Annotated in this window: 109 protein-coding genes, 1 tRNA gene, 1 pseudogene, 1 riboswitch and 2 other annotated features (2 of these 114 running past the window's edge); of the genes and pseudogenes, 91 read left to right on the top strand and 20 right to left on the bottom strand. The window is 45.1% G+C overall.

The genetic code is table 11. The annotated features are described in order from the left end of the window. Positions 1-822 carry the 3' portion of a CBS domain-containing protein gene (locus MOB98_RS01460; protein WP_268358973.1) on the top strand. Its footprint begins 498 nt before the window's first position, so only the last 822 of its 1,320 coding nucleotides appear in the window; the start codon falls outside the window, past its left edge; the stop codon is at positions 820-822. A gap of 18 nt (positions 823-840) precedes the next feature. On the opposite strand, the gene MOB98_RS01455 is transcribed toward MOB98_RS01460, so the two are convergent. After that, positions 841-1,143: a YtpI family protein gene (locus MOB98_RS01455; RefSeq protein WP_268358976.1), complete on the bottom strand. Its 303-nt coding sequence runs from the start codon at positions 1,141-1,143 to the stop codon at positions 841-843. A 130-nt stretch (positions 1,144-1,273) separates the two neighbouring features. Between MOB98_RS01455 and nrnA the strand changes: the two genes are divergently transcribed. Then, positions 1,274-2,215 (top strand): bifunctional oligoribonuclease/PAP phosphatase NrnA, encoded by a 942-nt coding sequence (nrnA, locus tag MOB98_RS01450; protein ID WP_268358977.1) that lies wholly within the window; start codon positions 1,274-1,276, stop codon positions 2,213-2,215. Positions 2,216-2,232: 17 nt separating this feature from the next. Here nrnA and MOB98_RS01445 read toward each other — a convergent pair whose 3' ends face one another. From MOB98_RS01445 to ytrH, 3 genes are all read right to left on the bottom strand, one after another. After that, on the bottom strand, positions 2,233-2,424 hold the full coding sequence (locus MOB98_RS01445; RefSeq protein WP_003229407.1) for a hypothetical protein: 192 nt from the start codon (positions 2,422-2,424) through the stop codon (positions 2,233-2,235). Positions 2,425-2,525: 101 nt separating this feature from the next. Continuing rightward, positions 2,526-3,029, bottom strand: coding sequence for a sporulation membrane protein YtrI (gene ytrI, locus MOB98_RS01440; RefSeq protein WP_268358978.1), 504 nt, complete (start codon positions 3,027-3,029; stop codon positions 2,526-2,528). Beyond that, positions 3,026-3,367, bottom strand: coding sequence for a sporulation membrane protein YtrH (ytrH, locus tag MOB98_RS01435; RefSeq protein WP_268358980.1), 342 nt, complete (start codon positions 3,365-3,367; stop codon positions 3,026-3,028). The genes ytrI and ytrH overlap by 4 nt, the downstream gene beginning before the upstream one ends. 139 nt (positions 3,368-3,506) lie before the next feature. Between ytrH and dnaE the strand changes: the two genes are divergently transcribed. From dnaE to MOB98_RS01400, 7 genes are all read left to right on the top strand, one after another. Then, positions 3,507-6,854: a DNA polymerase III subunit alpha gene (gene dnaE, locus MOB98_RS01430; protein WP_268358982.1), complete on the top strand. Its 3,348-nt coding sequence runs from the start codon at positions 3,507-3,509 to the stop codon at positions 6,852-6,854. Between the two features lie 137 nt (positions 6,855-6,991). Further along, positions 6,992-8,230 (top strand): NADP-dependent malic enzyme, encoded by a 1,239-nt coding sequence (gene maeB, locus MOB98_RS01425; protein ID WP_268358984.1) that lies wholly within the window; start codon positions 6,992-6,994, stop codon positions 8,228-8,230. A 327-nt stretch (positions 8,231-8,557) separates the two neighbouring features. Then, the gene (accD, locus tag MOB98_RS01420) at positions 8,558-9,430 is read left to right on the top strand and encodes an acetyl-CoA carboxylase, carboxyltransferase subunit beta (RefSeq protein WP_268358985.1); all 873 of its coding nucleotides are present in this window, start codon (positions 8,558-8,560) and stop codon (positions 9,428-9,430) included. Continuing rightward, entirely contained in the window at positions 9,415-10,392 is a 978-nt protein-coding gene (accA, locus tag MOB98_RS01415) for an acetyl-CoA carboxylase carboxyl transferase subunit alpha (protein ID WP_268358988.1), read from the top strand. The genes accD and accA overlap by 16 nt, the downstream gene beginning before the upstream one ends. A 183-nt stretch (positions 10,393-10,575) precedes the next feature. After that, positions 10,576-11,535 carry a 6-phosphofructokinase gene (gene pfkA, locus MOB98_RS01410; RefSeq protein ID WP_003237788.1) on the top strand — a complete coding sequence of 320 codons (960 nt, stop codon included), beginning with the start codon at positions 10,576-10,578 and terminating at the stop codon, positions 11,533-11,535. A gap of 42 nt (positions 11,536-11,577) precedes the next feature. Continuing rightward, positions 11,578-13,335 carry a pyruvate kinase gene (gene pyk / locus MOB98_RS01405; protein ID WP_268358989.1) on the top strand — a complete coding sequence of 586 codons (1,758 nt, stop codon included), beginning with the start codon at positions 11,578-11,580 and terminating at the stop codon, positions 13,333-13,335. A gap of 93 nt (positions 13,336-13,428) precedes the next feature. Continuing rightward, positions 13,429-13,812 (top strand): FxsA family protein, encoded by a 384-nt coding sequence (locus MOB98_RS01400; protein ID WP_268358990.1) that lies wholly within the window; start codon positions 13,429-13,431, stop codon positions 13,810-13,812. A gap of 32 nt (positions 13,813-13,844) precedes the next feature. Here MOB98_RS01400 and ytvI read toward each other — a convergent pair whose 3' ends face one another. Beyond that, positions 13,845-14,960, bottom strand: coding sequence for a sporulation integral membrane protein YtvI (gene ytvI, locus MOB98_RS01395; protein ID WP_268358993.1), 1,116 nt, complete (start codon positions 14,958-14,960; stop codon positions 13,845-13,847). A gap of 96 nt (positions 14,961-15,056) precedes the next feature. Here ytvI and MOB98_RS01390 point away from each other — a divergent pair, with 96 nt between their 5' ends. The 10 genes and pseudogenes from MOB98_RS01390 to coaE all read left to right on the top strand — a co-directional run bounded on the left by MOB98_RS01390 (position 15,057) and on the right by coaE (position 27,201). Next, positions 15,057-15,521 (top strand): DUF441 domain-containing protein, encoded by a 465-nt coding sequence (locus tag MOB98_RS01390; protein ID WP_003223553.1) that lies wholly within the window; start codon positions 15,057-15,059, stop codon positions 15,519-15,521. 334 nt (positions 15,522-15,855) lie between these two features. Continuing rightward, entirely contained in the window at positions 15,856-16,974 is a 1,119-nt protein-coding gene (citZ, locus tag MOB98_RS01385) for a citrate synthase (protein WP_268358994.1), read from the top strand. A 163-nt stretch (positions 16,975-17,137) separates the two neighbouring features. After that, on the top strand, positions 17,138-18,409 hold the full coding sequence (gene icd / locus MOB98_RS01380; RefSeq protein WP_019259153.1) for an NADP-dependent isocitrate dehydrogenase: 1,272 nt from the start codon (positions 17,138-17,140) through the stop codon (positions 18,407-18,409). Positions 18,410-18,452: 43 nt separating this feature from the next. After that, on the top strand, positions 18,453-19,391 hold the full coding sequence (mdh, locus tag MOB98_RS01375) for a malate dehydrogenase (protein ID WP_268358996.1): 939 nt from the start codon (positions 18,453-18,455) through the stop codon (positions 19,389-19,391). 211 nt (positions 19,392-19,602) lie between these two features. Then, positions 19,603-20,325, top strand: coding sequence for a two-component system response regulator PhoP (gene phoP, locus MOB98_RS01370; protein ID WP_268358998.1), 723 nt, complete (start codon positions 19,603-19,605; stop codon positions 20,323-20,325). Continuing rightward, positions 20,318-22,057: a sensory box histidine kinase PhoR gene (phoR, locus tag MOB98_RS01365; RefSeq protein ID WP_268359000.1), complete on the top strand. Its 1,740-nt coding sequence runs from the start codon at positions 20,318-20,320 to the stop codon at positions 22,055-22,057. Before phoP ends, phoR begins: the two co-directional genes overlap by 8 nt. 240 nt (positions 22,058-22,297) lie before the next feature. Continuing rightward, entirely contained in the window at positions 22,298-24,940 is a 2,643-nt protein-coding gene (gene polA, locus MOB98_RS01360; protein WP_268359002.1) for a DNA polymerase I, read from the top strand. A 22-nt stretch (positions 24,941-24,962) separates the two neighbouring features. Beyond that, positions 24,963-25,790, top strand: coding sequence for a DNA-formamidopyrimidine glycosylase (gene mutM, locus MOB98_RS01355; RefSeq protein WP_268359003.1), 828 nt, complete (start codon positions 24,963-24,965; stop codon positions 25,788-25,790). A gap of 151 nt (positions 25,791-25,941) precedes the next feature. Next, positions 25,942-26,592, top strand: a pseudogene (gene ytaF / locus MOB98_RS01350) (sporulation membrane protein YtaF); the annotation flags it as partial. Between the two features lie 15 nt (positions 26,593-26,607). Next, on the top strand, positions 26,608-27,201 hold the full coding sequence (gene coaE / locus MOB98_RS01345) for a dephospho-CoA kinase (RefSeq protein ID WP_268359008.1): 594 nt from the start codon (positions 26,608-26,610) through the stop codon (positions 27,199-27,201). 39 nt (positions 27,202-27,240) lie between these two features. Here coaE and ytbE read toward each other — a convergent pair whose 3' ends face one another. Then, positions 27,241-28,083 carry an aldo/keto reductase YtbE gene (gene ytbE, locus MOB98_RS01340; RefSeq protein ID WP_268359010.1) on the bottom strand — a complete coding sequence of 281 codons (843 nt, stop codon included), beginning with the start codon at positions 28,081-28,083 and terminating at the stop codon, positions 27,241-27,243. A 23-nt stretch (positions 28,084-28,106) separates the two neighbouring features. Beyond that, positions 28,107-29,297 carry an MFS transporter gene (locus MOB98_RS01335; RefSeq protein ID WP_268367070.1) on the bottom strand — a complete coding sequence of 397 codons (1,191 nt, stop codon included), beginning with the start codon at positions 29,295-29,297 and terminating at the stop codon, positions 28,107-28,109. A gap of 183 nt (positions 29,298-29,480) precedes the next feature. Between MOB98_RS01335 and MOB98_RS01330 the strand changes: the two genes are divergently transcribed. The 9 genes from MOB98_RS01330 (at position 29,481) to thrS (ending at position 38,869) form a co-directional block, all read left to right on the top strand. Then, positions 29,481-29,861 (top strand): winged helix-turn-helix transcriptional regulator, encoded by a 381-nt coding sequence (locus MOB98_RS01330; RefSeq protein WP_268359014.1) that lies wholly within the window; start codon positions 29,481-29,483, stop codon positions 29,859-29,861. Positions 29,862-30,063: 202 nt separating this feature from the next. Continuing rightward, positions 30,064-31,086, top strand: coding sequence for a glyceraldehyde-3-phosphate dehydrogenase (locus tag MOB98_RS01325; RefSeq protein ID WP_268359015.1), 1,023 nt, complete (start codon positions 30,064-30,066; stop codon positions 31,084-31,086). A gap of 238 nt (positions 31,087-31,324) precedes the next feature. Then, entirely contained in the window at positions 31,325-31,705 is a 381-nt protein-coding gene (gene speD / locus MOB98_RS01320) for an adenosylmethionine decarboxylase (protein ID WP_003223584.1), read from the top strand. Positions 31,706-31,979: 274 nt separating this feature from the next. Further along, positions 31,980-32,438 carry a transcriptional regulator NrdR gene (nrdR, locus tag MOB98_RS01315; RefSeq protein ID WP_003223586.1) on the top strand — a complete coding sequence of 153 codons (459 nt, stop codon included), beginning with the start codon at positions 31,980-31,982 and terminating at the stop codon, positions 32,436-32,438. A 114-nt stretch (positions 32,439-32,552) separates the two neighbouring features. Beyond that, the gene (gene dnaB, locus MOB98_RS01310) at positions 32,553-33,977 is read left to right on the top strand and encodes a replication initiation membrane attachment protein DnaB (RefSeq protein WP_268359017.1); all 1,425 of its coding nucleotides are present in this window, start codon (positions 32,553-32,555) and stop codon (positions 33,975-33,977) included. Between the two features lie 27 nt (positions 33,978-34,004). Continuing rightward, complete coding sequence (gene dnaI / locus MOB98_RS01305; protein WP_268359019.1) at positions 34,005-34,940, top strand: primosomal protein DnaI; 936 nt, start codon at positions 34,005-34,007, stop codon at positions 34,938-34,940. Positions 34,941-34,973: 33 nt separating this feature from the next. Further along, positions 34,974-35,615 carry a TVP38/TMEM64 family protein gene (locus MOB98_RS01300; RefSeq protein WP_268359021.1) on the top strand — a complete coding sequence of 214 codons (642 nt, stop codon included), beginning with the start codon at positions 34,974-34,976 and terminating at the stop codon, positions 35,613-35,615. A 78-nt stretch (positions 35,616-35,693) separates the two neighbouring features. Beyond that, positions 35,694-36,539, top strand: a complete 846-nt coding sequence (ytxC, locus tag MOB98_RS01295) for a putative sporulation protein YtxC (protein ID WP_268359023.1) — start codon at positions 35,694-35,696, stop codon at positions 36,537-36,539. Between the two features lie 398 nt (positions 36,540-36,937). Beyond that, the gene (gene thrS, locus MOB98_RS01290; protein WP_268367071.1) at positions 36,938-38,869 is read left to right on the top strand and encodes a threonine--tRNA ligase; all 1,932 of its coding nucleotides are present in this window, start codon (positions 36,938-36,940) and stop codon (positions 38,867-38,869) included. Positions 38,870-38,907: 38 nt separating this feature from the next. Here thrS and MOB98_RS01285 read toward each other — a convergent pair whose 3' ends face one another. Beyond that, on the bottom strand, positions 38,908-39,690 hold the full coding sequence (locus MOB98_RS01285; protein ID WP_268359026.1) for an HAD family hydrolase: 783 nt from the start codon (positions 39,688-39,690) through the stop codon (positions 38,908-38,910). Between the two features lie 171 nt (positions 39,691-39,861). Between MOB98_RS01285 and lytS the strand changes: the two genes are divergently transcribed. From lytS to lrgB, 4 genes are all read left to right on the top strand, one after another. Then, complete coding sequence (gene lytS, locus MOB98_RS01280; protein WP_268359028.1) at positions 39,862-41,643, top strand: two-component system sensor histidine kinase LytS; 1,782 nt, start codon at positions 39,862-39,864, stop codon at positions 41,641-41,643. Continuing rightward, positions 41,621-42,346: a two-component system response regulator LytT gene (lytT, locus tag MOB98_RS01275; RefSeq protein WP_268359030.1), complete on the top strand. Its 726-nt coding sequence runs from the start codon at positions 41,621-41,623 to the stop codon at positions 42,344-42,346. Before lytS ends, lytT begins: the two co-directional genes overlap by 23 nt. Before the next feature lie 133 nt (positions 42,347-42,479). Beyond that, the gene (gene lrgA / locus MOB98_RS01270; RefSeq protein ID WP_268359031.1) at positions 42,480-42,923 is read left to right on the top strand and encodes an antiholin-like murein hydrolase modulator LrgA; all 444 of its coding nucleotides are present in this window, start codon (positions 42,480-42,482) and stop codon (positions 42,921-42,923) included. A 20-nt stretch (positions 42,924-42,943) separates the two neighbouring features. Continuing rightward, entirely contained in the window at positions 42,944-43,639 is a 696-nt protein-coding gene (lrgB, locus tag MOB98_RS01265; protein WP_100275556.1) for an antiholin-like protein LrgB, read from the top strand. Positions 43,640-43,670: 31 nt separating this feature from the next. On the opposite strand, the gene MOB98_RS01260 is transcribed toward lrgB, so the two are convergent. Next, positions 43,671-44,333: a hypothetical protein gene (locus tag MOB98_RS01260; RefSeq protein WP_268359033.1), complete on the bottom strand. Its 663-nt coding sequence runs from the start codon at positions 44,331-44,333 to the stop codon at positions 43,671-43,673. Positions 44,334-44,777: 444 nt separating this feature from the next. After that, positions 44,778-44,908: a sequence feature (ribosomal protein L20 leader region), on the top strand. Between the two features lie 58 nt (positions 44,909-44,966). On the opposite strand from MOB98_RS01260, the gene infC reads away from it, so the two are divergent. The 4 genes from infC to MOB98_RS01240 are packed head-to-tail and all read left to right on the top strand — an operon-like array spanning position 44,967 to position 46,417. After that, positions 44,967-45,488, top strand: a complete 522-nt coding sequence (gene infC / locus MOB98_RS01255) for a translation initiation factor IF-3 (protein ID WP_010886591.1) — start codon at positions 44,967-44,969, stop codon at positions 45,486-45,488. Between the two features lie 12 nt (positions 45,489-45,500). Continuing rightward, positions 45,501-45,701, top strand: coding sequence for a 50S ribosomal protein L35 (rpmI, locus tag MOB98_RS01250; protein WP_003222418.1), 201 nt, complete (start codon positions 45,501-45,503; stop codon positions 45,699-45,701). A 31-nt stretch (positions 45,702-45,732) separates the two neighbouring features. Continuing rightward, on the top strand, positions 45,733-46,092 hold the full coding sequence (gene rplT, locus MOB98_RS01245; protein WP_003222420.1) for a 50S ribosomal protein L20: 360 nt from the start codon (positions 45,733-45,735) through the stop codon (positions 46,090-46,092). A gap of 55 nt (positions 46,093-46,147) precedes the next feature. Continuing rightward, positions 46,148-46,417 carry a DUF1294 domain-containing protein gene (locus MOB98_RS01240; RefSeq protein WP_268359035.1) on the top strand — a complete coding sequence of 90 codons (270 nt, stop codon included), beginning with the start codon at positions 46,148-46,150 and terminating at the stop codon, positions 46,415-46,417. A gap of 16 nt (positions 46,418-46,433) precedes the next feature. Here MOB98_RS01240 and ysdB read toward each other — a convergent pair whose 3' ends face one another. After that, on the bottom strand, positions 46,434-46,826 hold the full coding sequence (gene ysdB / locus MOB98_RS01235) for a sigma W pathway protein YsdB (protein ID WP_268359037.1): 393 nt from the start codon (positions 46,824-46,826) through the stop codon (positions 46,434-46,436). A 184-nt stretch (positions 46,827-47,010) separates the two neighbouring features. Between ysdB and MOB98_RS01230 the strand changes: the two genes are divergently transcribed. From MOB98_RS01230 to MOB98_RS01155, 16 genes are all read left to right on the top strand, one after another. Continuing rightward, complete coding sequence (locus MOB98_RS01230) at positions 47,011-48,096, top strand: M42 family metallopeptidase (RefSeq protein WP_268359039.1); 1,086 nt, start codon at positions 47,011-47,013, stop codon at positions 48,094-48,096. A 195-nt stretch (positions 48,097-48,291) separates the two neighbouring features. Further along, positions 48,292-49,263 (top strand): arabinan endo-1,5-alpha-L-arabinosidase AbnA, encoded by a 972-nt coding sequence (gene abnA, locus MOB98_RS01225; protein ID WP_268359040.1) that lies wholly within the window; start codon positions 48,292-48,294, stop codon positions 49,261-49,263. Between the two features lie 178 nt (positions 49,264-49,441). Continuing rightward, entirely contained in the window at positions 49,442-50,932 is a 1,491-nt protein-coding gene (gene araA, locus MOB98_RS01220; protein WP_268359042.1) for an L-arabinose isomerase, read from the top strand. Positions 50,933-50,947: 15 nt separating this feature from the next. Further along, on the top strand, positions 50,948-52,630 hold the full coding sequence (gene araB / locus MOB98_RS01215) for a ribulokinase (RefSeq protein ID WP_268359045.1): 1,683 nt from the start codon (positions 50,948-50,950) through the stop codon (positions 52,628-52,630). Positions 52,631-52,646: 16 nt separating this feature from the next. Further along, the gene (gene araD, locus MOB98_RS01210; protein WP_268359047.1) at positions 52,647-53,336 is read left to right on the top strand and encodes an L-ribulose-5-phosphate 4-epimerase; all 690 of its coding nucleotides are present in this window, start codon (positions 52,647-52,649) and stop codon (positions 53,334-53,336) included. Further along, complete coding sequence (locus MOB98_RS01205) at positions 53,314-54,132, top strand: HAD-IIA family hydrolase (protein ID WP_268359120.1); 819 nt, start codon at positions 53,314-53,316, stop codon at positions 54,130-54,132. The genes araD and MOB98_RS01205 overlap by 23 nt, the downstream gene beginning before the upstream one ends. After that, positions 54,129-55,313: a sn-glycerol-1-phosphate dehydrogenase gene (gene egsA, locus MOB98_RS01200; protein ID WP_268359050.1), complete on the top strand. Its 1,185-nt coding sequence runs from the start codon at positions 54,129-54,131 to the stop codon at positions 55,311-55,313. Before MOB98_RS01205 ends, egsA begins: the two co-directional genes overlap by 4 nt. 30 nt (positions 55,314-55,343) lie before the next feature. Beyond that, complete coding sequence (locus tag MOB98_RS01195) at positions 55,344-56,645, top strand: ABC transporter substrate-binding protein (RefSeq protein ID WP_268359052.1); 1,302 nt, start codon at positions 55,344-55,346, stop codon at positions 56,643-56,645. A gap of 35 nt (positions 56,646-56,680) precedes the next feature. After that, positions 56,681-57,622 carry a carbohydrate ABC transporter permease gene (locus MOB98_RS01190; RefSeq protein WP_268359054.1) on the top strand — a complete coding sequence of 314 codons (942 nt, stop codon included), beginning with the start codon at positions 56,681-56,683 and terminating at the stop codon, positions 57,620-57,622. Further along, on the top strand, positions 57,623-58,468 hold the full coding sequence (gene araQ, locus MOB98_RS01185) for an arabinose ABC transporter permease AraQ (protein ID WP_268359056.1): 846 nt from the start codon (positions 57,623-57,625) through the stop codon (positions 58,466-58,468). A gap of 18 nt (positions 58,469-58,486) precedes the next feature. Further along, entirely contained in the window at positions 58,487-59,989 is a 1,503-nt protein-coding gene (gene abfA, locus MOB98_RS01180) for an alpha-L-arabinofuranosidase AbfA (RefSeq protein ID WP_268359058.1), read from the top strand. Positions 59,990-60,134: 145 nt separating this feature from the next. Beyond that, positions 60,135-60,461 carry a PadR family transcriptional regulator gene (locus MOB98_RS01175; RefSeq protein ID WP_268359060.1) on the top strand — a complete coding sequence of 109 codons (327 nt, stop codon included), beginning with the start codon at positions 60,135-60,137 and terminating at the stop codon, positions 60,459-60,461. Then, positions 60,458-61,012, top strand: a complete 555-nt coding sequence (locus tag MOB98_RS01170) for an HAAS signaling domain-containing protein (protein WP_268359063.1) — start codon at positions 60,458-60,460, stop codon at positions 61,010-61,012. The genes MOB98_RS01175 and MOB98_RS01170 overlap by 4 nt, the downstream gene beginning before the upstream one ends. Beyond that, a complete protein-coding gene (locus MOB98_RS01165; RefSeq protein WP_268359064.1) occupies positions 61,009-61,902 on the top strand; it encodes a DUF4097 family beta strand repeat-containing protein in 894 nt (297 codons plus the stop codon). Before MOB98_RS01170 ends, MOB98_RS01165 begins: the two co-directional genes overlap by 4 nt. A 111-nt stretch (positions 61,903-62,013) precedes the next feature. Next, positions 62,014-63,810 carry a carbon starvation protein CstA gene (gene cstA, locus MOB98_RS01160; RefSeq protein ID WP_268359067.1) on the top strand — a complete coding sequence of 599 codons (1,797 nt, stop codon included), beginning with the start codon at positions 62,014-62,016 and terminating at the stop codon, positions 63,808-63,810. A gap of 32 nt (positions 63,811-63,842) precedes the next feature. Then, complete coding sequence (locus MOB98_RS01155; RefSeq protein ID WP_268359068.1) at positions 63,843-64,223, top strand: VOC family protein; 381 nt, start codon at positions 63,843-63,845, stop codon at positions 64,221-64,223. A gap of 38 nt (positions 64,224-64,261) precedes the next feature. Here MOB98_RS01155 and MOB98_RS01150 read toward each other — a convergent pair whose 3' ends face one another. The 4 genes from MOB98_RS01150 to sspI form a co-directional block, all read right to left on the bottom strand. Further along, complete coding sequence (locus MOB98_RS01150) at positions 64,262-65,596, bottom strand: (Fe-S)-binding protein (protein ID WP_268359069.1); 1,335 nt, start codon at positions 65,594-65,596, stop codon at positions 64,262-64,264. Then, positions 65,593-67,005 (bottom strand): glycolate oxidase subunit GlcD, encoded by a 1,413-nt coding sequence (glcD, locus tag MOB98_RS01145; RefSeq protein WP_268359071.1) that lies wholly within the window; start codon positions 67,003-67,005, stop codon positions 65,593-65,595. The genes MOB98_RS01150 and glcD overlap by 4 nt, the downstream gene beginning before the upstream one ends. 102 nt (positions 67,006-67,107) lie before the next feature. After that, positions 67,108-68,214, bottom strand: a complete 1,107-nt coding sequence (locus tag MOB98_RS01140; RefSeq protein ID WP_268359073.1) for a sugar diacid recognition domain-containing protein — start codon at positions 68,212-68,214, stop codon at positions 67,108-67,110. A gap of 68 nt (positions 68,215-68,282) precedes the next feature. Beyond that, positions 68,283-68,498 (bottom strand): small acid-soluble spore protein SspI, encoded by a 216-nt coding sequence (gene sspI / locus MOB98_RS01135; protein WP_268359074.1) that lies wholly within the window; start codon positions 68,496-68,498, stop codon positions 68,283-68,285. A 118-nt stretch (positions 68,499-68,616) separates the two neighbouring features. Between sspI and MOB98_RS01130 the strand changes: the two genes are divergently transcribed. Continuing rightward, complete coding sequence (locus MOB98_RS01130) at positions 68,617-69,363, top strand: TrmH family RNA methyltransferase (protein WP_268359076.1); 747 nt, start codon at positions 68,617-68,619, stop codon at positions 69,361-69,363. Positions 69,364-69,430: 67 nt separating this feature from the next. Here the strand turns inward: MOB98_RS01130 and MOB98_RS01125 are convergent, their stop codons facing one another. Then, positions 69,431-69,637 carry a hypothetical protein gene (locus MOB98_RS01125; RefSeq protein WP_268359078.1) on the bottom strand — a complete coding sequence of 69 codons (207 nt, stop codon included), beginning with the start codon at positions 69,635-69,637 and terminating at the stop codon, positions 69,431-69,433. 81 nt (positions 69,638-69,718) lie between these two features. On the opposite strand from MOB98_RS01125, the gene pheS reads away from it, so the two are divergent. After that, a complete protein-coding gene (pheS, locus tag MOB98_RS01120; protein ID WP_268359079.1) occupies positions 69,719-70,753 on the top strand; it encodes a phenylalanine--tRNA ligase subunit alpha in 1,035 nt (344 codons plus the stop codon). Between the two features lie 15 nt (positions 70,754-70,768). Then, positions 70,769-73,183, top strand: coding sequence for a phenylalanine--tRNA ligase subunit beta (pheT, locus tag MOB98_RS01115; protein WP_268359080.1), 2,415 nt, complete (start codon positions 70,769-70,771; stop codon positions 73,181-73,183). Positions 73,184-73,219: 36 nt separating this feature from the next. On the opposite strand, the gene rnhC is transcribed toward pheT, so the two are convergent. Then, on the bottom strand, positions 73,220-74,161 hold the full coding sequence (rnhC, locus tag MOB98_RS01110) for a ribonuclease HIII (protein ID WP_268359081.1): 942 nt from the start codon (positions 74,159-74,161) through the stop codon (positions 73,220-73,222). A gap of 133 nt (positions 74,162-74,294) precedes the next feature. On the opposite strand from rnhC, the gene zapA reads away from it, so the two are divergent. The 14 genes from zapA to MOB98_RS01040 all read left to right on the top strand — a co-directional run bounded on the left by zapA (position 74,295) and on the right by MOB98_RS01040 (position 90,682). After that, positions 74,295-74,552: a cell division protein ZapA gene (zapA, locus tag MOB98_RS01105; protein WP_003222476.1), complete on the top strand. Its 258-nt coding sequence runs from the start codon at positions 74,295-74,297 to the stop codon at positions 74,550-74,552. 6 nt (positions 74,553-74,558) lie between these two features. Next, positions 74,559-75,092, top strand: a complete 534-nt coding sequence (locus tag MOB98_RS01100) for a CvpA family protein (protein ID WP_268359083.1) — start codon at positions 74,559-74,561, stop codon at positions 75,090-75,092. A 72-nt stretch (positions 75,093-75,164) separates the two neighbouring features. Then, complete coding sequence (polX, locus tag MOB98_RS01095) at positions 75,165-76,877, top strand: DNA polymerase/3'-5' exonuclease PolX (protein ID WP_268367072.1); 1,713 nt, start codon at positions 75,165-75,167, stop codon at positions 76,875-76,877. 20 nt (positions 76,878-76,897) lie between these two features. Then, positions 76,898-79,255 (top strand): endonuclease MutS2, encoded by a 2,358-nt coding sequence (locus MOB98_RS01090; RefSeq protein WP_268359085.1) that lies wholly within the window; start codon positions 76,898-76,900, stop codon positions 79,253-79,255. Positions 79,256-79,269: 14 nt separating this feature from the next. After that, on the top strand, positions 79,270-79,674 hold the full coding sequence (locus MOB98_RS01085) for a DUF350 domain-containing protein (RefSeq protein ID WP_268359086.1): 405 nt from the start codon (positions 79,270-79,272) through the stop codon (positions 79,672-79,674). Between the two features lie 187 nt (positions 79,675-79,861). After that, positions 79,862-81,544 (top strand): long-chain-fatty-acid--CoA ligase LcfA, encoded by a 1,683-nt coding sequence (gene lcfA / locus MOB98_RS01080; RefSeq protein ID WP_268359087.1) that lies wholly within the window; start codon positions 79,862-79,864, stop codon positions 81,542-81,544. 110 nt (positions 81,545-81,654) lie between these two features. Continuing rightward, positions 81,655-82,239, top strand: coding sequence for a fatty acid metabolism transcriptional regulator FadR (fadR, locus tag MOB98_RS01075; RefSeq protein ID WP_268359090.1), 585 nt, complete (start codon positions 81,655-81,657; stop codon positions 82,237-82,239). 14 nt (positions 82,240-82,253) lie between these two features. After that, positions 82,254-83,030, top strand: a complete 777-nt coding sequence (locus tag MOB98_RS01070) for an enoyl-CoA hydratase (protein ID WP_268359093.1) — start codon at positions 82,254-82,256, stop codon at positions 83,028-83,030. Positions 83,031-83,044: 14 nt separating this feature from the next. After that, positions 83,045-83,818, top strand: coding sequence for an electron transfer flavoprotein subunit beta (etfB, locus tag MOB98_RS01065; protein ID WP_268359095.1), 774 nt, complete (start codon positions 83,045-83,047; stop codon positions 83,816-83,818). A gap of 35 nt (positions 83,819-83,853) precedes the next feature. Beyond that, a complete protein-coding gene (gene etfA / locus MOB98_RS01060; protein ID WP_268359098.1) occupies positions 83,854-84,831 on the top strand; it encodes an electron transfer flavoprotein subunit alpha in 978 nt (325 codons plus the stop codon). 216 nt (positions 84,832-85,047) lie between these two features. Then, complete coding sequence (gene abfB, locus MOB98_RS01055; RefSeq protein ID WP_268359099.1) at positions 85,048-86,535, top strand: alpha-L-arabinofuranosidase AbfB; 1,488 nt, start codon at positions 85,048-85,050, stop codon at positions 86,533-86,535. A gap of 324 nt (positions 86,536-86,859) precedes the next feature. Next, complete coding sequence (gene trxA, locus MOB98_RS01050; RefSeq protein WP_003222500.1) at positions 86,860-87,174, top strand: thioredoxin; 315 nt, start codon at positions 86,860-86,862, stop codon at positions 87,172-87,174. 135 nt (positions 87,175-87,309) lie between these two features. Then, positions 87,310-89,082 (top strand): excinuclease ABC subunit UvrC, encoded by a 1,773-nt coding sequence (gene uvrC / locus MOB98_RS01045; protein ID WP_268359100.1) that lies wholly within the window; start codon positions 87,310-87,312, stop codon positions 89,080-89,082. 64 nt (positions 89,083-89,146) lie between these two features. Continuing rightward, a riboswitch (Lysine riboswitch) is annotated at positions 89,147-89,326 on the top strand. Positions 89,327-89,452: 126 nt separating this feature from the next. Beyond that, the gene (locus MOB98_RS01040) at positions 89,453-90,682 is read left to right on the top strand and encodes an aspartate kinase (RefSeq protein ID WP_268359101.1); all 1,230 of its coding nucleotides are present in this window, start codon (positions 89,453-89,455) and stop codon (positions 90,680-90,682) included. A gap of 43 nt (positions 90,683-90,725) precedes the next feature. On the opposite strand, the gene MOB98_RS01035 is transcribed toward MOB98_RS01040, so the two are convergent. Beyond that, entirely contained in the window at positions 90,726-91,172 is a 447-nt protein-coding gene (locus MOB98_RS01035) for a YslB family protein (RefSeq protein ID WP_268359102.1), read from the bottom strand. Between the two features lie 291 nt (positions 91,173-91,463). Here MOB98_RS01035 and sdhC point away from each other — a divergent pair, with 291 nt between their 5' ends. The 12 genes from sdhC to MOB98_RS00975 all read left to right on the top strand — a co-directional run bounded on the left by sdhC (position 91,464) and on the right by MOB98_RS00975 (position 100,387). Continuing rightward, on the top strand, positions 91,464-92,072 hold the full coding sequence (gene sdhC, locus MOB98_RS01030; protein ID WP_003237652.1) for a succinate dehydrogenase cytochrome B558: 609 nt from the start codon (positions 91,464-91,466) through the stop codon (positions 92,070-92,072). Positions 92,073-92,105: 33 nt separating this feature from the next. After that, a complete protein-coding gene (gene sdhA / locus MOB98_RS01025) occupies positions 92,106-93,866 on the top strand; it encodes a succinate dehydrogenase flavoprotein subunit (protein ID WP_268359103.1) in 1,761 nt (586 codons plus the stop codon). A gap of 2 nt (positions 93,867-93,868) precedes the next feature. Then, positions 93,869-94,630, top strand: a complete 762-nt coding sequence (sdhB, locus tag MOB98_RS01020) for a succinate dehydrogenase iron-sulfur subunit (RefSeq protein ID WP_268359105.1) — start codon at positions 93,869-93,871, stop codon at positions 94,628-94,630. 59 nt (positions 94,631-94,689) lie between these two features. Then, on the top strand, positions 94,690-95,133 hold the full coding sequence (locus tag MOB98_RS01015; protein WP_268359107.1) for an acyl-CoA thioesterase: 444 nt from the start codon (positions 94,690-94,692) through the stop codon (positions 95,131-95,133). A 115-nt stretch (positions 95,134-95,248) separates the two neighbouring features. Beyond that, positions 95,249-95,473, top strand: coding sequence for a spore germination transcription factor GerE (gerE, locus tag MOB98_RS01010; protein WP_003184172.1), 225 nt, complete (start codon positions 95,249-95,251; stop codon positions 95,471-95,473). A 234-nt stretch (positions 95,474-95,707) separates the two neighbouring features. After that, entirely contained in the window at positions 95,708-96,148 is a 441-nt protein-coding gene (locus tag MOB98_RS01005; protein WP_003222521.1) for a MarR family winged helix-turn-helix transcriptional regulator, read from the top strand. Positions 96,149-96,155: 7 nt separating this feature from the next. After that, positions 96,156-96,974: a glutamate racemase gene (gene racE / locus MOB98_RS01000; RefSeq protein WP_268359110.1), complete on the top strand. Its 819-nt coding sequence runs from the start codon at positions 96,156-96,158 to the stop codon at positions 96,972-96,974. A gap of 113 nt (positions 96,975-97,087) precedes the next feature. Beyond that, positions 97,088-98,188: a spore germination protein GerM gene (gerM, locus tag MOB98_RS00995; protein ID WP_268359112.1), complete on the top strand. Its 1,101-nt coding sequence runs from the start codon at positions 97,088-97,090 to the stop codon at positions 98,186-98,188. 110 nt (positions 98,189-98,298) lie between these two features. Then, positions 98,299-99,036, top strand: a complete 738-nt coding sequence (gene rph / locus MOB98_RS00990) for a ribonuclease PH (RefSeq protein ID WP_268359113.1) — start codon at positions 98,299-98,301, stop codon at positions 99,034-99,036. A 12-nt stretch (positions 99,037-99,048) separates the two neighbouring features. Continuing rightward, positions 99,049-99,645: an XTP/dITP diphosphatase gene (locus MOB98_RS00985; RefSeq protein ID WP_268359115.1), complete on the top strand. Its 597-nt coding sequence runs from the start codon at positions 99,049-99,051 to the stop codon at positions 99,643-99,645. 14 nt (positions 99,646-99,659) lie between these two features. After that, the gene (locus MOB98_RS00980) at positions 99,660-100,169 is read left to right on the top strand and encodes a metallophosphoesterase (protein WP_268359118.1); all 510 of its coding nucleotides are present in this window, start codon (positions 99,660-99,662) and stop codon (positions 100,167-100,169) included. 144 nt (positions 100,170-100,313) lie between these two features. Next, positions 100,314-100,387 (top strand) — tRNA-Arg (locus tag MOB98_RS00975). Between the two features lie 62 nt (positions 100,388-100,449). Here the strand turns inward: MOB98_RS00975 and MOB98_RS00970 are convergent. Next, positions 100,450-101,280 carry a YsnF/AvaK domain-containing protein gene (locus MOB98_RS00970; protein WP_268367073.1) on the bottom strand — a complete coding sequence of 277 codons (831 nt, stop codon included), beginning with the start codon at positions 101,278-101,280 and terminating at the stop codon, positions 100,450-100,452. Positions 101,281-101,504: 224 nt separating this feature from the next. On the opposite strand from MOB98_RS00970, the gene MOB98_RS00965 reads away from it, so the two are divergent. Then, on the top strand, positions 101,505-102,767 hold the full coding sequence (locus MOB98_RS00965) for a Kelch repeat-containing protein (protein ID WP_268362616.1): 1,263 nt from the start codon (positions 101,505-101,507) through the stop codon (positions 102,765-102,767). Between the two features lie 165 nt (positions 102,768-102,932). Here MOB98_RS00965 and MOB98_RS00960 read toward each other — a convergent pair whose 3' ends face one another. Then, positions 102,933-103,388, bottom strand: a complete 456-nt coding sequence (locus MOB98_RS00960) for a GNAT family N-acetyltransferase (RefSeq protein WP_268362614.1) — start codon at positions 103,386-103,388, stop codon at positions 102,933-102,935. 183 nt (positions 103,389-103,571) lie between these two features. After that, positions 103,572-103,898 (bottom strand): hypothetical protein, encoded by a 327-nt coding sequence (locus MOB98_RS00955; protein ID WP_268362613.1) that lies wholly within the window; start codon positions 103,896-103,898, stop codon positions 103,572-103,574. A gap of 445 nt (positions 103,899-104,343) precedes the next feature. Further along, positions 104,344-104,590: a binding site (T-box leader), on the top strand. 122 nt (positions 104,591-104,712) lie between these two features. On the opposite strand from MOB98_RS00955, the gene ilvB reads away from it, so the two are divergent. The 9 genes from ilvB to tig form a co-directional block, all read left to right on the top strand. Then, on the top strand, positions 104,713-106,437 hold the full coding sequence (gene ilvB / locus MOB98_RS00950) for an acetolactate synthase large subunit (RefSeq protein WP_268362610.1): 1,725 nt from the start codon (positions 104,713-104,715) through the stop codon (positions 106,435-106,437). Then, positions 106,434-106,952 (top strand): acetolactate synthase small subunit, encoded by a 519-nt coding sequence (gene ilvN, locus MOB98_RS00945; RefSeq protein WP_003222543.1) that lies wholly within the window; start codon positions 106,434-106,436, stop codon positions 106,950-106,952. The genes ilvB and ilvN overlap by 4 nt, the downstream gene beginning before the upstream one ends. 23 nt (positions 106,953-106,975) lie before the next feature. Beyond that, on the top strand, positions 106,976-108,004 hold the full coding sequence (gene ilvC, locus MOB98_RS00940) for a ketol-acid reductoisomerase (RefSeq protein WP_003222549.1): 1,029 nt from the start codon (positions 106,976-106,978) through the stop codon (positions 108,002-108,004). Next, positions 107,991-109,547 carry a 2-isopropylmalate synthase gene (locus MOB98_RS00935; protein WP_268362607.1) on the top strand — a complete coding sequence of 519 codons (1,557 nt, stop codon included), beginning with the start codon at positions 107,991-107,993 and terminating at the stop codon, positions 109,545-109,547. The genes ilvC and MOB98_RS00935 overlap by 14 nt, the downstream gene beginning before the upstream one ends. Before the next feature lie 20 nt (positions 109,548-109,567). Beyond that, on the top strand, positions 109,568-110,665 hold the full coding sequence (gene leuB, locus MOB98_RS00930) for a 3-isopropylmalate dehydrogenase (protein ID WP_268362606.1): 1,098 nt from the start codon (positions 109,568-109,570) through the stop codon (positions 110,663-110,665). Positions 110,666-110,715: 50 nt separating this feature from the next. Further along, entirely contained in the window at positions 110,716-112,134 is a 1,419-nt protein-coding gene (gene leuC, locus MOB98_RS00925) for a 3-isopropylmalate dehydratase large subunit (protein WP_268362603.1), read from the top strand. A 12-nt stretch (positions 112,135-112,146) separates the two neighbouring features. Next, positions 112,147-112,746, top strand: a complete 600-nt coding sequence (gene leuD / locus MOB98_RS00920) for a 3-isopropylmalate dehydratase small subunit (protein WP_268362601.1) — start codon at positions 112,147-112,149, stop codon at positions 112,744-112,746. Between the two features lie 118 nt (positions 112,747-112,864). Further along, positions 112,865-113,869, top strand: coding sequence for a DNA damage checkpoint antagonist DdcA (ddcA, locus tag MOB98_RS00915; protein WP_268363053.1), 1,005 nt, complete (start codon positions 112,865-112,867; stop codon positions 113,867-113,869). Between the two features lie 227 nt (positions 113,870-114,096). Then, positions 114,097-115,343, top strand: the 5' portion of a protein-coding gene (tig, locus tag MOB98_RS00910; RefSeq protein WP_268367074.1) for a trigger factor. It continues 28 nt past the right edge of the window; the window shows 1,247 of its 1,275 coding nt (coding positions 1-1,247); its start codon is at positions 114,097-114,099; its stop codon lies beyond the right edge, outside the window.

The following is a 115,343-nucleotide window of genomic DNA, read 5'->3' as shown; positions in this document are numbered from 1 at the left end:
GACACCTTTACAGTTGCTGCAATGATTAACCGGGCGATTTATGACCAGCTGATCAAAAAAGAAATTGTCCTGGTGGAGGACATCCTAACGCCTGCTGACCGCACGGTATATCTTTCGCCTAAGGATAAGCTTGAAAAATGGTATGAGAAAAATTTTGAAACGGGACACGGCCGCTTCCCGGTGGTCGATGATCAAATGAAAATCCACGGCATTCTGACATCAAAAGATATTGCCGGCCATGACCGAAACGCACCCATCGAAAAGGTCATGACCAAAAACCCCGTAACGGTTATTGGGAAAACATCTGTCGCCTCAGCGGCGCAAACGATGGTATGGGAAGGGATTGAAGTGCTTCCTGTCACCGACGGCCACCAAAAACTGATCGGCATGATCAGCCGCCAGGACGTGCTGAAAGCCCTTCAAATGATTCAAAAGCAGCCCCAGGTCGGGGAGAAGCTTGATGATATCGTTTCAAGGGGATTTAAAGATGAGGATAATGAGAAAGAGGATCAAACGGTTTACGAGTACGAAGTCACGCCGCAGATGACAAATCAGCTCGGAACCATTTCTTACGGTGTGTTTACAACCATTTTGACGCAAGCGGCAAACCGGTTTTTGCGCTCGAAAAAACGCGGCGAACTCGTTATTGAAAGCATCACCATTTTCTTTTTGAAGCCTGTGCAGATGGAATCGGTCATCGAAGTCAGACCGCGCATCTTGGAGGCCGGCAGAAAGTTCGGAAAAATGGAAGTTGAAGTGCACAGCCAAGGCCATATCGTGTCTAAAGCGATGCTGATGGTTCAGCTGATGGAAAGAAGCTAAGGGACGTTCAGGCGCCCCTTACGCGTGATCTCTTTCAGCTTCTTTGGCGTGAAGGGGATTGTAATGCCTGTAGGCTTTTAAACCTGCCCAAGCGCTTCCTGCTCCGATAACGATAAAGATACCGCCGATCACTAACGTTAATACAGAATGGAATAATATCATTTGGTTGAGGCCGTAGAACAGGACAAGTGACCCTAAGGCCATGCTTGATTTTGCTGAATAGATTTCTTTTTCTAAAGATTGCTTTGCCCGTACGCCTTTTGCTTTGTAGAACACATAAAAGCAGGCTGAAAGCCCAATCAAAAAAACAAGAACCAGCATAAATGAAATCCTCCATCGTAAAAGTTTACAAACCCATTCTATACAAAAACGGGCTTGGTTTTGACGTTATTTTTCTTTTCCGTCGGCAGAGAATGTGATTTAATGAATAAAAACAATAAAGGAGTATCAAATGAAAACAGAACTGATCAGAACCATATCATTATATGACACGATTATCTTACATAGACATGTGCGTCCTGATCCGGATGCCTACGGATCACAGTGCGGACTTACGGAAATCCTGCGGGAAACGTATCCTGAAAAAAATATTTTTGCGGTCGGCACGCCTGAACCGTCCCTCTCCTTCTTATATTCCCTTGATGAGGTGGACAATGAAACATATGAGGGCGCACTTGTCATTGTCTGCGATACGGCAAATCAGGAAAGAATCGACGATCAGCGTTATCCTTCAGGCGCCAAACTGATGAAAATCGACCACCATCCGAACGAAGATCCATACGGTGACCTTCTCTGGGTCGATACAAGCGCAAGCTCGGTAAGCGAAATGATTTACGAGCTGTATTTAGAAGGAAAAGAGCACGGCTGGAAGCTGAATACGAAAGCGGCAGAGCTGATCTATGCCGGCATTGTCGGAGATACCGGACGCTTCTTATTTCCGAATACTACGGAAAAAACATTAAAATATGCAGGCGAGCTCATTCAGTATCCATTCTCTTCCTCAGAGTTGTTTAATCAATTGTATGAAACAAAACTGAATGTGGTGAAGCTTAACGGCTTTATCTTTCAAAATGTGTCATTGTCCGAAAACGGTGCCGCTTCTGTTTTCATCAAAAAGGATACGCTTGAAAAGTTCGGCACAACGGCTTCTGAAGCGTCACAGCTTGTCGGGACGCTTGGCAATATCTCAGGTATTCGCGCTTGGGTGTTTTTCGTAGAAGAAGATGATCAAATCAGAGTCAGATTCCGTTCGAAAGGGCCTGTTATTAACGGACTTGCCAGGAAATATAACGGCGGAGGGCATCCGCTTGCTTCAGGTGCCTCTATTTATAGCTGGGACGAAGCTGATCGGATTTTAGCTGATCTGGAAACATTATGTAAAGAACACAAGTAGAGGGGAGACCCTCTCTCCTAGTGTTCATCTGTGACGGGGATGAACCAGCAGCCGAAATCAGTAAGGTCCTCGTAGACTTGGAGATTGTGAGATTGAAGTTCTTTTTTGATGAGGGAAGCGAGTGAGTTTGTTTCGGCATACGCAGAAAAACCTTGTCTGAGCCGGGCTGCTTGATCTTTTGCTAGCTGACGGTCACTGTAAACCTCCATTTCTCTTCCTCCTTCCTTTCGCCATTAAGCCTCACATATAGTTTATAAAAAAGAATGGGAAAAAGCGACAGAAGTTTGGAGAATTTAAAAAAAATCCATAATTATGCGGCGAATGATATTTCAAGTTCTACCGTCAGTCTCGTATAAATAATTAATTCCTTGACCGTTGCCTTGTATTTTTTTTCGTTGATCATATAGACTTTGTTTTCAATTGTCAGTTTTAAAAGATCCTTTGTTTGATAGACGCTCTCTATGTCTTTTGTGATCACTTCTGAAATATTATCCTTTACATGTTCCTCGAATTTTGTTTTATCCGGCTGCGATATTTTATATTTTTCCCCATTCACTAATTTGACGCTGACACTTTGGATCAAGAGTTTTCTTTTATTGTCTTCATTCAGTTTATGGAGGTCTTCCTGATAGATCGAAATTTGATTGTTCAGGTCTTTTACGTGCTCTTTTTGTTTTTCGATGAGGCTGACCTGCTCCTCTTGGAATGTTCCATAAGTAAACAGGAAAAAGAACCAGCTGATTACAGCCCCGCACATCATTCCCGCGAAAAAACGCTGCCACCCCGGTTTTTTGTAATGCTGGGGGACCCTCATGAAGAAAGATGCTCCTGGGTCAGCCATGAAATAATGAGCCAGCCGCTTTGCGCGCCGCCCATAGCCGAGATAATCAAAAGAAGCTGCTTAAAGATATCCCTCGTGTTGCCCTCAAGAATGCCCCGTTCAAAGCTGTATACCGCATCAAAGGTGCCTCCGATAGCCGCGACAAGCGCCCATATTTTTAATTTGTTCGCAAGCTTTGTAATGGACGTAAGCGGTGCTTCGCCTGCTAAATATGCGCCGAGCCCTCCGATGAGTGCGCCTCCGATCAGTACCCCTAACGCTATGAAGTAGCTGTTGATAAAATTCACCATAAATCCTGCTTCCTGATCCATCTTTATCACCTCACCTTTTATATCATATTGAGCATTCAGGACAAGTATGATGATGAGTCAAAAAAGAACATTTGTTTCTTTTGGAAACCGGCCTTATAATGAAGAAAGAAATGGATCGTAATGAGAAAGAGGTGATAGCATGTCTTTTGTTCACCTGCAAGTGCATAGCGGGTACAGCCTGCTAAACAGCGCCGCGGCCGTGGAAGAGCTCGTCAGTGAAGCTGACAGGCTCGGATATGCGTCTTTGGCGCTGACAGATGATCATGTCATGTACGGAGCAATTCAATTTTATAAAGCATGCAAGGCGAGGGGAATCAACCCAATAATCGGTTTGACGGCTTCTGTTTTTACAGATGATAACGAGCTTGAAGCCTACCCGCTCGTGCTGCTGGCCAAATCAAATACAGGCTATCAAAACCTGCTGAAAATCAGCAGCGTCCTGCAATCGAAATCAAAAGGCGGGCTAAAACAGAAATGGCTTCACAGTTATCGGGAAGGCATTATCGCGATAACGCCCGGCGAAAAAGGATATATTGAGATGCTTCTTGAAGGGGGGCTGTTTGAACAGGCCGCTCAAGCCGCACTAGAATTTCAGTCTATATTCGGAAAAGGAGCTTTTTATTTCTCCTATCAGCCTTTTAAAGGGAATCCATCCTTGTCTGAACAGGTCCTAAAGCTGTCAGAAGAAACGGGTATCCCTGTGACGGCTACAGGCGATGTGCATTACATCAGAAAAGAAGATAAGACTGCCTACCGCTGTCTGAAAGCGATTAAAGCAGGCGAAAAGCTGACGGATGCACCCGCCGAAGATTTGCCTGATCTCGATTTGAAACCCCTCGACGAAATGCAAAACATTTATCGGGAGCATCCCGAAGCACTGCAAGCTTCTGTTGAGATCGCGGAACAATGCCGGGTTGATGTCAGCCTCGGGCAGACCCGTCTCCCGTCTTTTCCCACTCCAGACGGAACGCCCGCTGATGATTATTTAACGGACATCTGTATGGCAGGACTACACAGCCGATTTGGCAAGCCTGATGAACGATATCTTCGCCGTCTGCAATATGAGCTAGATGTCATCAAACGGATGAAGTTTAGTGATTACTTTCTGATCGTATGGGATTTTATGAAGCATGCCCACGAAAAAGGGATCGTAACGGGACCGGGAAGGGGGTCAGCAGCAGGCTCTCTTGTGGCTTATGTGCTGTATATCACAGATGTTGATCCAATTAAGCATCATCTGCTGTTTGAACGGTTTCTAAACCCGGAACGCATCAGCATGCCGGATATTGATATTGACTTTCCTGATACAAGAAGGGATGAAGTCATTCAATACGTTCAGCAGAAATACGGTGCGATGCACGTTGCGCAGATTATCACCTTTGGAACACTTGCGGCAAAGGCGGCGCTTCGGGACGTCGGCAGAGTATTCGGCGTCAGCCCGAAGGAGGCAGATCAGCTTGCAAAACTCATTCCTTCAAGGCCGGGCATGACGCTGGATGAAGCGAGACAGCAGTCACCGCAGCTGGATAAGCGGCTTCGGGAGTCAAGCCTGCTCCAGCAAGTCTATGCAATTGCCCGAAAAATAGAAGGGCTGCCAAGGCATACATCAACCCACGCAGCAGGCGTTGTCCTGAGTGAAGAACCGTTAACGGATGTTGTCCCGCTTCAGGAAGGGCATGAAGGGATATATTTGACGCAGTACGCGATGGATCACCTTGAAGACTTGGGCCTTTTAAAAATGGATTTCTTAGGGTTGCGCAACCTTACGCTCATCGAGTCCATCACGTCAATGATCGAAAAAGAAGAAAATATTAAAATAGATCTTTCACGTATTTCCTACCGCGATGACAAAACGTTTTCCTTGCTGTCAAAAGGGGATACGACAGGGATCTTCCAGCTTGAATCAGCAGGGATGAGAAGCGTCCTGAAGCGTCTTAAACCTTCAGGCCTGGAGGATATTGTGGCGGTCAATGCGCTGTACCGGCCTGGCCCGATGGAACATATACCGTTATTTATTGACCGTAAACACGGCCGGGCGCCTGTTCACTATCCCCATGAAGATTTAAGGAGCATCTTGGAAGATACATATGGCGTTATTGTATATCAGGAACAAATTATGATGATTGCTTCCCGTATGGCAGGGTTTTCTTTAGGTGAAGCGGACCTGCTGAGACGGGCGGTCAGCAAAAAGAAAAAAGAAATCTTGGACAGAGAACGAAGCCATTTTGTTGAAGGGTGCTTAAAAAAGGAGTATTCTGTAGACACTGCAAATGAAGTCTACGATTTAATCGTCAAATTCGCAAACTATGGCTTTAACAGGAGCCATGCGGTGGCATACAGCATGATCGGTTGCCAGCTTGCGTATTTGAAAGCTCATTATCCGTTATATTTTATGTGCGGATTGCTGACAAGCGTCATTGGCAATGAGGATAAAATTTCTCAATATCTTTACGAAGCAAAGGGGAGCGGGATTCGTATCCTTCCTCCGTCAGTGAACAAAAGCAGTTTTCCGTTTACAGTTGAAGACGGATCTGTCAGATACAGCCTCCGCGCGATAAAAAGTGTAGGCGTCTCAGCAGTCAAAGATATATATAAAGCAAGAAAAGAGAAACCATTTGAAGATCTTTTCGATTTCTGCTTTCGTGTGCCGTCTAAAAGCGTCAATCGCAAAACGCTTGAAGCACTTATTTTTTCTGGCGCGATGGACGAATTCGGCCATAACCGGGCTACGCTGCTCGCATCCATTGACGTTGCTTTGGAGCATGCTGAGCTATTCGCTGCAGATGATGATCAAATGGGATTGTTTTTAGATGAATCGTTTTCGATTAAGCCGAAGTATGTGGAGACGGAGGAGCTCCCGCTTGTGGATTTGCTTGCGTTCGAAAAAGAAACGCTTGGCATTTATTTTTCAAATCATCCGCTCTCTGCCTTCCGCAAACAGCTGGCTGCTCACGGTGCAGTGACTATTTTGCAGGCCCAGCAGGCAGTCAAAAGGCAGCTTTCTCTCGGAGTCCTGCTGTCGAAGGTCAAAACAATTCGGACAAAAACAGGTCAAAACATGGCGTTTTTAACGCTCAGCGATGAATCAGGCGAAATGGAAGCCGTTGTTTTCCCTGAACAATTCAGGTTGCTTTCTCCCGTTTTAAGGGAAGGCGCCCTTTTGTTCACAGCGGGGAAATGTGAAGTAAGGCAGGACAAGGTTCAGTTCATCATGTCCCGGGCAGAATTATTAGAAAATATGGATGCAGAAAAAGCGCCATCGGTTTATATAAAAGTAGAAAGCAGTCAGCACAGCCAGGAGATCCTGGAAAAAATTAAGCGCATTTTGCTGGAGCATAAAGGGGAAACAGGCGTTTATCTCTATTATGAAAGGCAAAAACAGACAATTAAGCTTCCTGAGTCGTTTCATATCCATGCGGATCACCAGGTGTTATATCGCTTAAAAGAGCTGTTGGGTCAAAAAAACGTCGTTTTAAAACAGTGGTAACGATGCACTTTTTGTTATACAATTGGAGCAATTATGTGATCCTGTTTAAATATTCAGATAGATTAACTCCGCAGAATGCAGCAATCAACGCAGCAGTATACGAATCAAAAAAATATCCATAAGGAGTGTTTAGGAGAATGTCATTAAGAGAAGAAGCATTACACCTGCATAAAGTCAATCAGGGGAAACTGGAGTCTAAATCAAAAGTAGAAGTCAGAAACGCGAAAGATTTGAGCCTTGCTTATTCCCCGGGTGTTGCTGAACCATGTAAGGATATCCATGAAGACATTAACAAAGTATATGATTATACAATGAAGGGGAACATGGTAGCAGTTGTAACTGATGGGACAGCTGTGCTTGGTCTTGGAAATATCGGCCCGGAAGCCGCACTTCCTGTTATGGAAGGAAAAGCTGTTCTTTTCAAAAGCTTTGCGGGCGTAGATGCGTTCCCGATTGCTTTAAACACAAACGATGTTGATAAAATCGTTGAAACTGTAAAATTGCTTGAACCGACATTCGGCGGCGTCAACCTTGAAGATATTGCAGCGCCAAACTGCTTTATCATTGAAGAGCGCCTCAAAAAAGAAACAAACATTCCGGTTTTCCATGATGATCAGCACGGTACTGCCATTGTAACTGTTGCAGGCCTTGTTAACGCGCTGAAACTGTCTGGAAAATCCATGTCCTCCATTAAAGTTGTCGCAAATGGAGCCGGTGCGGCCGGTATTGCGATTATCAAGCTTCTTCACCATTACGGTGTACGCGACATCGTGATGTGCGATTCAAAAGGGGCGATTTATGAAGGGCGCCCGAACGGCATGAACGATGTTAAAAACGAAGTGGCGAAATTCACAAACCAGGACCGCAAGGATGGTTCTCTGAAAGATGTCATCGTTGATGCTGACGTATTTATCGGTGTGTCTGTAGCAGGGGCGCTAACAAAAGAAATGGTACAAAGCATGGCAAAAGATCCGATTATCTTTGCGATGGCCAATCCAAATCCGGAAATTATGCCGGAGGATGCGCGTGAAGCTGGTGCGAGCGTTATCGGAACGGGCCGTTCTGACTTCCCGAACCAAGTAAACAATGTTCTTGCATTCCCTGGTATTTTCCGCGGAGCGCTTGACGTTCGTGCCACTCACATTAACGAGGAAATGAAAATTGCAGCGGTTGAAGCCATTGCTTCACTGGTTTCAGAAGATGAGCTTAGCGCAGATTACGTCATCCCTGCACCGTTTGATAAACGTGTTGCGCCTGCTGTTGCGAAGGCTGTGGCAAAAGCGGCAATGGAAACAGGTGTCGCAAGAATCACTGTTGATCCTGAGGAAGTTGCTGAAAAAACGAGACAACTTACGATTATTGGTGAATCATTTTAATTCATTCCAAAAATGGCAGCGCGTTGGCGGAGACCGGCGCGCTGTTCTCAAGTTAAACTCGCGGCTGAAATTTTTTTAGGGGTTGATCTTGAAAAAATTTCAGCTGGGTTTAACATTATTTTTGAATGCGCTCTCAATCCTGTCGGTTCAACGCTTAATCTGATTTCTCACGAGCCTTTCCGAACGCGTCATTGAATAAAAAGATGTCGAATTAAGGATGACAGCGTTTGACAAAAAAAGTACAATAGTTTCGGTAAAGTTATTAGCAAGTCTATCAGATTGATGACATGCGGTGAAGAGAACCCTTCACAAAAGGGAGGTAATCATTTGTTAAAGGATATATTCACGAAAAAGAAAAAGTATGCTTCCGTACCATCTGATCAAGCGAAGCACGATGTACCGGAAGGCATTATGACAAAATGTCCTAAGTGTAAAAAAATCATGCTCACTAAAGAGTTGGATAAAAATATGCGGGTATGCATGAACTGCGATTATCATTTCCCGATGAACGCAAAACAGCGTATCGAAAGCTTGATGGATGAACAAACCTTTGAGGAATTCAATCAGGGAATGTTATCGGAAAATCCGCTTGGTTTCCCGGGATATCTGGAAAAGCTTGAAAAAGATCGCGAGAAAACATCCTTAAACGAGGCTGTTGTGACAGGCAAGGGCACCATCGGCGGATTTCCGGCGGTTGTCGCCGTCATGGATTCTTCATTCAGAATGGGCAGCATGGGTTCAGTCGTTGGCGAAAAAATCACGCTTGCGATTGAAAAAGCAAAAGCTGCTAAAGTTCCGTTTATTATTTTTACGGCTTCAGGCGGTGCGAGAATGCAGGAAGGCGTATTAAGTTTGATGCAAATGGCTAAGACAAGCTCTGCCTTAAAATTGTTCAGTGAAGAACGGGGGCTCATTATCTCAGTTATGACGCATCCGACTACCGGAGGTGTATCAGCGAGCTTTGCTTCACTTGGTGATTACAATTTCGCTGAGCCTGGCGCGCTGATCGGTTTTGCCGGAAGACGGATTATTGAACAGACAATAGGGGAAAAATTGCCTGAGGACTTCCAAACGGCTGAATTTTTATTGAAACATGGACAGCTTGATGCGGTTATTCACCGCGATGACATGAAACAAACGTTAAAGAATCTGCTGGATATGCATCAAACAGGAGGTGACATTGAGTGGCTGCAAGATTAGAATTTGAAAAACCGGTGATTGAACTGCAAACGAAAATCGCCGAACTAAAAAAATTCACCCAGGACTCCGATATGGATCTGAGTGCAGAAATCGCACGGCTAGAAGACCGTCTCGCTAAGCTTCAGGATGATATTTATAAAAATCTGAAGCCTTGGGACCGTGTTCAAATTGCGCGTCTGGCGGACCGTCCGACAACGCTTGATTATATCGAACACCTGTTTACCGACTTTTTTGAATGTCACGGAGACAGAGCATACGGAGACGATGAAGCCATTGTCGGCGGCATTGCGAAATTCCATGGTCTTCCTGTAACAGTAATCGGGCATCAGCGAGGCAAAGACACGAAGGAAAACCTTGTCCGCAATTTTGGGATGCCGCATCCTGAAGGCTATCGAAAAGCGCTTCGTCTCATGAAACAGGCGGATAAATTCAACAGACCAATTATCTGTTTTATTGATACGAAGGGGGCATACCCTGGTCGAGCAGCGGAAGAAAGAGGACAAAGCGAAGCCATTGCCAAAAACCTGTTTGAGATGGCCGGCCTTCGAGTGCCTGTTATCTGCATCGTCATTGGCGAAGGCGGAAGCGGCGGAGCCCTAGGTCTAGGTGTTGGAAATCACTTGCATATGCTGGAAAACTCTACTTATTCTGTTATTTCTCCTGAAGGTGCCGCGGCACTTTTATGGAAGGACTCCAGTCTTGCTAAAAAAGCAGCAGAAACAATGAAAATCACTGCGCCGGATTTAAAAGAATTAGGTATTATAGATCATATGATAAAAGAAGTAAAAGGCGGAGCGCATCACGATGTAAAGCTGCAGGCAAGCTATATGGACGAAACCCTTAAACAATCGTTAAAAACTTTGCTGAAGCTGAGCGAGGAAGAATTAGTCCAGCAGCGCTATGAAAAATATAAAGCAATTGGCAAAGTCTCGATTGAAGATCAATATATCGGGGTAAACTAAATAAACGTGAAGCCTTTGGCTCACGTTTATTTTTTGTGACATTCCTTAAATTTTATTTAAAAACAATTTATTTAATTGTATAATAGGTAAGGTTTCATAGGGAGGATGGAGATCCCTTTTCATTGTTTTTATGGCAATGATCATGTTATGTTTAATCATATATGTTGCTGAGGTGAATGGAGAATGAAACGTATAGGGGTATTAACGAGCGGCGGGGATTCCCCGGGAATGAACGCAGCAGTTCGCGCAGTAGTCAGAAAGGCGATTTATCATGACGTTGAAGTATACGGCATTTACAACGGATACGCAGGATTAATCAGCGGAAAGATTGAAAAGCTTGAACTCGGATCTGTAGGCGATATTATACATCGCGGAGGAACTAAGCTTTATACGGCAAGATGTCCTGAATTTAAAACGGTTGAAGGCCGTGAAAAAGGGATAGAAAACTTGAAGAAGCTTGGTATTGAAGGCCTTGTTGTCATCGGCGGAGACGGTTCTTATATGGGTGCGAAAAAATTGACGGAACACGGGTTTCCATGTGTAGGTGTACCGGGTACAATTGATAATGACATTCCGGGCACTGACTTTACAATCGGTTTCGATACAGCTTTAAATACAGTAATTGACGCAATTGATAAGATTCGCGATACAGCGACTTCTCATGAACGTACATATGTGATCGAAGTAATGGGCCGCCATGCCGGCGATATCGCATTGTGGGCCGGTCTTGCAGGGGGCGCGGAATCAATCCTAATCCCTGAGGCAGACTATGACATGCACGAAATCATTGCCCGTTTAAAACGCGGCCACGAACGCGGCAAGAAGCACAGCATTATTATTGTTGCCGAGGGTGTAGGCAGCGGTGTTGAATTCGGGAAACGCATTGAAGAAGAAACAAATCTTGAAACTAGGGTATCTGTATTGGGCCATATCCAGCGCGGAGGTTCACCGAGTGCTGCTGACCGCGTATTGGCAAGCCGTCTCGGCGCATATGCAGTTGAACTGCTGCTTGAAGGAAAAGGCGGACGCTGTGTAGGTATACAAAACAATAAGCTTGTAGACCATGATATTATAGAAATACTGGAGACAAAGCACACAGTTGAGCAAAACATGTATCAGCTTTCAAAAGAACTGTCTATCTAATGTGCAGCTGAAGGCTGAAGATTTCAGAAGGAAGTGAACCAAATGAGAAAAACGAAAATAGTTTGTACCATCGGTCCGGCAAGTGAAAGTATTGAAATGCTTACGAAATTAATGGAGTCAGGAATGAACGTGGCTCGATTGAATTTTTCTCACGGAGATTTTGAGGAGCACGGTGCAAGAATAAAAAATATTCGCGAAGCAAGCAAAAAGCTTGGCAAAAACGTTGGTATCCTGCTTGATACAAAAGGTCCTGAAATCCGCACACATACAATGGAAAACGGCGGCATTGAGCTTGAAACAGGCAAAGAGCTTATCATTTCAATGGACGAGGTTGTAGGAACAACAGATAAAATTTCAGTGACATATGAAGGTTTAGTCGATGACGTTGAACAAGGTTCAACAATTCTGTTAGATGACGGCCTTATCGGACTAGAGGTGCTTGATGTTGATGCAGCTAAACGCGAAATCAAAACAAAAGTGCTAAACAACGGAACACTTAAAAATAAAAAGGGTGTTAACGTACCGGGCGTCAGCGTTAACCTTCCTGGTATTACTGAAAAAGATGCGCGAGACATCGTTTTCGGTATTGAGCAGGGAGTAGACTTCATCGCAGCGTCTTTCGTACGTCGTTCTACGGACGTGCTTGAAATCCGTGAGCTTCTTGAAGAGCACAATGCTCAGGATATTCAAATCATCCCGAAAATCGAAAACCAAGAGGGCGTTGACAACATCGATTCAATTCTCGAAGTGTCAGACGGCTTAATGGTTGCACGCGGAGACTTAGGTGTGGAAATTCCAGCTGAAGAAGTGCCGCTTGTGCAAAAAGAACTGATCAAAAAATGCAACGCGCTGGGCAAACCTGTTATTACAGCGACACAAATGCTTGACAGCATGCAGCGCAATCCGCGTCCGACTCGTGCGGAAGCAAGTGACGTTGCAAACGCGATCTTCGATGGCACAGATGCGATCATGCTTTCTGGTGAAACAGCTGCCGGAAGCTATCCGGTTGAGGCGGTTCAAACAATGCACAATATCGCGTCCCGTTCTGAGGAAGCTTTAAATTATAAAGAAATTCTTTCAAAACGCAGAGATCAAGTAGGCATGACGATTACAGACGCGATTGGACAATCTGTCGCGCATACGGCGATCAACCTGAATGCTGCAGCGATCGTAACGCCAACTGAAAGCGGCCATACAGCACGTATGATCGCAAAATACCGTCCACAGGCGCCGATTGTAGCGGTTACTGTAAATGACTCTATTTCCAGAAAGCTTGCCCTCGTATCTGGCGTATTCGCAGAAAGCGGCCAAAATGCGAGCTCTACAGATGAGATGCTCGAAGATGCTGTCCAAAAATCATTGAACAGCGGAATTGTAAAACACGGCGATCTGATCGTCATTACAGCAGGCACTGTCGGTGAGTCTGGCACTACGAACTTGATGAAAGTTTACACTGTCGGCGATATCATCGCTAAAGGCCAAGGCATCGGACGCAAATCAGCTTACGGTCCGGTTGTCATTGCACAAAATGCAAAAGAAGCTGAGCAAAAAATGACTGACGGTGCGGTTCTTGTTACGAAAAGCACTGACCGTGACATGATTGCATCTCTTGAAAAGGCGTCTGCTCTTATTACAGAAGAAGGCGGCTTGACAAGCCATGCTGCGGTAGTCGGTTTAAGCCTAGGCATTCCGGTTATCGTGGGTATGGAAAATGCGACATCTATTTTGACAGAAGGCCAGGATATTACAGTTGACGCTTCCAGAGGCGCTGTTTACCAAGGCCGTGCAAGCGTTCTTTAATCACAGGTGAAAACGGAAGGGGAATCCCTTCCTTTTCTCTTTATCTTGCCTTATGTTGAACAGAGGCGTGTTACACGTGTGGGGGGCTTGGATATGAGATTTTTATTTTTGCTTTTTATTGTGTTTCCGGCAATAGAAATCGGCATATTCCTATTTTCAGGCAAGCTGATCGGCATTTTGCCGACGGTCCTTTTAATGGTTCTGACGGGCATTATCGGCGCAGCAGCTGCAAAAAAACAAGGAACCGAAGTGTATTACAAGGTTCAGCGTGATCTTCAATATGGAAAAATGCCGGGGGAAGCGATTGCTGACGGCCTGTGCATTTTCATTGGCGGTCTTTTGCTGATGCTTCCGGGCTTTTTATCAGATTTGGCCGGCGCCTGTCTGCTTATCCCGTTCACCCGCAGCTGGTGTAAGCCGATTCTGTTCAAATGGCTGAGAGGAATGTCGAAGAACAAGCGGATCATCATCAAATAAAAAACGGCAGCCATGCAACATGGGCTGCTGTTTTATTTTTGCTGAACGGTGATATAGGACCATATTTCCTTTAATGCGCCTGTTGTGATGAAGGCCTGGATCATGACGAGAAAAGCCGGCCCGGCAATCAGTCCTAAAAACCCAAATAATTTAAAACCGGCGAACAGGGCGATGAGCGTTGCCAGCGGATCGATCCCGATAGATTTGCTTAATATTTTAGGCTCTGTCAGCTGCCGCTGAATAAGTACGACGAGGTACAATACCCCGATCCCGATCGCCTGGGGAAGCTGTCCGGTAACCGATAAATACAAAATCCACGGCACAAATACGGAGCCCGCACCTAAATAAGGGAGAAGATCAACAAGCCCGATTAAAAAGGCAATTGTTGCGGCATGTTCAACTTTTAAGAGAGAAAGGCCGATAAATACAATCACCATTGTAATGAAAACAAGAACGGCCTGCGCTTTGATAAAACCGGTCATTGCTTTTTTTAATTCGCTGCTGATCGCCTTGCTGTTAGCTGTAACCCGATCCGGCAGAATCGAAACGAGCATTGCTTTCAGCTTGTGCCAGTCCTTTGTCATAAAAAATGTTGCCAGGAGAGAAAAAATCAGAACAGCCGCCGTGTTGGGAAGAAGCGCGAAAAACCTCGGGATCATTTCTAGAATGTGGGACAGCAGCAGTCCGGCATTTTTAGCGGCGGAATCACCGAGTGTCTGAATATGGGTGACGATCGAAGCCTGCTGGTTGGTCTCCAATTCTTGAAACAAGAGGGCCAGTTCGTTATAGAGCGGTTGGATATGAGTCGTAAACAATTTTTCGCAATATAAGATAAACGTGCTGATATGCGGAGGCAGCGTTTTCGCAAGATAGGCTGTTCCCGTTATGATTTCCGCTACTAGAATGGTGAGCACGCCGAAGGCTGCAAGCAGAAAAAAAGCAAGCACGCCCAGAACGTTTATCGTTCGGGGGAATCCTGTCACTTTGTCCAAATAGTCAACAACAGGATGAATCACTGATGAGAGAATAAGGGCGATCAGGAACGGATAAGTTAACGGAAACGAATAATAGGCCGCAGCTATCGATCCTGCGGTAATTGATATGACAAAGAGGGTTCTGAAAAAAACAGTGATATAAGATTGATTCACGAAAACGCTCCTCCTCTCGTCAGCATGTCCTATTTTTTATATGTATTCACGCCCCGGCTGAATATGTATACATTCATCTTAAAGGAGGGATGGCATGTGTTTACACAAGCGAATTTATTTTTAATTATCCTCTTGGCTATTGCACTTATCGCAAAAAACCAATCATTGCTCTTTGCTGTATCCGTCCTTTTGATCATCAAAATCGTTGGGCTTGACCAGAAATTATTTCCAACCATCCAGTCAAAAGGCATTAATTGGGGAGTGACCATTATCACAATCGCTGTTCTCGTTCCGATTGCCACGGGAGAAATCGGATTTAAGCAGCTTGGAGAAGCAGTGCGGTCTTCCTATGCGTGGATCGCCTTGGGAGCAGGAATCGCAGTGGCGCTGATTGCCAAAAACGGCCTGACCCTGCTGGAAAATGACCCGCATATTACAACTGCTCTCGTGATCGGGACCATTCTTGCCGTCGCGCTTTTTGGCGGAGTTGCGGTGGGCCCGCTGATCGGAGCGGGGATTGCTTATATAGCCATGCAGATCGTAAAACTGTTCACTTCATAAAAAAAGCGGCCCTAAAGCCGCTTTTTTTTTATATGCAAAAACCCGCAAATAAAGGCGTTTTTTCAGGGAAATCACAGAATGAAAAAAAAAATTATAGGTAAACATTTAACAAATGTCTGATTATTGTTTATAATGAGAATAGGCTTAAACTTAAATAAGCTTATAAGAATTTGTTATGTTCTTTCATAAGCAAAGGGTTTCAGTACCAGCAGCCAGTAAAATGTAAGCATTTTCTTTTTGGGGGAGAGAAATACTTGCATCATGCATTTTAAGTAAGCCTCATGTTTTTACAACACTCTTAAAGGGGAAATTAATTGAAAAGGAGATGTTATATATGACAGCGACACGCGGTCTTGAAGGGGTTGTAGCAACAACATCATCTGTTAGTTCTATTATTGATGATACCCTTACATATGTGGGGTATGATATCGATGATTTAACAGAGAATGCAAGTTTTGAAGAAATCATCTACTTGCTTTGGCATTTAAGGCTGCCAAACAAAAAAGAGCTTGATGAGTTAAAGCAGCAGCTTGCAAAGGAAGCTGCCGTTCCGCAAGAAATTATTGAGCACTTCAAATCTTATTCCCTCGAAAATGTTCATCCCATGGCTGCTCTTCGGACAGCGATTTCATTACTAGGCCTGCTTGACAGCGAGGCTGATACCATGAACCCTGAAGCCAACTACCGAAAGGCGATCCGCCTTCAGGCAAAGGTGCCTGGTCTGGTTGCAGCATTTTCCAGAATACGCAAAGGCCTTGAGCCTGTTGAACCAAGAGAAGACTACGGCATTGCCGAGAATTTTCTCTACACATTAAACGGTGAAGAGCCTTCGCCAATTGAGGTCGAAGCCTTCAACAAGGCATTGATTTTACATGCTGACCACGAATTGAACGCGTCAACGTTCACTGCAAGGGTCTGTGTCGCAACACTTTCTGATATTTATTCAGGCATTACTGCCGCAATCGGCGCGCTGAAGGGCCCTCTTCACGGCGGGGCGAATGAAGGCGTTATGAAAATGCTGACAGAAATAGGCGAAGTGGAGAACGCTGAGCCGTACATCCGCGCGAAGTTCGAAAAGAAAGAAAAAATTATGGGATTCGGCCACCGCGTCTATAAGCATGGCGACCCGCGCGCGAAGCATCTGAAAGAAATGAGCAAGCGCCTGACCAACCTGACAGGCGAAAGCAAATGGTATGAGATGTCGATTCGTGTAGAAGAGATCGTCACTTCAGAGAAAAAGCTTCCGCCTAACGTTGATTTCTATTCGGCTTCAGTTTATCACAGCCTCGGCATTGACCATGATTTGTTTACACCGATTTTCGCTGTAAGCAGAATGTCCGGCTGGCTCGCTCATATTCTTGAGCAGTATGACAACAACCGTCTGATCCGCCCGCGCGCAGATTACACAGGCCCTGATAAACAAGCATTTGTTCCAATTGAAGAAAGAGCCTAAAGAACCATTGGAGGCTGGCTTGCGTCAATGAGGTTAGCCTCTTGTTCAGAACATCAAAAATCGTTACACTTTATATTGAATGTTGAGAAAAATCATTTTGTTTTCTATATAAGAAAAATAAAATGTTTTCTAAATATGAATTACATACTGGGAGGTTTTTATTGTGGCACAAGGCGAAAAAATTACAGTCTCTAACGGAGTATTAAACGTACCAAACAACCCGATTATCCCATTTATCGAAGGAGACGGAACCGGTCCTGATATTTGGAACGCGGCTTCGAAGGTTTTGGAAGCAGCAGTTGAAAAAGCATACAAAGGCGAAAAGAAAATTACGTGGAAAGAAGTTTATGCCGGAGAAAAGGCTTATAATAAAACAGGCGAATGGCTTCCTGCTGAAACATTAGATGTGATCCGCGAATATTTCATCGCGATTAAAGGGCCGTTAACAACACCTGTCGGCGGCGGGATCCGTTCTTTGAACGTAGCGCTTAGACAAGAGCTTGACCTATTCGTCTGCTTAAGACCTGTAAGATACTTCACTGGAGTGCCGTCACCGGTAAAACGCCCTGAAGATACTGATATGGTCATCTTCCGTGAAAATACAGAGGATATTTACGCAGGCATCGAGTATGCAAAAGGCTCTGAAGAAGTGCAAAAGCTCATCAGCTTCCTGCAAAATGAGTTGAACGTCAACAAAATCCGTTTCCCTGAGACATCCGGTATCGGCATTAAGCCTGTTTCTGAAGAAGGAACAAGCCGTTTAGTCAGAGCTGCTATTGATTATGCGATTGAGCATGGCCGCAAATCAGTAACGCTTGTTCACAAAGGAAACATCATGAAGTTCACAGAAGGCGCCTTCAAAAACTGGGGCTATGAACTTGCTGAAAGAGAATACGGCGAAAAAGTCTTCACATGGGCTCAATATGACCGAATTGCTGAAGAACAAGGAAAAGACGCTGCAAACAAAGCGCAAAGCGAAGCGGAAGCAGCAGGCAAAATCATTATCAAAGACAGCATTGCTGACATTTTCCTTCAGCAGATCTTAACGCGTCCGAACGAGTTTGATGTCGTTGCGACAATGAACCTGAACGGAGATTACATTTCAGATGCGCTTGCTGCACAAGTCGGCGGAATCGGTATTGCTCCTGGAGCGAACATCAACTATGAAACAGGGCATGCGATTTTCGAGGCAACGCACGGAACGGCTCCTAAATATGCCGGCCTTGATAAAGTAAACCCATCTTCAGTTATTCTTTCAGGCGTTCTGCTTCTTGAGCATTTAGGATGGAACGAAGCGGCTGATTTGGTTATCAAATCTATGGAAAAAACAATTGCTTCTAAAGTCGTAACTTACGATTTTGCCAGATTAATGGATGGCGCGACTGAAGTGAAATGTTCAGAGTTTGGAGAAGAACTGATTAAAAACATGGACTAAGCAAGGAAACAGCCTAAAACTAGCCATAAAGGAGAAGAGAGACATGGGAAATACTCGTAAAAAAGTTTCTGTTATCGGAGCAGGTTTTACCGGAGCAACAACTGCATTTTTAATTGCTCAAAAAGAGCTGGCGGACGTTGTTCTTGTTGATATTCCGCAGTTGGAGAACCCGACAAAAGGAAAAGCGCTTGATATGTTTGAAGCAAGCCCGGTTCAAGGCTTTGACGCAAGAATTACGGGAACATCCAACTATGAGGATACAGCAGGTTCTGACATTGTTGTCATTACTGCCGGTATCGCAAGAAAACCTGGTATGAGCAGAGATGATCTGGTCTCTACAAACGAAAAAATTATGAGAAGCGTTACACGAGAAATCGTGAAATATTCTCCTGACTCTATCATTGTAGTGCTGACAAATCCTGTTGATGCAATGACTTACGCGGTGTATAAAGAATCAGGCTTTCCTAAAGAGCGCGTCATCGGCCAGTCCGGTGTGCTTGATACGGCAAGATTCAGAACGTTCGTAGCAGAGGAATTAAACCTGTCAGTGAAAGATGTGACTGGTTTTGTGCTTGGCGGACACGGTGACGACATGGTGCCGCTTGTGCGTTATTCTTATGCCGGCGGTATCCCGCTTGAAACTCTCATTCCGAAAGAACGGATTGACGCCATTGTGGAGCGCACAAGAAAGGGCGGAGGCGAAATTGTGAATCTTCTCGGAAACGGAAGCGCGTACTATGCGCCTGCAGCTTCTCTTACGGAAATGGTCGAAGCGATCTTGAAAGATCAGCGCCGCGTCCTTCCTACAATTGCCTATCTTGAAGGTGAATACGGCTATGAAGGCATCTACCTTGGCGTTCCTACAATTGTAGGCGGCAACGGTCTTGAACAAATCATTGAGCTTGAACTGACAGACTATGAAAGAGCACAGCTGAATAAATCAGTTGAATCTGTCAAAAATGTCATGAAAGTATTATCCTAATAAAAAGAGAGAAAGGCTTGCTTGATAAAGCCTTTCTCTTTTTACTATAAATGAAAGCGTTATCACAGCCTTCTTTATTTCTTTTAAAAATGATGTAAAAGGCGAATTGTCGGAATGTCCTGCTTTCGCTAAAATAAAATCATGAAACATGTTAAGATGACATAAAATAGAGAAATAGGATGTCGGGGAATTATAATACTGGAGGCACAGCATGAACAAGAAAATTTTAGTTGTGGATGATGAAGAATCTATTGTTACTCTTTTACAGTACAATCTGGAACGGTCAGGCTATGATGTCATTACCGCCTCAGATGGAGAAGAAGCACTCAAAAAAGCGGAAACAGAGAAGCCTGATTTGATTGTGCTTGATGTAATGCTTCCAAAACTGGACGGAATCGAAGTGTGTAAGCAGCTGAGGCAGCAGAAACTGATGTTTCCCATTTTAATGCTGACAGCGAAGGATGAGGAATTCGACAAAGTATTAGGGCTTGAGCTCGGTGCAGATGATTATATGACCAAGCCGTTCAGTCCAAGGGAAGTCAATGCAAGAGTCAAAGCGATTTTAAGGCGTTCCGAAATGGCTGCGCCCTCTAGTGAAGTGAAAAACGATGAAACGGAAGGCCAGATTGTAATTGGCGATCTGAAAATCCTGCCTGATCATTATGAAGCGTACTTTAAAGAAAATCAGCTTGAACTGACACCGAAAGAATTCGAACTGCTGCTCTATTTAGGCAGGCATAAAGGCAGAGTGCTGACGAGAGACCTGCTGCTGAGCGCTGTTTGGAATTATGATTTTGCCGGAGATACCAGGATTGTTGATGTGCATATCAGCCATCTCCGCGACAAAATTGAAAGCAATACAAAAAAACCGATCTATATTAAAACGATTAGGGGATTGGGGTATAAATTGGAGGAGCCAAAAATGAATGAATAAATACCGTTTGCGCCTTTTTTCTGTACTCGTTGTCTGTATGATTCTGGTGTTTAGCGTCCTCGGGCTGTTTTTGCAGCAGCTCTTTGAAACATCTGATCAAAGGAAAGCAGAGGAACACATTGAAAAAGAAGCCAAATACATGGCTTCGCTGCTTGATGCCGGCAATCTGAATGATCAAGCAAATGAGAAAATCATTAAAGATGCAGGCGGCGCACTTGATGTGAACGCATCCGTTCTCGATACAGACGGCAAGGTGCTGTATGGGTCAAACGGGAGCGCGGCAGATTCTCAAAAGGTACAGGCGCTTGTTTCTGGCCATGAGGGTGTTCTCTCAACAGCAGATAACAAGCTTTATTACGGGCTTTCGCTTAGAAGCGAAGGCGAGAAAACAGGATATATGCTGCTTTCTGCCCCTGAACATAACTCCGGCTTGAACGGCGAATTGTGGGGGATGCTGACGGCCAGTCTTTGTACCGCTTTTATCGTTATTATTTATTTTTATTCCACTATGACCTCGCGTTATAAAAGGTCAATTGAAGCAGCCACAAACGTAGCAACAGAGCTGTCCAAGGGGAATTACGATGCCCGAACGTACGGCGGCTATATCAGGCGCTCTGATAAGCTTGGCCGTGCGATGAACAGCCTTGCCGTTGATTTGATGGAAATGACGAGAACGCAGGAAATGCAGCGGGACCGGCTGCTGACAGTCATTGAAAATATCGGCTCCGGGCTGATTATGATTGATGGAAGAGGCTTTATCAATCTCGTAAACAGATCTTACGCCAAACAGTTTCATATCAACCCGAATCAGATGCTGCGCCGTCTTTATCATGATGCATTTGAACATGAAGAAGTGATCCAGCTTGTCGAAGACATCTTTATGACGGAGACAAAGAAGTGCAAGCTGTTAAGGCTGCCGATCAAAATTGAACGGCGTTATTTTGAGGTGGACGGCGTTCCTATTATGGGGCCGGATGATGAATGGAAAGGAATTGTACTTGTTTTCCATGACATGACAGAGACGAAGAAATTAGAGCAGATGAGAAAGGATTTTGTGGCTAATGTTTCTCATGAGCTGAAAACGCCGATTACGTCTATTAAAGGGTTTACGGAGACGTTATTGGACGGGGCAATGGAGGACAAAGAGGCGCTTAGTGAGTTTCTCTCTATTATTCTAAAGGAAAGCGAAAGGCTTCAGTCTTTGGTTCAGGATCTTCTCGATCTCTCAAAAATTGAGCAGCAAAACTTCACGCTCAGCATCGAAACATTTGAGCCAGCCAAAATGCTTGGTGAGATTGAAACGCTTCTGAACCATAAGGCGGATGAGAAAGGGATCTCCCTGCAACTGAATGTCCCGAAAGACCCGATCTTTGTTTCGGGGGACCCGCACAGGCTGAAGCAGGTATTTCTGAATCTCGTAAACAATGCGTTAACCTACACGCCTGAGGGGGGCTCTGTAGCGATCAATGTAAAGCCCGGAGAAACAGACATTCAGATTGAAGTTGCCGATTCCGGAATCGGCATTCAGAAAGAAGAAATTCCGCGTATTTTTGAACGTTTTTATCGCGTGGATAAAGACAGAAGCAGGAATTCAGGCGGAACCGGACTAGGCCTTGCGATCGTCAAGCATCTTATAGAGGCTCATGAAGGGAAAATTGATGTCACAAGTGAGCCGGGGCAGGGAACCGTCTTTACAGTGACATTGAAACGGGCCGCTGAAAAGTCCGCTTAATGTTTACAAAGGTTTAACAATATCTTCATGCACTGTTAAACCTATGCTGGTAGGATGTAGTAGAACCCCTTCATCCAAGGAGCCAATTTTGACGGCGGGAACCTTTTTGTGTTCCCGTCCTTTTTTGTGTCTTCTCTTCAGTTCACGTATTTTCCTTTCAAATTGAACTTTGTTAAAATAAGAGAAGCTATGATTACTAAGAGATGAACGGAAGCTGCGGCTTTTTTAGGAGGATATTGAATGACGGAACGAAAAAAATTAGTGCTTGTAGACGGAAACAGTTTGGCTTACCGTGCGTTTTTTGCATTGCCGCTGTTAAGCAATGATAAAGGTGTTCATACGAATGCGGTATACGGCTTTGCGATGATTTTGATGAAGATGCTTGAGGATGAAAAACCGACGCACATGCTGGTCGCATTTGATGCCGGGAAAACAACATTTCGTCACGGCACATTTAAAGAATATAAAGGCGGCAGACAGAAAACCCCGCCTGAGCTTTCCGAACAAATGCCTTTTATCCGCGAGCTGCTGGATGCCTATCAGATCAGCCGCTACGAACTGGAGCAATACGAAGCTGACGATATTATCGGCACACTGGCCAAATCGGCTGAAAAAGAAGGGTTTGAAGTTAAGGTTTTTTCTGGAGATAAGGATTTAACCCAGCTGGCAACAGACAAAACGACGGTTGCCATTACGAGAAAAGGAATTACCGATGTTGAATTTTACACACCCGAGCATGTCAAAGAAAAATACGGGCTTACGCCTGAACAAATCATTGATATGAAGGGTTTGATGGGCGATTCCTCAGATAATATCCCAGGTGTTCCCGGCGTCGGAGAAAAGACTGCAATTAAGCTTTTAAAACAGTTTGATTCCGTTGAAAAGCTGCTGGAGTCCATTGACGAGGTGAGCGGAAAAAAACTGAAGGAAAAGCTAGAGGAATTTAAGGATCAGGCATTGATGAGCAAGGAGCTTGCCACGATTATGACGGATGCGCCGATTGACGTATCTGTTTCCGGTCTGGAATATCAAGGCTTTAATCGTGAACAGGTCATTGCCATCTTTAAAGATCTTGGATTCAACACGCTTCTTGAACGGCTAGGGGAAGATAGTGAAGAAGCAGAACAGGATCAATCGTTTGAAGAAATAAATGTCACAACAGTCACAGACGTGACAAGCGATATATTGGTTTCTCCATCCTCATTTGTTGTTGAACAGATTGGCGATAATTATCATGAAGAGCCAATTCTCGGATTTTCGATCGTAAATGAAACGGGATCTTATTTTATTCCGAAAGACATTGCCGTTGAGTCTGAGGTGTTTAAAGAATGGGTGCAAAATGACGAGCAGAAGAAATGGGTCTTCGACAGCAAGCGGGCTGTTGTCGCTTTGCGCTGGCAGGGCATTGAGCTGAAAGGAGCCGAATTTGATACGCTCCTTGCGGCTTATATCATCAACCCGGGCAATTCATATGACGACGTTGCGAGTGTTGCTAAGGATTATGGCCTGCATATCGTTCAAAGCGACGAATCGGTTTACGGAAAAGGGGCAAAACGGGCGGTGCCGTCAGAAGATGTACTGTCTGAGCACCTTGTCCGAAAAGCGTTAGCCATCCAAAGCCTCCGTGAAAAGCTCGTTCAGGAGCTGGAGAACAACGATCAGCTTGAGCTGTTTGAAGAGCTCGAAATGCCGCTTGCCCTTATCCTCGGTGAAATGGAATCAACTGGCGTCAAGGTCGATGTTGACCGTTTAAAACGCATGGGTGAAGAACTGGGCGCGAAGCTGAAGGAATATGAAGAAAAAATCCATGAGATTGCGGGAGAGCCGTTTAATATCAATTCGCCTAAACAGCTCGGTGTCATCTTGTTTGAAAAGCTCGGGTTGCCTGTCGTGAAAAAAACAAAAACAGGCTATTCCACGTCTGCCGATGTGCTTGAAAAGCTGGCTGACAAGCATGATATTGTTGACTATATTTTGCAGTACAGACAAATCGGCAAGCTTCAATCGACATATATTGAAGGGCTTTTAAAGGTGACGAGACCGGATTCGCATAAGGTGCACACGCGCTTTAACCAGGCTTTAACCCAAACAGGGCGCCTCAGCTCGACTGATCCGAATCTGCAAAACATTCCAATCAGGCTTGAGGAAGGGCGCAAAATCCGCCAAGCTTTTGTGCCGTCTGAAAAAGACTGGATCATTTTTGCAGCAGATTATTCACAAATCGAGCTTCGGGTGCTTGCCCATATTTCTAAGGATCAAAATCTTATCGAAGCTTTTACAAATGATATGGATATTCATACGAAAACGGCAATGGATGTGTTCCATGTTGCTGAAGAGGAAGTGACATCTGCGATGAGGCGCCAGGCAAAAGCGGTCAACTTTGGCATCGTCTACGGCATCAGTGATTACGGGCTGTCACAGAACCTCGGCATTACCCGAAAGGAAGCCGGAGCATTCATCGACCGCTATTTGGAAAGTTTTCAAGGCGTAAAAGCGTACATGGAAGAGTCGGTTCAGGACGCGAAGCAAAAAGGCTACGTAACAACACTTATGCATCGCCGACGCTATATTCCTGAGCTGACGAGCCGAAACTTTAATATCCGCAGTTTTGCGGAGCGGACGGCAATGAATACACCGATTCAAGGAAGCGCCGCTGATATTATAAAGAAAGCCATGATAGATATGGCTGCCAAGCTGAAAGAAAAGCAATTGAAGGCAAGACTGCTGCTTCAAGTTCATGATGAATTGATTTTTGAAGCGCCAAAGGAAGAAATTGAAATCCTTGAAAAGCTTGTTCCTGAAGTGATGGAGCATGCGCTTGCATTGGATGTACCGTTAAAGGTGGACTTTGCGTCAGGCCCATCTTGGTACGATGCGAAATAAACAGAGATAGGAAGTGATGGATGTGCCGGAATTACCAGAGGTTGAAACAGTCCGGCGCACTCTGACCGGGCTTGTAAAGGGAAAAACAATCAAATCGGTAGAGATCAGATGGCCGAATATCATCAAACGGCCTGCCGAACCGGAGGAATTTGCGCGAATTCTAGCAGGAGAAACGATACAGTCCATCGGAAGACGGGGAAAGTTTTTGCTGTTTTATTTAGATCATTATGTTATGGTTTCTCACCTTCGAATGGAAGGAAAATACGGTCTTCATCAAGCGGAGGAGCCTGACGATAAACACGTGCATGTCATATTCACGATGACGGATGGAACACAGCTCCGTTACAGGGATGTGAGGAAATTTGGAACTATGCACTTATTTAAACCGGGAGAAGAAGCGGGCGAGCTCCCGCTTTCTCAGTTAGGGCCGGAGCCGGATGCAGAAGAATTTACAAGTGCGTATTTAAAAGAACGGCTTGCGAAAACAAACCGCGCTGTCAAAACTGCTCTACTGGATCAAAAAACGGTAGTTGGACTAGGGAACATTTATGTGGATGAGGCTCTTTTCAGAGCGGGTGTCCATCCCGAGACAAAAGCCAATCAATTAACAGACAAAACAATCAAAACACTTCACGCTGAAATCAAAAATACCCTGCAGGAAGCGATTGATGCGGGGGGCAGCACAGTCCGCTCGTATATCAACTCCCAAGGGGAAATCGGAATGTTCCAGCTGCAGCATTTTGTGTACGGAAAAAAAGATGAACCGTGCAAAAATTGCGGAACGATGATTTCAAAAATTGTCGTCGGAGGCAGGGGCACGCATTTTTGCGCAAAGTGCCAGAAAAAATAGCAGCATAATGCTTCATCGTCCAAGCTGTTGGTGCATATATCAGTAACTCTGGAATTGAGGATGCCATTTTCGAAACACGGATTTTTCACTTTCCCATATATATGATTGTGATGAATCCCGGGCATTTCACATCTGATACAAGAGCACCAACAGAAAGGAAGAAACGGATATGCAAATGGTTTCTATACTGCTGCTGGCGTTGGCTGTCAGCTTGGACAGTTTTTCAGTCGGATTTACGTACGGATTGAGAAAAATGAAAATACCGTTTAAAGCGATTTTGGTTATCGCCTGCTGTTCCGGTGCTGTCATGTTTATCTCCATGCTGATCGGAAGCTTTCTCACAAAGTTTTTTCCTGTATATGTGACGGAGAAGCTTGGCGGTTTGATATTGGTTGGAATCGGTGCGTGGGTTCTGTATCAATTCTTCAAACCGGCAAAAGATAAAGAATACCTATTGCATGAAAAAACGCTGCTTAATTTAGAGGTTCGGTCATTAGGGATTGTGATTCATATTTTGAGAAAGCCTATGAGTGCGGATATCGACAAATCGGGTGTGATCAATGGAATTGAGGCGGTCTTATTGGGATTTGCCTTATCGATTGACGCATTCGGAGCAGGTATCGGGGCAGCCATTCTCGGTTTTTCACCGATTGTGATGAGCATTGCCGTTGCCTTCATGAGCTCGCTGTTTGTATCAATCGGAATCAACGCCGGCCATTTTCTGTCTAAGTGGAAATGGATTGATAAAATGGCGTTTTTGCCGGGGCTTCTGCTGATCACGATTGGGCTCTGGAAATTGTAAAAAGGAGTGGATCTCTTGACCTTAGTCATTGGTTTAACGGGAGGAATAGCTAGCGGCAAAAGCACGGTCGCCAACATGCTGATTGAAAAAGGAATAACAGTTATAGATGCAGATCTCATTGCAAAACAAGCGGTAGAAAAAGGGATGCCGGCCTACCTGCAAATCATTGACGAATTTGGTGAAGACATACTGCTCTCAAATGGCGATTTAGACCGAAAAAAGCTTGGGGCGCTGGTATTTACAAATGAACAAAAGCGTCTCGCTTTAAATGCAATTGTTCATCCGGCAGTCAGACAGGAAATGCTCAAGCGCCGTGATAAAGCCATTGCAAATCGGGAGGCATTTGTTGTATTGGATATCCCGCTATTGTTCGAAAGCAAATTGGAATCATTGGTTGATAAAATTATTGTGGTCAGTGTGACAAAAGAGCTTCAGCTGGAACGTCTGATGAAGCGCAATCAGCTGACGGAAGAAGAAGCAGTCAGCCGTATCCGCTCTCAAATGCCCTTAGAGGAAAAAACAGCAAGAGCAGATCAAGTCATTGATAACAGCGGCACGCTTGAAGAGACCAAACGCCAGCTGGATGAAATTATCGCCTGCTGGGCATAATACAAAAAACACCGTTCAAAATGAACGGTGTTTTTTTCATTAAAAATCAAAGTTGTCCGGATCAGGACCGACGCGCAGGTTTTCATTCAGCGCATCAATTCGGTTCATGTCGTCCTGTGTTAATTCAAAGTCAAATACGCTTGCATTTTCTTTAATGCGGTGTTCCTTCGTTGATTTAGGAATCGTAATGATGCCATGCTGCAGATCCCAGCGCAAAATGATTTGTGCGACAGATTTGTTATATGTTTGAGCAATGTCTGCCAGCACAGGATGATTCAGCAGCTGCCCTTGCATTAAAGGCGACCAGGCTTCCATCTGGATGCCCTGTTTTTGGCAGTATGCCATCAGCTCTTTTTGTGTAAGTCGCGGATGGAATTCCACTTGGTTGATCATAGGCTTGATTTCGGCAGCCGTCATCAAATCTTCAAGATGATGGATTTGGAAGTTGCTCACGCCGATCGCTTTGACACGGCCTTCTTTATAAAGTGTTTCAAGCGCTCTCCATGCTTCTTTGTATTTTCCCTCTACAGGCCAGTGGATGAGGTATAAATCTAAATAGTCCAAACCGAGTTTTGACAGGCTTGTTTCAAAAGCGGCGAGTGTTTCCTCGTATCCTAAATCTGCATTCCACACTTTTGATGTAATAAATAGGTCCTCTCTTGAGATGCCTGCTTCGTCAATACCTTGCTGAAGTCCTTCTCCGACTCCAGCTTCATTTCCGTAGATAGCGGCAGTATCAATACTGCGGTATCCGTGAACAATGGCAGTTTTAACTGCGTTTACCAGTTCAGATCCTTCTTCCACTTGGAATACGCCGAGCCCGAACCATGGCATTTTTACTCCGTTATGAAGTGTTGCTGTTGCTTGTAAATGTGTTGTCATGTTGATTTCCTCCTTTAAAATTGTCAGGCTTCCTGCAAATCCCGTTTTTCCATCAAACGGCTCCAGCCTGTTAAAATAATTGCACCGACTACCATTAATCCGCCTATCCAAGCGGTATGAATCAATCCGATTGAATCGGTGATCACACCGCCAAGGTATGAGCCAAGCGCAATCCCGGCATTAAAGGCAGCGATATTCATCGCGGATGCGACGTCAACTGCACTCGGGACAAAACGCTCAGCCAGCATAACGACATACACCTGAAGGCCAGGCACATTCATAAAGGCCAGCAATCCCATACAGAGAATGGTAATGAGGCCTGCTGTTTGGTATGGAGCCGTAAATGTGAGTACAAACAGAACGAGTGCCTGTACAATAAACATATAAAATAAAGCGGCAATCGGATTTCGGTTTGACAGCTTTCCGCCGATCATATTGCCGATTGCAATGGCGATTCCGTACCCGAGCAGGATCACTGCTACAGTTCCGGCTTTAAAGCCTGTTACTTCCTGAAGCAGGGGAGACAGATACGTGAATACAACGAATGTTCCTCCGTATCCAAGCGCTGTAATGAAAAATAAAAGCAATAACCGGCCGTTTGTCACAAGCTTCAATTGATCCCGCATTGTTGTTTTTGTCCCTTTTCGTAATTTGGACGGAACAAGAATGCCATTTGTAATGAAAGCAATGATTCCGACGGCGATAATGACCATAAAGGCAAAACGCCAGCCGAACTGCTGGCCGATAAACGTGCCGAAAGGAACTCCGGTTACAGTTGCCACAGTGAGGCCCGTAAACATAATCGAAATCGCGCTGGCCCTTTTATCCTCCGGGACAATATCCGCTGCGATCGTTGAACCGATCGACATAAACACACCGTGTGAAAAAGCTGATATCACACGTGCTGCTAATAAAATCCCGATGCTCGAAGCCGTAGCGGCCATCGTATTCCCCGCAATAAAAATGAACATGATCCAAAGCAATAGCGTCTTTCGTGACATGCTTGAAGTCAATGAAGTTAAAATAGGGGCGCCGAATGTAACGCCAAGCGCATATAGGGAAACGGTCAATCCCGCTGTTGTGACAGGAATGTCCAGGTCATTTGCAATTAACGGCAAAAGGCCGACGCTGATAAATTCGGTTGTCCCTATGGCGAAAGCACTTACGGCCAACGCCAGTAATGCAGGAATGCTGCTTTTATTGGCTGAAGTCATTATAATCCTCCTTTGTGTCATGTGTTGTATGATTGAAATTCTGCCAAGTAAGCTATATAAATAAAAAAGAGCAGATTCAAATCAGCCGGCAAATGTGATTATGAAAGATATCGTCAAGAAAGAAAAGTACGTACTTTAAAGTGCTATAGTCACTTTTTGGTGCCTGTAAGGAGAATGAACAGTATGGAGAAGAAAAAATATAATATCTCTGTTGAAGCGACCCTTGAAGTCATCGGCGGGAAATGGAAATGCGTCATTTTATGCCATCTGACGCACGGAAAAAAACGCACGAATGAATTAAAGCGCCTGATGCCTAACATTACGCAAAAAATGCTGACCCAGCAGCTGCGTGAGCTGGAAGCGGACGGTGTCATAAACCGGATCGTGTATAACCAGGTTCCCCCTAAAGTGGAATACGAGCTCAGCGAATATGGCCGCAGCTTAGAAGGGATTTTAGACATGCTGTGTGCTTGGGGAGCGAATCATATAAACAGAGTGTACGGAGATACATTTTCTGTGTTAGAAGAAAGTGTGCTCAATGATAAGCTAAAACAGGAATCATAAAAAGAGCAGTCAGTGCGGAGCGCTGGCTGCTTTTTTGGATCTTACGCCTGATATTGTGTGCAAGAAAGCCTATGATGCATCATAAATTAGTGTTGTAATCGTTGATTTTTATCAATATGTACTGGCGAATTCGTTTTAATGTGTTATACTAATTTTAGATAGTAACAAATTAGGATGGCATAATTGATAAGGGGTGTCCAACATGAAGGTAAAAGTAGCGATAAACGGGTTTGGAAGAATCGGAAGAATGGTTTTTAGAAAAGCAATGTTAGACGATCAAATTCAACTAGTGGCCATTAACGCCAGCTATTCCGCAGAAACGCTGGCTCATTTAATAAAGTATGACACAATTCACGGCAGGTACGAAAAAGAGGTTGTGGTTAGTGAAGACAGCCTGATCGTAAATGGAAAGAAAGTGCTTTTGTTAAACAGCCGTGATCCAAAACAGCTTCCTTGGGGAGAATATGATATTGACATTGTCGTTGAAGCAACAGGGAAATTTAATTCAAAAGATAAAGCGATGGGCCATATAGAAGCGGGTGCGAAAAAGGTCATTCTGACTGCTCCGGGAAAAAATGAAGACGTTACCATTGTGATGGGCGTAAATGAGGATCAATTCGACGCTGACCGCCATGTCATCATTTCAAATGCATCATGCACGACAAACTGTCTTGCACCTGTCGTAAAAGTGCTTGATGAAGAATTTGGCATTGAGAGCGGCCTGATGACAACAGTCCACGCGTATACGAATGACCAAAAAAATATTGATAATCCGCACAAAGATTTGCGGCGGGCGCGGGCATGCGGCGAATCGATCATTCCGACGACAACCGGGGCAGCAAAGGCGCTTTCGCTCGTGCTGCCGCATCTGAAAGGAAAGCTTCACGGCCTCGCCTTGCGTGTCCCTGTACCAAACGTCTCACTAGTTGATCTTGTTGTCGATCTGAAAACTGACGTAACGGCTGAAGAGGTAAACGAGGCATTTAAGCAGGCGGCCAAAACGTCGATGTATGGTGTGCTTGATTATTCAGATGAACCGCTCGTTTCAACTGATTACAATACGAATCCTCACTCAGCGGTCATTGACGGGCTTACGACAATGGTAATGGAAGACAGGAAAGTCAAGGTGCTTGCATGGTATGACAACGAATGGGGCTACTCGTGCAGAGTGGTTGATCTGATCAGCCATGTAGCGGCACGAATGAAACATCCGTCTGCTGTATAAAATAAAGTCATGGACACATTTTAAAGAAAAAACCCTTAACAGCATATTTCTGAAAAAACGCACCTTGCAAATTAGACTTAAACACAGTATACTATTTTTCGTGAACTTCTTGCTTGAGACTGTTTCGGAATTACTTAAAGGGTTAGGACCTCTCCGGACTAACTTTCCCCCGTGGTAAATGGCCGACCCAGTTGTTGGAATTTCACTTTTTAATTCTTGTTAAGGGGGGTCCATGACTATGGAAACAATGGGGCGTCACGTTATCTCCGAGCTATGGGGATGCGATTTTGATAAGCTGAATGACATGGATTTTATTGAAAAAACGTTTGTAAATGCTGCTCTAAAATCAGGTGCTGAGGTGCGAGAGGTTGCATTTCACAAATTTGCACCGCAAGGCGTAAGCGGAGTTGTGATTATTTCTGAATCACACTTAACGATTCACAGTTTTCCTGAGCACGGATATGCGAGCATTGATGTTTATACTTGTGGAGACTTAGATCCTAATGTTGCTGCTGATTACATCGCAGAGGCATTGCATGCTGATACAAGAGAAAACATTGAAATACCGAGAGGAATGGGGCCTGTGCAAATTAAGCAGGCGCAAGCGAAAGTACTATAATGTAAACACGAACACAAAGGGAGCTGTAGCTAAAAAGCCATTATGCGCTTTTTAGCTTATGCTCCTTTTATTTTTATAAACAAACAAGGGCGGTCAGCTTTTTCTTTTTTCATTTTTTTTGTAAAATAAGAAAGAGATTTTCACAAACCACCTGATGCTGTAGATACAGCTTACACAACGGCTCTCCCGACAGATGGCTGTCACATTTATTTTGAAAAGGCGGAGGCTGCCGAAAATACATTGCAGGGAACGAAATAATTGGGAGCTGATTTTATTGAAATGTCCTTCATGCCAGCATAACGGAACGCGAGTCCTTGATTCACGGCCTGTGGATGACGGAAAATCCATTCGCCGAAGACGCGAGTGCGAATCCTGCCACTACCGGTTTACAACCTTTGAGAAAGTGGAGGAAACCCCGCTGATCGTCGTGAAAAAAGAGGGCGTGCGTGAGGAATTCAGCAGAGAAAAAATGCTGCGCGGCCTCATAAAAGCATGTGAAAAAAGACCTGTTTCACTCAAAACGCTTGAAGACATGTGCTTTGATATTGAAAAAGAACTTCGCAATCAAGGCTGCTCTGAGGTGAAAAGCGAGCTTGTCGGAGAAATGGTCATGGACCGGCTGGCTAAGATTGATGAAGTCGCGTATGTGCGGTTCGCGTCCGTCTATCGGCAGTTTAAAGATATAAATGTCTTTATTGATGAATTAAAAGATTTAATAAAGAAAGAGCGTTAAAAGAGCTAAGAGGATTCTTCTAGCTCTTTTCTCATGTGCAAAATTGGCATTTGATAGATATAAGAAACGGTGTAAAATGAAAGGTAGAAACAAATTCGGAAGGTTTGAGAATGTATGGCTGACTATTGGAAAGATGTACTGCCTGTAGATCCGTATGTGGTCAAAAGCAGATCAATGCTGCAGGATATTGACAGACAAATTATCACACAACTGTATCAGCCCTTAATCGGCCCTGTTGCATTCTCTCTTTATATGACATTGTGGGGAGAGCTTGAACAAAACCGCCTGTGGGGCGGGGAGTCTACACATCGACAGCTGATGGGAATGACGCAGTCCAACTTAAAAACGATCCATCAGGAACAGGGAAAGCTCGAGGGCATCGGATTGCTGAAGGTATATATGAAAGAATCCGAGCGGCAGGAGCGCCTCTTTATATATGAACTTCTTCCGCCGCTTAGGCCAAACGAGTTTTTTGAAGACGGAATGCTGAATGTTTTCCTGTACAATAGAGTCGGGAAAACAAAATATCAGCAATTAAAACAATTTTTCACGCACCCGGCTATTTCAGAAGATGCGAAGGACATCACGCGGCCGTTTAATCATGCGTTTGAATCACTCCAGCCGAGTGAATGGAAGCTCACACCTCATATGGAGGAAACGGTGAGACTTGAGCCGGGCACAGAATATACTTCTGTCGGACAAGCTCCGTCTTACACCATAACGGAGGATGTATTTGATTTTGATTTGTTTTTAGCGGGGCTATCTGAGACGATGATTCCGAGAAAAGCGATGACCCAGCAGGTGCGGGAGACAATCAAAAAGCTATCTTATCTGTACGGCATAGACCCTTTGCAGATGCAAAATGTCGTCATGAGCGCCATTGATGAGCGTGACGTGATTACGACGGAGGCTTTAAGAAAAGCGGCAAGCGACTGGTATCAAATCGAGAGAAACGGACAGCTGCCTGACTTAGTGGAAAAAACACAGCCGATCCATTTGCGTGAAGGCGAAAAACCGGCCGAAGAGGATTCACTGGACGGGAAGCTGATCGCATTGCTTGAGGCAATTTCTCCGAAGAAGCTGCTGCAGGACATTGCCGACGGAACAGAGCCGTCAAAAGCTGATCTGAAAATCATAGAAGAAATTATGTTTGAACAAAAGCTCGAGCCAGGCGTCACAAATGTGTTAATTTATTATGTCATGCTGAAAACCGACATGAAGCTGTCGAAAAACTATATCCAAAAAATCGCCTCGCATTGGGCACGCAAAAAGGTAAAAACAGTCAGAGAAGCGATGAAGCTTGCGATAGAGGAAAACCGCCAGTACCTTGAATGGGCTGAAGGAAAAGCAAATCAGTCTTCGAAGCGAAACCAAAAAGTGATACGTGAAGAAAAACTGCCTGATTGGATGAAGAAAGAAAAAGAAACAGCGTCAGGTTCAGAGACCGGACAGCAGAAGCTGCATCCGCAGGATTTGGAAGAACAGAAGAAAAAGATGATGGAAGAAATGCAAAAACTGAAAAAATACTCTGCCTATTAAAGACAGAGATGCGGGGTGAAGGAATAAATGGAACCAATCGGCCGTTCCCTGCAGGGCGTAACCGGCAGGCCGGATTTCCAAAAACGTCTTGAGCAAATGAAGGCTAAAGTGATGAAAGATCAAGATGTTCAGGCCTTTTTGAAGGAAAACGAAGAAGTGATTGACCAAAAAATGATCGAAAAGAGCTTAAATAAGCTTTATGAATATATCGGGCAAAGCAAGAATTGCTCCTACTGTTCAGAAGATGAAGATTTCAACAATTTGTTGGAGGGCTACCATCCGAAGCTTGTTGTCAATGGACGTGCTATTGATATCGAGTATTATGAATGTCCGGTTAAACGGAAGCTCGACCAGCAGAAAAAACAAAAGTCTCTTATGAAAAGCATGTATATCCAGAAGGATCTCCTCGGAGCGACGTTCCAGCAGGTCGATATCAGTGACCCGAGCAGGCTTGCGATGTTCCAGCATGTTACAGATTTTCTGAAAAGCTATAATGAGACGGGAAAAGGGAAAGGACTGTATTTATACGGGAAGTTCGGGGTAGGAAAAACGTTTATGCTCGCTGCGATTGCCAATGAGCTGGCGGAAAAAGAGTATTCCTCCATGATCGTCTATGTGCCCGAATTTGTGAGAGAGCTTAAGAATTCGCTGCAAGACCAGACATTGGAAGAGAAGCTTAACATGGTAAAAACAACACCCGTATTGATGCTTGATGACATCGGAGCAGAATCAATGACAAGCTGGGTAAGGGATGAAGTCATCGGAACGGTGCTTCAGCACAGAATGTCCCAGCAGCTACCAACGTTCTTTTCTTCTAATTTCTCACCTGACGAGCTGAAGCATCATTTTACGTATTCGCAGAGGGGAGAAAAAGAAGAGGTAAAAGCAGCAAGATTAATGGAGCGGATATTATATCTGGCTGCTCCGATCCGCCTTGACGGAGAAAACCGCCGACATCCATAATTGCTGCGGTTCAAAGGGGAAGGAACTGAGGGTATGAAACGAAAAACGGCTGTTAAATGGCTGGCAGTGCTTGCAGGTGCTGGTTTACTCTATTGGGGAAATAAAACGTATTTGAATGTATCGCCGAAAGAAATCAGGGTATGGATATTGTCATTTGGGGTCTTTGCGCCGCTTATGTTTATCGGGATATCCATCGTCAGGCCTCTTGTTTTATTTCCGGTATCTGTTATTTCTATAGCGGGCGGACTTGCGTTCGGTCCGCTTCTCGGCACACTTTACACTTTATTCGGTTCGATGTGCGCTTCAGCTGTATCGTTTTTTGCGGCCGGATTGTTTGCGGGAAAAAAGAACAGTCATTACGCAAAGCTGGAAGCCATCCAGAAGCAGATGGAGGATAGCGGATTTTTTTATATCTTTCTTTTAAGAATCCTGCCGATCAATTTTGATTTTGTCAGCTATGCGGCAGGCCTTTCCAATGTCAAAGCGCTCCCGTATTTTGCGGCGACGGCCGCGGGAATCATTCCTGGGACGATTGCGCTTAATGTGCTGGGTGCGAGCTTTTTGGCTGGCAATCTGCCCGCTTTCTTTATGGTGCTCGCTTTGTATATCGTGTTTATCTCACTGCCGTTCATCTTCAGAAAGAAAATGCAAAACTTGTTCCAAGAATCAAATTAAGATTTGCCAGTGACCTTTACGTCTATTTTAAAAACATCCCCCATATACTTGTAACAGATGCCGTAAGGGGGGACAAACATGCTTGAAATAATCTTTGAAGATGACCATGATGCAGCTGCTTTTTTACATCTCATTCAGCATTCGGACGATCGGAACAATATCATTGTCCGTGAAGGCATACGAAAAATCGGGATTGAAAAGGCGAAGCCGGCTTTCTCTATTCAGCGTTTTATGGAGCCGATTCTGGTCAAATTTTTTTTAGAATGCAAAGAAGACGAGCATATGCTGTCATTAATTGAGGGAACATATTTCTTCACGGACCAGGATGAACAGCAGCAAATCCTTCAGCTCGCACACAGTATTATTGAAGGAGAAGCTGACGACTTTCCGTTTGAGCCGCTCAAGCTTTCGCGGAAACAATCTATTTTGGATGAACTTCAAACGATCTGTTTAGAGGAAGGCGTATTTTCCATTCGTTCCTTTCAGACCTTCCGACTCGGACAATATTACAAGCAGCTGAGAGATATTACGGAAGCGGCGATAGATGAATATAAGATGGAACAGGAATATCAAAATTTTATTCAAACACTCAGAGACTATGTAACAGCCAAACAGCCGCGAATCAAAAAGGTGCATATTGTCCATGATGGATCATTCACAATATGGGAGCTGCGCTATGTGCCGGAACGGGAAAAAATGAAATACATAGACAGGCGATTTGTCCGGGATCATCCTATGTACATTGATTCTCATTTGCTCGCGCCGCTGATTTCCATCGCGCCTGATGAAGTGGTGCTCTATACCGACCAGCCCGAGCACATGATGGCAAGGACCATTCAAAACGTATTTCAAGAGAGAATGGAAATGCTTCCTCTGCATGCTTTTACGGACACAGAAATACCGGTAAAGCACTCAGAAGGATAAGAACCGGCAGCCTGTATATATAAGGCTGTCGGTTTGGAAAAAAGGAAATGCGAGCGTGTTGATTTTTTGGAATGAACAATTTATAATACATAGGAGATTAAGAAAGACACACGTATTGATAAGGACATGAAGGAATGATACCGGCTCAAAGAGAGGGAAGCCACGGCTGAAAGCTTCCCAGCTAAGGACCATTCGCTTTACCGCCTTTGAACTTCAGCTGTGAACCCCTTTGACAAGGAGCAGTAATGGCTGACGGGAACTCCCGTTATAGAGCTTAGAGCCGCAGGAGCCATGAGTTGGCTTTGCGGAAAAAAGGGTGGAACCACGATTCCGTTTATTCAACCTCGTCCCTTTCATAGGGGGCGGGGTTTTTATATGCAAAAAAAGGAGTGACAAAGATGTCAGATATGGTAAAAATCACATTTCCTGATGGAGCAGTCAAGGAGTTTGCGAAAGGAACAACAACAGAAGATATCGCGGCATCCATCAGTCCGGGATTAAAGAAGAAATCATTAGCCGGAAAACTGAACGGAAAAGAAATCGATTTGAGAACACCGATTAATGAGGACGGTACAGTGGAAATCATTACAGAAGGCTCAGAAGAAGGTCTTCAAATTATGCGCCACAGTACGGCTCACTTGCTGGCTCAAGCGATTAAACGCATATACAAAGATGTCAAATTCGGTGTCGGTCCGGTGATCGAAAACGGTTTTTACTATGATGTAGAAATGGAAGAAGCGATTACTCCGGAAGATCTGCCGAAAATTGAGAAAGAAATGAAAAAAATCGTCAATGCGAACCTTCCGATCGTTCGAAAAGAAGTCAGCCGTGAAGAAGCGAAAGCCCGTTTTGCAGAAATCGGCGACGATCTGAAGCTTGAACTATTGGATGCGATTCCTGAAGGAGAAACTGTTTCGATCTATGAGCAAGGCGAATTCTTTGACCTGTGCCGCGGCGTACACGTTCCTTCAACAGGAAAAATCAAAGAGTTTAAGCTGCTAAGCCTTGCAGGCGCATACTGGCGCGGTGACAGCAACAACCAAATGCTTCAGCGCGTATACGGCACCGCCTTCTTCAAAAAAGCTGATCTTGAAGAGCATCTTCGTATGCTTGAGGAAGCGAAAGAGCGTGACCACAGAAAGCTCGGCAAAGAATTAAAGCTGTTTGCAAATTCTCAAAAAGTCGGACAAGGCCTGCCGCTTTGGCTGCCAAAAGGCGCGACAATCCGCCGCGTAATCGAGCGCTATATTGTTGATAAAGAAATCAGCCTCGGCTATGAGCACGTATACACACCTGTGCTTGGAAGCAAAGAGCTGTATGAAACATCTGGACACTGGGATCATTATCAAGAAGGCATGTTCCCTCCGATGGAAATGGATAATGAAACACTTGTGCTCCGTCCGATGAACTGTCCGCACCATATGATGATCTATAAAAACGACATCCACAGCTACCGCGAGCTTCCAATTCGTATTGCAGAGCTAGGAACAATGCACCGCTATGAAATGTCAGGTGCGCTGTCAGGTCTTCAGCGCGTGCGCGGCATGACATTAAACGATGCACACATCTTTGTGCGCCCCGATCAAATTAAGGATGAGTTTATCCGTACTGTCCGTTTAATCCAGGAAGTATATGAAGACTTCGGCTTAAGTGATTACACTTTCCGTCTGTCTTACCGTGATCCGGAAGACACAGAGAAATATTTTGATGATGATGAAATGTGGAACAAAGCGCAATCCATGCTGAAAGAGGCAATGGACGAAATCGGCCATGACTATTACGAAGCAGAAGGTGAAGCGGCATTCTACGGCCCTAAACTTGATGTTCAGGTGAAAACAGCGATCGGCAAAGAAGAAACATTGTCTACGGTTCAGCTTGACTTCTTATTGCCTGAACGTTTCGATCTGACTTATATCGGCGAAGACGGCAAGCAGCACCGTCCGGTTGTTATTCACAGAGGTGTCGTATCAACAATGGAACGCTTTGTTGCCTTCTTAATCGAAGAACACAAAGGCGCGCTGCCAACATGGCTTGCACCGGTTCAATTCCAAGTCATCCCGGTTTCGCCGGCTGTGCATTTAGACTACGCGAAAAAAGTGCAGGAACGCCTGCAGCGTGAAGGCCTCCGTGTAGAAGTCGACAGCCGCGATGAAAAAATCGGCTACAAAATCCGTGAAGCGCAAATGCAAAAAATTCCGTACATGCTTGTGGTCGGTGACCAAGAAGCAGAAAACGGAGCGGTAAACGTTCGTAAGTACGGAGAACAGAAATCTGACACCATTTCACTTGATGATTTTGTGAAAAAGGCAGTAGCTGAAGCGAAAAAATAAGATAAAAAGCATGATCTCATTGAAGAGATCATGCTTTTTTATTTCTCCAATATAGGAAACAAATCATGAAGGCTGCTGATGATGTAATCAGGCGTTACGTCAGTTTCGTTTTTCTTATCCGTCCGGTTGATCCAGACGGTTTTGATTCCGGCTCTTGAAGCGCCTAAAATATCAGTATTCAAATTATCGCCGACCATGATCGCATCATCTTTTTCAATATTCATCAGCTTAAGGCAGTGTTCAAAAATGGAAACATCCGGTTTCCCTTTGCCGAAAGCGCCTGAAATGACGATTTCATTGAAATAAGGGGCGAGCTCAGGCACGCCGGCGAGCTTCTCCTTTTGCAGGCTCGGATCGCCGTTTGTCAAAAGCAGCAATTCATACTTGCTCTTTAGTTGATCGAGTACAGCAAATGTCTCATCATATACAAACGGGCGTCTTCTGCGCTCTGCCGCAAAAAACTCTCCTAAAAATTCGCCGTATGCCGGATCATCGATGCCAAGCGCCTTCAGTCCGTTTGTCCATGCGTTTCTTCTATACTCCGGCACAATCTTGTTCAGCTTCTGAAATCCTTCACTGATCGGCTCTGAGAAATTGGACCACAGGCCTTCAAACGGGTTAATGCCGATCATCACTGTATATGGATACGTCTCATAAGACATGTACAATTCTCTCGCCGCTTCGCGAACAGCTTCTTCGAATTTCTGCGGGTCAAGGCCATATTTTTTCTCCGCCTGTAAACAAGTTTCTGCAAATGTTGTGCTGACGCTTTTTTCGTCCCAAAGTAGTGTGTCGTCTAAATCAAAAAATACGGCTTTCATGATCTTCTCCTCTGCTTCAGATTCAAATCTTTCTGCCAAAAGGCTCATGTTTTATTTTACAATAGATAATAGCCTTGTGAAATATGTTTTCAGATGATTTTAAAAAAACAGTCAGCCATGAAACTCCTGCCGAAACATGCTAGAATGAAAGCGAAAGAACAGGTGACATGCATGATTCATTTAATGATTATGATGCTTGAGAGGGTAGGGATTATTGTTATACTGGGGTTCATTCTCGCCCATACGAAGCTTTTCAGACAAGCGCTGCAACATCAGGACGGCTATAAAGGGAAAGCCGTATTAATTTCTATTTTTTCTCTCTTCAGCATTATCAGTAATTATACAGGCATTGAAATTCAAAAAAATATGATTGTGAACAATGACTGGGTGTTTGCGATCGATCCGTCTGGCTCCATTGCGAATACCCGTATTTTAGGCGTGGAAATCGGAGGCCTTCTCGGAGGCCCGTTTGTAGGGGCTGGAATCGGCGTACTGGCGGGACTGCATCGTTTTTCGCTCGGCGGCAGCACGGCCTTAAGCTGTGCGGTATCATCTGTTTTAGCAGGTGTTCTTGCAGGCTTGATCGGCAGGTATTTTACGAAGCGCTACCGAATGCCGACGCCGCGTGTCGCCGCACTTGTGGGAATCGGCATGGAGTCACTGCAAATGATTATTATTTTGCTGATGGCAAAGCCGTTCAGTGACGCTTGGGAGCTTGTCAGCATGATCGGGATTCCAATGATACTCATCAATGGGACTGGCAGTTTTATTTTTCTGTCGATTATTCAAGCGATCAATCGCAAGGAAGAGCAGGCAAGGGCGCTTGAAACGCACCGAGTACTGACAATTGCTGATCAGACGCTTCCATTTTTTCGCCAAGGACTAAATGAAAACTCCTGTAAAAGTGTAGCCGCTATTATCCATAAGCTGACCGGAACGGATGCGGTGTCTCTCACTGATAAAGAAAAGATCCTTGCGCATGTCGGCGCGGGAATGGATCATCACATCCCATCAAAAAGCTTGATCACCGGCCTGTCCAAAAAGGTGATTAAAACAGGGCAAATTATGAAGGCGATTTCACAGGAAGAGATTGAATGCACACATTCTGAATGCCCTTTGCACGCGGCAATTGTCCTGCCGCTGACATCAAACGGAAATACAATCGGCACCTTAAAAATGTACTTTAAAAATCCGGCAGGCCTGAGTCAGGTAGAGGAGGAGCTTGCTGAGGGGCTGGCCATGCTGTTTTCGACACAGCTTGAGCTTGGGGAAGCAGAGCTGCAAAGCAAGCTTCTCAAGGATGCTGAAATCAAAGCGCTTCAAGCACAGGTGAATCCGCATTTTTTATTTAATGCGATCAATACAATTTCTGCGTTATGCCGCACGGATGTTGAAAAAACCCGTAAGCTCTTATTGCAGCTCAGCGTTTATTTTCGTTCAAACCTTCAAGGAGCGAGACAGCTGCTGATTCCGCTCTCAAAGGAGCTGAACCATCTTCACGCTTATTTGTCATTAGAGCAGGCGCGTTTTCCCGGGAAATATAAGATTGAGCTCAATATCGACAGCAGGCTGGAGCAGATTGAAATCCCACCGTTTGTTTTACAGGTGCTTGTGGAGAACGCGCTTCGGCATGCGTTTCCGAAAAAACAAGACATGTGCAAAGTTACGGTCTGTGTCTTATCTGATGATACATCCGTCTATATGAAGGTGACGGATAACGGACGGGGAATTCCGCCAGACATCCTTCCGGAGCTGGGAAAGAAACCGTTTCCGTCTAAGGAGGGAACCGGTACAGCGCTCTATAACCTGAATCAGCGCCTGATTGGTTTATTCGGACAGCAGGCCGCACTGAATATCAGGAGTGAGGTTCAGAAAGGGACAGAGGTTTCCTTTCGAGTGCCAATGCAACATATGAAAGAGGGAGAAGAACATGCTCAGGGTGTTAATAGTTGATGATGAGATGCTGGCAAGGGATGAACTGGCTTACTTGCTCAAGCGGACCAATGAGGAAATGGAAATCAATGAAGCGGAAAATATTGAATCTGCTTTTGACCAAATGATGGATCAAAAGCCTGACTTGCTGTTTTTAGACGTTGATTTATCCGGAGAAAACGGTTTTGATATCGCAAAGCGGTTGAAGAACATGAAGCATCCTCCTGCTGTTGTGTTTGCGACGGCATATGACCAGTATGCACTCAAAGCATTTGAGGTGGACGCCCTTGATTATTTAACCAAGCCTTTCGATGAGGAAAGAATTCAGCAAACGCTGAAAAAATATAAAAAAGTCAATCGGGATATTGTTGAAACAGATCAGAGCAGTCATTCCGGCCAGCACAAACTCGCACTATCTGTAGGAGAATCAATAGTGATCGTAGATACGAAGGACATTATCTATGCCGGAACGGAAGATGGTCACGTCAATGTAAAAACCTTCGATACATCGTATACCGTCAGCGATACGCTCGTTGTCATCGAGAAGAAGCTGCCTGATGCTGATTTTATCCGCGTCCATCGGAGCTTTATCGTCAATACCGAATATATTAAAGAAATTCAACCATGGTTTAATTCAACGTATAACCTGATCATGAAAGACGGATCAAAAATACCGGTCAGCCGGACATATGCGAAGGAATTGAAAAAGCTGCTCCATATTTGATGGGCGGCTTTTTGCATTTCAGCCATTTGTTTCTGCAACTCAGCCCCGCTATTTTGCATGTTATCTTGTAAGCGCTTTATATTAAGGGATTCTTATTTATAATGGGGGTACCAAAGAGAAAGAGGTGAAGAAAATGAGTGCTAAAAAAGTGTACGGATTTTTAACACAAGCATTTATTTTTGCCGTCATTATGCTGGTTTCGAATATGATTGCCGCTATTGTCCCAATTCCTATCCCGGCATCGGTTGTAGGATTGGTCTTATTATTTCTCCTATTATGTTTGAAAGTTATTAAACTGGAACAGGTAGAAACGCTCGGAACGTCTTTAACCTCTCTGATCGGATTTTTATTTGTCCCTTCTGGTATATCTGTTATGAATTCGCTTGGTGTCATGCAGCAATACGGTCTGCAAATTGTTCTTGTCATTCTGCTTGCGACCATTATATTGCTGGGGGCTACGGGATTGTTTTCTCAGCTGATTCTTTCAATTAGCGGAAAACGCAAGACTGCGGCAGACGTGAAAACAACAAAAACAGTGCAAAGCCCGCAGAACAATAACGAACTCGTTCACCATTAAGGAAACAGGAGGTTCATCAGATGGAAAGCACAATGAGTCCTTATTTCGGAATTGTCGTATCACTTGCTGCATTCGGCATCGGCACCTTTTTATTCAAGAAAACGAAAGGCTTCTTCCTTTTCACTCCTTTGTTTGTTGCCATGGTGCTTGGGATCGCATTTTTAAAAATCGGCGGTTTTTCCTACGCGGACTATAATAACGGAGGAGAAATCATTAAGTTTTTCCTTGAACCGGCGACGATCGCTTTTGCCATTCCTTTGTACAAACAAAGAGACAAGCTCAAAAAATATTGGTGGCAAATCATGTCCTCCATTATTGTCGGCTCTATCTGCTCTGTCACGATTGTTTATTTGCTTGCAAAAGGCATTCATCTCGATTCGGCTGTCATGAAAAGCATGCTGCCGCAGGCTGCAACAACGGCAATTGCGCTTCCGTTATCAAAAGACATCGGAGGCATTAGCGACATCACTGCCTTTGCGGTCATCTTTAACGCTGTCATTGTATATGCGCTCGGGGCATTGTTCTTAAAGGTGTTTAAAGTAAAGAATCCGATTTCTAAAGGATTGGCTCTCGGAACGTCCGGACATGCACTCGGTGTAGCGGTCGGGATCGAGATGGGAGAAGTTGAAGCTGCGATGGCAAGTATCGCTGTTGTCGTAGTAGGAGTGGTAACGGTTCTGGTCATACCTGTTTTCATGCAGCTGATCGGAGGATAAGCCAAGGCTGAATGCCTTGGCTTTTTTTATTTTATGGTGCGTCTTCAGGATCGATATATCCTTGCTTAATGCCCCATTCCACTTGATCATCATGCCACTTTTTTCGTTCCTCATAACCATAACCATCGTCATCAGGAAGCTCTAAAGCCGGCTGTTGATTGGTTTCATCTGTTTGGCTCGAGGAGGATGGTGAATCTTGACTATTAGACGAGGGTGCCTCGGTCTGCTGCCGTTGTGGCTGTGATTGCCGCTTTTTCTCAGCGTTCGCTTTCTGCTCTTTTTGGATTGCCGCCTGCCGCTGTCTTTCAAGTTCAGCTTGTCTTTCCGCTTCCGCTAATCGCTGTCTCTCTGCAGCCTGCTGCTCTGCCAATCGCTGTCTCTCCGCTGCTTCCTCCTGCTGTTTCTTTCGTTTCGCCTCCCGCTCTTTTTCACGTTTTTTCTCGGCTGCGATCTGTCTTTGCTTCTCGGCTGCTTCTTTTGCCTTCCGCTTTCCTAACTCAGCAGCGAGTGGACTCTCGAAATCCATGTCCAGTGAAACGGGTTTTAGTTTTTTCAGCTCTTTCTCTAGTTCCTTTTGATTAAATACTACGGCTGTCTTAACCGTTTCAGCTTTTGGTTCAGAAGATGTGCTGCTATTCGAGCAACCGGTTAATATCAATGTGAAAAATAAAGCAAGCTGTATCAGTTTGTTCATGTGTCAGACTCCCTTCTCCTTCTTATATCGGTTATGGATTAACTTTGTTTTACATTTCTACCTGTCAATGGTTTTGTTGTGGATAGCGAATGAAGGAGAAGGATGGGGGAAGACTGTTGCTCTTTACACCATACTCTGCACAGTAGGTTTATTCGTGTGGAGCTGTCAGCGGGTGATGTGAGCACGAATCAGCCATTTTCATTGCCTCGCTCTCCTGATTTTAACCAGTCATGTAGCACCGATCGCCCAGCCGATGTTTTTCAACAGAACACTTGATGCATGGCTGAACGGTTCAGAACGATACCTTCTGGATGAGGATGAAAGATTTTCTTTTTCACTCTTGCACTCATAGAAAACCCATGTTACAATGTAAAAGTTGTTCCGGATAAGTCGTCCTTGACTAAAGATCCGGCATTGTGTAGAATAGTTATTGAATTGAATATAAATCACAAGCAGAAGCACCCGCTTCTCACCTGATTGACACATGCATGTAGTTGGCAGGTTGACCGTACATTTTTATTGATACAGATGTTCGTAGTGTGGGTGTTTTATAATGCCCGCACTTTTTGTTTGCCTGCAAAATGCAGTCAAAATGAGTTGTGAATCAATTCGAAGAAACTATGGAGGTGGCTCATTATTAGCAAAGATCAATTGGTTAATGAGGGTATCCGTGCACGTGAGGTCCGTTTAATCGGACAAAATGGCGACCAGCTTGGAATCAAGTCCCGTCAGGAAGCACTTGAAATCGCCGGCCGCGCAAATCTTGACCTGGTGTTAGTTGCAGCGAATGCAAAACCGCCTGTCTGCCGAATCATGGACTACGGTAAGTTCCGATTTGAGCAGCAGAAAAAGGAAAAAGAAGCACGCAAGAATCAAAAAATCATTAACTTAAAAGAAGTTCGGTTAAGTCCGACAATCGATGAGCATGACTTTAACACGAAATTGCGCAATGCGATTAAATTCCTTGAAAAAGGCGATAAAGTGAAAGCTTCTATCCGCTTTAAAGGACGCGCAATCACTCATAAAGAAATCGGTCAGCGTGTGTTAGACCGTTTTTCTGAAGCATGTGCTGAGGTTGCGACTGTCGAAACAAAACCAAAAATGGACGGCCGCAGCATGTTCTTAATGCTCGCGCCGAAAAACGAAAAGCAATAAGGAGGAAATCCCATGCCAAAAATGAAAACTCACCGCGGATCTGCTAAACGTTTTAAAAAGACAGGTTCTGGGAAGTTAAAACGTTCTCACGCGTACACAAGTCACTTATTCGCCAACAAATCTCAAAAGCAAAAGCGTAAGCTTCGCAAGAGTGCTGTTGTAAGCGCAGGAGACTTCAAACGTATCAAACAAATGCTTGCTAACATCAAGTAATCGGATAAGGAACAATTAGGAGGGAAATTTAATGCCAAGAGTAAAAGGCGGAACTGTTACACGTAAGCGTCGTAAAAAGGTTCTTAAATTAGCAAAAGGTTATTTCGGTTCAAAACATACATTATACAAAGTAGCTAACCAGCAGGTCATGAAATCTGGAAACTATGCTTTCCGTGACCGTCGTCAGAAAAAACGTGATTTCCGTAAGCTTTGGATCACTCGTATCAATGCAGCTGCTCGTATGAACGGTCTTTCTTACAGCCGTTTAATGCACGGTCTTAAGCTTTCTGGTATTGAAGTAAACCGTAAAATGCTTGCTGATCTTGCTGTAAATGATCTTACTGCATTCAATCAGCTTGCTGATGCTGCTAAAGCTCAATTAAACAAGTAATCATATAGGGCCGCTCTCCAGCAGAGCGGCTTTTTTATATAAAGGGTGAGGCAACATGATTATCGCTGTCTATTTGGTACTGATCAATCTTTGCGGATTTTGGGTGATGGGCGTTGACAAACGAAAAGCGCAGCAGCACAAATGGAGAATTTCCGAAGAGCGGCTGTGGCTGATTGCGTTCGTGTTTGGCGCGCTCGGGATCTGGCTTGGCATGCAAACCTTCAGACATAAAACGAAGCACGCGTCTTTTCAATACGGAGTGCCGCTTCTTCTGGTGATTGAAGCGATCTTTATCGTCATTTATTACAGCCCGTTTGATTTATAAAAAGCAGAAAAGCGTTTTAACGCTCTTCTGCTTTTTTTGCGAGTTTAATGGGCTGGTCCCAGTCAATCTTACAATTCGGATAACGTTCCAGCACTTTTTCTTCAATGTTCTCAAAATCTTTTGCAGAGAAATGTTTCAGCTTCTCAGGAGATTCTGTCCAGACAAAGATCGTGTGGATAAACAGCGGGTGGTCCTTGGAAGGAATATGCTTTTCTCCTTCAAAAAGCACGCCTTTATACGTCAGCTGAAAATTCTTTCGGGTATTGTTTTGTTCATCGATAATATAAAAATGTTCTTTTGATTGGGCCAGCTTAAGCCTTCTCTTTGGATTCGCGACAAATTTGACCACGGCATAAATACAATAAGCAAAAAGTGCAAGCAAAATAATCCTTAGAACCATGACAAACATTGTGTGAAGGCACCTCCCTTATGGTGATGATCTGATGTAATACGAAGAGCATAGAAAAAGGTTTCACTTTTTCTAAAAGAAAGTTCTAAAAACATATACCCGATTTTCAAGTGAAATAGTCGTATGGTTAGCGCCAGGTTTTGTATAATAAGAATGCAGGACTGATGAAGGAGGGTTTTGGAACATGGCAAAATTAGATGAAACATTGACCATGCTGAAAGATTTAACAGATGCAAAAGGCATACCGGGCAATGAAAGAGAAGTAAGGCAAGTGATGAAATCATACATAGAGCCATTTGCTGATGAGGTGACAACAGATCGTCTTGGCAGTTTAATTGCCAAAAAAACGGGTGCAGAAAATGGCCCTAAAATTATGATCGCCGGGCATTTAGACGAAGTGGGCTTTATGGTGACGCAAATCACGGATAAAGGCTTTATCCGTTTCCAAACTGTTGGCGGCTGGTGGGCTCAGGTCATGCTGGCTCAGCGTGTTACCATCGTCACGAAAAAAGGGGAAATCACAGGGGTTATCGGTTCTAAGCCGCCTCATATTTTATCTCCAGAAGCGAGAAAAAAATCAGTGGAAATAAAAGACATGTTTATTGATATTGGAGCTTCAAGCCGAGAAGAAGCCTTGGAATGGGGTGTACTTCCGGGAGACATGATCGTACCTCATTTTGAATTTACGGTGATGAACAATGAAAAATTCCTATTGGCAAAGGCATGGGACAACCGCATCGGCTGTGCGATTGCCATTGATGTGTTAAAAAATTTACAAAACACAGATCATCCAAACATTGTGTATGGCGTCGGGACTGTTCAGGAGGAAGTCGGCCTCAGAGGAGCGAAAACGGCTGCCCATGCCATTCAGCCTGATATTGCGTTTGGTGTTGATGTAGGCATAGCAGGAGACACGCCTGGCATTTCCGAGAAGGAAGCGCAAAGCAAAATGGGCGAAGGGCCGCAGATTATCGTGTACGATGCGTCTATGGTCTCTCACAAAGGTTTGCGTGATATAGTTGTGGCTACCGCAGAGGAAGCGGGCATTCCGTATCAATTTGATGCCATTGCCGGCGGCGGAACAGATTCGGGAGCCATCCATTTGACGGCAAATGGCGTGCCTGCACTCTCCATTACCATTGCAACCCGCTACATTCATACGCACGCGGCTATGCTGCACCGTGACGATTATGAAAACGCGGTAAAATTAATTACAGAAGTCATCAAGAAGCTAGACCGGAAAACGGTCGATGAGATTACGTACCAATAAAGATACGGAGGAATCTGCCTTCCAAGGCAGATTCTATTTTTTTGTCTGTACAAATTAAGGCGGAGTGACTACAATAAAGATGATACCGAAAATGTCCTGAACATGACGACATACGATACGCCGCTCATTTGTAAGGAAAGGAGGGTAAAACAATATATTTGTAAGCGCTTTCTGATTTAAAGGAGGTTAGAAAAGTTGAAAAAGAAAAAAACATGGAAACGCTTCTTTCATTTTTCGAGTGCCGCTCTGGCTGCTGGCTTGATATTCACTTCCGCTGCTCCTGCAGAGGCCGCATTTTGGGGGTCATCCAATGAGCTGCTTCACGATCCGACCATGATCAAAGAGGGGAGCTCGTGGTATGCGCTTGGCACAGGGCTTACGGAAGAACGGGGGCTGCGGGTGTTGAAGTCTTCAGACGCAAAAAATTGGACCGTACAAAAGTCCATTTTTAGCACACCGCTATCGTGGTGGTCCAATTATGTGCCGAATTACGAGCCAAACCAATGGGCGCCGGACATCCAATACTATAACGGAAAGTACTGGCTGTATTATTCTGTTTCTTCTTTTGGAAGCAATACATCTGCCATCGGCCTGGCATCTTCAACAAGCATCAGTTCAGGGAGCTGGAAGGACGAGGGCTTGGTGATTCGTTCGACAAGCTCAAATAATTATAACGCCATTGATCCGGAGCTGACATTCGACAAGGATGGCAACCCGTGGCTTGCATTCGGCTCGTTTTGGAGCGGTATTAAGCTGACCAAGCTTGATAAGAATACGATGAAGCCGACAGGCTCGCTCTATTCGATTGCTGCCAGACCGAATAATGGCTGGGCGCTTGAGGCTCCTACTCTTACGTATCAAAATGGCTATTACTATTTAATGGTCTCATTTGATAAATGCTGTGACGGTGTAAACAGTACGTACAAAATTGCTTATGGAAGATCTAAAAGCATTACAGGCCCTTATCTTGATAAAAGCGGAAAAAGCATGCTGGAAGGCGGGGGCACCATTTTGGATTCCGGGAATGACCAATGGAAAGGACCCGGAGGCCAGGATATTGTAAACGGAAACATTCTTGTTCGTCATGCCTATGACGCCAATGACAACGGCATTCCGAAGCTTCTCATCAATGATTTGAATTGGAGTTCGGGCTGGCCGTCCTATTGAGTGAAAAAGCCGGGCAGCGCCCGGCTTTTTTTAAAAGAAAAGATTGACAGTATAATAGTCAGTTACTATAATGAAATTGTTCGTACAAATTAATAGTTATTGATTTATTTTTTATTATTAGTACGTATCTTTTGTAATGTATGAAAGCGTTTTATTTTATAAGAAAGGGGCAGTTTACATGCTTCAGACAAAGGATTATGAATTCTGGTTTGTAACAGGAAGCCAGCACCTATACGGGGAAGAGACGCTGGAACTGGTGGATCAGCATGCGAAAAGCATTTGTGAGGGGCTCAGCGGGGTTTCTTCCAGATACAAAATCACGCATAAGCCTGTCGTCACTTCACCGGAAACCATCAGACAGCTGTTAAGAGAAGCGGAGTACAGTGAGACATGCGCCGGTATCATTACATGGATGCACACATTTTCTCCCGCAAAAATGTGGATAGAAGGCCTTTCCTCTTATCAAAAACCGCTTATGCATCTGCACACTCAATATAATCGCGATATCCCTTGGGGTACGATTGACATGGATTTTATGAACAGCAACCAATCCGCACATGGCGATCGTGAATACGGTTATATCAACTCGCGAATGGGTCTGAACCGGAAAGTCGTCGCCGGCTATTGGGATGATGAAGAAGTGAAGAAAGAGATTTCCCAGTGGATGGATACGGCGGCTGCATTAAATGAAAGCAGACATATTAAGGTTGCCAGATTCGGAGATAACATGCGTCACGTCGCGGTAACGGATGGAGACAAAGTGGGGGCGCATATTCAATTTGGCTGGCAGGTTGACGGATATGGCATCGGAGATCTTGTCGAAGTGATGAACCGCATTACGGATGACGAGGTTGACACGCTCTATGCGGAGTATGACAGGCTTTATGTGATCAGCGAGGAAACAAAACGTGACGAAGCAAAGGTGGCGTCCATTAAGGAACAGGCGAAAATAGAACTTGGCTTAACCGCTTTTCTTGAACAAGGCGGATACACAGCTTTCACGACATCATTTGAAGTGCTGCACGGAATGAAGCAGCTGCCGGGACTTGCCGTTCAGCGCCTGATGGAGAAGGGCTACGGGTTCGCCGGCGAAGGAGATTGGAAGACAGCGGCTCTTGTGCGGATGATGAAAATCATGGCCGAAGGAAAAAGAACGTCCTTTATGGAAGATTATACGTACCATTTTGAACCGGGAAATGAGATGATTTTGGGTTCGCACATGCTTGAAGTGTGTCCGACTGTTGCCTTGGATCAGCCGAGAATCGAGGTTCATCCGCTTTCTATAGGAGGCAAGGAAGACCCAGCACGTTTTGTATTTAACGGCATCAGCGGTTCAGCCATTCAAGCAAGCCTTGTTGATATCGGGGGGCGTTTCCGCCTTGTTTTGAATGAGGTCAACGGTCAGGAAATTGAAAAAGACATGCCGAATCTGCCGGTAGCCCGTGTTCTCTGGAAACCGGAGCCGTCATTGAAAACAGCGGCGGAGGCATGGATTTTAGCAGGCGGCGCACACCATACCTGCTTGTCTTATGAACTGACAGCAGAGCAAATGCTCGATTGGGCGGAAATGGCGGGGATCGAAAGTGTGCTCATTTCCCGTGATACGACGATTCATAAACTAAAACACGAATTAAAATGGAACGAGGCGCTTTACCGGCTTCAAAAGTAGAGAGGGGGATGTCACTTGGCTTACACAATAGGGGTTGATTTCGGAACTTTATCAGGAAGAGCGGTACTCGTTCATGTTCAAACAGGGGAGGAACTGGCGGCTGCTGTGAAAGAATACAGGCACGCTGTCATTGATACCGCCCTTCCAAAAACAGGCCAAAAGCTGCCGAGGGACTGGGCGCTGCAGCATCCGGCGGATTACCTCGAAGTCTTGGAAACAACCATTCCGTCTATACTCGAACAGACGGGCGTTGAACCGAAAGACATTATCGGGATTGGAATTGATTTTACGGCCTGTACGATCCTGCCTGTTGACAAGTCAGGGCAGCCGTTATGCATGCTGCCGGAATATGAAGAGGAGCCGCATAGTTATGTGAAGCTCTGGAAGCATCATGCGGCCCAAAAACATGCTGATCGGCTCAATCAAATTGCGGAAGAAGAAGGAGAAGCTTTTTTGCAACGGTACGGAGGAAAAATTTCCTCTGAATGGATGATTCCTAAGGTTATGCAGATTGCCGAAGAAGCGCCTCACATTTATGAAGCGGCTGACCGGATCATCGAGGCTGCGGACTGGATCGTGTACCAGCTGTGCGGCTCGCTCAAGCGAAGCAACTGTACAGCGGGGTATAAAGCGATATGGAGTGAAAAAGCGGGATATCCGTCAGATGATTTCTTTGACAAATTACATCCTTTAATGAAAACGATTACAAAAGACAAATTAGCAGGTTCTATTCATTCAGTGGGCGAAAAAGCAGGCGAATTGACAGAAAAAATGGCACAGCTCACAGGCCTTCTTCCGGGGACGGCTGTTGCGGTTGCCAATGTTGACGCCCATGTTTCCGTGCCGGCAGTCGGCATCACAGAGCCAGGGAAAATGCTGATGATTATGGGAACCTCAACGTGCCACGTTCTTCTAGGCGAAGAGGTGCATATCGTGCCTGGTATGTGCGGTGTCGTGGATAACGGGATTCTTCCCGGCTATGCGGGATATGAAGCCGGGCAGTCCTGTGTTGGCGATCATTTTGACTGGTTTGTGAAAACATGTGTACCTCAAGCGTATCAAGAGGAAGCAGAGGAAAAAAACATGGGCATTCATGAGCTGCTGAGCGAGAAAGCAAACCTTCAAGCGCCGGGTGAAAGCGGTCTGCTTGCTTTGGATTGGTGGAATGGAAACCGTTCAACTCTTGTTGATGCTGATTTAACAGGAATGCTGCTTGGCATGACGCTGCTGACGAAGCCTGAAGAGATTTATAGAGCGCTAGTTGAAGCGACAGCTTACGGAACCCGGATGATTATCGAAACGTTCAAAGAAAGCGGAGTTCCGATCGAGGAGCTGTACGCAGCCGGCGGAATAGCTGAGAAAAACCCGTTTGTCATGCAGATTTATGCGGATGTGACAAACATGGACATTAAAATCTCTGGTTCCCCGCAAGCCCCTGCCTTAGGATCTGCCATTTTCGGCGCGCTTGCCGCAGGTAAAGAAAACGGCGGATACGACGACATCAAAGAGGCAGCGGCGCACATGGGAAAACTGAAAGATATTTCTTATTCGCCAAACGCCGAAAACGCTGTGGTGTATGAAAAATTATACGCTGAATATAAAGAGCTGGTTCACTATTTCGGAAAAGAAAACCATGTCATGAAACGTCTGAAAACAATTAAAAATCTTCAATTTTCATCTGCCGCCAAAAAGAATTGATAAAGGGTGATGGAGCATGCTTGAAACATTAAAAAAAGAAGTGCTGGCTGCCAACCTGAAGCTTCAAGAGCATCAGCTGGTAACCTTTACGTGGGGAAATGTCAGCGGCATTGACCGTGAAAAAGGAAGAATTGTCATCAAACCTAGCGGAGTCGAATACAGCGACCTGACAGCAGATGACTTGGTTGTTTTAAACCTTGAAGGAGAGGTCGTCGAAGGCTCGCTTAAGCCTTCTTCAGATACGCCCACCCATGTTTATTTATATAAAGCCTTTCCGAATATCGGGGGAATTGTCCATACCCATTCTCAATGGGCGACAAGCTGGGCGCAATCGGGCAGAGACATTCCGCCATTAGGCACGACACATGCTGATTATTTTGACAGCGCGATTCCGTGTACAAGAGAAATGTATGATGAAGAAATCATTCATGACTACGAACGGAATACAGGAAAAGTCATAGCAGAAACCTTTCAGCATCATAACTACGAACAGGTGCCGGGTGTACTCGTGAATAATCACGGCCCGTTCTGCTGGGGCACGGACGCCTTAAACGCCATTCATAACGCAGTCGTATTAGAAACGGTTGCGGAAATGGCTTATCACTCCATTATGCTGAACAAGGATGTAAATCCAATCAATACAGTCCTTCATGAAAAGCATTTTTATCGAAAACACGGAGCAAATGCGTATTATGGACAGTCATAATTCTGCTGTGGCACCGGCAGGCATTCTGATTGACTTGGACGGTACTGTATTTAGAGGAAATGAGTTGATAGAAGGGGCAAGAGAAGCGATCAATACACTCCGAGAAATGGGGAAGAAAATCGTTTTTCTAAGCAATCGGGGGAATATTTCCCGTGCCATGTGCAGAAAAAAACTTCTCGGCGCGGGGATAGAGGCGGATGTAAGCGATATTGTTTTGTCGTCAAGTGTCACAGCAGCTTTTCTGAAAAACCATTATCGTTTTGCAACGGTGTGGGTGCTTGGAGAACAAGGTTTGGTTGACGAGCTGAGGCTGGCTGGCGTGCAGCAAGCGAACGAACCGAAGGAAGCGGATTGGCTTGTGATCTCCCTTCATGAAACGCTCACGTACGAAGATTTAAATCAAGCCTTTCAAGCGGCCGCGGGCGGAGCTCGTATCATTGCTACAAACAAAGACCGCTCCTTTCCGAACGAAGACGGCAACGCCATCGATGTGGCCGGAATGATTGGAGCGATAGAGGCTTCAGCTCAAGCGAAAACGGAGCTTGTTGTCGGAAAGCCGTCATGGCTGATGGCGGAGGCCGCCTGTACAGCAATGGGGCTGGCCGCACATGAATGCATGATTATCGGAGACAGCATTGAATCAGACATTGCGATGGGGAAGCTTTATGGCATGAAAAGCGCCTTAGTGCTGACCGGTTCTGCGAAACCGGGTGAACAGCGTTTGTACACACCGGATTATGTGCTGGAGTCTATTAAGGATGTAACCAAATTAGCTGAGGAGGGGATTCTGTTATGAATCGTATCGCAGCTGACGTTCAGCGTGCTTTTGAACAAGCCGGAGAAAAGACGTTTCCTATCGAAATGGAAGAAATTGCTCTTGAAAAACAAGCAGCCGATTCGCTTTTAGAGTATGTAAAAAGAAAAAATTACAAACAGATCGTGCTAGTGTGTGACTCGAATACACATCGCATTGCAGGAATTGATTTGGAAGACCGCTTGAATCAAGAAGGATTCCAGGCCAAATGCCTGATTATTCCGGAAAATGAAGCCGGAGATGTAGTGGCTGATGAACGATCGCTCATTCATGCACTGATCCATACGAAAAAAACAACAGATGTCATGATCGCAGTCGGCTCGGGCACGATTCACGATATCGTGCGCTTTGCGGCGTTTCAGAGGAATTTGCCGTTTATTTCCTATCCGACTGCTCCATCAGTAGACGGATTTACATCAGCCGGGGCGCCAATTATTTTATACGGAACGAAAACAACCATTCAAACAAAGGCTCCGTCTGCGCTGTTCGCTGATCTGGATCTATTAAAAGCGGCACCCCAGTCAATGGTGGCGGCGGGGTTTGGTGACATGCTCGGTAAAATCACGTCTTTAGCTGATTGGGAAATCTCCAGACATCTTGCAGGCGAGCCTTATTCTCCCACAGGGGCTAAGATCGTTCAGGAGGCGCTTGATGCCTGTATCGCACACACAGAAGACATTGCGATGAAAACCGAAACAGGCATACGGGTTTTAATGGAGTCTTTAATTGTATCGGGGCTTGTCATGCTGGCCTTAGATCATTCCCGCCCGGCATCAGGCGGAGAACATCATATTTCTCACTGGATTGAGATGGAATTAATGGAGAAAAACCGTCCTCAGATTCTTCATGGGGCAAAGGTGGGCTGTGCTGCTGTTTTATTAACTGACACTTATAGAAAACTCGCTCAGGATGACGGGCTAAACGAATTTTCTCCGGGCCGTCGGGAAGCCATTCAATCGGCTTATGAAACGCTCCCGAAAGGAGAAGTGCTGGCCGATTGGCTGAGATCAGCCGGAGGCCCTGCGTCTTTTGGCGAAATCGGTGTCGGGCAGGATTCCGTCAAGAATGCCTTTAGACACGCCCACACCTTAAGAGACCGCTGCACCGGATTAAGAATTATCAATGAAAACAAAACGCTGATCAATCATGGTCTATATGAATAGCCCGCACCTCGAATGGAAGGGGTAACGCAGATGAAAAAAATGACTGCCTGTTTTCTTGTGCTCATGATGCTGCTGACATTAATCATTGCTGGGTGTTCAGCAGAACGATCATCCGGAAAATCGGGTGAAACTGAGCTGACCTTTTGGACATTTAACGGACTTCATGAGCAGTTTTATGTGGAGATGGTGAAGGAATGGAACAAAAAAAATCCTGACCGCAAAATTAAGCTGAATACGGTTGTTTATCCGTATGGGCAAATGCACGATAACTTGTCGATCTCCTTAATTGCGGGAGAAGGCGTTCCTGATATTGCCGATATCGAATTGGCCCGTTTTTCAAACTTTTTGAAGGGCTCTGATATTCCGCTTGCCGACCTGACTCCGCTGATTGAAAAGGACCGCGATAAATTCGTTGAGGCGCGGCTTACCCTGTACAGCAAAAACGGCAAGCTTTATGGGCTGGATACGCATGTAGGGACGACAGTCATGTTTTATAACATGGATGTGATGAAAAAAGCTGGCGTCAATCCTGATGATATTAAAACATGGGATGATTACCATAAAGCCGGACAGAAAGTGCGCAAAGTAACCGGTAAGCCGATGGGAACGGTAGAAACGAACGATTCCGGAACGTTCTTATCCATGATTTCACAGCAAAACTCAGGCTATTTTGATAAAAACGGCAAGCTGATCCTCAATAATGACACCAACGTCAAAACACTTCAATATTTAAAAGACATGATCAATGATAAAACGATGATACCTGCGCCGGGCGGCGGGCATCACAGTGAAGAATATTACGGCTTTATGAACCAAGGCGGGGCCGCTTCCGTTCTGATGCCGATTTGGTATATGGGAAGATTCATAGATTATATGCCTGATCTGAAAGGGAAGATTGCCATCAGGCCGCTTCCGGCATGGAAAGAGGGGGGCGACCGTTCAGCAGGTTTGGGCGGTACGGCAACTATTGTGCCGAAGCAAGCCAAGCATGTTGAATTAGCAAAAGAGTTTTTGGCTTTTGCGAAGGGCTCTAAAGAAGGAAACAAAAAGCTCTGGAGTGTACTCGGATTTGACCCGCTTCGCTGGGATGTCTGGAGCTCCAATGAATTGAAAGAGAAAAACAAATACACTGATTATTTCCAAAACGGAACAGGCATTTTTTCTGTGCTGCTCGATATCAAGGATGAAATCAATCCGATTTATTTACATGAGGATTTTGCCAAGGCTTCAGACCTTGTCAACAGAAGCGTATTGTTCGACGCACTTAAATCTCAGCAAAAAACGCCTAAACAAGCCTTGGACAGAGCGGCAGGTGAACTGAAACAGAAATAGAATCCCATTCAAAAAGTGAAAGCGGGGAGGTTCTCATGAAACCTGTGAAAACGGGAACGGTTCATCCCGTTCCTTCAGCATCGAAACAATCAGGCTGGCGAGATCTGTTTTATTCGAAAAAAGCGGCGCCCTATCTGTTTACAGCGCCTTTCATTTTATCCTTTCTCGTATTTTTTCTATACCCCATCATTAGTGTCTTCATCATGAGCTTTCAAAGAATATTGCCGGGAGAGGTGACGTTTGTCGGATTGTCCAATTACACTGCGCTAAACAATCCGACGTTCTATACCGCCCTTTGGAATACGCTGGAATACACCTTTTGGACGCTGATCGTGCTGATTCCTGTCCCATTGCTTCTGGCCATATTCCTGAATTCAAAGCTGGTCAAATTCAGAAATATATTCAAATCAGCGTTATTCATCCCGGCATTGACCTCCACCATTGTGGCGGGAATCATTTTTCGGCTGATCTTCGGAGAAATGGAAACGTCTCTGGCCAATTCCATCTTACTCAAACTTGGCTTTTCACCTCAGAACTGGATGAACAATGAACATACCGGCATGTTTCTGATGGTGCTGCTTGCTTCGTGGAGATGGATGGGAATTAACATCCTATACTTTTTGGCCGGTTTGCAAAATGTGCCGAAAGAGCTGTACGAAGCCGCTGATATTGACGGAGCGAATACGATGAAAAAATTTATGCACATCACGCTTCCATTCCTCAAGCCTGTTACTGTATATGTGCTGACCATCAGCATCATCGGCGGATTCAGGATGTTTGAGGAAAGCTACGTCCTTTGGCAGAATAATTCCCCGGGTAATATCGGTCTGACGCTTGTCGGATATTTGTATCAGCAGGGGCTTGCTTACAATGAAATGGGCTACGGAGCGGCCATCGGCATTGTGCTTTTGATTGTGATCCTTGTTGTCAGCCTGATTTCATTAAAGCTGTCAGGCTCGTTTAAGGGGGAGGGATAAATGTTGCGGCACAGTCCTCAGTTTAGCGTTTACAGAATCGCGCTGACCCTATTTTTTATGATGCTGAGCCTATTGTATATTTTTCCGATTTTCTGTTTGCTTTTAGGATCATTAAAGCCGTCATCTGAACTTTTGCGTGTCGGGCTGAATCTTGACATTGATCCTAAGGTGATGAGTCTTGATAATTATACATTTCTGTTTAACGGCGGCAGCATTTATTTCAAATGGTTTTTTAACAGTCTTGTGCTTGGGCTTTTCACGACCGTGCTCACTTTGTTTTTTTCTTCGATGATCGGGTACGGGCTTGCAGTTTATGATTTTAAGGGAAGAAATATCATCTTTGTTCTTGTGCTGATTATTATGATGGTTCCGCTTGAAGTGATGATGCTTCCTCTGTTTAAGCTTACAGTCGGACTGCACTTGATCGATTCATATACAGGTGTCATTTTGCCGTTCATCGTTTCACCTGTTGCTGTTTTCTTTTTCAGGCAATATGCGCTTGGTCTGCCCAGAGATCTGCTCGACTCTGCAAGGATGGACGGCTGTACGGAATTCGGCATCTTTTTCAGGATTATGGCGCCGCTGATGAAACCGGCTTTTGGAGCGATGATCATCCTTCAGTCCTTAAACAGCTGGAACAACTTCTTATGGCCGCTGATTGTGCTTCGCTCGAAAGAAATGTTTACGCTTCCAATTGGGCTGTCCAGCTTGCTGAGCCCATATGGAAACAACTATGACATGCTCATATCCGGCTCAGTATTTGCCATTTTGCCGGTCATTATCATTTTCTTGTTTTTCCAAAAGTACTTTATCTCCGGCCTGACGGTAGGGGGAGTCAAAGGTTAATGAAGGAGGAAACGTGTGATGAAAAAAGCGCGAATGATTGTAGACAAAGAATATAAAATCGGTGAAGTAGACAAACGGATTTACGGCTCATTTATTGAACATATGGGGCGTGCGGTATACGAAGGCATATATGAGCCTGATCATCCTGAAGCGGATGAAGACGGGTTTAGAAAAGATGTCCAGTCGCTGATCAAAGAATTGCAGGTTCCGATCATCCGCTATCCGGGAGGAAACTTTTTATCCGGATACAACTGGGAGGACGGTGTTGGGCCAGTCGAAAACCGCCCAAGACGTCTTGATTTGGCATGGCAAACGACAGAAACCAATGAAGTGGGAACAAATGAATTTTTAACCTGGGCAAAAAAGGTGAATACTGAGGTTAATATGGCGGTCAACCTTGGGACAAGAGGCATAGATGCCGCCCGCAACCTCGTTGAATACTGCAACCACCCGAAAGGCTCTTACTGGAGTGATTTAAGGAGATCGCATGGCTATGAGCAGCCGTACGGAATCAAGACATGGTGCTTAGGAAATGAAATGGACGGTCCGTGGCAAATCGGCCACAAAACAGCTGACGAATACGGACGGCTTGCTGCGGAGACGGCAAAGGTCATGAAATGGGTTGACCCATCAATTGAACTCGTAGCCTGCGGCAGCTCAAACAGCGGCATGCCGACCTTTATCGATTGGGAAGCGAAGGTGCTGGAGCATACGTACGAGCATGTCGACTATATTTCTCTCCATACGTATTACGGAAACCGGGATAACAATCTGCCAAACTACTTGGCCCGTTCCATGGATCTGGATCATTTTATTAAATCTGTCGCTGCAACCTGTGACTATGTTAAAGCGAAAACACGCAGCAAGAAAACAATCAATCTCTCTCTGGATGAATGGAACGTTTGGTATCACTCAAATGAGGCTGATAAAAAAGTAGAACCGTGGATTACTGCGCGCCCGATTTTAGAGGATATTTATAATTTTGAAGATGCCTTATTAGTCGGCTCTCTGCTCATTACGATGCTGCAGCACGCAGACCGTGTGAAAATTGCGTGTCTTGCACAGCTTGTCAATGTCATCGCGCCGATCATGACGGAAAAAGGCGGAGAAGCATGGAGACAGCCGATTTTCTATCCATACATGCATGCTTCTGTTTACGGAAGGGGCGAGTCACTGAAACCGCTTATTTCTTCTCCTAAGTACGATTGTTCTGATTTCACTGATGTGCCATATGTTGATGCTGCTGTTGTGTACTCTGAAGAGGAAGAAACACTCACTATTTTTGCGGTAAACAAGGCTGAGGATCAGATGGAGACAGAGGTTTCGCTCAGAGGCTTTGAATCCTACCAAATCACAGAGCACATCGTACTTGAGCATCAGGATATCAAGGCGACAAACCAGCATAACAGAAAAAATGTCGTCCCGCATACCAACGGCACATCGTCAATTAGCGAAAACGGCTTAACTGCCCATCTCACGCCGCTTTCCTGGAATGTGATCCGCCTGAAAAAACAGTCATAAGAGAAAGAAAAACCGGAGATCACTCTCCGGTTTTTCTTTTTTGAGTAGATATGATTCAGTACCTTGCAATGTTCAGTAGTGGATGATACTATATGGTTAGTTAGTGGAAAAAATAAACAATATAGGTCTCAAGGAGGATCTTATGATGAATGCTCAATTTAAAAAGGGAGCATTGGAGCTATGTGTGCTCGTATTACTATCTGAAAAAGACCAATACGGTTATGAGCTTTCTCAAAACATTTCCAGGCACATGGCGATTGCAGAAGGCACCTTATATCCTCTCCTCAGAAGACTGACGAAAGAAGAGTATTTAGAAACATATATGGCGCCGTCTTCCGAAGGGCCTGCCAGAAAATATTACACGATGTCAAAGCTTGGTTTCATGCGAATGAAATTGCTGCTGGCAGAATGGGATCAGTTCACAGCGTCTGTCAATCAAATCATTGATGCGGCAAGGGGAGGAGAACGATGAATCAAAAATTGTTTTTACAGGAGTTAAGTAAAGCGTTACAGCCGCTATCTGAAGAAGAGCGGAATGAGGTCTTATTTGATTTTGAAGAACATATTACCGAAGGGATGAAAGAAGGCAGGCTAGAAGCTGACATCATCAGAGAACTCGGCTCTCCAAAACAAATTGCAAAGGAATTGGTGCCCGATGTCACAGAAACTGCCCCAGCATTGCAGCGCCCTAAGAAGAACCTCTTTCACATGGTCTGTTCAGCAGCAGCGGTAAGCATCTTAAATTTGATTTTCGTGCTGGGACCGGCTATTGGCATTTTTGGAGTATACGTGGGTCTATGCGGGGCGGCGCTTGCACTTTCTGTGTCACCGATTATGTTTGTCGGCATGGTAATGTTTCAAACGAATACGCACATGATGCTGGAGTTCTTTTTATCGCTCGCATTTGGCAGTCTGGGGCTGCTATCTTGTATAGGGCTTTGGTATTTAGGCAAGCTGCTGTATAGCATGAGTTTACGGTATATCAGATACAATCTAAAGCTAGTGACGGGGGCGCAGGCATGAAAAAGATCATAATTGGATTGATCGCAGTATTTGCAGTTGGGGTAATCGGAGCTGTCATCTCTGCAGTTGCCTCAGATTTTACAAATGAAAAGGTGAAAGCTGCTGAAATCTATGAAGCTGCAGATATTAAAAAAATGAAGGTAACAACGAGCTCGCTGGATGCAGAGGTCAAAAGCGGGCAAACAGATGATATTCAGGTAGCTGCTCAAGGAAAAGTCAGTGATAAAAGCAAAAAGCTATTCGACGTGAGCCAAGATGGCAAATCGTTAACGATTAACCAAAAAGAGCACAGGAATAGCATCTCCTTTATACCGTGGAGCAGCGAAAAGGATATGAAAATCACAATCATTATTCCGGAAAAGAAGTATGACGAGATAACCGTAACGACAACCTCTGGCGATATTCTAATTGAAAATGTGCAAACGGATCAATCAGCGGCTGACTCTACATCAGGAGATATTGAGCTGAAGGACTCACGTATCAAAAACGAGATGACATTAAAAACAACGAGCGGAGATGTTCAAGCAGACCAAAATTCATTGGGGCAAGGTGAGGTAAAGACAACAAGCGGATCAATAAAAAGCAGCCGCACAACATCTAAAAAGCTGAGCTATAAGACAACCTCCGGGGATATTGATCTTCTTCAGGGGCAAGAGAACGAAGACATCAGCATCAATACAACGAGCGGAGATGTGTCCGTAGAATATCAGAAAGAACCGGCATCTTTGGCAGTAGATTTTCAGGCTGACTCCGGTGATGCCTCGGTCAATCTCGATCAAATCCTTTATAAAGAAAAATCAGAGCACCGTATTGTAGGTTATGTAGGTGATAGCGGGATCTCTAACCATTTAAAAGTTCGTACAACATCTGGAGATATTGAACTAAACTAACTGTCTCAAGCCGGCCCATTCCAGCCGGCTTTTTTGTATAGGAAAAAATGACCGCTTTTCATCATGAAATTGTGATATATTTATGAAAAACAGCAAAGGGGATGGGAGAAAATGAATGCGGTTACAATCGTGATAGCGTCAATGTGTATTTTGGCTATCGCCTATCGTTTATACGGAACATTTATGATGGTGAAGGTTCTCAAAGTGAATGATGACAAGCCGACGCCTGCTCATGCGCTTGAGGATGGAAAAGACTATGTGCCTACAAATAAATGGGTTTCGTTCGGCCACCATTTTGCGGCGATCGCAGCGGCCGGGCCGCTGGTCGGACCGATTCTGGCGGCGCAGTTTGGCTATTTGCCGGGGTTGTTATGGCTGTTAATCGGGGCGGTAATCGGGGGAGCCGTCCATGATATTGTGGTGCTGTTTGCATCGATGCGCAAAAATGGAAAATCGCTGTCGGAAGTGGCCAAGGACGAGCTCGGCCCTGTTGCCGGCTTTTGTACCGGACTGTCTATGCTGTTTATTATCACGATTACGATGGCGGGCCTGTCGATGGTTGTGCTGCACGCGCTTGAACGCAATCCCTGGGGGACATTTGCGGTAGGGATTACGATCCCGATTGCGATGGGTGTGGGCTTATATTATAAGAAAACGGGAAATTTAAAGCTTGCGTCAACGATCGGCTTTCTCTTTTTAATGGCAGGAGTTTTTATCGGCCCATGGGTGCAGACTACGGCGCTCGGTGACTTTTTAACGCTAGATACGAAAACGCTTGCAATCGCGCTTCCTGTTTATGCGTTCTTTGCAGCGGCGCTTCCCGTTTGGCTGCTGCTCGCACCGCGTGATTATTTAAGCAGCTTTATGAAAATCGGTGTTTTTATCGCTTTGATTGCAGGGGTGTTTGTCGTTAATCCGTCCATCCCGTTTCCTGCATTTACAGAATTCGTAAAAGGCGGAGGGCCGGTGCTGGCAGGACCCGTCTGGCCATTCATTTCTATAACCATCGCCTGCGGTGCGATCTCTGGATTCCATGCCTTTGTCGGTTCAGGAACGACGCCGAAAATGCTGAATAAATGGAGTGATATGAAGCCGGTTGCATTCGGCGCAATGCTTGTTGAGTGTCTTGTCGGCATCATGGCGCTGATTGCGGCAACCGCCTTGCAGCCTGCAGATTACTTTGCAATTAACAGCACGCCAGAGGTGTTCCGTACGCTCGGTATGGATGTCGTACATTTGCCTGAATTGAGCAGGGAAATCGGTTTGGATTTAGAAGGAAGAACAGGGGGAGCCGTCACGCTTGCAGTGGGAATGACTTATATTTTTACCGGAATGCCGTTTTTCAGCCATTTGGCATCATATTTCTTCCAATTTGTCATTATGTTTGAAGCGGTATTTATTTTAACGGCAATTGACGCCGGCACACGGGTCGCCCGTTATTTGATACAGGATTTCTTCGGAGAGGTGTATAAACCGCTGAAGAAAACTGACTGGATTCCGGGCTCTGTATTTGCCAGCGCGCTTGCCTGCTTGATGTGGGGCTATTTGCTGTATTCAGGGGATATCGGTTCCATTTGGGCGCTCTTTGGTGTGTCCAACCAGCTGATGGCTTCAGTAGGGCTGATTATCGGAGCGACCATCGTGCTGAAAATAGCCGATAAACGCCGTTACATTTTGACCTGTCTTATCCCGCTTGCCTATTTATATGTCACTGTCAATTATGCGGGCTATTGGATGGTGCGCAATGTGTATCTGAATCCAGAAGCATCAGGCTACAGTGTTTTGAATGGCGTATTATCGATCATCATGCTGCTGTTAGGCTTTATCATAATCGTGGCAGCTGTGAAAAAATGGGCGCAGATGTGGAGAGATCCGAGCTTAAGGATGGAAGCATCTATCCCTGGATAGAAGGTTAATGAACATTTTGAGGAGGTTTGGACATGAATCTATCAATGAAGTATCTTATTCTATACGTATCCGACAGCAAGCGGGCCGTTCATTTTTACAAGGATATTTTAGGGCTGCCGATTCGTGCTGAACACGGAACGTATGTTGAATTTGAAACAGGATCTACGATATTGGCGCTTAATACGCGGGAAAGCGCCAGAGAAATCACACAGCTAGACATTCCAGATGCATCTGCTTCACACACATTTGAAATCGGGTTTGTCACTGAAAACGTAGAAGAGGTTATCAAAAGGGTAAGAGAACAAGGCGTCACGATTATTGGAGAGCCGAAAGTGAAGCCGTGGGGACAGACGGTCGCCTATATTTCCGACCCGGATGGACATTATATCGAAATTTGCAGCCCGATGGAATAACGTACAAAAGCCCAAAACAATTTCTGTTTTGGGCTTTCTTATGATGTTTTGTGTCCAGCTGCTTCCAGCAGCAAATCAGCCAAATGAACGGCTTTGACTTTACCGCTTAGTCCTTCGCGTTCGATGCCGAGCTTCATCTGCAGCAGGCAGCCGGGATTTGCTGTCACAATGACGATCGCTTCGGTTGCTTTGACGGCAGCCATTTTACTGTCCAGTATTTTCATAGACATCTCGGCTTCTACGATGTTATAAATTCCCGCTGATCCGCAGCAGCTGTCCGCTTTATCCATTTCTTTGAATTCGGCCCCCTTGATGCTATGAAGAAGCTGTCGGGGCTCAAGAGACGTAAGCATCACATTTCTTAGATGACATGAATCTTGATAGGTAATGACCTTCGGCGTCTCGAGCACTAAGTCCATTTGATGAAAATCGAGTTCAACCAAAACGGACGAAAAATCTTTCAGCTTCTGAACAAACGCAGCGGCCCGCTCCGACCACTCGGGATCATCCTTCAGCAAATGATCGTATTCAGTGAGAAAGGCTCCGCATCCGCCTGCATTTGTAATGACTGCATCCACGTCTAACGCTTCAAAAGCAGCAATATTTTGTTTCGCGAGCTCTTTGCCTGCATTTTTTTCACCGCTGTGTCCATGCAGGGCACCGCAGCAAGCCTGTTCAGGAGGAATGACAATGTCGCAGCCTGCCAGCTGTAAAAGCTTTAGTGTGGCATTGTTGGTCGGTAAAAACATTGTATCCATTAAGCAGCCCGAAAAAAAGGCAATCCGTTTTTTTGTAGGGCCAATTGATGGCAGCAAATGCGGCCGATGCTTCATGTCTTTGCCTTTTGGCACATCAGGAAGAACGGCTTCCATCGTTCGTAAATGCTCAGGCAGGACGCGAAGCATACCGGTTTTCCGCACAGCGGTTTGCAGTCCTGACCGCTGATACAAACCAATAAGGCTTACAGCTGACCTCATGCGATTTTGATGCGGAAACAGCTCGTGAAAAGCTGCCTTTCGCATGACGCGTGTGCCGAGCGAGTGTTTTTTATTTTGGTGGATAATATCTCTGGCTTCTTCGAGCAACTGCCCGTATTTCACGCCTGACGGGCATACAGGCTCACATGCGCGGCAGCCGAGGCAAAGTGACAGCGATCGTTCGACATCTTCATCCGGTTCAATCTGGCCGTCGGCCACGGCTTTCATTAAGGCGATGCGTCCGCGTGGAGAGTGAGTTTCCTGAAAACCCGATTCGATATAGGTCGGACAGGAAGGAAGGCAGAAGCCGCAGCGCATACAATTCAAAAGCTCGCCTTCATCCATGCGCTCTTTAAACTCATGCTGGATCAGTTTCATTTCTTTATCTGTTGTCATCTTTCTGCCACCACCCGTTTTCTGGCGTCTTTCGCAAACACTTTGCCCGGGTTCAAGATGTTCCGGGGATCAAATGCCGCTTTCAGCGCTTTCATCGCGGCAATGCCTTCTTTTTTCAGCTTCATTTCCAAGTAAGGCGCTTTCATGGCCCCGACTCCGTGCTCCCCGGTTATCGTGCCGCCCAGTTCAATTGCTTTTTCGAAAATCTCGGCAAAAGCCTGTTCGACACGTTCCATCTCATCTTCATTTCTTACGTCTGTCGTGCATGTTGGGTGAAGGTTCCCGTCCCCCGCATGGCCGAAGGTACAGATGGAAACATCGTATTTGGCGGCAATATCATTAATGGCTTTTACCATATTGGCGATTTCTGAGCGAGGAACGGTCGCGTCCTCTAAAATGGTCGTCGGCTTGAGGCGGGCAAGAGCAGAAAGTGCAGAACGCCGGGCTTCTGTCAGGGCAAATGCTTCCTCCTCCGTTTGGGCGGCCTGAACGGAAACGGCCTCGCCTTTTTTGCAGATCGCCTCAATCTTTTTCATATCCCGTTCAACAGTTTCAAGCGGCCCGTCTTGCTCAATGAGCAGCACAGCCTTTGCGTTTGTCGGAAGTCCGATTTTGGCATAATCCTCAATCACCAAAAGTGTGGGCTGGTCGAGAAATTCTAGTGTGGCTGGTATAATTTTTGCGGCAATGATGTCTGATACTGTTTGAGCAGCGGCATCGATATTTTCATATAGGGCAAGCAGCGTCTTTTTTGTTTCAGGCTTTGGAACGAGTTTGACGATTGCCTCTGTCACAATGCCGAGTGTTCCTTCAGAGCCGACAAAAAGACGTGTAAGGTCATATCCGGCTACATCCTTTGCGAGTTTTCCGCCGGTCCGGATGATGTCTCCATTTGCGAGCACAACCTCCAGTCCAATAACATAGTCGCGGGTGACACCGTATTTTAAGCCGCGAAGCCCGCCTGAATTTTCATTGATGTTTCCGCCCATGGTTGATATTTTCATAGAACTCGGATCGGGCGGATAAAACAAACCCTTGCTTTCAACCGCACGGATCATATCCAATGTAATAACGCCAGGCTGGACTGTCGCGGTCAAATTTTCTTCATCAATTTCAAGAATCCGGTTCATATGCTTAAAGAGAAGTACAAGCCCGCCTTCAGTTGGGCACGTGCCGCCGCACAGGTTTGTCCCAGATCCTCTTGGAACGATCGGCATTTGATGCTCACTGCAAATCGTTAAAATTCGTGATATTTCTTCGGTATTTCGCGGAGCAATCACAGCATCAGGCATAGACTGAAACTGCGGCGTCGCATCATACGAATAGACGAGACGGCCGGCATTCGAGTCATCAAAGTTTTCCGGTCCGACAACCCGAATCAGCTTTTCTTTTACATCTTTGGTGATCATTTCACCCATCCCCCTGTCAAAAAACGCTTTCAATCTATTGTAAAAGAAAAAAAGCAAAGCCTTCCATGGAGAAACATACAAAAAATGAAACTAAAACTCTTTCTAATTTGTACCTTGATCTGAAAAATAGAGTGCAACGTACATCGTGACGATGTCCTCGGTGCGGTCAAAACGTAAACCCGTCAGCTGTTCAGCCTTAGCCAGGCGATAACGCAATGTATTGATATGAATATGCATATTTTCTGCGGTTTGTTTCAAAGACAAATCGTGATGAAAGAAAGTCCGTAACGTATTCATAAGCTCCTGATGCTCTAGCACCGCCCCGAATACTCTTTGTGGAAATTCGTTTCGGGTCCCCGTGCTGATCTCTGTCAGACACATATCAAGCTTCAGATCCTCTTCAAATACGGGCGTTTTTCGCTTAAGGCTGACAGCCAGCGCTTTTTCCGCTTGCTCGTATGAGTCTGTCAGGCTTGAGCTTTCGACAGCCCTCCCGGCGCCAGCTGCTGCCATTCGGCTGTTTGCGGTATGGGCAAATGAACAAATGCGAAGGAGCAGCTGCAAAAGCCGGTCTCTTTGTTCGTGCTTTGGCACTTCGTGATTAATCAGAATCCGTTCATTTCCCCACCTGATGAACAAATCCGAAGGGTACGCGGATTTCCAGATATGTGTCATTTGATCAATCTCATAAGATGACCACTCATAACCTTGAATGAGGATAAGCTGGCGCCGGGAGGCAAGGTCAACGCCAAGAAGCTGGGCTTTCTCAAGAAAACCGGGAGACCATTCTTTTAATTGCAGCCAATCGATCATAAAGGACTCCAGCATCCTATCACGCCACTGGGACTGCTCTAAATGCCACGATTCCTTAATGAACAGCTCCGTCATTTTTCGAAGCAGTTCCCCGTATGGCTGAATCTCAGCAGGCTCACCTGTCAGCCCGAAGACGGCGATCACATCACGGTCAGAAAATACAGGGAGGTTCAGGCCCGCCTTCACTCCTTTTAACCTTTTTTCATCTTCTTTTGTGATAATGACATTGCGTTTCTCTTTTGCGCAGATAAGCGCTCCTTCATGAAACCGCCCGATCCGCTCATCATTTGTGCTAGCCATGATATGCCCGTCTGTGTTCACAATAATGACTTCACGCTCGTACATTTTTTTGACTTCAGCAATAATTTTTTTCGCTAATAACGGCTGTAAAAACATGGCGATCCCCCTCATCATGTTTTTATTATATAAGAAAAAAACCGGGAGCTGTCACCCGGTTTCATGTCTTATTGGGCGGGTTTTAATCCGCCTTCAAGCGTTTTTAGCATTTCGTTTTTCTCACTCTCTGATGCGTGCTGCCAAAGGACTTCGAATAAAACGCCGAGCCCCGGGAGCATTTTTTCTTCACCGCTTTGAATCGCATCCACAATTGTATGTTCAAGCTGCTCCTGATTATTGCCGGTTACATTGGCAATGACGGCGTGACGTAAATTAAGATCCATGTGAAACGCTCCTTTTCCTAAAAAGTTATACGTATATTCTAACCCTGCACCTGGTTTATTATGTGCTGTTCTTGCGATATAATAACATCATGTTAAAAAAAGGAGAGCCACACAGACAGTGAAACAAATAGAATCGGCTAAAAACCAAAAAGTGAAGGATTGGAAAAAGCTTCACACAAAAAAAGAACGAACAAAAACGAATTCATTCCTGATAGAGGGAGAACATCTTGTTGAAGAGGCGCTTAAGAGCCCGGGCACAGTAAAAGAAATCCTTGTAAAGGATGAGGCGAACATTCCGTCAGATCTTGATGTGAGCATCCAGTGCTACGTGCTGAGTGAAGAGGCGTTTTCAGCTGTGACTGAAACCGAAACGCCGCAGCAGATCGCTGCTGTGTGCCATATGCCTGAAGAAAAACTGGCGTCGTCTCGGCGGGTGCTGCTGATTGACGCTGTTCAAGATCCTGGAAACCTTGGAACGATGATTCGGACAGCTGATGCGGCTGGGTTAGATGCGGTCGTGCTCGGTGACGGCACGGCGGACGCGTTTAACGGAAAAACGCTCCGGTCCGCTCAAGGTTCTCACTTTCACATTCCTGTAGTGAGAAGAAACCTGCTTACATATGTGGATGAATTGAAGGCAGAGGGCGTAAAAGTGTACGGCACGGCGCTGCAAAATGGAGCGCCTTACCGGGATATATCCCAGTCTGATTCCTTTGCGCTCATTGTAGGAAATGAAGGGGCAGGGGTGGATGCTGCCTTGCTGGAAAAAACGGATTTGAATCTGTACGTCCCGCTTTACGGACAGGCTGAATCACTGAACGTTGCCATCGCGGCTGCTATTATCGTATATCACTTGCGAGGATAGTGTTGCGCGAAGCGTTGGATTTCTCTATAATAGAACAATAATATTTGAAAAACCGTGACAGAGGACCTCAATTTCTGATCAACTGCTTTCCAGGGAGAAAATGCCGCTGACTGAGAGCATTTTTAATGCAGCCGGAGATTGGCTTCACCTCTTGAGTTGTCGCCGGGACCGTGCACACTGCGCGTAAAGGTGAACCGGAATCTGATTCCGTTATGTCAATGAAGCTGACGACAGCATCAGTCTGTCTGAAATAAGGGTGGTACCGCGGCCACAACTCGTCCCTTTTTATAAGGGGCGGGTTTTTTTATTTTCCAAAGACATATGACGGTTTGTTTACATAAAAGGAGGATGCAAAATGGAAGAAAAGCTGAAACAGCTGGAACAAGAAGCTTTAGAACAAGTAAAAGCGGCAAGCTCATTGAAGGTTGTCAATGAGATTCGGGTGAAATATCTCGGGAAAAAAGGGCCGATCACAGAAGTGCTGCGCGGAATGGGCAAACTTTCTGCTGAGGAGCGTCCAAAAATGGGCGCGCTCGCGAACGAAGTAAGAGAGCGTATTGCCAATGCCATTGCAGCCAAAAATGAGAAGCTTGAAGAAGAGGAAATGAAGCAGAAGCTTGCGGGACAGACAATCGACGTCACGCTGCCAGGGAATCCTGTCGCAGTCGGCGGCCGCCATCCGCTTACTGTTGTCATTGAAGAAATTGAAGATTTATTTATCGGTATGGGCTACACCGTTGAGGAAGGACCTGAAGTTGAAACAGATTATTACAACTTCGAATCGCTCAACCTGCCGAAAGAACACCCTGCACGCGATATGCAGGACAGCTTCTACATCACAGAGGAAATTCTGATGAGAACGCAAACTTCTCCGGTTCAGACACGGACGATGGAAAAGCATGAAGGCAAAGGGCCCGTTAAAATCATTTGCCCTGGTAAAGTATACCGCCGTGATAACGATGATGCGACGCATTCTCATCAATTTATGCAAATTGAAGGGCTTGTCGTTGACAAAAACATTAGCATGAGTGATTTAAAAGGAACGCTTGAACTCGTTGCGAAAAAAATGTTCGGTCAAGACCGCGAAATCAGGCTGCGCCCAAGCTTCTTCCCGTTTACAGAGCCTTCAGTAGAAGTGGACGTAACATGCTTTAAGTGCGGAGGAAACGGCTGCTCAGTATGTAAAGGAACAGGCTGGATCGAAATCCTAGGAGCCGGCATGGTTCACCCGAACGTGCTGAGAATGGCTGGCTTTGATCCGAAGGAATATCAAGGCTTTGCATTCGGAATGGGTGTTGAGCGCATCGCGATGCTGAAATACGGCATTGATGATATCCGCCACTTCTATACAAACGATGTCAGATTTATTTCGCAGTTTAAACAGGCGTAAGAGGAGGATGCTAGGATGTTTGTTTCTTATAAATGGTTAGAGGATTATGTTGACATAAAAGGCATGGACCCGGCTGTTCTTGCTGAGAAAATTACAAGAGCCGGTATTGAGGTTGAAGGAATTGAATACAAAGGGGAAGGCATCAAAGGCGTAGTCATCGGCCACGTGCTGGAGCGCGAGCAGCATCCGAATGCTGATAAGCTGAATAAATGCCTTGTGGATATCGGAGCGGAAGCACCTGTACAAATCATTTGCGGCGCGCCGAATGTGGATAAAGGGCAAAAAGTCGCAGTTGCTACAGTCGGAGCGGTGCTGCCGGGCAATTTCAAAATCAAAAAAGCAAAGCTTCGCGGTGAAGAATCAAACGGCATGATCTGTTCTTTACAGGAGCTTGGCATTGAAAGCAAGCTTGTGGCGAAGGAGTATGCGGAAGGCATTTTCGTATTCCCGGATGACGCTGAAACAGGAAGCGACGCCTTAGCGGCTTTACAGCTTGACGATGCGATCCTTGAGCTTGGTTTAACGCCAAACCGCGCGGATGCCATGAACATGCTTGGTGTTGCTTACGAAGTTGCGGCGATCTTAGACACAAAGGTAAAGCTTCCGCAAACCGATTATCCGGCTGCTTCAGAACAAGCGTCTGATTACATCGCTGTCAAAGTCGAAGATCAAGAAGCGAACCCGCTGTATACAGCTAAAATCATTAAAAACGTCACGATTGCTCCGTCACCGCTTTGGATGCAGACGAAGCTGATGAACGCAGGCATTCGCCCGCACAACAATGTCGTTGACATCACAAACTTTGTCTTGCTGGAATACGGTCAGCCGCTTCACGCGTTTGATTATGACAGATTCGGCTCCAAGGAAGTTGTCGTAAGAAAAGCAGCTGATAATGAAACGATCTTAACCCTTGATGATCAAGAACGAAAGCTGTCTGCCGATCACCTTGTCATTACGAACGGGACGAAAGCGCAAGCCGTTGCCGGTGTTATGGGAGGAGCAGAGTCAGAGGTTCAGGAAGATACGAAAACGATTTTGCTTGAGGCTGCGTACTTCAACGGGCAGACGGTTCGCAAGGCTTCCAAGGATCTTGGTTTGAGAAGTGAATCAAGCATAAGATTCGAAAAAGGCATTGATCCGGCGCGCGTACGTCTCGCGGCAGAACGGGCTGCGCAGCTGATCCATCTGTATGCCGGCGGTGAAGTGCTCGCTGGAACGGTTGAGGATGATCACCTGACAATCGAAGCGAATAACATTCATATATCTGCTGACAAAGTGAGCAGTGTTCTTGGCATGACAATCAGCAAAGAAGAACTCATCAGCATTTACAAGCGTCTCGGCTTTACTGTCGGTGAAGCGGATGATCTTCTTGTTGTGACAGTCCCATCACGCCGCGGTGATATTAAAATCGAAGAGGATTTAATTGAAGAAGCGGCAAGATTGTACGGCTACGATAACATTCCGTCTACACTTCCTGAGACAGCGGGAACAACAGGCGGATTAACGCCATATCAGGCAAAACGGCGTAAGGTTAGACGTTTCCTTGAAGGCGCAGGTTTATCACAAGCCATCACCTACTCACTGACAAACGAGAAGAAAGCGGCAGCGTTTGCGATTGAAAAATCACTGAACACTGTACTTGCGCTTCCAATGAGTGAAGAAAGAAGCATTCTCAGACACAGCCTTGTTCCGAATCTGCTTGACTCCGTTTCTTACAACCTGGCGAGACAGACTGACTCAGTCGCGCTGTACGAAGTCGGCTCCGTTTTCCTGACAAAGGAAGAGGACACAAAGCCGGTTGAAACAGAACGCGTGGCAGGGGCTGTTACCGGATTATGGCGCAAGCAGCTGTGGCAGGGCGAGAAAAAACCGGTTGATTTCTTTGTCGCCAAAGGAATTGTGGAAGGGCTGTTAGACAAACTGAACGTCCTCGACAGCATTGAATTTGTTCAGTCTGAACGCAAACAGCTGCACCCGGGCAGAACAGCGAACATTCTATTGAATGGTTCTCTTATTGGCTTCATCGGCCAAGTGCACCCTTCATTGGAAAAAGAACTCGATATAAAAGAGACATACGTGTTTGAGCTTGATCTTCATGCGCTGCTTGCAGCGGAAACAGCGCCGCTTGTTTACACGGCGATTCCAAAATATCCGTTTGTGACACGTGACATTGCGCTAGTCACAGATAAATCCGTCACAAGCGGCCAGCTCGAAAGCGTCATTAAAGAGGCTGGCGGCAAGCTTCTGAAAGAAGTATCCGTCTTTGACGTATACGAAGGCGAGCATATGGAGGAAGGCAAAAAGTCAGTTGCTTTCTCACTCCAATATGTCAACCCTGAACAAACGCTGACTGAAGAAGAAGTGACAAAGGCGCACAGCAAAGTGCTGAAAGCGTTAGAAGACACATATCAAGCTGTGTTGAGAGGCTGATAAAAAAAGCTTGCAGAGAAATCTGCAAGCTTTTTTCTATGAACGTTTTTTATCGGCAAGCCGCTGTGCTTTCTGCGTATTGGCAAAATGGAGTTTTGTAAAGGTTCTGAGAGCGGACGCTCCTTTTTTGAGGATCAGCTTCGCAGCCGCTTCATCGACGTGCGGGCCGGCCCCTTTTGGAAGTGTCATTCCTGCCTCACGCGACAGTTTATCCATCTCCATTAAAAACGAATATCGTGCGATGATAGAGGCAGCGGCGACTGATAAGTGAATGCCTTCAGCCTTTGTGCTGAAATAGGTCCGTTCCTTCACAATGTCTCTGCCCTTTAAATGATTGAAGTAGACGCCGGGCTCAGCGAATTGGTCTATCAAAATGGCCTCAGGCTTTATCCCGTCCATTTTTCTTAGCAAATGGGTTATAGCTTGATTGTGCAGTAAAGCTTTCATTTTCCCTTGGCTCATGCCTTTTTCCTGCATGCTGTTGTACTTTTCATTCTTTAAAACCAGCAGGCTGTACGGAATGGTTTTGATCAGGTTTCGGGCAATCTCAATGATTTGCGGATCCTTTAAGTCTTTAGAATCCTTAACACCGAGTTCCTTCATTAAAGGAAGCATGGTTTTGTCGACGTACGCGCATACAACCGTAATCGGGCCAAAGTAATCACCAGTACCGACCTCGTCAGAGCCGATAACAGACATTCCGGCGATATCTGCCGGAGGGGCATAGCGGGGATCAGCCGGCTTTTTGGCCGATTTCTTCTTTTCCTGCGGCTCTGCTGTTCCCCAGCGCGCGGATTCTGCCGCAGCGTTTTTGCCTTGAAACAAGACCTTGCCGGATTGATATGCTGTAATGGTACAGCCGGGCGGTTTGGCCTGAAAAACGGCTCCCTGCGGAACAGAGGCGGTAAGCGAACCGCTGTACGTCATTTTCATTTGATTAATAGCAGACAACGATACTTTTATCACAGAATGGGACACGTAATAATCTCCTTTTTTTACACTTTTCGCTGTATATACCAGTGTATCATAACAGCGGGAGGCTCGTCTTTCCATTCATTTAATAAACGTGTTATGATAAGAACTAGGATTCTCGCGGAATGGAGGAGAAACGTTGTCTGACGGCAAAAAAACAAAAACAACCGTTGACATTTACGGCCAGCACTTCACCATTGTCGGTGAAGAAAGCAGGGCCCATATGAGGTATGTCGCCGGAATTGTTGATGATAAAATGAGAGAAATCAATGAAAAAAATCCATACCTTGATATAAATAAACTTGCAGTGCTGACAGCGGTAAATGTGGTGCACGATTATGTCAAATTACAAGAGAAATATGAAAAACTGGAGCGTCAGCTTAAAGAAAAGGATTGAACAACTATGCTAGATATCATCATCTTAATCTTGCTCCTGATGGGGACTTTACTGGGATTAAAACGCGGTTTTATCCTGCAGTTTATCCGCTTGACGAGCTTTATTTTATCGATCGCCTTTGCGGCTTTATTTTATAAAAATGTGGCGCCGCATTTAAAGTGGATTCCCGCACCTGATTTTTCAGCGGGACAGCCGGCTCTTTCTTTTTTTACGGGAAATTTGGAAGCAGCCTACTATAATGCGATTGCGTTTATCATTTTATTTATTATCGCCAAAATCTTACTGAGAATCATAGGCTCATTCTTGAGTATTGTAGCCGGCATTCCAGTGATTAAACAAATCAACCAGGTGCTGGGGGCCGTTCTTGGTTTTCTTGAAGTCTATTTATTTACATTTGTGCTGCTGTATGTCGCATCCGTGCTTCCGGTAGATGCTTTACAGCAAATGATGGGGCAATCGTCTCTCGCAAATGTGATCATTAACCATACACCGTATTTGTCAGGGCTTCTACAAGAGCTATGGACACAATACGGGGCATAAAAAACTTCTCTTGTCCGGAGAAGTTTTTTTCAAGTATGATGGAAACATATGTGAAGGTCTGGGGGTTATAGTATGCATAAAAAAGATATTATCCGGCTGCTTGAAACCATTGCAGTCTACATGGAACTCAAGGGGGACAACCCGTTTAAAGTATCTGCCTTCCGAAAAGCTGCGGCTGCCCTGGAACAGGATGACCGCAGTTTATCAGAAATGGACGATATGATGTCGCTGTCCGGCATTGGAAAAGGAACGTACAGCGTTATTAAAGAGTATATAGATGAAGGAAAATCAAGCACGCTCGAATCGCTGCAAAAAGAAGTGCCGGAAGGGCTCGTGCCTTTATTGAAGCTGCCGGGGCTCGGCGGCAAAAAAATCGCAAAGCTGTATAAAGAGCTCGGCGTACATGATGCAGAATCTCTGAAGGAAGCCTGTGAACAGCAAAAGGTACAAGGTCTTGCGGGCTTCGGCAAAAAATCAGAAGAAAAAATATTACAGGCGCTCGGTGAAGCCGGAAAACAGCCTGAACGCTTTCCGATCGGTTACGCCCTCCGGATCGCCCGGGACATTGAAGAGCATCTTTCTCAATTTACGGATATCATCAAATTTTCCCGTGCCGGAAGTCTCCGCAGAGCGCGGGAAACGGTGAAGGATCTGGACTATATCATTGCCACAGATCACCCGGCTGAAGTAAGAGAGCAGCTTCTTGCACTGCCAAACATCAAAAGCGTGATCGCGAGCGGAGATACGAAGGTGTCCGTCATCCTTTCGTTTGAATATGAAACAAGCGTCGATTTCCGTCTTGTGACGGAGGAGCAGTTTCCGACAACACTCCATCATTTTACAGGATCAAAGGATCACAACATTAAAATGCGCCAAATCGCGAAAGAACGCGGTGAGCGGATCAGTGAATACGGCGTTGAGACGGTTGAAACCGGAGATATCAAAACATTTCCGAGTGAACGTGAATTTTATGCGCACTTCGGCCTGCCGCTGATTCCGCCCGAGCTCCGTGAAAGCGGGCAAGAAGTGGAAACCTACAGCGACAGCATTAAATTGATAGAGCCCGGGCAAATCAAGGGAGATCTCCACATGCACTCAACGTGGAGCGATGGCGCGTTTTCGATCAGAGAGATGGCTGAAGCATGCATGGAAAAAGGCTATCAATACATGGCCATCACCGATCACTCGCAATATTTAAAGGTTGCCAACGGGCTGACTGCAGAAAGACTCAAGCAGCAGGCAAAGGAAATTGACGCGCTGAATGCTGAGTTTGAGAATTTCCGGATCCTAAAAGGCGTCGAGATGGATATCCTGCCAGATGGCACGCTTGATTATGATGATGATGTGCTGGCTGAAATGGATATCGTCATTGCATCGATTCATTCCAGCTTTAATCAGCCGGAACACGTCATTATGAAACGGCTTGAAACGGCATTGACAAACAAGCATGTTGACATTATCGCCCACCCGACAGGACGCCTGATCGGCAGACGGGCCGGTTACGAAATTGATATTGATAAGCTGATTGAGCTTGCGAAGAAAACCAATACGGCGCTTGAACTTAACGCCAACCCTGCGCGCCTCGATCTGCGCACTGAACATTTAATCAAAGCAAACGAACAAGGGGTCACATTGGTCATTAATACCGATGCCCATAATATTGAGATGTTAGACGATATGAAAACCGGCGTTACTGCCGCGCGCAAAGGATGGACGGAAACGAAAAACGTTCTGAATGCCCGGTCACTTGAAGATGTAGAGGCATTCCTGAAGCGCAACGATTAAGTAAGGAGGCTCACACAATCGTGCAGCAAAAAGTATTATCAGCTCTTGAATTTCATAAAGTGAAAGAACAGGTTATTGAGCACGCCGCTTCATCGCTCGGAAAAGAAATGCTTCTCGAGCTTAAGCCTTCTGCTTCTATAGACGAAATCAAAAAGCAGCTGGATGAAGTAGACGAAGCTTCTGCCATTATCCGGCTGAGAGGGCAGGCGCCATTTGGCGGTCTTGCTGATATTAGAGGAGCGTTAAGACGGGCGGAAATCGGCAGCGTTCTCAGTCCCTCAGAATTCACTGAAATCTCAGGCCTGCTTTACGCAGTTAAGCAAATGAAACATTTTATTAGCCAAATGGCAGAAGACGGCGTCGACATTCCGCTGATCCATCAGCATGCTGAACAGCTTATCACGCTGTCCGATTTAGAACGGGACATTAATTCCTGCATCGATGACCACGGAGAAGTGCTTGATCATGCGTCGGAAACATTAAGAGGAATCCGCACACAGCTCAGAACACTCGAATCGAGAATCAGAGACCGATTAGAGTCAATGCTGCGCTCCTCCTCCGCTTCAAAAATGCTGTCTGATACGATCGTTACGATTCGGAATGACCGCTTTGTGATCCCGGTCAAACAAGAGTACAGATCAAGCTACGGCGGTATTGTGCATGACACCTCTTCCTCAGGCGCGACGCTGTTCATTGAACCGCAGGCGATTGTAGATATGAATAACGCGCTTCAGCAGGCGAAAGTCAAAGAAAAACAAGAAATTGAACGGATTTTGCGTGTGCTGACAGAGAAGACGGCGGAACACACAGAAGAGCTCTTTCAGGATTTGCGCGTGTTACAGACGCTTGACTTCATTTTTGCAAAAGCTAGATACGCAAAAGCGGTCAAAGCGACAAAACCGATCATGAACGACAACGGCTTTATCCGTTTGAAAAAAGCCCGCCACCCATTGCTTCCGCCTGATCAAGTGGTTGCCAATGACATCGAGCTCGGCGGCGATTTTTCAACCATTGTCATTACAGGGCCAAACACCGGGGGGAAAACAGTCACCCTTAAAACATTAGGCCTGTTAACCTTGATGGCGCAATCCGGTCTTCATATTCCCGCAGATGAAGGGTCGGAAGCCGCGGTATTTGAGCATGTGTTCGCTGATATCGGCGATGAACAGTCGATTGAGCAAAGCTTAAGTACGTTTTCATCTCATATGGTGAACATTGTCAGCATTTTAGAACAGGTCAATGAAAACAGCCTGGTGCTTTTCGATGAGCTGGGCGCAGGGACAGACCCGCAGGAAGGGGCAGCCCTCGCCATGAGCATCTTGGATGACGTTCACCGCACCAATGCCAGAGTGTTAGCAACGACGCACTATCCGGAATTGAAGGCGTACGGCTATAACAGAGAAGGCGTGATGAATGCCAGTGTCGAATTTGACATCGAAACACTGTCACCGACCTATAAACTTTTAATTGGTGTGCCGGGACGAAGCAACGCCTTCGAAATTTCAAAACGCCTCGGACTTCCGGATCATATCATCGGACAGGCGAAGTCAGAAATGACAGCCGAGCATAACGAAGTCGATACGATGATTGCATCGCTCGAACAGAGCAAAAAACGTGCGGAAGAAGAGCTTTCCGAAACAGAATCAATCAGAAAGGAAGCAGAAAAGCTGCATAAAGAACTGCAGCAGCAAATCATCGAACTCAACAGCAAAAAAGACAAAATGCTTGAAGAGGCTGAACAGCAAGCGGCTGAAAAAGTAAAAGCGGCAACAAAAGAAGCCGAAGACATTATTCATGAATTGCGCTCCATAAAAGAAGAACACAAATCCTTCAAGGATCACGAGCTGATCAACGCGAAGAAACGGTTAGAAGGCGCGATGCCGACTTTTGAAAAGTCTAAGAAACCGGAAAAACCGAAAACACAAAAACGCGACTTCAAGCCTGGTGATGAGGTAAAAGTCCTCACTTTCGGGCAAAAAGGAACACTGCTCGAGAAAACCGGCGGCAATGAATGGAATGTTCAAATCGGCATTTTAAAAATGAAAGTAAAAGAAAAGGACCTGGAGTTTATCAAATCAGCTCCGGAACCAAAAAAAGAAAAAATCATTACGGCGGTCAAAGGAAAGGACTACCACGTTTCGCTTGAACTTGACCTTCGCGGTGAACGCTATGAAAATGCCCTCAGCCGTGTTGAAAAATACTTGGATGATGCAGTGTTAGCCGGATATCCAAGAGTGTCAATCATCCACGGAAAAGGAACCGGCGCTTTAAGAAAAGGCGTGCAGGATCTCCTGAAAAACCACCGCAGCGTCAAAAGCTCCCGTTTCGGTGAAGCGGGTGAGGGAGGATCAGGCGTTACGGTTGTTGAACTAAAATAAAAGGGAGTATGGCCATGAGTGATTTTTGGGAAAACGAGCTTGTGGAAATCGCGGCGTATTACAGTGTCGCGGTTCTCTGCCTCGTCCTCTTTTTGACTGTGTTTGAGCTGGTGACAGCTTATAAAAACTGGGAAGAGATTCAAAAAGGAAATCTTGCGGTGGCAATGGCGACCGGCGGAAAAATTTTGGGAATCGCAAACGTGTTTCAGCATTCCATCACCCAGCACAATTCGCTGCTGCAAATGATCGGCTGGGGCGTGTACGGGTTTGTTATGCTTTTGATCAGCTACTTCATTTTTGAGTTTTTGACTCCGCGGTTTAAAATTGATCAGGAAATCGAGAATGATAACCGGGCTGTCGGCTTTATTTCATTTGTCATTTCTGTCGGGCTTTCATTTGTGGTGGCAGCCGGAATATAAGGGGACGGATAGTAGATGGAAAAGCTTGCAAAAATACTGCTCGCCACGGCGGGAATTTTTATGTTAATTGGTCTTATTTATCTGTTCGTATGATGAGAAAAAGAAAGATTTTCTTTCTTTTTCTTTTTTTTGCCGTCCATCTGCTATAATGATAGGGTGGAACTCTAAATCCGAAAGGGGAGGTTTTATGCAGTCTCAAAAGCCGTGGCTTGCCGAGTATCCCGACGATATCCCGCATGAGCTTCCATTGCCGAACCAAACCCTGCAATCCATCCTGACAGACTCCGCCGCACGATTCCCTGAAAAAACTGCCATATCTTTCTTTGGAAAAAAAATCACCTTTCATGACATTCTGACGGATGCTCTTAAACTCGCAGCTTTTTTGCAGTGCAATGGCCTGCAAAAAGGAGACAGAGTGGCTGTCATGCTGCCCAATTGCCCGCAAGCTGTGATTTCTTATTACGGCGTCTTATTTGCCGGCGGCATCGTGGTGCAGACAAATCCGCTCTATACCGAGCGTGAGCTTGAATACCAGCTGAGAGATGCGGAGGCAAGCGTGATCATCACCCTAGATTTGCTTTTCCCGAAGGCAATAAAAATGAAAACGCTGTCAATAGTCGATCAGATTTTGATCACAAGCATAAAAGACTATTTGCCTTTTCCAAAGAATATTCTATACCCGCTGACGAAAAAACAGAAAGTGCACGTCGATTTTGACAAAAAAGCTAACATTCACACGTTCGCCTCCAGCATGAAGCGGGAGAAAACTGAACTTTTAACAATCCCGAAGATCGATCCTGAACATGATATCGCTGTTCTCCAATATACCGGAGGGACTACAGGAGCTCCAAAAGGGGTTATGCTCACGCACCGGAATATTTTAGCCAATACCGAAATGTGCGCCGCTTGGATGTACGACGTGAAGGAAGGTGCTGAAAAAGTGCTTGGCATCGTACCGTTTTTTCACGTTTACGGGCTGACCGCGGTGATGAATTATTCGATTAAGCAAGGCTTCGAAATGATTCTTCTGCCTAAATTTGATCCGCTTGAAACGCTCAAAATTATCGACAAACAAAAACCGACGCTCTTTCCAGGTGCGCCGACGATTTACATCGGCCTTTTGCATCACCCTGATTTGAAGCAATATGATCTGTCATCCATTAAAAGCTGTCTCAGCGGATCAGCCGCGCTCCCTGTTGAGGTAAAGCAGAAATTTGAAAAGGTGACTGGCGGAAAGCTTGTGGAAGGCTATGGTTTGTCTGAGGCATCCCCAGTGACGCACGCCAATTTTATCTGGGGGAAAAACAAGCCAGGCAGTATCGGCTGTCCTTGGCCGAGTACTGACGCAGCGATTTATTCTGATGAAACAGGTGAGTTTGCCGCTCCTTATGAGCATGGAGAAATCATCGTCAAAGGTCCGCAAGTTATGAAAGGATATTGGAACAAACCGGAGGAAACCGCAGCTGTACTGAGAGACGGCTGGCTGTTCACCGGTGACATGGGCTATATGGATGAAGAGGGCTTTTTCTATATTGCTGACAGGAAGAAGGACATCATTATCGCAGGAGGCTATAATATTTATCCGCGTGAAGTCGAAGAAGTGCTTTATGAGCATGAAGCCATCCAGGAAATTGTCGTTGCAGGTGTCCCTGATTCCTACAGGGGAGAAACAGTTAAAGCATTTGTCGTGTTAAAGAAAGGTGAAAAAGCCAATGCGGAAGAACTGGACGCTTTTGCCAGATCCCGGCTGGCTCCCTATAAAGTGCCGAAAGCCTACGAGTTCAGAAAAGAGCTGCCGAAAACGGCGGTCGGAAAAATTTTAAGACGGCGTTTACTCGAAGAAGAAATTGAAAATCAGCACATCAAATAACATAAGAAAAAGAGAACACCTTTGAATAAACTTGACAAAGCCAAAAATCCTTTTTATCATGAAATTATGAATGAATAGTCATTCATTTCTATAGGAAGGAACGATGAACATTGAAGCAAAAACGGCCAAAGTATATGCAGATTATTGATGCAGCAGTAGAAGTCATTGCGGAAAACGGCTACCATCAGTCACAGGTATCCAAAATTGCCAAACAAGCCGGAGTAGCGGATGGCACCATCTATCTCTATTTCAAAAACAAAGAAGACATTTTAATTTCTCTTTTCAAAGAAAAAATGGGCCAATTTATTGAGCGGATGGAAGAGGACATAAAAGAAAAGACAACAGCGAAAGAGAAGCTGGCGCTTGTGATTTCAAAGCATTTTTCCCTTTTGGCGGGTGACCATAATCTCGCGATTGTCACTCAGCTGGAGCTCCGCCAGTCCAACTTGGAGCTGCGCCAGAAAATCAATGAAATATTAAAAGGCTACTTAAATATTTTGGATGGCATTTTAACGGAAGGCATACAAACAGGCGAATTAAAAAAAGGCCTCGATGTCCGCCTCGCCCGGCAGATGATTTTTGGAACGATTGACGAAACCGTGACGACTTGGGTGATGAATGACCAAAAATACGATCTCGCCTCCTTGTCAGACAGCGTATTAGAATTGTTGGTATCCGGAATTCACAATAAGTAAAGGAGTTCTGTCCTATGAATGCAATATCACTGGCAGTTGATCAATTTGTGGCAGTTTTAACGATTCACAATCCGCCGGCAAATGCGCTTTCCAGCCGGATATTAGAAGAGCTGTCCTCCTGTCTTGATCAATGTGAGACAGATGCAGGTGTACGAAGCATTATCATTCACGGCGAGGGAAGATTTTTCTCAGCCGGTGCTGATATTAAGGAATTTACATCGCTTAAAGGCAATGAGGATTCCTCCCAACTCGCTGAGCGCGGCCAGCAGCTGATGGAAAGAATTGAAGGCTTCCCGAAACCGATTATCGCAGCGATTCACGGCGCTGCTCTCGGAGGCGGGCTGGAGCTTGCGATGGCTTGTCATATCAGAATCGCGGCAGAAGATGCCAAGCTGGGGCTCCCGGAACTTAACCTCGGTATCATTCCGGGTTTTGCGGGAACACAGCGTCTTCCAAGGTATATCGGTACAGCCAAAGCACTTGAGCTCATCGGATCAGGAGAACCGATATCCGGAAAAGAAGCGCTTGACCTCGGACTTGTGTCAATTGGAGCAAAAGATGAAGCAGAAGTGCTTGAGAAAGCCAAAGCGCTTGCCGCTAAGTTTGCAGAAAAAAGCCCGCAAACGCTGGCATCTCTGCTTGAGCTTCTTTATTCAAACAAGGTGTATTCCTATGAAGGCAGTTTAAAGCTTGAAGCAAAGCGGTTTGGAGAAGCATTTGAGTCAGAGGACGCCAAAGAAGGCATCCAGGCATTTCTCGAAAAAAGAAAGCCTCAGTTCAAAGGCGAATAAAAGGGGATATGATCATGAATCTATTTGTACTGATGAAGCGGACGTTTGACACAGAAGAAAAAATCGTCATTGAAGCAGGAAAGATTCAGGATGACGGAGCGGAATGGATCATTAATCCATACGACGAGTATGCAATAGAGGAAGCCATCCAGCTGAAGGAAAAGCACGGCGGCACGATTACTGCCATCACTGTCGGCGGTGAAGAAGCGGAGAAGGAATTGCGTACAGCGCTTGCCATGGGGTGTGACCAAGCCGTTTTAATCAACATAGAAGATGATCTCGAAGAACCCGACCAATATTCGATTTCTCAAGTTTTATACCACTATATGAAGGACCAGGAGTTTGATTTGATTCTTGGCGGAAATGTTGCCATCGACGGAGGATCAGGACAAGTGGCGCCCCGGCTTGCCGAGCTTCTGGACATTCCATGCGTCACAACAATCACCAAACTGGAAATCAACGGCACTGATGCAGAAGCAGAAAGGGATGTCGAAGGGGATGTTGAAAAAATCAAAACGACACTCCCATTGCTGGTGACAGCTCAGCAGGGCTTAAACGAACCACGCTATCCATCACTTCCGGGAATTATGAAGGCCAAGAAAAAACCGCTTGAAGAGCTGGAGCTTGATGATTTAGATCTGGACGAAGAGGATGCCGAACCGAAGCTGAAAACCATTGAACGTTTTCTGCCGCCGAAAAAAGAAGCCGGGAAGCTTCTCCAAGGTGAGCCTGCCGAACAGGCAAAAGAGCTCGTCTCATTGCTCCGCAGCGAAGCGAAAGTCATTTAAAGCTTGGACATTCAAAGAAACAGGGGGATGTTAGAATGGGAAAAAAAGTGATTGTACTCGGGGAAATTCGCGACGGAGAATTGCGGAATGTCACCTTTGAAGCAATAGCTGCAGGAAGAACCATTTCAGGTGATGGAGAAGTCATCGGAGTTCTGGTCGGCGAAAACGTACAAAGCCTCGCAGAAGAGCTTATCCATTACGGAGCCGATAGAGTTCTTACCGCCGAAGATCCGAAGCTGAAAGCATATACGGCAGACGGATACAGCCAGGTCATGAGGGCCATTATTGACAAAGAAAAGCCTGATTCTGTCATATGCGGGCACACGGCAATGGGCAAGGACCTTTCACCGAAGCTTGCCGCCCGGCTGCAAACAGGCTTAATTTCTGATGCTACAGATGTAAGCGTTACCGGAGAAAACATCATATTCACGAGGCCGATTTATTCGGGGAAAGCATTTGAACGCGTCATTTCAACCGATCCGCTGCTTTTTGCAACGATTCGCCCCAATAACATTCAAGCTTCAGAAAAAGACATCAGCAGGTCGGGGAGCATCGAAAGCATTGATGTTTCTCTTACTGACCTCCGCACTGTTATCCAAGAGGTCGTGAAAAAAACAGCTGACGGCGTTGATCTCTCCGAAGCAAAAATTATCGTTGCGGGCGGCCGCGGAGTCAAAAGCAAGGAAGGATTTCAGCCGCTGCAGGAGCTTGCTGAGGTGCTGGGAGCAGCAGTGGGAGCCTCTCGCGGAGCGTGTGACGCAGATTATTGTGATTACGCTCTTCAAATCGGGCAGACCGGGAAGGTCGTCACCCCTGATTTGTACATCGCCTGCGGCATTTCCGGCGCCATCCAGCATTTGGCCGGCATGTCAAACAGCAAGGTAATTGTCGCCATTAATAAAGATCCCGAAGCAGATATTTTTAAAATAGCGGATTACGGGATTGTAGGCGATTTATTTGAAGTCGTTCCGTTATTAACTGAGGAATTTAAACAATTAAAGATACACTCGTAAAGAAAACCCCGGACTGCTGAAGTTCGGGGTTTTATTTTTTTCAAAAAATACATACGTACAAATAAAAAGTTTAGGAAAAATGTCGTTGACATGTACGAACATATATAATATGGTTACTTTAAAAGCGCTTACATTCATGCTGACTCCTCAGGCAAAAGACAGATCACATATTTGACTGTGGTGCTTTTCATATTCGTATGAAAGGAATGATCAGGCATGTCTGAACATCAAGCAGTGATCCAAACAGATATCGTAAAAGGAACCATTAACAAAAATATATACGGTCATTTTGCAGAGCATTTAGGAAGAGGGATTTATGAAGGGATTTGGGTCGGGAAGGACTCAAACATTCCCAATATAAACGGAATACGAAAGGATGTGCTGGAAGCGCTCAAACAGCTGCACATTCCTGTCCTCAGATGGCCGGGCGGGTGTTTTGCGGACGAATACCACTGGGCAAACGGTGTCGGTGACCGTAAGACGATGCTTAATACGCACTGGGGCGGAACGATTGAATCAAATGAATTCGGAACGCATGAATTCATGATGCTTTGCGAGCTGCTGGAATGTGAGCCTTATATTTGCGGCAATGTCGGAAGCGGAACCGTTCAGGAAATGGCGGAATGGATCGAGTATATGACGTTTGAAGCCGGCACGCCGATGTCAGACTGGAGAAAACAAAATGGAAGAGAAGAGCCTTGGAAGCTGAAATATTTCGGCGTGGGCAATGAGAACTGGGGCTGCGGCGGCAACATGCACCCTGAATACTACGCAGATCTGTACCGGCGTTTTCAAACCTATGTCCGCAATTACAGCGGCAATGAATTATATAAAATTGCCGGCGGTGCAAATGTAGATGACTTTAATTGGACCGACGTGCTCATGAAAAAAGCCGCTGGCCTGATGGACGGATTGAGCCTCCATTATTACACGATTCCGGGTGATTTCTGGAAGGGTAAAGGGTCAGCAACAGAATTCACAGAGGATGAATGGTTTATCACGATGAAAAAAGCCAAATACATCGATGAATTGATTCAAAAGCATGGGACGATTATGGACCGGTATGATCCGGAGCAGCGGGTCGGGCTGATTATTGATGAATGGGGCACGTGGTTTGATCCTGAGCCAGGCACGAACCCTGGTTTCCTTTATCAGCAAAATACCATTCGCGATGCACTGGTTGCGGCATCTCATTTCCACATTTTCCATCAGCATTGCCGCCGGGTGCAAATGACCAACATCGCCCAAACAGTAAACGTTCTTCAAGCGATGATTTTGACTGAGGGAGAGCAAATGCTTTTGACACCGACGTACCATGTATTTGATATGTTCAAGGTGCACCAGGACGCTTCTCTCTTAGACACAGAGACAATGTCTGCCGATTATGAATGGAAGGGCGAAACGCTGCCGCAAATCAGCATTTCAGCATCGAAGCAAGCCCAAGGCGATATCCATATCACGATCTGCAACATCGATCACCAAAACAAAGCAGAGGCTGAGATTGAGCTGAGAGGCTTTCACAAGACAGCGGACCATTCCGGAGTCATTCTCACGGCAGAAAAAATGAATGCGCATAATACGTTTGACGATCCTCATCACGTCAAACCGGAATCTTTCAGCCGCTATACGCTCAACAAAAACAAATTGAAAGTAAAACTGCCGCCAATGTCAGTCGTCCTACTCACACTGCATGCTGATTCTTAAACTTTGCGAGAGCGCCGCTTCATGCCGGCGCTCTTTTTCAGGTTTTAAAACAGCTTCGGCAGGGCATGGTAAAGTACATGACAGTGAAGAGGAGATGTGACCCTATGCTTCGTACCATTTTAATGATTATTGGGGCTATTGTAGTGATCGGAGCCATTATAAGATTTGTGTTTTAATGAAAGCTGACATATCCCATTCAATCCAGATAAAAATGAGTAAACCGGTTGTGATCAGGAAAAAATAATTTGTAAGCATTAAAATAGCGTGAACGAATGGGAGATGCTATACTAAAAATCATCATTTCACAATTGGAGGAATTCAATAATGGCTATCGTAAAAGCAACTGATCAATCTTTCTCAGCTGAAACAAGCGAAGGCGTCGTACTGGCAGACTTCTGGGCTCCTTGGTGCGGACCTTGTAAAATGATTGCACCTGTTCTTGAAGAACTTGATCAAGAAATGGGAGACAAACTGAAAATCGTAAAAATCGACGTGGATGAGAACCAAGAAACTGCCGGAAAATACGGCGTTATGAGCATCCCGACACTTCTCGTGTTAAAAGACGGCGAAGTAGTTGAAACTTCAGTCGGCTTCAAACCGAAAGAAGCGCTTCAAGAGCTTGTAAACAAACATCTTTAATTTTCGGCTGCTTACATGCCAGAGCGATTCCGATGGAGGGATCGCTTTTTTTATTCGCCAATCGTGAATCATAGAGAAAAACAAACGTTCGTGTTAAACTGGAAATAAAGGATTAAACATAAGGAAGGGTAACATATGAACAAACAACTGAAAGAAAAACTCGCCCTCCTTCCCGATCAGCCCGGGTGTTATCTCATGAAGGACCGGCAGCAGACTGTGATCTACGTAGGAAAAGCAAAGGTGCTGAAAAACAGAGTGCGCTCCTACTTCACCGGTTCTCACGATGCGAAAACACAAAGGCTTGTGACGGAAATCGAGGATTTTGAATATATCGTGACGTCCTCCAATCTTGAAGCGCTTATTTTAGAAATGAATCTCATCAAAAAGCATGATCCGAAATACAACGTCATGCTCAAAGACGACAAAACCTATCCTTTCATAAAACTCACCCATGAACGCCACCCAAGGCTGATTGTCACCCGCAATGTCAAAAAAGACAAAGGGCGCTATTTCGGGCCGTACCCGAATGTACAGGCAGCAAGGGAAACAAAAAAACTGCTCGACCGGCTGTATCCACTCAGAAAATGCTCCAAGCTGCCGGACAGAGTGTGCCTTTACTATCACCTGGGCCAATGTCTCGCTCCGTGCGTAAAGGACATTTCCGAAGAGACGAACAGAGAGCTGGTTGAGAGCATTACCCGTTTCTTAAAGGGCGGCTATAATGAGGTCAAAAAAGAACTTGAAGAGAAAATGCGTGAAGCTGCCGAGAATCTTGAGTTTGAACGGGCAAAAGAGTTTCGTGACCAAATCGCCCATATTGAGTCAACGATGGAAAAACAAAAAATGACGATGAACGATCTAGTCGACCGTGACGTATTTGCCTACGCATATGATAAAGGCTGGATGTGCGTACAGGTCTTTTTCATCCGCCAAGGGAAGCTCATTGAACGCGATGTCAGCATGTTTCCGCTCTATCAGGAAGCAGATGAAGAGTTTCTTACATTCATCGGGCAATTCTATTCAAAAAACAACCACTTCCTTCCGAAAGAAATTTTGGTGCCGGACAGCGTAGATCAATCCATGATTGAGCAGCTGCTGGAAACAAACGTCCACCAACCTAAGAAAGGCCCGAAGAAAGAACTGCTCATGCTGGCCCATAAAAATGCGAAAATAGCGCTGAAAGAAAAATTCTCCTTAATCGAACGGGATGAGGAACGTTCCATCGGTGCTGTGCAAAAACTGGGAGATGCATTAAATATTTATACGCCTTACAGAATTGAAGCGTTTGATAACTCAAACATACAGGGGACAAATCCGGTTTCCGCGATGATCGTGTTTATCGACGGCAAACCGAACAAAAAGGAATACCGCAAATATAAAATCAAAACCGTTACAGGGCCGGATGATTACGGTTCGATGAGAGAGGTTGTCAGAAGACGCTATACGAGAGTGCTTCGTGAAAACCTGCCGCTGCCTGATCTGATCATCATCGACGGAGGAAAAGGGCAGATCAATGCTGCAAGGGATGTCATTGAAAATGAACTCGGCTTAGATATCCCGATCGCCGGTTTAGCGAAAGACGAAAAGCACAGAACCTCAAATTTACTGATCGGGGATCCGTTGGAGGCGGTGTATCTGGAGCGAAACAGCCAGGAATTTTACCTCCTGCAGCGGATTCAGGACGAGGTGCACCGTTTTGCGATCAGCTTTCACAGGCAAATCCGCGGAAAAAGCGCGTTTCAATCCGTATTGGACGACATCCCGGGTATCGGGGAGAAAAGAAAGAAAATGCTGTTAAAGCATTTCGGTTCCGTAAAAAAAATGAAGGAAGCAAGCCTTGAGGACATCAAAAAAGCGGGCGTTCCCTCAGCGGCGGCTCAACTTCTTTACGAAAAATTGCAAAAATAATGTTGTCCTTTTAAAAAAGATCTGATAAAATGTGAACTAATTTCAAAGTTAGATCGTGTTATATGGTGAAGATAGAGGTGCGAACTTCAAGAGTAAGCCTTTGGAGAAAGATGGATTCTGTGAAAAAGGCTGAAAGGGGAGCGTCGCCGAAGCAAATAAAACCCCATCGGTATTATTTGCTGGCCGTGCATTGAATAAATGTAAGGCTGTCAAGAAATCATTTTCTTGGAGGGCTATCTCGTTGTTCATAATCATTCATGATGATTAATTGATTAGCAATGAGAGCAATTCCTCTCATTGCTTTTTTTATTGTGGACAAAGCGCTCTTTCTCCTCACCCGCACGAACCAAAATGTAAAGGGTGGTAATACATGGGTCTTATCGTACAAAAATTCGGAGGGACTTCCGTCGGCTCAGTCGAAAAAATTCAAAATGCGGCAAACCGCGCGATTGCTGAAAAACAGAAAGGCCATCAAGTCGTTGTTGTCGTTTCGGCTATGGGAAAATCCACTGACGAATTGGTCAGCCTTGCAAAAGCAATTTCTGACCAGCCGAGCAAACGTGAAATGGATATGCTGCTGGCAACAGGCGAGCAGGTTACCATTTCCCTGCTTTCAATGGCACTGCAGGAAAAAGGCTATGACGCTGTGTCCTATACTGGCTGGCAGGCGGGAATCCGCACGGAAGCCGTTCACGGGAACGCCAGAATTACAGATATCGACACTTCGGTTTTAGCAGATCAGCTTGAGCAAGGAAAGGTTGTTATTGTCGCAGGATTCCAAGGCATGACGGAGGATTGTGAAATCACGACATTGGGCCGGGGCGGTTCAGATACAACAGCAGTTGCTTTGGCTGCCGCATTAAAAGCGGATAAATGTGACATTTACACAGACGTGCCCGGAGTGTTTACAACCGATCCGCGCTATGTGAAATCAGCGAGAAAGCTTGCCGGCATTTCATACGATGAAATGCTCGAGCTAGCCAATTTAGGCGCCGGCGTTCTTCATCCGAGAGCCGTTGAATTCGCAAAAAATTACCAAGTGCCTTTAGAAGTGCGTTCAAGCACAGAAACAGAAGCGGGAACATTAATTGAGGAGGAATCATCCATGGAGCAAAATTTAATTGTCAGAGGCATTGCGTTCGAAGATCAAATCACACGGGTAACCATTTACGGGCTGACTGGCGGCCTGACAACTTTGTCTACTATTTTTACAACGCTTGCCAAAAGAAACATTAACGTGGATATCATTATCCAAACGCAGGCCGGAGACAATCAGACCGGAATTTCCTTCTCTGTCAAAACAGAAGACGCAGACCAAACCGTTGCGGTGCTTGAAGAATATAAAGACGCGCTTGAATACGAAAAAATTGAGACAGAAAGCAAATTGGCTAAAGTCTCCATTGTCGGATCCGGGATGGTCTCAAACCCTGGTGTAGCGGCTGAAATGTTTGCTGTACTGGCGGAAAAAAACATTTTAATCAAAATGGTCAGCACATCTGAAATCAAAGTGTCAACAGTGGTAAGCGAAAATGACATGGTGAAAGCAGTCGAAGCGCTCCACGATGCATTTGAGCTTTCAAAACACCCTTCAGCTGTGTAATGGCAATCAAAAAGGCGGGACTATGCAGTCACCGCCTTTTTGATTACACTGGGTCTTTCATATCCCATTTCACAGTCAGAACCACTTTATCGGCTCTCTTTTTCACTTGTTCATATGATTCGGCAATCTGATCATTCATTAATTGAATTTGTTCAGCGATAAAACCGGCTTCCAGCTGAAAGCAAGGTTCTTTCTGATGTTTAAGCCGGTTGGAAATGATCGGCCCCTCAAGTTCAAATTCAAGCTCCTGTTTTTTAGCGCTTACGTTGGTGAGAGTTCCCCAGCCTGCTTCTTCAAAGAAGGCCGGAAATTCCTCCCATGATTCAAGAGGAAACTTACGGGCGAGATGTTTTCCAGCCCAATACATCATGGAAGAGTAATCTTGGCCAAGCATATCTGGGAGAACGATCTCTCGTATTAGTTCGTAGGCATAGGCGTTCATTTCAATTTCTTTTAGGTGATCAATAGATGCTTCATATTTAGACTTCATATCTGTCTCCCCTCTCTCCTTCGTATATTATAGCCCAAACAGGGGGGAGGATTACAGAATGATCCTGTAATTCTAATGAAAAATTAAGCAGAAATATATATTGATAAAATAAAATTTTTAAATCAACTAATCAATTCGGAAAATTATAATTTATGTACGCGTTTTCTTGACGCCCTTTTGAGGGAGGAGTAAAATGAAATTGTCAATAAATCTTAATAAAGTGCTTACAATTGAAAGAAGTGGGGGAAGAGATTTAGCACATTTTGCACTTATCAAACAGGGGGTAAAGTAATGTCTGGGAACAGAGAGTTTTATTTTCGAAGATTGCATTCCTTGCTTGGCGTTATACCGGTCGGCATCTTTCTCATTCAGCATTTAGTCGTCAACCAGTTTGCCGCAAGGGGCGCTGAAGCATTCAATAATGCTGCTCATTTTATGGATAGTCTGCCTTTCAGGTATGCTTTGGAAATTTTTATTATCTTCTTACCATTAATTTATCATGCAGTTTATGGTGTGTACATAGCGTTTACTGCAAAAAATAACGCAGGCCAATACAGCTATATGAGAAACTGGCTCTTCGTCCTGCAGCGTGTAACCGGTATCATCACCCTCATTTTTGTAAGCTGGCACGTGTGGGAGACCCGCATTGCCGCACAAATGGGCGCTGAAGTCAATTTCGATATGATGGCGAATATTTTAAGCTCTCCGGCTATGCTTGGCTTTTACATTGTCGGTGTTTTATCAACAATTTTCCACTTCTCGAACGGTTTATGGTCTTTCGCTGTTACATGGGGCATCACGGTAACGCCTCGTTCTCAAAGAATTTCGACATACGTTACGCTGATTATCTTTGTTGCACTGTCATACGTAGGCTTAAAAGCGATTTTTGCATTTGTATAAGAGTACTAGATTACTAGAGGGAGAGGGGCTATCATGAGTCAATCAAGCATTATCGTAGTCGGCGGGGGTCTTGCCGGCCTCATGGCGACAATTAAAGCAGCGGAATCAGGAATGGCGGTTAAGCTGTTTTCCATCGTTCCTGTCAAACGTTCTCATTCAGTTTGTGCGCAAGGCGGCATAAACGGAGCGGTCAATACAAAAGGGGAAGGTGACTCTCCGTGGGAACATTTTGATGATACGGTATATGGGGGAGACTTTCTTGCCAACCAGCCGCCAGTCAAAGCGATGTGTGAAGCGGCGCCTTCGATCATCCACTTATTAGACCGGATGGGCGTTATGTTTAACCGGACGCCTGAAGGGCTCCTTGATTTCCGCCGATTCGGGGGTACACAGCACCACAGAACAGCTTATGCGGGTGCGACGACGGGGCAGCAGCTTCTTTACGCACTGGACGAGCAAGTGCGCAGATACGAAGTTGCGGGTCTGGTCACAAAATACGAAGGCTGGGAATTCCTTGGCGCTGTATTAGATGATGACAGAACCTGCCGCGGAATTGTGGCGCAAAACCTGACAAACATGCAAATTGAATCCTTCCGTTCTGACGCTGTCATTATGGCGACGGGCGGACCGGGAATCATTTTTGGAAAGTCAACTAACTCCATGATTAATACAGGATCTGCTGCATCAATCGTTTATCAGCAGGGAGCGTATTATGCAAACGGAGAATTCATTCAAATCCACCCGACAGCCATACCGGGTGATGACAAACTAAGACTGATGAGTGAATCAGCGCGCGGTGAAGGCGGACGCGTGTGGACATATAAAGACGGTAAACCGTGGTATTTCCTGGAGGAAAAATATCCGGCTTACGGAAACCTGGTGCCGCGTGATATTGCGACACGCGAAATATTTGATGTATGTGTAAACCAGAAGCTCGGCATTAACGGCGAAAACATGGTGTATCTCGATCTGTCTCATAAAGATCCGAAAGAGCTTGACATTAAGCTTGGCGGTATCATTGAGATTTATGAGAAATTCATGGGAGACGACCCGCGGAAGCTTCCGATGAAAATCTTCCCGGCGGTCCATTATTCTATGGGCGGTTTATGGGTGGATTACGATCAAATGACAAACATCTCTGGGCTGTTTGCAGCTGGAGAATGTGATTACTCTATGCACGGCGGCAACCGTTTGGGAGCAAACTCCCTGCTCTCCGCAATTTACGGAGGAATGGTGGCTGGACCGAATGCGGTGAAATATGTAAACGGCTTAGAATCTTCTGCAGAAGACATGTCTTCATCTTTATTCGACGCTCACGTCAAAAAAGAAGAAGAAAAATGGGCTGAGATTATGAGTATGGACGGAACCGAAAATGCTTATGTTCTTCACAAAGAGCTCGGTGAGTGGATGACGGCGAACGTAACGGTTGTCCGCCATAATGACAAGCTTTTGAAAACGGATGACAAAATTCAGGAATTAATGGAGCGGTTTAAAAAGATCAACATCAATGACACGACAAAATGGAGCAACCAGGGGGCAATGTTCACACGCCAGTTCTCGAACATGCTTCAGCTTGCGAGGGTGATTACCCTTGGCGCTTACAACCGCAATGAAAGCAGGGGCGCCCATTATAAACCGGATTATCCTGAACGTAATGATGATGAATGGCTCAAAACAACAATGGCTAAACATGTAAGCCCGTATGAAGCGCCAGAATTTGAGTATCAGGATGTCGATGTCTCTCTGATAGCGCCTCGGAAACGGGATTACTCGAAGAAGAAGGTGGCGAAATAATCATGAGTGAGAAAAAGACCATACGATTTATTATCACACGTCAAGATACAGCCGACAGCACGCCTTACGATGAAGAATTTGAGATTCCATACCGCCCGAACCTGAACGTCATTTCCGCTCTGATGGAAATTCGCCGGAACCCGGTTAACGCGAAAGGTGAAAAGACAACCCCTGTTACATGGGATATGAACTGTCTTGAAGAAGTATGCGGCGCATGTTCAATGGTCATAAACGGAAAGCCCCGCCAGTCTTGTACGGCACTTATCGACCAGCTTGAACAGCCGATCCGCTTAAAACCAATGAAAACATTCCCAGTCGTGCGTGATTTACAGGTCGACCGCAGCAGAATGTTTGATTCATTGAAAAAAGTAAAAGCATGGATACCGATTGACGGTACGTACGATTTAGGACCGGGACCGAGAATGCCGGAAAAACGCCGTCAATGGGCATATGAATTGTCAAAATGTATGACGTGCGGCGTATGCCTCGAAGCCTGTCCGAATGTGAACAGCAAATCGAAGTTCATGGGACCGGCACCGATGTCTCAAGTCCGCCTGTTTAACGCACATCCGACAGGCGCCATGAATAAATCTGACCGGTTAGAAGCATTGATGGATGAAGGCGGCCTTGCAGATTGCGGCAACTCGCAAAACTGCGTTCAATCCTGTCCGAAAGGCATTCCGCTCACCACTTCAATTGCAGCCTTAAACAGAGATACAAACTTACAAGCGTTCCGCAATTTCTTCGGAAGCGACAGAGTCTAAGAAGAAAAAACCTCTTCCGCATGGGAGAGGTTTTTTTAACAATAAGGAGATGAGTAAAGATGAAGCTTCCCGCATATATTGATATGCCGTTTCAAGAATGGAAAGCGTCCTTTTCTTTTTTTAATGAAGTATCCGTGCGATTTTCCGAGACGGACATGTTTGGCCATATGAATAATGTAACCCCTTTTATATATTTTGAGGAGGCACGGATTTCTTATTTTAAAAGGCTGAACATGATGAATCAAAACAAACAGACCATGACAGTCGTGGCGAGCCAGCAATGCGATTATCTGCGCCAAGTCATGCCTTATGAAGAGCTTCGCATCTATGTGAAAACAAGTGCCGTCGGCAGCTCATCACTTACCTTGCATTATCTCGGAGAAAACAGCAAGGGCGAGCCCTGCTTCACCGGAGCAGTCGTGATGGTCCAAATCTCCAAGGAAAACGGCAAGGCTGTCAGCTGGACGGATGAAGAAAAAGAAACGCTTCTCCATACACGATAAACTAATTCTTTTGTAAACGTCACCTCCTGCGCCCTTCTTACATATGATATCTCGACTATATCAAAACCCATTCGTTTCTGATTCGCTCTCACCTTAGCAAGGAGGGTTACAATACTTGAAGGAGAAAGAATTTCAATCGAAGCCGCTGCTAACGAAAAGAGAAAGAGAAGTGTTCGAATTGCTCGTTCAAGATAAGACAACAAAGGAGATTGCAAGCGAGCTATTTATCAGTGAGAAAACCGTTCGAAACCATATTTCAAATGCCATGCAGAAATTGGGTGTGAAAGGGCGTTCGCAAGCCGTTGTTGAGCTTCTTAGAATGGGTGAGCTAGAGCTTTAATCCTTGCCGGTATTCCTTCTTTTCAGGAAGGAGCCGGTTATTGCTGTTTGTTCGGTTAGTTCGAGCCATGCAGAATTTAGATGGCCAAGTGTGAACCGAATTTTTATACGTCATGTTGTTTGCCTAAAGTCCTCTGTTTTCTCTCCCGCGAGTCTTGCATTTTCTTCAAAAAAGAAGGAAAATAGACACGGAACGCTTTTCTGCGTAAGAGATCCTTGAGTGAGGGATGGACAAATGACATCAAAACCTTTGGAGCATGTTGCGGACATTGAAAAGTCACTCCGCCACATTGCCGCGATCATTAAGCAAAAAGGACGAGAAATCCTTAATCAATATGCGATTACGCCGCCGCAATTTGTCGGCCTGCAATGGCTTTATGAATTAGGAGATATGACAATCGGCGAACTATCTGGCAAAATGTATTTGGCATGCAGCACGACAACGGACTTAATCGACCGCATGCAAAAAAATGAGCTTGTCGAGCGGGTCAAGGACCCGGCCGACAGACGTGTTGTCCGGATACATCTGCTGCCTGAAGGAGAACGGATTATCCAAGAGGTCATTACAAAAAGACAGGAATATCTGCGTGATATGTTCGAAACGTTTACAGATGAAGAAATAGCCATCTTCGAAAAATCATTGATGAAACTGCAGCATGAAATGAAGAGAAAATGAGGCGATTTTGTTGGAGCAACCAATAGGAGTCATTGATTCCGGGGTTGGCGGTTTAACCGTTGCAAAGGAAATCATGAGACAGCTACCAAAAGAAAATATTATCTACGTTGGGGACACAAAACGGTGTCCATACGGTCCGCGTCCTGAAGAAGAAGTGCTTCAATATACGTGGGAGCTGACGAATTATTTACTCGAAAACCACCATATCAAAATGCTCGTGATCGCCTGCAACACAGCAACAGCGATCGCATTAGAAGACATCCAGCGCAGCGTTGGCATACCGGTGGTCGGAGTGATCCAGCCGGGTGCGAGAGCAGCGATAAAAGTGACGGGGAATCAGCATATCGGTGTCATCGGCACAGAGAATACAATTAAGAGCAATGCGTACGAAGAGGCACTTTTGGCATTAAATCCTGACCTGAAGGTTGAGAACCTTGCCTGTCCTCTGCTTGTGCCTTTTGTGGAAAGCGGGAAGTTTCTCGACAAAACAGCAGACGAGATTGTCAAAGCATCGCTGCATCCGTTAAAAGACACATCGATTGATTCGCTGATCTTAGGCTGTACCCATTATCCGATTTTAAAAGATGCCATTCAGCGATATATGGGAGAGCACGTAAACATCATTTCGTCCGGCGATGAAACAGCCCGGGAAGTCAGTACGATTCTCTCATATAAAGGGCTGCTGAATCAGTCCCCGTTTGCCCCGGACCATCAGTTCCTGACAACAGGAGAACGTGATCAGTTTGCGAAAATCGCGGACGATTGGTTTGGCCATGAGGTGGGCCATGTGGAATGCATCTCACTGCAAGAACCGATTAGAAGATAGTTTTGCCCGCAACGGTATGTTGCGGGTTTTTTCTGTTTTGCCGGAATTCTTCGGTCTATTTCCTAAAGAGGCTCGTATACATAATAGTACAAACATCCTTAGGAGGGAAAAGTATGCTGAAAAAAGGACCTGCAGTCATTGGTGCCACTTGTCTCACCTCTGCCTTGCTTTTATCCGGATGCGGTTTGTTTCAATCTGATAAGGCGGCCGAGGAAATTGATCCGCCTCAAGACGTTACATTCGTGAACGATGAAGCGGGTGCCAATTCAAATACAACAGCAGCCGAAAAAACAGAAAGTAAAAAAAGTGATACCGCAAAAGCGGATCAAGCCTCATCTACTGTCATGAGGGAGCTTTATCTCATTGATAAAAACGGGTATGTCGTTGCGCAAACGCTGCCTCTTCCGAAAAGTGAGAGCACGGCCAAGCAGGCGCTTGAATACCTCGTACAGGGCGGTCCTGTGTCAGAAATTCTCCCGAATGGCTTCAGAGCTGTATTGCCGGCTGACACAACCGTTAACGTTGACATCAAAAAAGATGGGACTGCGATAGCTGATTTCTCTAATGAATTCAAAAATTATAAGAAAGAAGACGAACAGAAAATCGTTCAATCTGTGACGTGGACGCTGACGCAATTCAGTTCGATAGATAAAGTGAAGCTGAGAATCAACGGGCATGAACTGAAGGAGATGCCTGTGGGAGGAACGCCGATCTCAGATGATTTAAGCCGCAAAGACGGCATTAATTTAGAAACTGCCGGTGTAAATGATCTCACTGCGACCCACCCGCTGACAGTCTACTATTTGGCGGAAAACGAAGACAGTGAATACTACGTGCCGGTGACGAAACGAATCGACAATTCGGAAAAAGACGACATTACAGCAGCCATCAATGAATTGGCCAAAGGCCCAAGCAAGGTGAGCGGGCTGTTAACGGATTTTAGTGAAGACGTAAAGCTGGTCAGCAAGCCGAAAATCAAAGATGGGCGTGTGACGTTAGATTTCAATCAATCTATATTCGGCAGCGCTGATGAAAAGACGAAGATGATTTCTTCAGAAGTACTGAACAGCATTGTGCTAACGTTAACAGAACAGCCGGAAGTAAAAAGCGTCTCTGTTAAAGTGAACGGAAAATCAGAGCTTGTAAATGAAAAAGGCGAAAAGCTCACAGAACCGGTCTCCAGACCTTCTCAAGTGAATACGGGTAGTTTTTAAATTGGGATTTTTGATATACTAGAAAGAAAGAGGTTAGCGTTCCGGCTGCCTCTTTCTTTATTCAATTCCGGGACAAAAATGGTTTATGTACATACAATCGGAGGTAAAACATGAGACATGACGGAAGACAACATGATGAGCTGCGCCCAATCACATTCGATTTGGATTTTATCAGCCATCCGGAAGGTTCTGTTCTAATAACAGCGGGAAATACAAAAGTAATCTGCAACGCGTCTGTTGAGGATCGCGTGCCGCCGTTTTTGCGGGGCGGGGGAAAAGGCTGGATTACTGCTGAATACAGCATGTTGCCGCGGGCAACAAACCAAAGAACAATCAGAGAATCTTCTAAGGGGAAAATTTCCGGCAGAACAATGGAAATTCAACGCCTGATCGGCCGCGCGCTTCGGGCAGTTGTAGATTTAGAAAAGCTCGGTGAACGGACGATTTGGATTGACTGTGATGTCATTCAGGCAGATGGCGGAACAAGAACAGCTTCCATCACAGGTGCATTTCTTGCCATGGCGATTGCGGTTGGCAAGCTGATCAAAGCGGGGACGGTCAAGACAAACCCAATCACTGATTTTCTTGCTGCGATCTCTGTCGGAATTGATAAGGAGCAGGGAATTTTGTTAGATTTAAATTATGAAGAAGATTCCTCCGCTGAAGTTGACATGAATGTCATTATGACAGGCAGCGGCCGCTTTGTGGAGCTGCAGGGAACCGGGGAAGAGGCGACTTTTTCAAGGGAGGATCTAAACGGTCTTCTCGGTCTTGCGGAACAAGGCATTCAGGAGCTGATTGACAAGCAAAAAGAAGTGCTGGGTGATTCTCTGCCAGAACTGAAATAAAGACAGAAAGGCTTGATCATCATGAAAGAAGCAATTATTGCGACACATAATCTGGGAAAAGTGAAGGAATTTAAAGAGATCCTTGAGCCAAAAGGCTATGATGTCAAATCTTTAGCTGAAATTGGCTTCACAGAAGAAATTGAGGAAACAGGCCATACGTTTGAAGAAAATGCCATACTGAAAGCAGAAGCTGTTGCCAAAGCAGTGAACAAAATGGTGATTGCGGACGACTCCGGTCTATCCATCGATAATCTTGGCGGCAGACCCGGGGTTTATTCAGCCCGTTATGCAGGGGAGCAGAAAGACGACCAGGCAAATATCGATAAAGTGCTCAGCGAGCTGAAAGGGATCGAAAAAGAACAGCGCACGGCCCGTTTCCGATGCGCACTTGCTGTGAGTATCCCAGGAGAGGAAACAAAAACAGTCGAAGGCCATGTGGAAGGATATATCGCTGATGAGCCCAGAGGAGAATACGGCTTTGGCTATGACCCAATCTTCATTGTGAAAGATAAAGATAAGACGATGGCCGAACTGACAAGTGATGAAAAAAATAAAATCAGCCATAGGGCTGACGCGCTTAAAAAGCTGGCTAAGCTTTTGGAGGCATAAGGGGGAACCTTGTAATGAACGTGCTGATTATCAGTGACAGCCATGGCCTTGAAGAAGAACTCCAAACCATCGCGAAACGACATGAAACAGAAGTTGATCTCATGATTCATTGCGGAGACTCTGAGCTTGATACCGGGCATCCGGCATTGGAGCCTTATGCGGTTGTCAAAGGCAATTGTGATTTTGCCGGCGATTTTAAGGACGAGCTTCTTCTGACTGCCGGTTCAAAAAAAATACTGGTCACGCACGGCCACCTTCATGGTATAAAACAGACCTTGTTAAACGTATACTATCGTGCAGAGGAGCTAGGAGCGGATATTATCTGTTTCGGCCATTCGCACATCGCGGGAAGCGAAGTGCTGCGCGGAAAACTGATGATTAATCCAGGCAGCATCCGGCTTCCTAGGGTGCGCAGGACAGAAAGCTATGCTATACTGACATTAGAAAATGATGCTGCGGCAGTGCGTTTTTACGACCAAGCAGGCCATGAAATTGAGGATCTGCAAAACCGGGTTACACTATGAAAATGTCATGAGGAAGAAAATTTTCTTCCTCATGAAAAAAATTCTAAAAAAACCGTTGACTTATTGTTGCATCCCATATATAATAAATCTTGTCGCTGATAGTTAAAGCGAAAAACAAAAAACAAAAAACAAAAAACAAAACATGTCCCAGTAGCTCAGCTGGATAGAGCAACGGCCTTCTAAGCCGTCGGTCGGGAGTTCGAATCTCTCCTGGGACGTACCAAAAGAAAAACCTCAAATCCTTAAGGATTTGAGGTTTTTTGTTGTCGGTTTATAATTTTTATTTGTTATTTAACGTATCATCATCCAAGCCGTCAACTTTTCCCTCTTTATTCAGGCGAGGTTCTTCTTTCTTCACCGTTTCAGAAATATGTTCATTTTCTTCAACAGTGCGTTTGCCGACAACCACTTCATCAGTGACAACCGGTTTTTTAGTCACTTCAAGCTTTTCCTCAACGATTGGAACTCTAATCTCTTCCGAATCGTTGACGGGAGAAGCATCGGCTTTATTTTCATCCACTGGACGGCGTTCGACATAAATTTCATCATGTCTCACAGGAATGTCCATATCTCTTTTTTCTGTTTTCACTTCTTTTCCTATCTCTACTTCACCGGTTTGAACGTCTTCCTTATCGACCTTCAGCTGTTCTTCCCGGAGCGGCATCGTTTTTTCTTCTTTCGTTGTATAATCCGCCATTTCATTTGTGCTTGAAAAAGCGCCTGAAAGGGCATTGCCGTTATCGATAGGAGCATTTACATCTGCATCTGCATCTGTATCGACGGCTACCAGAAGTTTCCCGTCATCCAAATCCTCTTGATACTTGTCTATTTCATCGGTTTTAATATCCAAGTCTGATAATGCTTTGCTGTGTGCAGCAGTATCATCCATTGTGAAATAATCTTTCAGTTTATCGAAAAAAGATTCAGAATCGCCCTCATGTGCATCGATGGCTTGATTGACTTCTGTTCCTGTTCGTGATTCAAGATAATCTGTATCTCGCCGGCTTGTCACAACAGAAATGTCGTCAGAATCATACCCTTTTGTTAATAAGCCTTCAATTGCTGCGATTGTTTCCTGCGGAGTTTCGTATACACCAACTATGCTTTTCATATCAATCTCCTCCTTTATCAATTTTACATTTTATCGTTCATGTCGTTTGTAATTCCCGCTGCTTTTTAAAATAAACAAAATTGAAAACATTCGTGTTTTTTCAGAGCAAATCTTTTATTCTATGAATTTCCTGAAAAATGAATATTCCGGAAATGATATGAAAAAATTCATAGTTATGCCGATATTTGTTAAGTAAAACAATTTAATAAAAGGAGTGTTTTCTTTTGAAAAAGTGGTTCATTGTTTTTTTCTTATTCGTTATTACGCTATGTCAATCGCTCCAGACAGTTAGCGCGGAAACGGTTGAATGGAAAGAAAGAGCAGATTTGCCTGAGCCGCGTGTCGGTGCAAGCAGCAGTGTAGTAGATGGAAAGATATATGTGATTGGTGGCGGGACGCAAAAACAAGGTACTTATGGGAATCAAACGTTTGTCTACGATCCTAAAACAAATGAATGGACAAAAAAAGCCGACATGCCCACAGAGAGGGGAGGAGCTGCGACTGTTACAGTTGAGGGTAAAATTTATGTCATGGGTGGAATGTCAAACGATGGAGCTGTCAACACAATAGAAGCATATGATCCAAAAAAAGATACGTGGGAGAAATTGGATGATCTTCCTTTTGAAAAAAAGGTTCCAGCTTATAAGATTTATGCAGAAGCTATTGGAAAGAAAATTTATGTTGTAGGTTATGAAAATAACTCATATGCAACCACTTACAGTTACGATCTCGAAACGAAGAAATGGGAGAAAAAACAGAAGTTAGATTATGAAGCAACTGCGGCTTCTACAGCGGTTATCGATAATAAACTATATATCCTTGGCGGAACGCAATTAATTCCCCAAATTGTTTATGTCTATGATCCAGAAAAAGATAGCTGGACAAAAAATGGTAAAGGATTTACAGCAGGATATTATTCTGCGCTTGTTTATAAAGGAAAAATACTGATGACAGGAGGTGTAAACCGAATTAAGGTGTACGATCCTAAAAGTCAATCGGTTACAGCAGTAACAAACCCTAAAGCCCCATACAGAATGGCTCATTCTTCTGCCATTATTGATGATACTCTTTACGTAATCGGTGGAAGAGAGGAAACATCCAGTTTTACTGGAAATGCAGCCTCTAATTTTAAATCAGTTATGTCAATTTCATTAAAGGATTTAAACATACCATTCGATTCGGAGGAGAGTCCGGGAGATAAGGATAAAGGATCAACAACACCTTCTGATCCTTCTGAGGATAATTCAGCAGAAGACGGAGACGCTCTCCTAGTTATCACAATGGTAAACGGTTTGCAAAAAGAGTATCAGCTTCCCATGAAAGAAGTGAACGGGTTCCTAAAATGGTACAAGCAACGTGATGCTGGAGAGGGACCAGGCTTTTATGAAATTGATGAGCATGACAACAACAAAGGGCCTTTTGAAAGTAAAAAGGATTATGTTGTGTTTAAGAACATTTTGATGTATGAAGTAAATAAATATAAATAATTCATACAAAAACCATCCAGTGCAGTGCTGGATGGTTTTTGTATAATAAAGCAATAACCGATTTTGTTAAGTGCTTTTTCTCAATTAAATTTTTGGGGAATTAGATTATATATAGGATAGATAAGAAATCCTCCCCTGCACGTATCTATCCTCATAAAAAACGCCTCACAATTTCTTCGTCATAAACATACTGTTCGGATCTTCAACATAGTCTGCAAAAGGTTCACAGTACTGAAAACCGAAGCTTTCATACAATTTTCTTGCCGGCTCAAATGAAGCCATTGAACCCGTTTCCAAGCTTAACCGCTCATAGCCTCGCTTCCCAGCCTCCTCTATGATGTGCTGGAGAATCTGTTTGGCAACGCCTTTTCTTAAAAAGGATGCAGACGTCCGCATTGATTTGATTTCTCCATGCCGGTTGTCCAGTTCTTTAAGCGCTCCGCAGCCGGCTAGTTCATCACCCTCCCATGCGCTCCAAAATGTGATTTCAGGCTCTTTGAGTCTTTCTAAACCTAAGGCGTGAATGCTTTCTGGCGGGGAGATGAGTGTCATGCTATGTAAATGCTCCTTCACAAGTGAGATCACTTGATGTCCAGTTAAATCATCTGTTTTTATATACAATTCTAGTTCCTCCTCAGAAACTTGTTGATTTGCAGAATGTATTTTCATTTCATCTTAATCATATTCCGTTCTGTTTCCAAATAGAAAGACAGAAAATCTGACAGTGGGATTATTCTTTAGAATGATTAGACGTTTCAAAGCAAAAAAAGAGCCGAAATAGATGTTCGGCCCTTGTGGTATTCTTTAATATCTAAAGCCTCCGTGTACACCGGCTGCTCCGCTGAATCCTCCGGTGTGCGTTGCCGGTATACTGAAACCGCCGCCATGGGCGCTATAGCCAGCACCTGCAAATTGCTGCCCGTAAAATCCTGAAGCATATGGAAATGAGGAGTACATAGCAGAGGGAGTGCTTAGCGGACTGTATGCTTGGCCGTACGGCTGTCCGTATCCAAAGCCTCCAAATGGCTGAAAGCCTTGCTGATAAAAGCCAGAAGCCGCCGGATAAAATGGCTGCGGCAAGCTGGGAAAGCCTGCGGGGAACCCTTGGATGTCAGCTAATGATTTATTCATCGTATCACCTTTTCTTTGCAAGATATCATTAATGTATGCAGGGGACTAAACGAAGTGCCTTTCCGTATTGAAATGGTTTGCAAGATGATCCGTCAGGCTGCAATGGATATGTGAATGATAGTGTGTTATAAAATATGCCATATTTATATCGAATTGAAAAATTCCGGTGTATTATTGATAGATTAATAAAAAAATTATAAAAACTTTTAACATTTGCAATTGCCTATGTACCAATAATGAAAGCGTATACAATATAGATTGATTAATCAAAATTGTCTAATAATTTTAAAAAATGCTGTTGACACTGCGTCCAAAGCGGCGTAATATGAGTTCAACAAAAGATAAACGCAAGCTTCACAAACACATTGATCGTAATTCGATCCTTAAAAAATCTGAACAAAAGTTATTCTTGAACAGCTGAAAAACTGTTTCGGAATACTGAATATGAAAAGCGCAGATGAGGATAAGTAGCCTTGCTGAAGTTTTCCACAGAGAACCGGGTTAGCTGAGAACCGGCGAAGCTTTACAAGGTGAACTCGCCTCAGAGTGCCAGTCTGAAACCATAGTAGGACTTGGCCGGGTGGACTTGATTCACTCGTTATTAAAGCGGATAGAAATATCCATGAGACGGCCGTATGACAGGCCGTAAACAAGGGTGGTACCGCGGAAAGAAGAGCCTTTTCGCCCCTTTTGGCTATCGCATTCACTGCGCGGCTGATTGTGGGCGGAAGGGCTTTTTTTATTGAATAATCAGCCATCTAGCTAATGTAAAGATGATCTTTAGAGGATGAAAATCCAAAAGGAGGAACTAAAAATGGGGACTAATGTACATGTGGATTCAGCATCTGCCAAATGTACACAGACGATGAGCGGAGCATTAATGCTGATTGAATCATTAAAAAAAGAGAAAGTAGAAATGATATTCGGTTATCCGGGCGGGGCAGTACTCCCAATCTATGATAAGCTCTACAATTCTGGGATGGTGCATATCCTTCCCCGTCACGAACAAGGTGCGATTCATGCAGCGGAAGGATACGCAAGAGTATCTGGAAAACCGGGTGTCGTCATTGCCACGTCAGGACCGGGGGCAACAAACCTCGTTACAGGCCTTGCGGATGCCATGATTGATTCATTGCCATTAGTTGTCTTTACAGGACAGGTAGCGACCTCCGTTATCGGCAGCGATGCATTTCAGGAAGCGGACATTTTAGGAATTACCATGCCGGTGACAAAACACAGCTACCAGGTTCGCCAGCCGGAAGATCTGCCGCGCATCATTAAAGAAGCGTTCCATATTGCAACAACTGGAAGACCCGGACCTGTATTGATTGATATTCCGAAAGATGTAGCAACAATTGAAGGAGAATTCAGCTACGATCACGAGATGAATCTCCCGGGCTACCAGCCGACAACAGAGCCGAATTATTTGCAGATCCGCAAGCTTGTGGAAGCAGTAAGCAGCGCAAAGAAACCGGTAATCCTGGCTGGTGCGGGCGTACTGCACGGAAAAGCGTCAGAAGAATTAAAAAATTATGCCGAACAGCAGCAAATCCCTGTGGCACACACCCTGTTGGGGCTCGGGGGATTCCCGGCAGACCATCCGCTTTTCTTAGGAATGGCGGGTATGCACGGCACTTATACAGCGAACATGGCCCTTCATGACTGTGATCTATTAATCAGTATCGGCGCCCGTTTTGATGACCGCGTCACCGGAAACCTGAAGCATTTTGCGAGAAACGCAAAGATTGCCCACATTGATATTGATCCGGCTGAAATCGGAAAAATCATGGAAACACAGATTCCTGTAGTCGGAGACAGCAAAATTGTCCTGCAGGAGCTGATCAAACAAGACGGCAAACAAAGCGATTCAAGCGAATGGAAAAAACAGCTCGCCGAATGGAAAGAAGAGTACCCGCTCTGGTATGTAGATAATGAAGAAGAGGGTTTTAAACCTCAGAAATTGATTGAATATATTCATCAATTTACAAATGGAGAAGCCATTGTCGCAACGGATGTCGGCCAGCATCAAATGTGGTCAGCCCAATTTTATCCTTTCCAAAAAGCAGATAGATGGGTCACATCAGGCGGACTTGGAACGATGGGATTCGGCCTTCCGGCAGCGATCGGCGCACAGCTGGCTGATAAAGATGCTACTGTTGTGGCAGTTCTCGGAGACGGCGGTTTTCAAATGACGCTCCAAGAACTTGATGTCATTCGCGAATTGAATCTTCCAGTCAAAGTCGTGATTTTAAATAACGCTTGTCTCGGAATGGTCAGACAGTGGCAGGAAATTTTCTATGAAGAACGCTATTCAGAATCTAAATTCGCTTCTCAGCCTGACTTTGTCAAATTGTCAGAAGCATATGGCATTAAAGGCATGAGAATTTCATCAGAAGCGGAAGCGAAAGAAAAGCTGGAAGAGGCATTAACTTCAAGAGAACCTGTTGTTATTGACGTGCGGGTGGCCAGAGAAGAAAAAGTATTCCCGATGGTGGCTCCGGGGAAAGGGCTGCATGAAATGGTGGGGGTGAAACCTTGAAAAGAATTATCACATTGACTGTGGTGAACCGTTCCGGTGTGTTAAACCGGATCACCGGTCTATTTACAAAAAGACATTACAACATTGAAAGCATTACAGTTGGACACACAGAAACAACCGGCGTTTCCAGAATCACCTTTGTGGTTCACGTTGAAGGAGAAAATGATGTTGAACAGCTGACAAAGCAGCTCAACAAACAGATTGATGTGCTAAAAGTCACAGACATCACAAATCAATCGATTGTCCAGAGGGAGCTGGCCTTAATCAAGGTCGTTTCCGCACCGTCAACGAGATCAGAGATTAATGGAATCATAGAACCGTTCAGAGCCTCTGTTGTTGATGTCAGCAGAGACAGCATCGTTGTTCAGGTGACAGGCGAATCTAACAAAATTGAAGCGCTTATTGAATTGTTAAAACCTTATGGCATTAAAGAAATCGCGAGAACAGGTACAACGGCTTTTGCGAGGGGAACCCAGCAAAAGGCGTCATCCAATAAAACAATATCAATTGTATAAAACATAACAAGGGAGAGATTGAAATGGTAAAAGTATATTATAACGGTGATATCAAAGAGAACGTATTGGCTGGAAAAACAGTAGCGGTTATCGGATACGGTTCACAAGGCCACGCACATGCCCTGAACCTTAAAGAAAGCGGAGTTGACGTGATCGTCGGTGTTAGACAAGGAAAATCTTTCACTCAGGCTCAAGAAGACGGTCATAAAGTATTTTCAGTAAAAGAAGCGGCAGCCCAAGCTGAAATCATCATGGTTTTGCTTCCTGATGAACAGCAGCAAAAAGTATATGAAGCTGAAATTAAAGATGAATTGACAGCTGGAAAATCATTGGTGTTTGCTCACGGATTTAACGTTCATTTCCATCAAATTGTTCCTCCGGCAGATGTAGATGTATTCTTGGTAGCGCCTAAAGGCCCGGGACACCTGGTAAGAAGAACATACGAGCAAGGTGCTGGCGTACCGGCATTGTTCGCGATTTATCAAGATGTGACGGGAGAAGCAAGAGACAAAGCCCTTGCATATGCAAAAGGAATTGGCGGCGCAAGAGCGGGCGTTTTGGAAACAACATTTAAGGAAGAAACAGAAACAGATTTGTTCGGTGAGCAAGCAGTTCTTTGCGGCGGATTGAGCGCTCTGGTAAAAGCTGGATTTGAAACATTAACTGAAGCGGGTTATCAGCCTGAACTTGCATACTTTGAGTGTCTGCACGAGCTGAAATTAATCGTAGACCTTATGTACGAAGAAGGACTTGCAGGAATGAGATATTCAATCTCTGACACAGCACAGTGGGGGGATTTCGTATCAGGGCCTCGCGTTGTTGATGCTAAAGTAAAAGAGTCTATGAAAGAAGTATTAAAAGATATTCAAAACGGTACATTCGCAAAAGAGTGGATCGTCGAAAACCAAGTAAACCGTCCTCGTTTCAACGCCATCAATGCGAGCGAGAACGAACATCAAATCGAAGTGGTGGGAAGAAAGCTTCGTGAAATGATGCCGTTTGTGAAACAAGGCAAGAAGAAGGAAGCGGTGGTCTCCGTTGCGCAAAATTAATTTTTTCGATACGACGCTTCGTGATGGTGAACAGTCCCCTGGCGTGAACTTAAATACACAGGAGAAACTTGCCATAGCTAAGCAGCTCGAAAGACTCGGGGCAGATATCATTGAAGCGGGGTTTCCCGCTTCGTCCCGAGGTGACTTTTTAGCTGTTCAGGAAATTGCGAGAACCATTAAAAATTGTTCAGTGACTGGTCTTGCCCGTTGCGTAAAAGGTGATATTGATGCCGCTTGGGAAGCGTTAAAGGATGGCGCTCAACCAAGAATTCACGTATTTATTGCCACATCGGACATTCATTTGAAACACAAACTGAAAATGACTCGTGAGCAAGTGATAGAAAGAGCAGTTGGAATGGTGAAATACGCAAAAGAGCGCTTTCCCGTTGTGCAATGGTCAGCTGAAGATGCCTGTCGGACTGAACTGCCGTTTTTAGCAGAAATCGTCGAGAAAGTCATTGACGCAGGCGCCAGTGTTATCAATCTTCCAGACACGGTCGGCTACCTGGCTCCAGCGGAATACGGAAATATCTTTAAATATATGAAGGAAAACGTTCCGAACATTTACAAAGCAAAGCTTTCGGCCCACTGTCATGATGATTTGGGAATGGCAGTCGCAAACTCTCTTTCCGCCATTGAAAATGGCGCTGATCAAATTGAATGTGCTGTGAACGGCATCGGTGAAAGAGCCGGAAATGCGGCATTAGAGGAAATTGCCGTCGCCCTTCATATCAGAAAAGATTTCTATCAAGTTGAAACAGGCATTACATTGAACGAGATTAAGCGTACAAGCGATTTAGTAAGCAAGCTGACAGGTATGGCTGTTCCGCGTAATAAAGCGGTTGTTGGCGATAATGCCTTTGCTCATGAATCAGGCATCCATCAGGACGGCTTCTTAAAAGAAAAGTCCACTTATGAAATTATTTCACCGGAGCTTGTCGGTGTAACAGCAGATGCGCTTGTCCTGGGAAAACATTCCGGACGCCATGCATTTAAAGACCGGCTGACGGCTTTAGGATTCCAATTTGATAGTGACGAGATTAATAAATTCTTTACGATGTTCAAAGAGTTGACTGAGAAGAAAAAAGAAATTACTGATGAGGATCTTGTTTCTCTTATTTTAGAAGAAAAAGTAACAGACCGCAAGATTGGGTATGAATTTCTTTCCCTGCAAGTGCATTACGGAACAAGCCAGGTTCCTACGGCTACGCTTTCTTTGAAAAATCAAGAAAACGCAGAGCTAATTCAGGAAGCAGCAACTGGAGCCGGGAGCGTGGAAGCAATTTACAACACGCTTGAGCGCTGCATTGATAAAGACGTGGAGCTCTTGGACTACCGCATTCAATCCAATAGAAAAGGCGAAGACGCATTTGCCCAGGTGTATGTAAGAGTTTTGGTGAATGGAAAAGAATCAGCAGGGCGGGGCATAGCGCAAGACGTATTGGAAGCTTCAGCGAAAGCCTATTTGAACGCAGTCAACCGTCAATTGGTTTTCCAATCGAATATGAGCGGACTGAAAAACCATACAGCTGTCGGATCATAAAAGAAAGGAGAACGGTTAACTTGAAGAAACGTATTGCTCTATTGCCCGGAGACGGGATCGGCCCTGAAGTATTAGAATCAGCGACAGACGTACTGAAAAGTGTTGCCGAACGATTTAATCATGAATTTGAATTTGAATATGGCCTAATTGGAGGGGCAGCGATTGATGAACATAACAATCCCCTCCCGGAGGAAACCGTTGCGGCTTGTAAGAATGCAGACGCTATATTGCTTGGCGCTGTCGGCGGACCGAAATGGGATCAAAACCCTTCGGAGCTGAGACCGGAAAAAGGGCTGCTCAACATCAGAAAACAGCTTGATTTGTTTGCTAATTTACGTCCTGTGAAGGTGTTTGAAAGCCTTTCTGACGCTTCGCCTTTGAAAAAAGAATATATTGATAACGTTGATTTTGTTATCGTCCGTGAGCTGACAGGTGGTTTGTATTTCGGCCAGCCGAGCAAACGCTATGTAAACACTGAAGGTGAGCAGGAAGCGGTAGACACGCTGTTTTATAAGCGGACGGAAATTGAACGCGTGATCAGAGAGGGCTTTAAAATGGCAGCAGCCAGAAAAGGAAAAGTAACCTCTGTTGATAAAGCAAACGTTCTGGAATCAAGCAGACTGTGGCGTGAAGTGGCTGAGGACGTTGCAAAAGACTTTCCTGATGTGAAGCTGGAGCACATGCTTGTGGATAACGCGGCCATGCAGCTGATTTATGCACCAAATCAATTTGATGTCGTGGTGACTGAAAATATGTTTGGAGACATTTTAAGCGATGAAGCGTCCATGCTTACAGGCTCACTCGGAATGCTCCCGTCAGCCAGCCTATCAAGCTCAGGTCTTCATCTGTTTGAGCCTGTTCATGGCTCCGCGCCTGACATAGCCGGCAAAGGGATGGCAAATCCATTCGCGGCCATATTGTCAGCGGCAATGCTTTTGAGAACATCTTTCGGGCTCAAAGAGGAAGCGAAAACTGTAGAAGATGCGGTTAACAAAGTATTGGCTTCCGGAAAAAGAACAAGAGACTTGGCACGAGGCGAAGAGTTCAGCAGCACTCAGGCCATTACAGAGGAAGTTAAGGCAGCAATAATGTGTGAAAATACTATTTCTAATGTGTGACAGCTTACGTTAAGCGGTCTTAGTTCATAGGTAGAGGGAGGAAACAAAAGATGATGCCTCGAACAATCATCGAAAAGATTTGGGATCAGCATATTGTAAAACATGGTGAGGGAAAACCGGATCTTCTCTATATTGATTTGCATCTTATTCATGAGGTGACGTCTCCTCAGGCATTTGAAGGGTTGAGACAAAAGGGAAGAAAGGTCAGAAGACCCCAGAATACATTTGCGACAATGGACCACAACATCCCAACTGTCAATCGCTTTGAGATAAAGGATGAAGTGGCGAAACGCCAAGTGACGGCACTTGAACGAAACTGTGAAGAATTTGGCGTGCGCCTTGCCGATCTTCACAGTGTAGACCAAGGGATTGTGCATGTCGTCGGCCCTGAACTGGGATTAACCCTTCCAGGGAAAACGATTGTATGCGGCGACAGCCATACATCAACACATGGCGCATTCGGCGCTCTTGCATTCGGAATCGGGACGAGTGAAGTTGAACATGTCCTTTCCACACAGACACTCTGGCAGCAGCGCCCGAAAACACTTGAAGTGCGTGTAGACGGAACGCTTCAAAAAGGGGTAACGGCAAAGGATGTCATTCTTGCTGTCATTGGCAAATACGGTGTGAAATTCGGAACTGGCTACGTCATTGAATACACTGGGGAAGTATTCAGAAATATGACGATGGATGAGCGGATGACCGTTTGTAACATGTCAATTGAAGCAGGGGCGAGAGCAGGTTTGATTGCACCTGACGAGGTGACATTTGAATATTGCAAAAATCGCAAGTACACGCCAAAAGGCGAAGAATTTGACAAGGCAGTAGAGGAATGGAAAGCGCTGCGCACAGACCCGGGCGCTGTTTATGATAAATCTATCGTCCTTAACGGCAACGAAATTTCACCTATGGTGACTTGGGGCATCAACCCGGGAATGGTTCTTCCTGTCGATTCTGAAATTCCTGCGCCGGAAAGCTTTTCCGCGGAAGATGACAAAAAAGAAGCGATTCGCGCTTATGAATATATGGGGCTGACTCCTCATCAGAAAATTGAAGACATCAAAGTGGAGCACGTATTTATCGGTTCCTGCACAAATTCCCGCATGACTGACCTACGTCAGGCTGCTGGTATGATCAAAGGGAAGAAGGTAGCGGACAGCGTAAGAGCCATCGTCGTTCCCGGATCCCAAAGCGTAAAGCTTCAGGCTGAAAAAGAAGGGTTGGACCAAATTTTCTTGGAAGCTGGATTTGAATGGAGAGAATCAGGCTGCAGCATGTGTTTAAGCATGAATAATGACGTTGTTCCTGAGGGAGAGCGCTGTGCGTCCACTTCTAACCGTAACTTTGAGGGCAGACAAGGAAAAGGGGCAAGAACACATCTCGTCAGCCCGGCAATGGCTGCGATGGCCGCCATTCACGGACACTTCGTTGATGTCAGAAAGTTTTATCAGGAAAAAACAGTTGTGTAAGGAGTGCGCGAGATGGAACCTTTGAAAACACATACGGGGAAAGCAGCCGTATTAAATCGTATCAATGTTGACACAGACCAGATTATTCCTAAACAATTTTTGAAGAGAATTGAAAGAACAGGCTATGGCCGATTTGCATTCTTTGACTGGAGATATGATGCGAACGGTGAACCGAACCCTGAATTTGAATTAAATCAGCCAGCTTACCAAGGCGCTTCCATATTAATAGCAGGAGAAAATTTCGGCTGCGGGTCATCACGTGAACATGCTCCGTGGGCGCTTGATGATTATGGATTTAAAATCATTATTGCGCCGTCATTTGCTGATATATTCCACCAGAACTGCTTTAAAAACGGTATGCTGCCAATTCGCATGCCATATGACAATTGGAAAAAGCTTGTCGGCCAGTATGAAAACCAGTCACTGCAGATGACTGTTGATCTTGAGAATCAGCTTATTCATGATAGTGAAGGCAATCAAATTTCATTTGAAGTTGATCCGCATTGGAAAGAGATGCTTATCAACGGCTATGATGAAATTTCATTAACGCTCTTGCTTGAAGATGAAATCAAGCGGTTTGAATCACAGAGAAGCTCTTGGCTTCAAGCCTGAAAAAGCTGCCGGCAATTGTCCGGCAGCTTTTTTTGCCTGATGAAACCTTTCATTTCTTGTGTTTGTTCACAGGTGTTGATACACTTGAACAAAATAAATGCCTGAAAGGAATATAGGTATGACGCATGACAAGAAGAACGCAAAAATTATTCCTTTTCCTCATCTAAAAGACCGTCTTGTGGAAAAAGGGATGTCATCACTGAAGGAAAAAAAGTATCAAGAAGCGCTTGAGCTGTTTTCGGAAGCGATGAAATATGATGATACTGAATCTGATCTTCACTTAGGGATGGCCATCTGCTTTTTAGAGCTGGGCGAATTGGAAGAGGCAAAAAGCGTGTGCGAGAAGATGCTTAAAGAAGGCTACGGCCATTACTTTACCGTTTTGCAGGTGTACATGACCATCTTAATTCAGCTCAAAAAATACGATGAAGTCAAAAGCACGATTGAAGCCGTTTTGGAAGAAAACCAGCTGCCTGCGGAAAGTGCCGAGCAATTTTATAAGCTGCTTGATTTCAGCCGTAAAATGACCGATCCGGATCGTGAAGACGAGGCTTGGGCCGAGGAGTATGAGGATACAATTGACACGGAGAAAGTGCTGGCAAGCCCTGAGGAGCAAATGAATTTAATTCATTCCTTAAAAGACCGCAATGTAGCGAAGTATACAGGACTGCTGAAGACAATTCTTCAAGACCCGTCAGCTCATCCGATTATCAAAACGATGATTGTCATGCTATTGGCGGAGCACGAGTATAGCAAACCTGTGCATATTACGAAATTTGGCGAGTCGATGACAATTGAACCGTCTGAAATTGTCCCTCCAGATGCTGCGCCGATTTTGCACCGCGTTCTCAGGGTTCTGGATGAGACGCTCGGAAATGAAAACCCTACTTTATATGCGGCAGTAGAAGAACTGTGGAGAAGACATTTGTACGTTTTATATCCGTTCCAGCCAAAATTGCTGTCGGCCGATCTTTGGGCGGCTGCCCTGCATAAAGTCGGTTACGAGATGCACGGGATTGAAATTGAAAGAGAAGAACTTCATATGATGTATGAGTTTACCGACAGAGAACTCGACGAAGCGTGCACAATGATAAAAGATATTGAAGAAATTTCTTATTTGTAAATCGCGCCATATAGTTGAAAGCGGTATGTGTTATGTTATAATATAATGGTTGTATTTGTGTATAACGGGTTATAAGAAATACGGTTGGACAGGCTTTACAGTTCATTATTCACATCTATACATAATGATTCTGATCTTTGGCAGCTTTGTTTTTGTTGGACGAAGCCGAATGATTGCTTTAGAATGGAAGACCGACACAACCTGAATAGATTTTTGGAGGGAAACACATGTCTGTAAAATGGGAAAAACAAGAAGGCAACGAAGGCGTTTTAACGGTTGAAGTTGATGCTGAAACGTTTAAAACAGCACTTGATGATGCATTTAAAAAAGTAGTGAAACAAGTTTCAATTCCTGGATTCCGTAAAGGTAAAATTCCTCGCGGATTATTCGAACAGCGCTTTGGCGTAGAAGCTCTTTACCAAGATGCTTTGGATATTCTTCTTCCTGTAGAATATCCTAAAGCGGTTGAAGAAGCTGGAATCGAGCCTGTAGACCGTCCTGAAATCGATGTTGAAAAAATCGAAAAAGGCGAAAGCTTAATCTTCACTGCGAAAGTAACAGTAAAACCTGAAGTGAAGCTTGGCGAATACAAAGGCCTAGGCATTGAAAAAGACGACACAGCTGTAACTGACGAAGATGTTCAAAACGAACTAACAGCGCTTCAAGAGCGTCAAGCTGAGCTTGTTGTAAAAGAAGAAGGCGCTGTTGAAGAAGGAAACACAGTTGTTCTTGATTTCGAAGGATTCGTTGATGGCGAAGCATTCGAAGGCGGAAAAGCTGAAAACTACTCTCTAGAAGTAGGTTCTGGGTCATTCATCCCTGGTTTCGAAGATCAGTTAATCGGCCTTGAAGCGGGTGCTGAGAAGGATGTTGAAGTGACATTCCCTGAAGAGTATCACGCTGAAGAGCTTGCAGGCAAACCAGCTGTATTCAAAGTGAAAATTCACGAAATCAAAGCGAAAGAGCTTCCTGAACTTGATGATGAATTCGCAAAAGATATCGATGAAGAAGTGGAAACACTTGCTGAATTGACTGAGAAAACAAAGAAACGTTTAGAAGAAGCAAAAGAAAACGAAGCTGATGCTAAATTGCGTGAAGAGCTTGTTCTGAAAGCTTCTGAAAATGCTGAAATCGATGTGCCGCAAGCGATGATCGACACTGAGCTTGACCGCATGCTGAAAGAATTCGAACAGCGTCTGCAAATGCAAGGCATGAACCTTGAGCTTTACACTCAATTCTCAGGTCAAGATGAAGCTGCGTTAAAAGAGCAAATGAAAGAAGATGCTGAAAAACGCGTAAAATCTAACCTGACTCTTGAGGCGATTGCGAAAGCGGAAAACCTTGAAGTATCAGATGAGGAAGTTGATGCTGAGCTTTCTAAAATGGCTGAAGCATACAACATGCCTGTTGAAAATATTAAACAAGCCATCGGTTCTACTGACGCGATGAAAGAAGATTTAAAAGTTCGCAAAGC

The sequence above is a fragment of the Bacillus sp. N13C7 genome, assembly GCF_026790065.1.
GTDB lineage: Bacteria > Bacillota > Bacilli > Bacillales > Bacillaceae > Bacillus.
The sequence above is the reverse complement of the archived record's forward strand: the minus strand, read 5'-3'. Positions and strand labels throughout refer to the sequence as shown.

What these genes read in the sequence shown, in the direction of transcription:
- MOB98_RS01455 (WP_268358976.1), bottom strand. Translation starts at nt 1,143, where the DNA reads ATGCTGGTTCTTGTTTTTTTGATTGGGCTTTCAGCCTGCTTTTATGTG.
- nrnA (WP_268358977.1), top strand. Translation starts at nt 1,274, where the DNA reads ATGAAAACAGAACTGATCAGAACCATATCATTATATGACACGATTATC.
- MOB98_RS01445 (WP_003229407.1), bottom strand. Translation starts at nt 2,424, where the DNA reads ATGGAGGTTTACAGTGACCGTCAGCTAGCAAAAGATCAAGCAGCCCGG.
- ytrI (WP_268358978.1), bottom strand. Translation starts at nt 3,029, where the DNA reads ATGAGGGTCCCCCAGCATTACAAAAAACCGGGGTGGCAGCGTTTTTTC.
- ytrH (WP_268358980.1), bottom strand. Translation starts at nt 3,367, where the DNA reads ATGGATCAGGAAGCAGGATTTATGGTGAATTTTATCAACAGCTACTTC.
- dnaE (WP_268358982.1), top strand. Translation starts at nt 3,507, where the DNA reads ATGTCTTTTGTTCACCTGCAAGTGCATAGCGGGTACAGCCTGCTAAAC.
- maeB (WP_268358984.1), top strand. Translation starts at nt 6,992, where the DNA reads ATGTCATTAAGAGAAGAAGCATTACACCTGCATAAAGTCAATCAGGGG.
- pfkA (WP_003237788.1), top strand. Translation starts at nt 10,576, where the DNA reads ATGAAACGTATAGGGGTATTAACGAGCGGCGGGGATTCCCCGGGAATG.
- pyk (WP_268358989.1), top strand. Translation starts at nt 11,578, where the DNA reads ATGAGAAAAACGAAAATAGTTTGTACCATCGGTCCGGCAAGTGAAAGT.
- MOB98_RS01400 (WP_268358990.1), top strand. Translation starts at nt 13,429, where the DNA reads ATGAGATTTTTATTTTTGCTTTTTATTGTGTTTCCGGCAATAGAAATC.
- citZ (WP_268358994.1), top strand. Translation starts at nt 15,856, where the DNA reads ATGACAGCGACACGCGGTCTTGAAGGGGTTGTAGCAACAACATCATCT.
- mdh (WP_268358996.1), top strand. Translation starts at nt 18,453, where the DNA reads ATGGGAAATACTCGTAAAAAAGTTTCTGTTATCGGAGCAGGTTTTACC.
- phoP (WP_268358998.1), top strand. Translation starts at nt 19,603, where the DNA reads ATGAACAAGAAAATTTTAGTTGTGGATGATGAAGAATCTATTGTTACT.
- phoR (WP_268359000.1), top strand. Translation starts at nt 20,318, where the DNA reads ATGAATAAATACCGTTTGCGCCTTTTTTCTGTACTCGTTGTCTGTATG.
- polA (WP_268359002.1), top strand. Translation starts at nt 22,298, where the DNA reads ATGACGGAACGAAAAAAATTAGTGCTTGTAGACGGAAACAGTTTGGCT.
- ytbE (WP_268359010.1), bottom strand. Translation starts at nt 28,083, where the DNA reads ATGACAACACATTTACAAGCAACAGCAACACTTCATAACGGAGTAAAA.
- MOB98_RS01335 (WP_268367070.1), bottom strand. Translation starts at nt 29,297, where the DNA reads ATGACTTCAGCCAATAAAAGCAGCATTCCTGCATTACTGGCGTTGGCC.
- MOB98_RS01330 (WP_268359014.1), top strand. Translation starts at nt 29,481, where the DNA reads ATGGAGAAGAAAAAATATAATATCTCTGTTGAAGCGACCCTTGAAGTC.
- MOB98_RS01325 (WP_268359015.1), top strand. Translation starts at nt 30,064, where the DNA reads ATGAAGGTAAAAGTAGCGATAAACGGGTTTGGAAGAATCGGAAGAATG.
- speD (WP_003223584.1), top strand. Translation starts at nt 31,325, where the DNA reads ATGGAAACAATGGGGCGTCACGTTATCTCCGAGCTATGGGGATGCGAT.
- dnaB (WP_268359017.1), top strand. Translation starts at nt 32,553, where the DNA reads ATGGCTGACTATTGGAAAGATGTACTGCCTGTAGATCCGTATGTGGTC.
- dnaI (WP_268359019.1), top strand. Translation starts at nt 34,005, where the DNA reads ATGGAACCAATCGGCCGTTCCCTGCAGGGCGTAACCGGCAGGCCGGAT.
- MOB98_RS01300 (WP_268359021.1), top strand. Translation starts at nt 34,974, where the DNA reads ATGAAACGAAAAACGGCTGTTAAATGGCTGGCAGTGCTTGCAGGTGCT.
- ytxC (WP_268359023.1), top strand. Translation starts at nt 35,694, where the DNA reads ATGCTTGAAATAATCTTTGAAGATGACCATGATGCAGCTGCTTTTTTA.
- thrS (WP_268367071.1), top strand. Translation starts at nt 36,938, where the DNA reads ATGTCAGATATGGTAAAAATCACATTTCCTGATGGAGCAGTCAAGGAG.
- MOB98_RS01285 (WP_268359026.1), bottom strand. Translation starts at nt 39,690, where the DNA reads ATGAAAGCCGTATTTTTTGATTTAGACGACACACTACTTTGGGACGAA.
- lytS (WP_268359028.1), top strand. Translation starts at nt 39,862, where the DNA reads ATGATTCATTTAATGATTATGATGCTTGAGAGGGTAGGGATTATTGTT.
- lytT (WP_268359030.1), top strand. Translation starts at nt 41,621, where the DNA reads ATGCTCAGGGTGTTAATAGTTGATGATGAGATGCTGGCAAGGGATGAA.
- lrgA (WP_268359031.1), top strand. Translation starts at nt 42,480, where the DNA reads ATGAGTGCTAAAAAAGTGTACGGATTTTTAACACAAGCATTTATTTTT.
- lrgB (WP_100275556.1), top strand. Translation starts at nt 42,944, where the DNA reads ATGGAAAGCACAATGAGTCCTTATTTCGGAATTGTCGTATCACTTGCT.
- MOB98_RS01260 (WP_268359033.1), bottom strand. Translation starts at nt 44,333, where the DNA reads ATGAACAAACTGATACAGCTTGCTTTATTTTTCACATTGATATTAACC.
- rpmI (WP_003222418.1), top strand. Translation starts at nt 45,501, where the DNA reads ATGCCAAAAATGAAAACTCACCGCGGATCTGCTAAACGTTTTAAAAAG.
- rplT (WP_003222420.1), top strand. Translation starts at nt 45,733, where the DNA reads ATGCCAAGAGTAAAAGGCGGAACTGTTACACGTAAGCGTCGTAAAAAG.
- MOB98_RS01240 (WP_268359035.1), top strand. Translation starts at nt 46,148, where the DNA reads ATGATTATCGCTGTCTATTTGGTACTGATCAATCTTTGCGGATTTTGG.
- ysdB (WP_268359037.1), bottom strand. Translation starts at nt 46,826, where the DNA reads ATGTTTGTCATGGTTCTAAGGATTATTTTGCTTGCACTTTTTGCTTAT.
- MOB98_RS01230 (WP_268359039.1), top strand. Translation starts at nt 47,011, where the DNA reads ATGGCAAAATTAGATGAAACATTGACCATGCTGAAAGATTTAACAGAT.
- araA (WP_268359042.1), top strand. Translation starts at nt 49,442, where the DNA reads ATGCTTCAGACAAAGGATTATGAATTCTGGTTTGTAACAGGAAGCCAG.
- araD (WP_268359047.1), top strand. Translation starts at nt 52,647, where the DNA reads ATGCTTGAAACATTAAAAAAAGAAGTGCTGGCTGCCAACCTGAAGCTT.
- MOB98_RS01205 (WP_268359120.1), top strand. Translation starts at nt 53,314, where the DNA reads ATGCGTATTATGGACAGTCATAATTCTGCTGTGGCACCGGCAGGCATT.
- egsA (WP_268359050.1), top strand. Translation starts at nt 54,129, where the DNA reads ATGAATCGTATCGCAGCTGACGTTCAGCGTGCTTTTGAACAAGCCGGA.
- MOB98_RS01195 (WP_268359052.1), top strand. Translation starts at nt 55,344, where the DNA reads ATGAAAAAAATGACTGCCTGTTTTCTTGTGCTCATGATGCTGCTGACA.
- MOB98_RS01190 (WP_268359054.1), top strand. Translation starts at nt 56,681, where the DNA reads ATGAAACCTGTGAAAACGGGAACGGTTCATCCCGTTCCTTCAGCATCG.
- araQ (WP_268359056.1), top strand. Translation starts at nt 57,623, where the DNA reads ATGTTGCGGCACAGTCCTCAGTTTAGCGTTTACAGAATCGCGCTGACC.
- abfA (WP_268359058.1), top strand. Translation starts at nt 58,487, where the DNA reads ATGAAAAAAGCGCGAATGATTGTAGACAAAGAATATAAAATCGGTGAA.
- MOB98_RS01175 (WP_268359060.1), top strand. Translation starts at nt 60,135, where the DNA reads ATGAATGCTCAATTTAAAAAGGGAGCATTGGAGCTATGTGTGCTCGTA.
- MOB98_RS01170 (WP_268359063.1), top strand. Translation starts at nt 60,458, where the DNA reads ATGAATCAAAAATTGTTTTTACAGGAGTTAAGTAAAGCGTTACAGCCG.
- MOB98_RS01165 (WP_268359064.1), top strand. Translation starts at nt 61,009, where the DNA reads ATGAAAAAGATCATAATTGGATTGATCGCAGTATTTGCAGTTGGGGTA.
- cstA (WP_268359067.1), top strand. Translation starts at nt 62,014, where the DNA reads ATGAATGCGGTTACAATCGTGATAGCGTCAATGTGTATTTTGGCTATC.
- MOB98_RS01155 (WP_268359068.1), top strand. Translation starts at nt 63,843, where the DNA reads ATGAATCTATCAATGAAGTATCTTATTCTATACGTATCCGACAGCAAG.
- MOB98_RS01150 (WP_268359069.1), bottom strand. Translation starts at nt 65,596, where the DNA reads ATGACAACAGATAAAGAAATGAAACTGATCCAGCATGAGTTTAAAGAG.
- glcD (WP_268359071.1), bottom strand. Translation starts at nt 67,005, where the DNA reads ATGATCACCAAAGATGTAAAAGAAAAGCTGATTCGGGTTGTCGGACCG.
- MOB98_RS01140 (WP_268359073.1), bottom strand. Translation starts at nt 68,214, where the DNA reads ATGTTTTTACAGCCGTTATTAGCGAAAAAAATTATTGCTGAAGTCAAA.
- sspI (WP_268359074.1), bottom strand. Translation starts at nt 68,498, where the DNA reads ATGGATCTTAATTTACGTCACGCCGTCATTGCCAATGTAACCGGCAAT.
- pheS (WP_268359079.1), top strand. Translation starts at nt 69,719, where the DNA reads ATGGAAGAAAAGCTGAAACAGCTGGAACAAGAAGCTTTAGAACAAGTA.
- pheT (WP_268359080.1), top strand. Translation starts at nt 70,769, where the DNA reads ATGTTTGTTTCTTATAAATGGTTAGAGGATTATGTTGACATAAAAGGC.
- MOB98_RS01100 (WP_268359083.1), top strand. Translation starts at nt 74,559, where the DNA reads ATGCTAGATATCATCATCTTAATCTTGCTCCTGATGGGGACTTTACTG.
- polX (WP_268367072.1), top strand. Translation starts at nt 75,165, where the DNA reads ATGCATAAAAAAGATATTATCCGGCTGCTTGAAACCATTGCAGTCTAC.
- MOB98_RS01085 (WP_268359086.1), top strand. Translation starts at nt 79,270, where the DNA reads ATGAGTGATTTTTGGGAAAACGAGCTTGTGGAAATCGCGGCGTATTAC.
- lcfA (WP_268359087.1), top strand. Translation starts at nt 79,862, where the DNA reads ATGCAGTCTCAAAAGCCGTGGCTTGCCGAGTATCCCGACGATATCCCG.
- MOB98_RS01070 (WP_268359093.1), top strand. Translation starts at nt 82,254, where the DNA reads ATGAATGCAATATCACTGGCAGTTGATCAATTTGTGGCAGTTTTAACG.
- etfB (WP_268359095.1), top strand. Translation starts at nt 83,045, where the DNA reads ATGAATCTATTTGTACTGATGAAGCGGACGTTTGACACAGAAGAAAAA.
- etfA (WP_268359098.1), top strand. Translation starts at nt 83,854, where the DNA reads ATGGGAAAAAAAGTGATTGTACTCGGGGAAATTCGCGACGGAGAATTG.
- abfB (WP_268359099.1), top strand. Translation starts at nt 85,048, where the DNA reads ATGTCTGAACATCAAGCAGTGATCCAAACAGATATCGTAAAAGGAACC.
- trxA (WP_003222500.1), top strand. Translation starts at nt 86,860, where the DNA reads ATGGCTATCGTAAAAGCAACTGATCAATCTTTCTCAGCTGAAACAAGC.
- uvrC (WP_268359100.1), top strand. Translation starts at nt 87,310, where the DNA reads ATGAACAAACAACTGAAAGAAAAACTCGCCCTCCTTCCCGATCAGCCC.
- MOB98_RS01040 (WP_268359101.1), top strand. Translation starts at nt 89,453, where the DNA reads ATGGGTCTTATCGTACAAAAATTCGGAGGGACTTCCGTCGGCTCAGTC.
- MOB98_RS01035 (WP_268359102.1), bottom strand. Translation starts at nt 91,172, where the DNA reads ATGAAGTCTAAATATGAAGCATCTATTGATCACCTAAAAGAAATTGAA.
- sdhC (WP_003237652.1), top strand. Translation starts at nt 91,464, where the DNA reads ATGTCTGGGAACAGAGAGTTTTATTTTCGAAGATTGCATTCCTTGCTT.
- sdhA (WP_268359103.1), top strand. Translation starts at nt 92,106, where the DNA reads ATGAGTCAATCAAGCATTATCGTAGTCGGCGGGGGTCTTGCCGGCCTC.
- sdhB (WP_268359105.1), top strand. Translation starts at nt 93,869, where the DNA reads ATGAGTGAGAAAAAGACCATACGATTTATTATCACACGTCAAGATACA.
- MOB98_RS01015 (WP_268359107.1), top strand. Translation starts at nt 94,690, where the DNA reads ATGAAGCTTCCCGCATATATTGATATGCCGTTTCAAGAATGGAAAGCG.
- MOB98_RS01005 (WP_003222521.1), top strand. Translation starts at nt 95,708, where the DNA reads ATGACATCAAAACCTTTGGAGCATGTTGCGGACATTGAAAAGTCACTC.
- gerM (WP_268359112.1), top strand. Translation starts at nt 97,088, where the DNA reads ATGCTGAAAAAAGGACCTGCAGTCATTGGTGCCACTTGTCTCACCTCT.
- rph (WP_268359113.1), top strand. Translation starts at nt 98,299, where the DNA reads ATGAGACATGACGGAAGACAACATGATGAGCTGCGCCCAATCACATTC.
- MOB98_RS00980 (WP_268359118.1), top strand. Translation starts at nt 99,660, where the DNA reads ATGAACGTGCTGATTATCAGTGACAGCCATGGCCTTGAAGAAGAACTC.
- MOB98_RS00970 (WP_268367073.1), bottom strand. Translation starts at nt 101,280, where the DNA reads ATGAAAAGCATAGTTGGTGTATACGAAACTCCGCAGGAAACAATCGCA.
- MOB98_RS00955 (WP_268362613.1), bottom strand. Translation starts at nt 103,898, where the DNA reads ATGAATAAATCATTAGCTGACATCCAAGGGTTCCCCGCAGGCTTTCCC.
- ilvB (WP_268362610.1), top strand. Translation starts at nt 104,713, where the DNA reads ATGGGGACTAATGTACATGTGGATTCAGCATCTGCCAAATGTACACAG.
- ilvC (WP_003222549.1), top strand. Translation starts at nt 106,976, where the DNA reads ATGGTAAAAGTATATTATAACGGTGATATCAAAGAGAACGTATTGGCT.
- leuC (WP_268362603.1), top strand. Translation starts at nt 110,716, where the DNA reads ATGATGCCTCGAACAATCATCGAAAAGATTTGGGATCAGCATATTGTA.
- leuD (WP_268362601.1), top strand. Translation starts at nt 112,147, where the DNA reads ATGGAACCTTTGAAAACACATACGGGGAAAGCAGCCGTATTAAATCGT.
- ddcA (WP_268363053.1), top strand. Translation starts at nt 112,865, where the DNA reads ATGACGCATGACAAGAAGAACGCAAAAATTATTCCTTTTCCTCATCTA.